104 protein-coding genes, 1 tRNA gene and 3 pseudogenes (2 of these 108 only partly in view) are annotated in these 114,519 nt (G+C 69.5%); 55 read left to right on the top strand and 53 right to left on the bottom strand.

Features of this window, described 5'->3' with window-relative positions:
- From AB0A90_RS09005 to AB0A90_RS08995, 3 genes are all read right to left on the bottom strand, one after another.
- A protein-coding gene (locus AB0A90_RS09005) for an iron ABC transporter permease (protein WP_357244126.1) crosses the window boundary here: on the bottom strand, positions 1-794 show its 5' portion. 235 nt of this gene lie to the left of the window's left edge; only the first 794 of its 1,029 coding nucleotides appear in the window; the start codon lies at positions 792-794; its stop codon lies beyond the left edge, outside the window.
- A 55-nt stretch (positions 795-849) separates the two neighbouring features.
- Positions 850-1,779, bottom strand: coding sequence for an ABC transporter substrate-binding protein (locus tag AB0A90_RS09000; protein ID WP_357244007.1), 930 nt, complete (start codon positions 1,777-1,779; stop codon positions 850-852).
- A 353-nt stretch (positions 1,780-2,132) separates the two neighbouring features.
- Complete coding sequence (locus AB0A90_RS08995) at positions 2,133-4,013, bottom strand: M14 family metallopeptidase (RefSeq protein ID WP_357244003.1); 1,881 nt, start codon at positions 4,011-4,013, stop codon at positions 2,133-2,135.
- Positions 4,014-4,225: 212 nt separating this feature from the next.
- Here AB0A90_RS08995 and AB0A90_RS08990 point away from each other — a divergent pair, with 212 nt between their 5' ends.
- Complete coding sequence (locus AB0A90_RS08990; RefSeq protein WP_357244000.1) at positions 4,226-5,563, top strand: C39 family peptidase; 1,338 nt, start codon at positions 4,226-4,228, stop codon at positions 5,561-5,563.
- 104 nt (positions 5,564-5,667) lie between these two features.
- Here AB0A90_RS08990 and AB0A90_RS08985 read toward each other — a convergent pair whose 3' ends face one another.
- From AB0A90_RS08985 to mqnE, 3 genes are all read right to left on the bottom strand, one after another.
- Complete coding sequence (locus tag AB0A90_RS08985; RefSeq protein ID WP_357244123.1) at positions 5,668-5,961, bottom strand: DUF4229 domain-containing protein; 294 nt, start codon at positions 5,959-5,961, stop codon at positions 5,668-5,670.
- Positions 5,962-6,034: 73 nt separating this feature from the next.
- Positions 6,035-6,472 (bottom strand): hypothetical protein, encoded by a 438-nt coding sequence (locus AB0A90_RS08980; RefSeq protein ID WP_357243998.1) that lies wholly within the window; start codon positions 6,470-6,472, stop codon positions 6,035-6,037.
- A gap of 23 nt (positions 6,473-6,495) precedes the next feature.
- Positions 6,496-7,665 (bottom strand): aminofutalosine synthase MqnE, encoded by a 1,170-nt coding sequence (gene mqnE, locus AB0A90_RS08975; RefSeq protein WP_091395685.1) that lies wholly within the window; start codon positions 7,663-7,665, stop codon positions 6,496-6,498.
- Between the two features lie 238 nt (positions 7,666-7,903).
- On the opposite strand from mqnE, the gene AB0A90_RS08970 reads away from it, so the two are divergent.
- The 4 genes from AB0A90_RS08970 (at position 7,904) to AB0A90_RS08955 (ending at position 14,248) form a co-directional block, all read left to right on the top strand.
- Positions 7,904-9,514, top strand: a complete 1,611-nt coding sequence (locus AB0A90_RS08970; protein WP_357243995.1) for a C40 family peptidase — start codon at positions 7,904-7,906, stop codon at positions 9,512-9,514.
- Between the two features lie 114 nt (positions 9,515-9,628).
- Positions 9,629-11,350, top strand: coding sequence for a hypothetical protein (locus AB0A90_RS08965; protein WP_357243992.1), 1,722 nt, complete (start codon positions 9,629-9,631; stop codon positions 11,348-11,350).
- 331 nt (positions 11,351-11,681) lie between these two features.
- Positions 11,682-13,520, top strand: coding sequence for a DEAD/DEAH box helicase (locus AB0A90_RS08960; RefSeq protein ID WP_357244120.1), 1,839 nt, complete (start codon positions 11,682-11,684; stop codon positions 13,518-13,520).
- Positions 13,521-13,627: 107 nt separating this feature from the next.
- On the top strand, positions 13,628-14,248 hold the full coding sequence (locus tag AB0A90_RS08955) for a putative glycolipid-binding domain-containing protein (protein WP_357244117.1): 621 nt from the start codon (positions 13,628-13,630) through the stop codon (positions 14,246-14,248).
- A 15-nt stretch (positions 14,249-14,263) separates the two neighbouring features.
- On the opposite strand, the gene AB0A90_RS08950 is transcribed toward AB0A90_RS08955, so the two are convergent.
- The 3 genes from AB0A90_RS08950 to AB0A90_RS08940 are packed head-to-tail and all read right to left on the bottom strand — an operon-like array spanning position 14,264 to position 16,727.
- Positions 14,264-15,355 (bottom strand): PLP-dependent cysteine synthase family protein, encoded by a 1,092-nt coding sequence (locus tag AB0A90_RS08950; protein WP_357243989.1) that lies wholly within the window; start codon positions 15,353-15,355, stop codon positions 14,264-14,266.
- A gap of 32 nt (positions 15,356-15,387) precedes the next feature.
- Positions 15,388-16,218: an SDR family NAD(P)-dependent oxidoreductase gene (locus AB0A90_RS08945; protein ID WP_357243986.1), complete on the bottom strand. Its 831-nt coding sequence runs from the start codon at positions 16,216-16,218 to the stop codon at positions 15,388-15,390.
- A 50-nt stretch (positions 16,219-16,268) separates the two neighbouring features.
- Positions 16,269-16,727 (bottom strand): Lrp/AsnC family transcriptional regulator, encoded by a 459-nt coding sequence (locus AB0A90_RS08940; RefSeq protein WP_357243983.1) that lies wholly within the window; start codon positions 16,725-16,727, stop codon positions 16,269-16,271.
- Between the two features lie 269 nt (positions 16,728-16,996).
- On the opposite strand from AB0A90_RS08940, the gene AB0A90_RS08935 reads away from it, so the two are divergent.
- On the top strand, positions 16,997-17,263 hold the full coding sequence (locus tag AB0A90_RS08935; protein ID WP_007454516.1) for a BldC family transcriptional regulator: 267 nt from the start codon (positions 16,997-16,999) through the stop codon (positions 17,261-17,263).
- Between the two features lie 103 nt (positions 17,264-17,366).
- Here AB0A90_RS08935 and AB0A90_RS08930 read toward each other — a convergent pair whose 3' ends face one another.
- Positions 17,367-17,996: a UbiX family flavin prenyltransferase gene (locus AB0A90_RS08930; protein WP_357243980.1), complete on the bottom strand. Its 630-nt coding sequence runs from the start codon at positions 17,994-17,996 to the stop codon at positions 17,367-17,369.
- A gap of 151 nt (positions 17,997-18,147) precedes the next feature.
- Between AB0A90_RS08930 and AB0A90_RS08925 the strand changes: the two genes are divergently transcribed.
- Positions 18,148-19,134, top strand: a complete 987-nt coding sequence (locus AB0A90_RS08925; protein WP_357243978.1) for a terpene synthase — start codon at positions 18,148-18,150, stop codon at positions 19,132-19,134.
- Here the strand turns inward: AB0A90_RS08925 and mqnP are convergent.
- Both mqnP and AB0A90_RS08915 read right to left on the bottom strand, forming a co-directional pair.
- Positions 19,123-20,034 carry a menaquinone biosynthesis prenyltransferase MqnP gene (mqnP, locus tag AB0A90_RS08920; RefSeq protein WP_357243975.1) on the bottom strand — a complete coding sequence of 304 codons (912 nt, stop codon included), beginning with the start codon at positions 20,032-20,034 and terminating at the stop codon, positions 19,123-19,125. The two genes, AB0A90_RS08925 and mqnP, sit on opposite strands and share 12 nt — an antisense overlap.
- Positions 20,034-21,494, bottom strand: a complete 1,461-nt coding sequence (locus AB0A90_RS08915) for a menaquinone biosynthesis decarboxylase (protein WP_357243971.1) — start codon at positions 21,492-21,494, stop codon at positions 20,034-20,036. The genes mqnP and AB0A90_RS08915 overlap by 1 nt, the downstream gene beginning before the upstream one ends.
- Before the next feature lie 190 nt (positions 21,495-21,684).
- Between AB0A90_RS08915 and AB0A90_RS08910 the strand changes: the two genes are divergently transcribed.
- Positions 21,685-22,560 (top strand): alpha/beta hydrolase, encoded by an 876-nt coding sequence (locus tag AB0A90_RS08910; protein ID WP_357243968.1) that lies wholly within the window; start codon positions 21,685-21,687, stop codon positions 22,558-22,560.
- A gap of 4 nt (positions 22,561-22,564) precedes the next feature.
- Here AB0A90_RS08910 and AB0A90_RS08905 read toward each other — a convergent pair whose 3' ends face one another.
- A complete protein-coding gene (locus tag AB0A90_RS08905; RefSeq protein WP_357243965.1) occupies positions 22,565-23,119 on the bottom strand; it encodes a carboxymuconolactone decarboxylase family protein in 555 nt (184 codons plus the stop codon).
- An 85-nt stretch (positions 23,120-23,204) separates the two neighbouring features.
- On the opposite strand from AB0A90_RS08905, the gene AB0A90_RS08900 reads away from it, so the two are divergent.
- Complete coding sequence (locus AB0A90_RS08900) at positions 23,205-23,681, top strand: MarR family winged helix-turn-helix transcriptional regulator (RefSeq protein ID WP_357243962.1); 477 nt, start codon at positions 23,205-23,207, stop codon at positions 23,679-23,681.
- A gap of 37 nt (positions 23,682-23,718) precedes the next feature.
- Here the strand turns inward: AB0A90_RS08900 and AB0A90_RS08895 are convergent.
- Positions 23,719-23,790 (bottom strand): annotated as a pseudogene (locus AB0A90_RS08895) (DUF397 domain-containing protein); the annotation flags it as partial.
- A 6-nt stretch (positions 23,791-23,796) separates the two neighbouring features.
- Positions 23,797-23,904, bottom strand: a pseudogene (locus AB0A90_RS08890) (DUF397 domain-containing protein); the annotation flags it as partial.
- A gap of 225 nt (positions 23,905-24,129) precedes the next feature.
- On the opposite strand from AB0A90_RS08890, the gene AB0A90_RS08885 reads away from it, so the two are divergent.
- Complete coding sequence (locus AB0A90_RS08885) at positions 24,130-24,330, top strand: hypothetical protein (RefSeq protein WP_357243959.1); 201 nt, start codon at positions 24,130-24,132, stop codon at positions 24,328-24,330.
- 53 nt (positions 24,331-24,383) lie between these two features.
- On the opposite strand, the gene ccsB is transcribed toward AB0A90_RS08885, so the two are convergent.
- From ccsB to hemL, 6 genes are read right to left on the bottom strand one after another with little or no spacing between them, the layout of a single operon-like run.
- Positions 24,384-25,367: a c-type cytochrome biogenesis protein CcsB gene (gene ccsB, locus AB0A90_RS08880; protein ID WP_357243956.1), complete on the bottom strand. Its 984-nt coding sequence runs from the start codon at positions 25,365-25,367 to the stop codon at positions 24,384-24,386.
- Entirely contained in the window at positions 25,367-27,010 is a 1,644-nt protein-coding gene (locus AB0A90_RS08875) for a cytochrome c biogenesis protein ResB (RefSeq protein WP_357243953.1), read from the bottom strand. The genes ccsB and AB0A90_RS08875 overlap by 1 nt, the downstream gene beginning before the upstream one ends.
- Positions 27,010-27,828: a cytochrome c biogenesis protein CcdA gene (locus AB0A90_RS08870; protein WP_357243950.1), complete on the bottom strand. Its 819-nt coding sequence runs from the start codon at positions 27,826-27,828 to the stop codon at positions 27,010-27,012. Before AB0A90_RS08870 ends, AB0A90_RS08875 begins: the two co-directional genes overlap by 1 nt.
- On the bottom strand, positions 27,828-28,397 hold the full coding sequence (locus AB0A90_RS08865) for a TlpA disulfide reductase family protein (protein WP_357243947.1): 570 nt from the start codon (positions 28,395-28,397) through the stop codon (positions 27,828-27,830). Before AB0A90_RS08865 ends, AB0A90_RS08870 begins: the two co-directional genes overlap by 1 nt.
- The gene (locus AB0A90_RS08860) at positions 28,397-29,044 is read right to left on the bottom strand and encodes a histidine phosphatase family protein (protein WP_357243943.1); all 648 of its coding nucleotides are present in this window, start codon (positions 29,042-29,044) and stop codon (positions 28,397-28,399) included. The genes AB0A90_RS08865 and AB0A90_RS08860 overlap by 1 nt, the downstream gene beginning before the upstream one ends.
- Positions 29,045-29,050: 6 nt before the next feature.
- Positions 29,051-30,388, bottom strand: a complete 1,338-nt coding sequence (gene hemL / locus AB0A90_RS08855) for a glutamate-1-semialdehyde 2,1-aminomutase (RefSeq protein WP_357243940.1) — start codon at positions 30,386-30,388, stop codon at positions 29,051-29,053.
- A 188-nt stretch (positions 30,389-30,576) separates the two neighbouring features.
- Between hemL and AB0A90_RS08850 the strand changes: the two genes are divergently transcribed.
- Positions 30,577-30,912 (top strand): STAS domain-containing protein, encoded by a 336-nt coding sequence (locus tag AB0A90_RS08850; RefSeq protein ID WP_007454492.1) that lies wholly within the window; start codon positions 30,577-30,579, stop codon positions 30,910-30,912.
- 115 nt (positions 30,913-31,027) lie between these two features.
- Here AB0A90_RS08850 and AB0A90_RS08845 read toward each other — a convergent pair whose 3' ends face one another.
- Positions 31,028-32,641, bottom strand: coding sequence for an ABC transporter permease (locus AB0A90_RS08845; RefSeq protein WP_357243937.1), 1,614 nt, complete (start codon positions 32,639-32,641; stop codon positions 31,028-31,030).
- The gene (locus tag AB0A90_RS08840; protein WP_357243934.1) at positions 32,638-33,534 is read right to left on the bottom strand and encodes an ABC transporter ATP-binding protein; all 897 of its coding nucleotides are present in this window, start codon (positions 33,532-33,534) and stop codon (positions 32,638-32,640) included. Before AB0A90_RS08840 ends, AB0A90_RS08845 begins: the two co-directional genes overlap by 4 nt.
- A 93-nt stretch (positions 33,535-33,627) precedes the next feature.
- Between AB0A90_RS08840 and AB0A90_RS08835 the strand changes: the two genes are divergently transcribed.
- On the top strand, positions 33,628-34,125 hold the full coding sequence (locus tag AB0A90_RS08835) for a MarR family transcriptional regulator (protein WP_357243931.1): 498 nt from the start codon (positions 33,628-33,630) through the stop codon (positions 34,123-34,125).
- A 3-nt stretch (positions 34,126-34,128) separates the two neighbouring features.
- Here the strand turns inward: AB0A90_RS08835 and AB0A90_RS08830 are convergent, their stop codons facing one another.
- Entirely contained in the window at positions 34,129-34,683 is a 555-nt protein-coding gene (locus AB0A90_RS08830) for a response regulator (protein ID WP_357243928.1), read from the bottom strand.
- On the bottom strand, positions 34,680-39,047 hold the full coding sequence (locus tag AB0A90_RS08825) for a HAMP domain-containing protein (protein ID WP_357244114.1): 4,368 nt from the start codon (positions 39,045-39,047) through the stop codon (positions 34,680-34,682). The genes AB0A90_RS08830 and AB0A90_RS08825 overlap by 4 nt, the downstream gene beginning before the upstream one ends.
- A gap of 295 nt (positions 39,048-39,342) precedes the next feature.
- Between AB0A90_RS08825 and AB0A90_RS08820 the strand changes: the two genes are divergently transcribed.
- Positions 39,343-41,397 (top strand): SpoIIE family protein phosphatase, encoded by a 2,055-nt coding sequence (locus AB0A90_RS08820; protein WP_357243925.1) that lies wholly within the window; start codon positions 39,343-39,345, stop codon positions 41,395-41,397.
- Positions 41,398-41,447: 50 nt separating this feature from the next.
- A complete protein-coding gene (locus tag AB0A90_RS08815; protein WP_357243922.1) occupies positions 41,448-41,852 on the top strand; it encodes a hypothetical protein in 405 nt (134 codons plus the stop codon).
- 16 nt (positions 41,853-41,868) lie between these two features.
- Here the strand turns inward: AB0A90_RS08815 and AB0A90_RS08810 are convergent, their stop codons facing one another.
- Positions 41,869-43,227 (bottom strand): FAD-binding oxidoreductase, encoded by a 1,359-nt coding sequence (locus tag AB0A90_RS08810; protein ID WP_357243919.1) that lies wholly within the window; start codon positions 43,225-43,227, stop codon positions 41,869-41,871.
- Between the two features lie 96 nt (positions 43,228-43,323).
- On the opposite strand from AB0A90_RS08810, the gene AB0A90_RS08805 reads away from it, so the two are divergent.
- Both AB0A90_RS08805 and AB0A90_RS08800 read left to right on the top strand, forming a co-directional pair.
- A complete protein-coding gene (locus tag AB0A90_RS08805) occupies positions 43,324-45,420 on the top strand; it encodes a S9 family peptidase (protein ID WP_357243916.1) in 2,097 nt (698 codons plus the stop codon).
- 188 nt (positions 45,421-45,608) lie between these two features.
- Positions 45,609-45,794: a hypothetical protein gene (locus AB0A90_RS08800; RefSeq protein WP_357243913.1), complete on the top strand. Its 186-nt coding sequence runs from the start codon at positions 45,609-45,611 to the stop codon at positions 45,792-45,794.
- Between the two features lie 136 nt (positions 45,795-45,930).
- On the opposite strand, the gene AB0A90_RS08795 is transcribed toward AB0A90_RS08800, so the two are convergent.
- Entirely contained in the window at positions 45,931-46,527 is a 597-nt protein-coding gene (locus tag AB0A90_RS08795) for a TIGR03086 family metal-binding protein (RefSeq protein ID WP_357243910.1), read from the bottom strand.
- Positions 46,528-46,558: 31 nt separating this feature from the next.
- On the opposite strand from AB0A90_RS08795, the gene AB0A90_RS08790 reads away from it, so the two are divergent.
- Complete coding sequence (locus AB0A90_RS08790; protein WP_357243907.1) at positions 46,559-47,356, top strand: AraC family transcriptional regulator; 798 nt, start codon at positions 46,559-46,561, stop codon at positions 47,354-47,356.
- An 89-nt stretch (positions 47,357-47,445) separates the two neighbouring features.
- Here AB0A90_RS08790 and AB0A90_RS08785 read toward each other — a convergent pair whose 3' ends face one another.
- The 6 genes from AB0A90_RS08785 to AB0A90_RS08760 are packed head-to-tail and all read right to left on the bottom strand — an operon-like array spanning position 47,446 to position 53,043.
- Positions 47,446-48,984: a SpoIIE family protein phosphatase gene (locus AB0A90_RS08785; protein WP_357243904.1), complete on the bottom strand. Its 1,539-nt coding sequence runs from the start codon at positions 48,982-48,984 to the stop codon at positions 47,446-47,448.
- 4 nt (positions 48,985-48,988) lie between these two features.
- On the bottom strand, positions 48,989-50,347 hold the full coding sequence (locus tag AB0A90_RS08780; RefSeq protein ID WP_357243901.1) for a sensor histidine kinase: 1,359 nt from the start codon (positions 50,345-50,347) through the stop codon (positions 48,989-48,991).
- Positions 50,344-51,357: a SpoIIE family protein phosphatase gene (locus AB0A90_RS08775; protein WP_357243898.1), complete on the bottom strand. Its 1,014-nt coding sequence runs from the start codon at positions 51,355-51,357 to the stop codon at positions 50,344-50,346. Before AB0A90_RS08775 ends, AB0A90_RS08780 begins: the two co-directional genes overlap by 4 nt.
- Entirely contained in the window at positions 51,354-51,773 is a 420-nt protein-coding gene (locus AB0A90_RS08770) for an ATP-binding protein (RefSeq protein WP_357243895.1), read from the bottom strand. Before AB0A90_RS08770 ends, AB0A90_RS08775 begins: the two co-directional genes overlap by 4 nt.
- Positions 51,770-52,180: an STAS domain-containing protein gene (locus tag AB0A90_RS08765; RefSeq protein WP_357243892.1), complete on the bottom strand. Its 411-nt coding sequence runs from the start codon at positions 52,178-52,180 to the stop codon at positions 51,770-51,772. The genes AB0A90_RS08770 and AB0A90_RS08765 overlap by 4 nt, the downstream gene beginning before the upstream one ends.
- Positions 52,180-53,043: an STAS domain-containing protein gene (locus tag AB0A90_RS08760; RefSeq protein ID WP_357243889.1), complete on the bottom strand. Its 864-nt coding sequence runs from the start codon at positions 53,041-53,043 to the stop codon at positions 52,180-52,182. The genes AB0A90_RS08765 and AB0A90_RS08760 overlap by 1 nt, the downstream gene beginning before the upstream one ends.
- A 163-nt stretch (positions 53,044-53,206) precedes the next feature.
- Here AB0A90_RS08760 and AB0A90_RS08755 point away from each other — a divergent pair, with 163 nt between their 5' ends.
- Positions 53,207-53,563: an STAS domain-containing protein gene (locus AB0A90_RS08755; RefSeq protein ID WP_007454464.1), complete on the top strand. Its 357-nt coding sequence runs from the start codon at positions 53,207-53,209 to the stop codon at positions 53,561-53,563.
- A gap of 13 nt (positions 53,564-53,576) precedes the next feature.
- Here the strand turns inward: AB0A90_RS08755 and AB0A90_RS08750 are convergent, their stop codons facing one another.
- Positions 53,577-54,842 carry an MFS transporter gene (locus AB0A90_RS08750; RefSeq protein WP_357243886.1) on the bottom strand — a complete coding sequence of 422 codons (1,266 nt, stop codon included), beginning with the start codon at positions 54,840-54,842 and terminating at the stop codon, positions 53,577-53,579.
- A gap of 86 nt (positions 54,843-54,928) precedes the next feature.
- Here AB0A90_RS08750 and AB0A90_RS08745 point away from each other — a divergent pair, with 86 nt between their 5' ends.
- From AB0A90_RS08745 to AB0A90_RS08730, 4 genes are all read left to right on the top strand, one after another.
- Positions 54,929-55,609, top strand: coding sequence for an FCD domain-containing protein (locus tag AB0A90_RS08745; protein WP_357244111.1), 681 nt, complete (start codon positions 54,929-54,931; stop codon positions 55,607-55,609).
- A gap of 39 nt (positions 55,610-55,648) precedes the next feature.
- Positions 55,649-56,107 carry a large conductance mechanosensitive channel protein MscL gene (gene mscL / locus AB0A90_RS08740; RefSeq protein WP_357243883.1) on the top strand — a complete coding sequence of 153 codons (459 nt, stop codon included), beginning with the start codon at positions 55,649-55,651 and terminating at the stop codon, positions 56,105-56,107.
- A gap of 82 nt (positions 56,108-56,189) precedes the next feature.
- Positions 56,190-56,441 (top strand): hypothetical protein, encoded by a 252-nt coding sequence (locus tag AB0A90_RS08735; protein WP_238678688.1) that lies wholly within the window; start codon positions 56,190-56,192, stop codon positions 56,439-56,441.
- 200 nt (positions 56,442-56,641) lie between these two features.
- The gene (locus AB0A90_RS08730) at positions 56,642-57,013 is read left to right on the top strand and encodes a hypothetical protein (protein ID WP_357243880.1); all 372 of its coding nucleotides are present in this window, start codon (positions 56,642-56,644) and stop codon (positions 57,011-57,013) included.
- 67 nt (positions 57,014-57,080) lie between these two features.
- Here the strand turns inward: AB0A90_RS08730 and AB0A90_RS08725 are convergent, their stop codons facing one another.
- Positions 57,081-58,346: a benzoate/H(+) symporter BenE family transporter gene (locus tag AB0A90_RS08725; RefSeq protein ID WP_357243877.1), complete on the bottom strand. Its 1,266-nt coding sequence runs from the start codon at positions 58,344-58,346 to the stop codon at positions 57,081-57,083.
- A gap of 56 nt (positions 58,347-58,402) precedes the next feature.
- On the opposite strand from AB0A90_RS08725, the gene AB0A90_RS08720 reads away from it, so the two are divergent.
- The 8 genes from AB0A90_RS08720 to AB0A90_RS08685 all read left to right on the top strand — a co-directional run bounded on the left by AB0A90_RS08720 (position 58,403) and on the right by AB0A90_RS08685 (position 65,116).
- Positions 58,403-58,969 carry an XRE family transcriptional regulator gene (locus tag AB0A90_RS08720; RefSeq protein WP_357243874.1) on the top strand — a complete coding sequence of 189 codons (567 nt, stop codon included), beginning with the start codon at positions 58,403-58,405 and terminating at the stop codon, positions 58,967-58,969.
- 114 nt (positions 58,970-59,083) lie between these two features.
- Complete coding sequence (locus AB0A90_RS08715; protein ID WP_357243871.1) at positions 59,084-59,803, top strand: protein phosphatase 2C domain-containing protein; 720 nt, start codon at positions 59,084-59,086, stop codon at positions 59,801-59,803.
- Between the two features lie 103 nt (positions 59,804-59,906).
- Entirely contained in the window at positions 59,907-60,245 is a 339-nt protein-coding gene (locus tag AB0A90_RS08710; RefSeq protein ID WP_179781709.1) for a PadR family transcriptional regulator, read from the top strand.
- Positions 60,242-61,087, top strand: coding sequence for an ATP-binding cassette domain-containing protein (locus AB0A90_RS08705; protein ID WP_357243867.1), 846 nt, complete (start codon positions 60,242-60,244; stop codon positions 61,085-61,087). The genes AB0A90_RS08710 and AB0A90_RS08705 overlap by 4 nt, the downstream gene beginning before the upstream one ends.
- The gene (locus AB0A90_RS08700; RefSeq protein ID WP_357243864.1) at positions 61,084-61,776 is read left to right on the top strand and encodes a hypothetical protein; all 693 of its coding nucleotides are present in this window, start codon (positions 61,084-61,086) and stop codon (positions 61,774-61,776) included. The genes AB0A90_RS08705 and AB0A90_RS08700 overlap by 4 nt, the downstream gene beginning before the upstream one ends.
- Positions 61,777-61,835: 59 nt before the next feature.
- On the top strand, positions 61,836-63,026 hold the full coding sequence (locus AB0A90_RS08695; RefSeq protein WP_357243861.1) for a GNAT family N-acetyltransferase: 1,191 nt from the start codon (positions 61,836-61,838) through the stop codon (positions 63,024-63,026).
- Positions 63,027-63,080: 54 nt separating this feature from the next.
- Complete coding sequence (locus AB0A90_RS08690; RefSeq protein ID WP_357243858.1) at positions 63,081-63,830, top strand: ZIP family zinc transporter; 750 nt, start codon at positions 63,081-63,083, stop codon at positions 63,828-63,830.
- An 86-nt stretch (positions 63,831-63,916) separates the two neighbouring features.
- Positions 63,917-65,116: a hypothetical protein gene (locus AB0A90_RS08685; RefSeq protein ID WP_357244108.1), complete on the top strand. Its 1,200-nt coding sequence runs from the start codon at positions 63,917-63,919 to the stop codon at positions 65,114-65,116.
- A gap of 10 nt (positions 65,117-65,126) precedes the next feature.
- Here AB0A90_RS08685 and AB0A90_RS08680 read toward each other — a convergent pair whose 3' ends face one another.
- On the bottom strand, positions 65,127-66,209 hold the full coding sequence (locus tag AB0A90_RS08680; protein ID WP_357243855.1) for an NAD-dependent epimerase/dehydratase family protein: 1,083 nt from the start codon (positions 66,207-66,209) through the stop codon (positions 65,127-65,129).
- Between the two features lie 404 nt (positions 66,210-66,613).
- Between AB0A90_RS08680 and AB0A90_RS08675 the strand changes: the two genes are divergently transcribed.
- Both AB0A90_RS08675 and AB0A90_RS08670 read left to right on the top strand, forming a co-directional pair.
- Positions 66,614-67,114 carry a cupin domain-containing protein gene (locus AB0A90_RS08675; RefSeq protein WP_357243852.1) on the top strand — a complete coding sequence of 167 codons (501 nt, stop codon included), beginning with the start codon at positions 66,614-66,616 and terminating at the stop codon, positions 67,112-67,114.
- 519 nt (positions 67,115-67,633) lie between these two features.
- On the top strand, positions 67,634-68,098 hold the full coding sequence (locus AB0A90_RS08670; protein ID WP_357243848.1) for a DIP1984 family protein: 465 nt from the start codon (positions 67,634-67,636) through the stop codon (positions 68,096-68,098).
- Between the two features lie 343 nt (positions 68,099-68,441).
- On the opposite strand, the gene AB0A90_RS08665 is transcribed toward AB0A90_RS08670, so the two are convergent.
- From AB0A90_RS08665 to AB0A90_RS08605, 13 genes and pseudogenes are all read right to left on the bottom strand, one after another.
- On the bottom strand, positions 68,442-69,557 hold the full coding sequence (locus AB0A90_RS08665) for a hypothetical protein (protein ID WP_357243845.1): 1,116 nt from the start codon (positions 69,555-69,557) through the stop codon (positions 68,442-68,444).
- Between the two features lie 142 nt (positions 69,558-69,699).
- A pseudogene (locus AB0A90_RS08660) lies at positions 69,700-69,916 on the bottom strand (tryptophan--tRNA ligase); the annotation flags it as partial.
- A complete protein-coding gene (locus AB0A90_RS08655; protein ID WP_357244105.1) occupies positions 69,913-70,620 on the bottom strand; it encodes a UvrD-helicase domain-containing protein in 708 nt (235 codons plus the stop codon). The gene AB0A90_RS08655 and the pseudogene AB0A90_RS08660, both read right to left, overlap by 4 nt.
- A 334-nt stretch (positions 70,621-70,954) precedes the next feature.
- Complete coding sequence (locus AB0A90_RS08650) at positions 70,955-72,547, bottom strand: AAA family ATPase (RefSeq protein ID WP_357243842.1); 1,593 nt, start codon at positions 72,545-72,547, stop codon at positions 70,955-70,957.
- Positions 72,548-73,097: 550 nt separating this feature from the next.
- Positions 73,098-73,634 carry an NUDIX domain-containing protein gene (locus tag AB0A90_RS08645; protein ID WP_357243839.1) on the bottom strand — a complete coding sequence of 179 codons (537 nt, stop codon included), beginning with the start codon at positions 73,632-73,634 and terminating at the stop codon, positions 73,098-73,100.
- 105 nt (positions 73,635-73,739) lie between these two features.
- A complete protein-coding gene (locus AB0A90_RS08640) occupies positions 73,740-74,189 on the bottom strand; it encodes a SitI3 family protein (protein ID WP_357243836.1) in 450 nt (149 codons plus the stop codon).
- A gap of 15 nt (positions 74,190-74,204) precedes the next feature.
- The gene (locus tag AB0A90_RS08635) at positions 74,205-74,603 is read right to left on the bottom strand and encodes a hypothetical protein (RefSeq protein ID WP_357243833.1); all 399 of its coding nucleotides are present in this window, start codon (positions 74,601-74,603) and stop codon (positions 74,205-74,207) included.
- A 194-nt stretch (positions 74,604-74,797) separates the two neighbouring features.
- The gene (locus tag AB0A90_RS08630; protein WP_357243829.1) at positions 74,798-75,325 is read right to left on the bottom strand and encodes a DUF6244 family protein; all 528 of its coding nucleotides are present in this window, start codon (positions 75,323-75,325) and stop codon (positions 74,798-74,800) included.
- A gap of 197 nt (positions 75,326-75,522) precedes the next feature.
- Positions 75,523-76,161: a hypothetical protein gene (locus AB0A90_RS08625; protein ID WP_357243826.1), complete on the bottom strand. Its 639-nt coding sequence runs from the start codon at positions 76,159-76,161 to the stop codon at positions 75,523-75,525.
- Complete coding sequence (locus AB0A90_RS08620) at positions 76,158-77,348, bottom strand: NUDIX domain-containing protein (RefSeq protein ID WP_357243823.1); 1,191 nt, start codon at positions 77,346-77,348, stop codon at positions 76,158-76,160. The genes AB0A90_RS08625 and AB0A90_RS08620 overlap by 4 nt, the downstream gene beginning before the upstream one ends.
- Entirely contained in the window at positions 77,345-77,911 is a 567-nt protein-coding gene (locus AB0A90_RS08615) for a hypothetical protein (RefSeq protein ID WP_357243820.1), read from the bottom strand. The genes AB0A90_RS08620 and AB0A90_RS08615 overlap by 4 nt, the downstream gene beginning before the upstream one ends.
- On the bottom strand, positions 77,911-78,834 hold the full coding sequence (locus AB0A90_RS08610; RefSeq protein ID WP_357243817.1) for a hypothetical protein: 924 nt from the start codon (positions 78,832-78,834) through the stop codon (positions 77,911-77,913). The genes AB0A90_RS08615 and AB0A90_RS08610 overlap by 1 nt, the downstream gene beginning before the upstream one ends.
- Complete coding sequence (locus AB0A90_RS08605) at positions 78,831-79,634, bottom strand: methyltransferase domain-containing protein (RefSeq protein ID WP_357243814.1); 804 nt, start codon at positions 79,632-79,634, stop codon at positions 78,831-78,833. Before AB0A90_RS08605 ends, AB0A90_RS08610 begins: the two co-directional genes overlap by 4 nt.
- Positions 79,635-79,886: 252 nt before the next feature.
- On the opposite strand from AB0A90_RS08605, the gene AB0A90_RS08600 reads away from it, so the two are divergent.
- On the top strand, positions 79,887-81,263 hold the full coding sequence (locus tag AB0A90_RS08600; RefSeq protein WP_357243811.1) for a helix-turn-helix transcriptional regulator: 1,377 nt from the start codon (positions 79,887-79,889) through the stop codon (positions 81,261-81,263).
- Here the strand turns inward: AB0A90_RS08600 and AB0A90_RS08595 are convergent.
- Complete coding sequence (locus tag AB0A90_RS08595) at positions 81,239-83,062, bottom strand: prolyl oligopeptidase family serine peptidase (protein ID WP_357243808.1); 1,824 nt, start codon at positions 83,060-83,062, stop codon at positions 81,239-81,241. The genes AB0A90_RS08600 and AB0A90_RS08595 overlap by 25 nt on opposite strands.
- A gap of 312 nt (positions 83,063-83,374) precedes the next feature.
- Here AB0A90_RS08595 and AB0A90_RS08590 point away from each other — a divergent pair, with 312 nt between their 5' ends.
- The 7 genes from AB0A90_RS08590 to AB0A90_RS08560 all read left to right on the top strand — a co-directional run bounded on the left by AB0A90_RS08590 (position 83,375) and on the right by AB0A90_RS08560 (position 89,911).
- Entirely contained in the window at positions 83,375-84,781 is a 1,407-nt protein-coding gene (locus tag AB0A90_RS08590; protein ID WP_357243805.1) for an APC family permease, read from the top strand.
- Positions 84,778-85,791, top strand: a complete 1,014-nt coding sequence (locus AB0A90_RS08585) for an acetamidase/formamidase family protein (RefSeq protein ID WP_357243802.1) — start codon at positions 84,778-84,780, stop codon at positions 85,789-85,791. The genes AB0A90_RS08590 and AB0A90_RS08585 overlap by 4 nt, the downstream gene beginning before the upstream one ends.
- Before the next feature lie 11 nt (positions 85,792-85,802).
- Complete coding sequence (locus AB0A90_RS08580) at positions 85,803-86,480, top strand: GPP34 family phosphoprotein (RefSeq protein ID WP_357243799.1); 678 nt, start codon at positions 85,803-85,805, stop codon at positions 86,478-86,480.
- A 50-nt stretch (positions 86,481-86,530) separates the two neighbouring features.
- Entirely contained in the window at positions 86,531-87,481 is a 951-nt protein-coding gene (locus tag AB0A90_RS08575; protein ID WP_357243796.1) for a hypothetical protein, read from the top strand.
- A gap of 36 nt (positions 87,482-87,517) precedes the next feature.
- Positions 87,518-88,150 carry an N-acetyltransferase gene (locus AB0A90_RS08570; RefSeq protein WP_357243793.1) on the top strand — a complete coding sequence of 211 codons (633 nt, stop codon included), beginning with the start codon at positions 87,518-87,520 and terminating at the stop codon, positions 88,148-88,150.
- A gap of 74 nt (positions 88,151-88,224) precedes the next feature.
- A tRNA-Lys gene (locus AB0A90_RS08565) sits at positions 88,225-88,296 on the top strand.
- Between the two features lie 952 nt (positions 88,297-89,248).
- Complete coding sequence (locus tag AB0A90_RS08560) at positions 89,249-89,911, top strand: hypothetical protein (protein WP_357243790.1); 663 nt, start codon at positions 89,249-89,251, stop codon at positions 89,909-89,911.
- A 151-nt stretch (positions 89,912-90,062) separates the two neighbouring features.
- Here the strand turns inward: AB0A90_RS08560 and AB0A90_RS08555 are convergent, their stop codons facing one another.
- The 3 genes from AB0A90_RS08555 to AB0A90_RS08545 form a co-directional block, all read right to left on the bottom strand.
- Positions 90,063-90,398, bottom strand: a complete 336-nt coding sequence (locus tag AB0A90_RS08555; protein WP_357243787.1) for a hypothetical protein — start codon at positions 90,396-90,398, stop codon at positions 90,063-90,065.
- A 135-nt stretch (positions 90,399-90,533) separates the two neighbouring features.
- Positions 90,534-92,012 (bottom strand): tyrosine-type recombinase/integrase, encoded by a 1,479-nt coding sequence (locus AB0A90_RS08550; RefSeq protein WP_357243784.1) that lies wholly within the window; start codon positions 92,010-92,012, stop codon positions 90,534-90,536.
- Between the two features lie 88 nt (positions 92,013-92,100).
- On the bottom strand, positions 92,101-92,409 hold the full coding sequence (locus AB0A90_RS08545; protein ID WP_357243781.1) for a helix-turn-helix domain-containing protein: 309 nt from the start codon (positions 92,407-92,409) through the stop codon (positions 92,101-92,103).
- 2,037 nt (positions 92,410-94,446) lie between these two features.
- Between AB0A90_RS08545 and AB0A90_RS08540 the strand changes: the two genes are divergently transcribed.
- The 15 genes from AB0A90_RS08540 to dpdH all read left to right on the top strand — a co-directional run.
- Positions 94,447-95,313 carry a hypothetical protein gene (locus tag AB0A90_RS08540; protein WP_357243778.1) on the top strand — a complete coding sequence of 289 codons (867 nt, stop codon included), beginning with the start codon at positions 94,447-94,449 and terminating at the stop codon, positions 95,311-95,313.
- 413 nt (positions 95,314-95,726) lie between these two features.
- The gene (locus tag AB0A90_RS08535) at positions 95,727-96,695 is read left to right on the top strand and encodes a replication-relaxation family protein (protein ID WP_357243775.1); all 969 of its coding nucleotides are present in this window, start codon (positions 95,727-95,729) and stop codon (positions 96,693-96,695) included.
- Between the two features lie 616 nt (positions 96,696-97,311).
- Positions 97,312-98,247: a replication-relaxation family protein gene (locus AB0A90_RS08530; protein WP_357243771.1), complete on the top strand. Its 936-nt coding sequence runs from the start codon at positions 97,312-97,314 to the stop codon at positions 98,245-98,247.
- A 450-nt stretch (positions 98,248-98,697) separates the two neighbouring features.
- Positions 98,698-99,399 (top strand): 7-cyano-7-deazaguanine synthase QueC, encoded by a 702-nt coding sequence (queC, locus tag AB0A90_RS08525; protein ID WP_357243768.1) that lies wholly within the window; start codon positions 98,698-98,700, stop codon positions 99,397-99,399.
- 8 nt (positions 99,400-99,407) lie between these two features.
- Positions 99,408-100,046, top strand: coding sequence for a 7-carboxy-7-deazaguanine synthase (gene queE / locus AB0A90_RS08520; protein ID WP_357243765.1), 639 nt, complete (start codon positions 99,408-99,410; stop codon positions 100,044-100,046).
- Positions 100,046-100,402, top strand: a complete 357-nt coding sequence (queD, locus tag AB0A90_RS08515; RefSeq protein WP_099855491.1) for a 6-carboxytetrahydropterin synthase QueD — start codon at positions 100,046-100,048, stop codon at positions 100,400-100,402. Before queE ends, queD begins: the two co-directional genes overlap by 1 nt.
- Positions 100,399-101,238, top strand: coding sequence for a GTP cyclohydrolase FolE2 (folE2, locus tag AB0A90_RS08510; protein WP_357243760.1), 840 nt, complete (start codon positions 100,399-100,401; stop codon positions 101,236-101,238). Before queD ends, folE2 begins: the two co-directional genes overlap by 4 nt.
- A gap of 145 nt (positions 101,239-101,383) precedes the next feature.
- Positions 101,384-102,190, top strand: a complete 807-nt coding sequence (locus AB0A90_RS08505; protein WP_357243757.1) for a hypothetical protein — start codon at positions 101,384-101,386, stop codon at positions 102,188-102,190.
- Positions 102,172-103,332, top strand: coding sequence for a DGQHR domain-containing protein DpdB (gene dbpB / locus AB0A90_RS08500; RefSeq protein WP_357243754.1), 1,161 nt, complete (start codon positions 102,172-102,174; stop codon positions 103,330-103,332). The genes AB0A90_RS08505 and dbpB (AB0A90_RS08500) overlap by 19 nt, the downstream gene beginning before the upstream one ends.
- The gene (gene dpdA / locus AB0A90_RS08495) at positions 103,329-104,570 is read left to right on the top strand and encodes a tRNA-guanine transglycosylase DpdA (protein ID WP_357243751.1); all 1,242 of its coding nucleotides are present in this window, start codon (positions 103,329-103,331) and stop codon (positions 104,568-104,570) included. Before dbpB (AB0A90_RS08500) ends, dpdA begins: the two co-directional genes overlap by 4 nt.
- Positions 104,567-105,712 (top strand): DGQHR domain-containing protein DpdB, encoded by a 1,146-nt coding sequence (gene dbpB, locus AB0A90_RS08490; protein ID WP_357243748.1) that lies wholly within the window; start codon positions 104,567-104,569, stop codon positions 105,710-105,712. Before dpdA ends, dbpB (AB0A90_RS08490) begins: the two co-directional genes overlap by 4 nt.
- A gap of 372 nt (positions 105,713-106,084) precedes the next feature.
- Positions 106,085-109,336 carry a protein DpdE gene (gene dpdE / locus AB0A90_RS08485; protein ID WP_357243745.1) on the top strand — a complete coding sequence of 1,084 codons (3,252 nt, stop codon included), beginning with the start codon at positions 106,085-106,087 and terminating at the stop codon, positions 109,334-109,336.
- Positions 109,326-111,911 carry a protein DpdF gene (gene dpdF / locus AB0A90_RS08480; protein ID WP_357243743.1) on the top strand — a complete coding sequence of 862 codons (2,586 nt, stop codon included), beginning with the start codon at positions 109,326-109,328 and terminating at the stop codon, positions 111,909-111,911. Before dpdE ends, dpdF begins: the two co-directional genes overlap by 11 nt.
- A 1-nt stretch (position 111,912) precedes the next feature.
- On the top strand, positions 111,913-112,812 hold the full coding sequence (gene dpdG / locus AB0A90_RS08475; protein WP_357243740.1) for a protein DpdG: 900 nt from the start codon (positions 111,913-111,915) through the stop codon (positions 112,810-112,812).
- Positions 112,805-114,519: the 5' portion of a protein DpdH gene (gene dpdH, locus AB0A90_RS08470; RefSeq protein WP_357243737.1), read on the top strand. Its footprint extends 1,318 nt past the window's final position; the window shows 1,715 of its 3,033 coding nt (coding positions 1-1,715); the start codon lies at positions 112,805-112,807; its stop codon lies beyond the right edge, outside the window. Before dpdG ends, dpdH begins: the two co-directional genes overlap by 8 nt.

The raw sequence follows: 114,519 nt of genomic DNA, 5'->3' as shown, positions 1-114,519 counted from the left end.
AGCCCGGTGGCGGAGACCGCCGCCGCGGTGCCCAGGGAGGCGGCGGCGATCAGCAGGTACCGGGTGCGCTGCGGGTGCAGGCCCAGACTCCTCGCCTCGTCGTCGCCGACCGCGAGGACGTCCAGCTCACGGCGGTGCAGCAGCACCACGACCGTGGTCAGCGCGGCGTACGGCAGCACCAGCAGCACGTCGTGCCAACCGGCGGTGGCCAGCCGACCGAGCAGCCAGGAGTAGACCGGCTGGATGCTGTCGGAGTGTCGTTGCAGCAGGTACGTCTGCCCGGCGGAGAGGAACGCGGAGACCGCCACCCCGGCCAGGATCAGCATCGCGGGCGATCCGCGTCGCCCGCCGGCCGCGCCGAGCACGTAGGTCATCGTGACGGCCAGCAGCGAACCGGCGAACGCGGCCAGCGGGATGGTCATCGGCAGCCCGGAGAGCGTGCCCTCCCGACCGGCGCCGCCGAGGGCGATCGCCGCGGTGACCGCGAGGCCGGCGCCCGCGGCCACACCGAGCAGGTACGGGTCGGCCAGCGGGTTGCGGAACACACCCTGGTAGCACCCGCCGGCCATGGCGAGCAGACCGCCCACGAGCAGGCCCAGCACCACCCGGGGCAGTCGCAGTTCGGTGACGATCGCGGTCTCCCGCTCGGTCAGCCCACTGTCGAGGTGCACGCCCGGGATCAGGTTGAGCAGCTCGGCGGCGACGCTGCCCGGGGGCAGGCTCACCGGGCCGAGCGACACCCCGACGACGAGCGCGACGAGCACCGCGAACACCCCGGCGACCAGCCAACGCATCCGCAGCCCGGCAGGCCGGGCCGCGGGCAGCGGCCCGGTCACCGACGGACGACTGTCACGCGGGCACCTTGGCGACCGCGTCGATGATCACCCGGAGCAGGTCCACGACTCGTGGCCCCCAGCGGGAGGCGATGTCGTCGTCCAGCGCGATCACCTGGTTGTTCTTCACCGCGGTGAGGCCCGCCCAGCCGCTGCGAGCCTTGACCGTGTCGGCGCTCTGCTGGCAGCACTTGGCGTCGGCCAGGAAGACGAAGTCCGGGTCGGCCTTGACGATGAACTCCTGCGACAGCTGCGGGTAGCCGGCGCTCTTGCCGTCCGCGTCGGCCGGGTCGGCGATGTTCGTCAGGCCGGCCTGGCTGTAGAGCGAGCCGATGAAGGTCTTGCTCGTCGCGCTGTACAGCTCCGGGCCCAGCTCGTGGAAGTAGGTGAGCTTCTCGGCGCGCTGCGGCAGGTCCTTGACCAGCTTGGCGATGTCGTCCTTCATCCGGGTGGCGACGTCGGCGGCCTGGTCGGCGTGCCCGGTCAGCGTGCCCAGCTCGGTGATCTGCCGGTACGAGTCGTCGAGCGTGGTCGCCGCCGGCGTCAGGTAGACCGGGATCTTCAGCTTGCCGAGCTGCTCGACGATCTTGTTGCGGTCGTCGGAGAGCACCACGAGATCGGGATTCCTACCGGCGATCGCCTCGGCGTTCGGCTGGAAGGCGGAGAGGTCGGTCTTCGGCGCGTCGGCCGGGTAGTTCGACTGGTCGTCGACGGCGGTGACCTGCGGGCCGGCACCGATCGCGAAGAGCATCTCGGTGGCGGTGGGCGACAGCGCAACGATCTTCTCGGGGCGCTTGTCGAGGGTGAGCGCGCCGACCGTGACCGGGTACGTCGCGGCCGCGGTGCCGGCACTGGGCTTGTCGTCGGCCTTCTCGGCGCAGGCGCCGAGGGCGAGCGCGGCGACCGCGAGGGTCGCGGCGAAGAGCCGAGGGGTACGTCTGAACATGGGGGCCTCCTGTCGGTCGAGGAGTGTGGTGCTTCGCCGACAGGGACTTTCGTACGCCCGCCCACGAGGCGCCCTTCCTCGAGAGCGCGTATCGCGACCGATCCGTAGGCGACCTGGCTCATCCCCACCGGCCGGTGGGGCATCACAGTTGCGGGACAGCGCCGGGTTTCGCACCGGCTTCGCTGCGGACTGGTCGCTAAGACGGTAGCGCACCGGCGGGACAGGCCAGATCGATCAAGCTTCGATCGTCGTACGTCGATTGGCGTGACCGCCACAGGGAGGCATATGTCCCGGATCTGGAGGCTCGGGAGGGGTGGTGGGGCCCCGTCGGGGCGGGACGGGACCCCACCCGCTCAGGAGGACGTGATGGTGACGTTGTCCACAGCGGCCTCCACGAGGCTGGCTCCGGAGGCGTCCGCCGCCTCGACGAGGATGCGGACCGACTGCCCGGCGTACGGGGTGAGGTTGAGGTTGGCTACCGCCCAGCTCCCGTTGCGGTTGCTGGCCGCGCCGGCCTGGCTGAGCAGCGCGGTGGTGCCGCCGCTGTGCACCACGCTCACCCGCAGGTAGTCCGCCGACGAGGCGTTCGAGCCGTGCGCCAGGTACCAGGCGAGCGAGAGGGTAAGCGTCCCGGACGACGGCAGGGTCACCGCCGGGGACCGGGCACTTGTCACGCCGCCGTCGACGTCGTAGTCACCGGCCGCCGAGCCGGCCAGCCGGCCGGTCACCAGGTCGTTGGACCCGGCGTACGGGGTGAGCTGCTTGGCGCCGGAGGACGTGGTCGCCTGGGCGGCACCCCGCTCGAACGCGCCGAGGGTGGCGGTGTCGGTACCGGACGGGTTGATGGTCCACCCGGTGGCGGTCTCGAAGGTGTCCGACCAGACCGTGGTGCCGCCACCACCGCCGCAGTACTGCGCCTGCTTGCCGATGGCCCGGTACGGGCAGTCGGCGTACTCGCTGAGCAGCAGCACGGCCTCCCGGTTACGCGTGGTCTGGGCGGGGATCACCTCGTCGGGCGGGTAGAAGCCGCCGCCGCCGGACGAACCGGGGTACATCTCGAAGGTGTACGCCCAGATGTTGTGGGTGGCCCACATCCAGTCGAGGCTGTCCCCGTCGGTGATGTAGAGGTCGCTGGACTGCTCCGGGGTGTAGCTGTTGGTGGCGGCCATCTGCTGGCCGATGGTGGCGAAGGTGTTGTACTGGTCCGCGCTCATCCCGGTCGCGGTGTTCGCGGTGGTGTAGCCGTACGGCCAGAGCACCAACTGCGAGTACGTGTGGAAGTCGATGTTCGCCTTGATCTGCTGCACACCGCCGACCACCCGGCCGTTGACGAAGTTGCGCAGCGCCTGCGTTTCCGGGGCGGAGAACGCCGACGGGCCACGGTAGGTCTCCGACGAGGTGGTGCCGGACGAGCCGCCGCAGCAACCCCAGTTGTAGGACCAGTTGCGGTTCAGGTCGGTGCCGACGTTCGACGAACCACTGTTGGGCTGCCGGTTCTTGCGCCAGGACCGGTACGACCCGGTGGCGATGTCGTACTCGCTGCCGTCCGGGTTGACCGTCGGCACGATCCAGATCTCGCGACCGTTGACGATGTTGGTGATCCGGGAGTCGTTGCCATAGCTGTCGGTGAAGAGGTTCAGCAGGTAGATCGCCATCTCCACGGTCAGGTGCTCGCGGGCGTGCTGCTGGGAGTTGAAGAGGATCTCCGGCTCGCTCTCGTCGGTGCCGACGTTGTCGGAGATCTTCACCGCCATCAGGTCGCGGCCCTCGTACGACGATCCGATGCTGATCTTGCGGGCGATCGCCGGGTGGTCGGCGACGACCTGGTTCACGACGGCGGTCAGTTCCGCGTAGTCGTGGTAGTTGGAGTCGGCGGGCGGGAAGGCCAGCGCGCCGAAGTCGCCGGCGCCGCGCTCGGCGTTGGGCGGCGGGGCGAGCGGTTCGAGCCGGAAGCCGAGCTTGCCGATCGCGGCGGCCTCACCGGCGGTCGCCGAGATGTGCAGGACTCCGTGTTCGGAGTAGTCGATGGCGGCTCCGGTGCGGGCCACCGCGTTGCGGTCGGCGAGGGTCCGGGGCCCTAGCACCCGGTAGCTGGCGGCGGCGGCCGGCTCGGAGGTGCGGTCCGGCGCTGGTCGGGCGGATACCGGACCGGCGGCGACGGTGACGATGCCCAGCCCGGTGACGACAGCGAGCACCAGGACGCGGCGGAGAGGGGTGGGAGTGCGGAGGGCCATGGACTACCTCCTCGATGGGCGGGAGATCCCGCTCGGTGAAGGACACTTCACCATCTGTCACATGGTCATATCAATATTGATCGTTAGCTGGTCCATCCCAGGCGGATCATCGCGGCGGCAATGATTTTCCATGCGCCAACATCTGGCGAAACTTCCTTCCGAGCGGAAAACTGACCAGCGACGATGCCCCTCTCGACACCCGCGGAGCACTCATGGCCAGATCCCGCTTGCGCGCGGGCGCCCTCGCCGGCGTCACCGCGCTCACCCTGCTCGCCACCACCGCGCCCGCGATGGCCGGCCGCCCACCCGCCGCCCGCCACGACGAGCAGATCACATACCAGGACTGGTCCGGGCCCGCCGACTGGCACCGGGGCAGCCGGGACGGCACCCGCGTCGTGCCCGGCGCCCGAGCGGGCCTCACCCTGGCCCGCCCCGCCGGCACCACCGAGTACGCCGACCCACACACCGGCAGCACCCGCACCTGGGAGTACGGCACCTGGACCTCACCGGTGACCCGGATCGGGTTCGACGCCACCGAACTGATCGCCTCGTGGAACGCGGAGACCCCCGCCGGCACCTGGATCCAGGTGGAGATGCAGGGCGGCTACACCAGCGGAGACCACACCCCGTGGTACGTCCTGGGTCGCTGGGCGTCCGGCGACACCGACATCAAGCGGACGAGCGTCGAGCCGCAGGGCGATCCCTGGTCGACGATCTGGACCGACACCTTCAGCATCGACGACGCCGCCGCCGGGGTGCTTCTGCGGTCGTACCAGCTGCGGCTGACCCTCTACCGGGCACCCGGGCAGACCGCCGCGCCGGTGGTCCGGATGCTCGGCGCGATGAGTTCGACGGTGCCGGACCGCTTCACCGTGCCGCCGAGCGCCGGGCACATCGCCTGGGGCGTCGAGCTGCCGGTGCCGCGCTACTCGCAGAACGTGCACGCCGGGCACTACCCCGAGTACGACGGCGGCGGCGAGGCGTGGTGCTCGCCCACCTCCACCGAGATGGTGGTCGAGTACTGGGGTCGCAAGCCGTCGGCGGCCGACACCTCCTGGGTGGACCCGACCTACCCCGACCCGACCGTCAACCACGCCGCCCGGATGACCTTCGACTACGCGTACGACGGCGCGGGCAACTGGCCGTTCAACACCGCGTACGCGGCCAGCTACCCGGGGTTGGAGGGTCGGGTGACCCGACTGCACTCACTGGACGAGCTGGAGCGGTTCATCGCCGCCGGCATCCCCGTCGTGACCAGCCAGTCCTTCCTCGCCAGCGAGCTGGACGGGGCGAACTACGGCACCTCCGGGCACCTCTTCGTGGTGGTCGGCTTCACCGCCGACGGCGACGTGATCGTCAACGACCCCGCGTCGTCCAGCAACGAGGTGGTGCGCAACGTCTACAAGCGCGCGCAGTTCGAGCAGATCTGGCTGCGGACCAAGCGCACGAACGCCAGCGGCGGCGTCTCCGGTGGCTCCGGCGGCATCGCGTACCTGATCAAGCCAGTCTCGAAGCCCTGGCCCAAGGCCGACAACTCCACCAACTGGTAGCCGACCCAACCCACCGCCCCAACCCACCCACCCCGGCCCGCCGAACGCGGTTGATCAAGAGGTTTGCGTCAAGGAATCGGCTTGCGGTGACGCAAACCTCTTGATCAACGCGTGGTGTCGGGGCCTTGGGGGCCTTCGTTGGGGGTGGGGTCTTGGTCTTCGCCGGCCAGGGCGGTGCGGAGGCGTTCCTTCTCCGTGCGGCGGCGCTCGGTGGCGTCGGCCATCTCCCCCGCCAACTCGTCGCGCCAACCGCGCAGCAGGAAGAAGGAGAGCGCGGCGGAGAAGGCCAGCGCCAACATCAGCTTCAGGAACACGTTCATGTCGACCAGCCAGAGGCCCGCCAGCACGGCGACGAACAGCCCGATCCGGCCCAGCGTGTACTTGAGCGCGGCGCTCACCTGCACCACTCCGTTCTCTCCGTCGCCCGCCGGTGCCGGCGGGACAGTCGATCCGCCCGGCGGGCGGTCCCGGTCAGCCGGTCCGGCGGGTCAGCCAGCGGACCCCCGGGAACCAGATCATCGCGTACGCCACGGTGAAGGCCCCCGCCGCCAACGTCCCGGAGAGCAGCGTCGGCAGGTCGGCGGCCAGACCGGCGATCAGCAGCCCGACGAACACCCCGACGGCGGCGGCGACCACCGCTGCCACCACCCGGGCCGCGCCGAACGACCAGGCCCGGAAATCGTCCCAGAACAGCCAGGCGGGCAGGATCACGGCCAGCCAGCCGTTGGTGTGCCCGAAGTCGCCGGCCCCGAGCGAGGCGAACGCCCAGTCGAACAACACCAACGCCAGCGCACCGATCACCAGACCGGCCAGGCAGACCCCGAGCAGATCACCAAGGGTACGAACGCGCCCCTCGGCGTCCCGACGGGGAAACCCGCCCTGCTGCTCGGAACCACTCTGCTCGGTCATCGACTGCGAGGGTACGTGGCGGCTCAGGCCCAGACCTGCTGCGGCTCGGCGCGGCGCTCGGCCAGCGACGGGGCCTTGTCGTACTCGCGCACCACGTTGTAGCGGGTGTCCCGCTCGACCGGCTGGAAACCGGCGTCCCAGATCAGGTGCAGCAGGTCGTCGCGGTGCATCGTGTTCGGGGTGCCGTACGAGTCGGCATCGTGCGTGATCTTGTATTCGACGACCGAGCCGTCCAGGTCGTCCACGCCGAAGTTCAGCGAGAGCTGGGCAACCGACAGCCCGTGCATCACCCAGAAGTTCTTCAGGTGCGGCACGTTGTCGAAGAGCAGCCGGGACACGGCGAACGTCTTCAGCGACTCGGCCGGCGAGGCCATCGTGGTGCGCGCCTGGATCCGGTTACGGATCTTGCCGTCCGCCGAGTCGACGAAGTCGTGCTGGTAGCGCAGCGGGATGAAGACCGCGAAGCCGCCGGTCTCGTCCTGCAACTCGCGCAGCCGCAGCACGTGGTCGACCCGGTGCCGGGGCTCCTCGATGTGGCCGTACAGCATGGTGGCCGGGGTCTTCATGCCCTTGCTGTGCGCCAGGGCGTGGATGCGCGACCAGTCCTCCCAGTGGCAGGCGTGGTCGACGATGTGCTGCCGGACCTCCCAGTCGAAGATCTCCGCGCCACCACCGGTCAGCGACTCCAGGCCGGCGTCCATCAGCTCGTCGAGGATCTCGTCGGCGCTCAGGCCGCTGATCTTCTCGAACCACTGCACCTCGGTCGCCGTGAAGCACTTGAGCTTGACGTTCGGCAGCGCCGCCTTCAGCTCGCGCAGCACCTTCGGGTAGTAGCGCCAGGGCAGCGTGGGGTGCAGGCCGTTGACGATGTGCAGCTCGGTGAGCTGCTCGTCCTCCATCTCCTTGGCCTTGCGGACCGCCTCGTCGATGCGCATCGTGTACGCGTCCTTCTCGCCCGGCTTGCGCTGGAACGAGCAGTACGCACAGGACGCCGAGCAGACGTTCGTCAGGTTGAGGTGCCGGTTGACGTTGAACATCACCCGCTCGCCGTTCAGCTCGGTGCGCTTGTGGTGCGCCAGCCGCCCCAGCCAGGTCAGGTCGTCGCTCTCGTAGAGGGCGACCCCGTCCTCGCGGGTCAGCCGCTCACCGGCGTACACCTTCGCTTCGAGCTCACGCTTGAGTCCGGCGTCCATGGCACGTCCCTTCCACCTGCGGTCGAATCGAGCGTACGTCGAGGGGCCGAGCACCCCGGCGGCACGGTCGGCGACAGCGACCCACTTCACCAGACTCTCAGCCTCCCGTAACCCTGCAACGCATCGACATGAGTGGCGAGGTGCGGTAGTAACAAGGTGGGGCGGAACACACACACTGGTACCGTCCCGGCGGCCGCGCCCACCGAGCGCGGCGACGAGCGGTCGAACGGGGAGCGGAATGGTCTACAGCGGGCGCGGGCGACGGCAGCGACGACGGAGCCCGGTGATCTCGCCGGTCCTGCGTCCGAAGCTCTGGGCCGCCCTGCTCGGCGCGATCGCCGCCGCCGTGATGGCCACCCCCGTCTACGCCGATCCCGCGGTGCCCACGACCGTGCCGGACATCGGCGCCCGCCCGCCGGCGGTCGGCGCGCTCCAGCCGCCCGGCGTCCCGCCCTTCGGCGGTGCCCCGACGCCTCCGGTGGGCAACATCGGCACCGGCCCGCTGGCCGCACAGATCTACGCCGCCGAGACCCAGGTCGGCACGCTCGGCGAGGAGTTGCTGAAGAGTCGGCAGAAACGCACCGACGCCCAGGCCCAGCTCGACGCGGCCGGCAAGGTGCTCGCGACCGCGCAGGACGCCCTGCTCCGGGCTCAGCAGGACGCCGACGCGGCCGCCGCGGACGCCGTCAAGGCAGACGCCGCGCTGCCGCCCGGCGATTTCGCCCAGGACCTCCGTGGGCTGAGCCGCCTGCAGCAGATCACCCGCGGCGAGAAGGTCGACGGCGGCACCACCGGGGTGGCCGGGGCGTTGGCCCGGGCCCGCGCCGACGAGCAGGCCGCCTACCAGAAGCACACCGAAGCCAAGGATCTGCTCACCGCCGCCCAGTCGCAGTTCACCACGGGCGAGACGGCACTCCGCGCGGCCGAGGCGAGCCTGCTCACGCTGCGCAAGAACAACGCCACCCAGCTGATCGAGATCGAGCGCCAGCAGGAAGCCACCGAGCAGCAGTTCGGCGCCGGCTACGTCACCAACCAGAACATCAGCGGGATGGCCGCGCACCCCCGCGCGATGGCCGCGGTCCGCTACGCGCTGGCCCAGCTCGGCGACCCGTACAAGTGGTCCGAGGAGGGCCCGAATCAGTTCGACTGCTCCGGTCTGATGTGGGCGGCGTACCGGTCCCCGGGCGCCGACTACTTCGACCTGCCGCGGGTCTCCCGCGACCAGTACGCCGCCACCCGGAGCCGGACCGTGCCGCAGAGCGCGCTGCTCCCCGGCGACCTGCTCTTCTTCGCGTCCGGCAGCAGCTGGACGACGATCCACCACGTCGCCATGTACATCGGCAACGGCAAGATGGTGCAGGCGCCCACCACCGGCGACGTCGTCAAGATCTCGGTGGTCAGCTGGTCTCGGCTGTATGCCGCGACCCGGGTGATCGGCGCGGTGCCGGCACCGATCGTGACCGTTCCCACCGTGCCGGTCACGCCGCCCACCATCAAGCCCACCCCGAAGCCGACGCCCACGCCGACGACCAATCCGACGCCCACCGGGTCGGCCACGCCGCCGCCGAGCGGACCGACCACCACCCCGACGCCGACGGACAGCGCGACGACGCCACCGCCCACGACGCCGCCACCGCCGACGCCACCGCCGACGACGACGCCACCGCCGCCCACGCCGACCGAGAGCGCCTCGGAGACCCCGCCGGCCACCCCGGACAACACGCCGTCGACGCTGCCCTCGGCGCCCACCAGCGCACCGAGCAGCGGCGAACCGCCGAGCACACCGAAGGCCAGCACGAGCGGGACGGGCAGCGGCAGCTCGACGGGCAGCCCCAGCGCCACTGGTTGATCCGCCACGACCGGCTCCGGCTGTCCGCTCGGGACGATCTGTGGCACCGTGACATCCAGGCACATCCGACCCGACGTCTCGGGTCCGGGTGCGAGCGTGGCACGGAGGGCGGAGATGGCCGAGCAGAGTGATCCGGCGGAGACTGTCGACCCCAGGGTCGAGCAAGCCGACCCATCCGGGCCGGGCACCGTCGACCCGGCGTCCCCCACCGACGCCTCCGCGGCGTCCCCTGCCGCCAGCCCGGCCCGCACCGCCTCCAGCCCGGCGGACCCTCACGCCGGCCCGGCCAGCACGGACGCCGGCCCGGCCAGCACGGACGCCGGCCCGGCCAGCACGGACGCCGGCCCGGCCAGCACGGACGCCGGCCCGGCCAGCACCGCCGCCAGCCCGGTTTCGGACGACATCGCCACCGGTGACGACGCCTCCGGCGACGCTGGCGCTGCTCTCGGCAGCAGCGGGGTCGGCGCGGACGTTCCCGGCCCGGACGCCGGACAGCCGGTAGTCACCGGCCCCAGCGGCGGCCAGTCTGCCCCCGCCGGAGATCAACCGGAGCAGGCCGCCGCACCGGTACGCGCCCGCGCCAGCGTCGCGACCGCCGGGGCTCTCCGCAGTGACCTGCCGGCCAGCGCCCCGGTCAGCGCGACCACCTACCGCGCGACCGGCTCAGCCGGTTCGTCCGGGTCACCCGGCCCCGTCGACGTCTCGTTGCCGGGGCAGCGCAACGACTCGGCCGCGCCGGCCCGGGCCAGCGCCACGGTTCCCGGCAGCAGTCGGGCCACGCCCGATGCCCTGGGCGCTCCGGACGCCCGGAGCAGCACGCCCGGCGTGTACCGGGCCGGACCGGTGCGCCCCGAGCCAGCCGACCCGGGGCAGGCACCCGAGCCCGCCCAGCCGCCGGAGCCGACACCCCCGCCACCCGGTCCTGGGCCGACCCAGCCGTCGCCAGCCGAACCGGAGCCCGCTCCCGCCCCGGGGCCGTACCCGCCCGACCCGAGGCCGACGCCCGGGCCGGCCCCCCGGCCCACGCCGTCCCCCGGTCCGGTCCCGCCCGTTCCGGGTCCACCCATCCCGCCGCCCTCGCCGATGCCGCCCATTCCGGGTCCGCCGGCGCCGCCCATTCCGAGCCCGCCCGTGCCGCCACCCGGTCCGCCGGTGCCGGCGCCACCCGGCCCGCCCGGCCCGATGCCGGCACCACCGTTCCCGCCGCCGCCAGCGATGATCGACACGCCCGGCGTGCGGGCCAGCGCGGCGGTTTCCGCACCGTCGGGTGGGTGGCCGTCCACCGTCGGGACGGCACGCCCGGCCTCCGGCGACGGGTGGACCGGGGCACCCGTCTCCGCGCCGCCCGTGGTGCCCGCGCCCGCCCTGCCGAGTTGGCCGCCGTCCACCACCGGCGTTTCCCGGTCGGCCGGGAGTGACAGCGGACAGCCGCGCGTGGCCTCCGGCGCTTCCCGCTCGACCGGGGATGGCGGCGGAAGCCCGCTCGGGGCCGCGTCGACAGGCAAGCCTTCGGGTGGCTCCACCGCCCGGGGCGCGGCCAGCGGCGGCCGGCACGACGGCGGCTCTGACCTGGCCGGCACCGTCTACGGCAGCGGCGATGGGCCGGGCTTCGCCACGATCGCGATCCCCGCCAACGCGGTGGAGAATTCCGGGTCGCTGACCGGGCACATCCTGGCCCAGGGATGGGCGGACACGCCGGCCGAACGATCCCGGAACACCCGGGTGATGATCGTCCTGGCCGCCGCCCTCGGGCTGCTGGTGGCGATCAGCGTCATGGTCGTACTCCTCGCTGGTGACGCGCTTGACGGTCTGGTGGGCAACGTGCTCAACGGGTGAGCCACCGAGCGGGACGATGGTGAGTCCGCCCACTACCGTCCGGCAACCGGCTGGCGGCTTCGCCGGATCGCCGTACACTTGCTGAGATCACTGACCCGGCGCGCGTGGTGTGCGCCCCTGGGCGATCTTGCGGGCGATCCGGCGGCACAGCCGCGGCAGGCCATCGCGAAGATGCGCCCCGCTCGAAAGGCTTTTGTTGACCACCTCTGCTGACCCCAGCACTGTTACGTCCGTTACCCACTCAGCTCCGACGACCGACACCGCCCGGGAGCAACTCGACGCCTCCCCGAGCGAGGCCGGCACCGCGCCGGCCGAGACCGCCGCCCCGACGGTGGCCCCCGATCCGATCACCTTCGCCTCCCTCGGCCTGCCCGAGCCGCTGGTCCGGGCGCTGAGCCAGCAGGGCATCACCAGCCCGTTCGAGATCCAGCGGGCCACCGTTCCGGACGCGCTGGCCGGCCGTGACGTGCTGGGCCGGGGGCAGACCGGTTCGGGCAAGACGTTGGCCTTCGGTCTGCCGATGATCGCCCGGCTGGCCAAGCGCAACCGGGCCCGGCCGATGCGTCCGCGCGCCCTGGTCCTGGTTCCCACCCGCGAGCTGGCCATGCAGGTCAACGACGCGCTCCTGCCGCTGGGCAAGTCCGTCGGCATCTTCCTCAAGACCGCCGTCGGCGGTGTCCCGTACGACCGTCAGATCGACGCGTTGCGGCGCGGCGTGGAGATCATCGTCGCCACCCCGGGCCGGCTCGGCGACCTGATCGAGCGGGGCATCTGCCAGCTCGACGACGTCGAGGTCACGGTGCTCGACGAGGCCGACCAGATGGCCGACATGGGCTTCCTGCCCGAGGTGACCGACCTGCTGTCGAAGACCCCCGCGAACGGTCAGCGGCTGCTCTTCTCGGCCACTCTCGACGGTGACGTCGACGCGCTGGTCAGGCGGTTCATGACCGATCCGGTGACGCACTCCACGGCGCCCTCCACCGCGTCGGTGTCCACCATGGATCACCACATGCTGTTGATTCCGCCGCACGAGAAGTTCCCGGTGGCGGCCTCGATCGCCGCGCGGGACGGCCGGACGATGGTCTTCGCCCGCACCCAGCTCGGCGTGGACCGTCTGGTCGAGCAACTCGCGGCGGTCGGCGTACGCGCCGGTGGGCTGCACGGCGGCAAGACCCAGCGGATGCGTACCAAGACGTTGGCCGAGTTCCGTGAGGGCCGGATGAACGTGCTGGTCGCCACGGACGTGGCGGCTCGGGGCATCCACGTCGACGGCGTCACCCTGGTGCTGCACGTCGACCCGCCGAAGGACCCCAAGGACTACCTGCACCGCGCGGGGCGTACGGCTCGCGCTGGCGAGTCCGGCGCGGTCGCGACCCTGGTGCTGCCCAAGCAGCGCCGCACCACCCTGGCGATGATGGAGAAGGCCGGCGTCGCGCCGGCCGAGACCCGGGTGCGGGTCGGCGACCAGGCCCTGGCCGAGCTGGTCGGTGCCCGCGAGCCCAGCGGCGTCCCGGTTCGCCTCGAGGCGGAGCCCCGGGGCTACGGCGACCGTTCCGGCGGCTCGCGTCGCTTCGACGACCGCTCCGGCGGCCCGCGCCGGTTCGGTGATCGCCCGCAGGGCGAGCGGCGTTACGGTGACCGGCCGACCGGCGAGCGTCGCTTCGGCGACCGCCCGCAGGGCGACCGCCAGTACGGGGACCGCCCGCAGGGCGAGCGGCGTTACGGTGACCGGCCGACCGGCGAGCGTCGCTTCGGCGACCGCCCGCAGGGCGACCGCCAGTACGGGGACCGTCAGCACAGCGACCGCCCGCAGGGCGAGCGGCAGCACAGCGACCGCCCGCAGGGCGAGCGGCGTTACGCCGATCGGGACACCCGGGGTTACGGCGACCGGCCGCAGGGCGAGCGCCGGTTCGGCGACCGGCCGCAGTTCGGCGACCGGGACGCTCGTCCGACCGGCGAGCGTCGCTTCGGCGACCGTCCGCAGGGTGACCGCCAGTACGGGGACCGCCCGACCGGTGAGCGTCGCTTTGGTGACCGCGACACCCGGGGTGGCTTCCGCCCGGAGAGCCGTGTTCGGGACGACCGTCCCCGCGACGACCGGCCGCGCGACGACCGCCCGCGCGACGACCGGCGCGGTTTCGGCGGGCGACCGCCGGCGCGTACCCACTGATCCACTGATCCACCCGAACGCCGTCGCGGAGCTCGTCCTTCGCGGCGGCGTTCGCGCATGCCCTGCCGATGTCGGCCCGGTCGCGTAACGTCCGGCTCATGCCGACCATGCCTAAGTCGATCTTCTGGTCCCGGACGGACACCGCCGGCAGCGAGCAGGTGCTGCTCGACGATGGTCGCGGGTTGACGGCTCGGGGCACGCTGCTCGCCGTGGACCCGATCCCCTGGACCGCCCGATACCAGCTGACCACCGCGCCGGACTGGACCACCACGCGGGTCGAGGTCGAGGCCGAAGGGCTGGGCTGGCTGCGCAGGGTCAAGCTGGAGCGGTCCGCGGACCGGTGGCGGGTGACCACCGCCGAGCAGGGGGACCTGGACGCGGCACTGGTCGCCGCCGGTCACCCGCGGGCCGGTCTGCCGGGCACGGACGACCCGGACCGGCTGGCCGACGCGCTCGACGTCGACCTGAGCGGTTCGCCGCTGTTCAACACCCTGCCGGTCCACCGGCTCGGGTTGGCCGCCGAGCCGGCCGATCTGGCCCACCGGATCACCGTTGCCTGGGTGCTGCTGCCCGGTCTGGAGGTGGTGGCGGCGGAGCAGATCTACAGCGGGCTCGGGCCGGGTCGGGTGCGCTTCGCCAGCGGCACCTTCACCGCCGACATCGATCTGGACGACAGCGGTTACGTGGTCCGCTACCCCGGGCTGGCCGAGCGGATCGATCCGCGCTGACCGCGCCCGCCGAACTCAGCGGGGCCAGGCGCCGCTGGTCAGGAAATGTTCGATCGCGGCCAGGTGCGGCGTCAGGTCGAGGCCCTGGGCGGTCACCCAGTCGTCGGAGTAGTAGGTGTCGGCGTACCGGTCGCCCGGATCGCAGATCAGGGTGACCACCGAGCCGGTCCGGCCCTCGGCGAGCATCCCGGCGATCAGGCCGAACGCACCCCACAGGTTGGTGCCGGTGGAGCCGCCCACGCGGCGTCCGAGGAGCGCCGATCCGGCGCGCATCGCGGCCAGTGACGCCGCGTCCGGCACCTGGACCATCCGGTCCACCACCGAGGGCAGGAACGACGCCTCCACGGTGGGGCGGCCGATCCCCTCGATCCGGGAGCCCTTTCCGGTCCGTACCGACCAGTCGGCGGCCAGCCAGGCCGGGTAGAACGCCGAGTTCTCCGGGTCGACCACGCAGAGTTTGGTGGCGAGCCGGCGGTACCGGGCATACCGGCCGATGGTCGCGCTGGTGCCCCCGGTGCCGGCGCCCACGACGACCCAGGCGGGAATCGGGTGCCGCTCCAACTCCAACTGCGCGTAGATCGACTCGGCGATGTTGTTGTTGCCCCGCCAGTCGGTCGCCCGCTCGGCGTAGGTGAACTGGTCCATGAAGTGCCCGCCGGAGTCCTCGGCGAGCCAGCGCGCCTCGACCACCACTGTCGCGGGGTCGTCCACCAGGTGACACCGGCCGCCCTGGAACTCGATCTGCGCGATCTTCTCGGGCGAGGTGGAGGAGGGCATCACGGCGATGAACGGCAGACCGAGCATCCGGGCGAAGTACGCCTCGGAGACCGCCGTGGAGCCCGACGACGCTTCGACGATCGTGGTGCTCGGCCCGATCCAGCCGTTGCAGAGCCCGTAGAGAAACAGCGAACGGGCCAGGCGGTGCTTCAGTGAGCCGGTGGGGTGGGACGACTCGTCCTTGAGGTAGAGGTCGATCCCCCAGGCCCGGGGCAGGGGGAACGGCAGCAGGTGGGTGTCGGCCGAGCGGTTCGCGTCCGCCTCGACGGTGGCGATCGCCTCCGTCACCCAGGTCCGGCTGGCCTCGTCGCACCGGTCGAGATGAGTCACGCTCGGAAACGTAGCAAGCAGGTCAGGGGCGGTCAGCGCCGGTCCGGTGGCGTGGACCTGCAGAGTTGCCGGCGTTGGCCGGCCCGGCCGGCGGCCCGGACCAGCGGGGTGAGCGCGACGGCGAGCCGGGGCAGCGCGTCCAGCAGGCGTACCTGTGCTCCCCGCCAGCGCGGCAGGCTGACCACCGGGCGTGGTTGGCGGGCCAGCCGGACCGCCCGGGCGGCCACCCGCTGGGCGGTCAGCATCGACCCGGTGAACGAGGCCACCGCCCCCGGGTCGTCCAGCCGATCGTGCAGCATCGGGGTCCAGATGCCGTCCGGGCAGAGGCAGGAGACGTGGATCCGCCGGTAGCCGGCCATCCGCAGGTCGGAGAGGGTGCCGAGGCTGAAGGCCAGCAGGGCGTGCTTGCTGGCCGCGTACACCGTCTCGCCGGGCGCGGCGACCAACCCGGCCAGCGAGACGACGTTGAGCACGTGGCCGTGGCCCTGTTCGCGCATGACGGCCAGCGCGGCGAGGGTGCCGTTCATGGCGCCGTGGGCGTTGACGTCGAGCATCCGGCGGCGGGTCGCGCCGTCGTGCTCCCACGACGGCCCGGTGCTCAGGATGCCGGCGTTGTTGACCCAGAGGGCGAGGTCACCGCGGCCGGCCGCCGTCGCGGCGATGCCGGCGCAGGCGTCCTCGTCCCGGACGTCCAGGACGGCCGACCACCCGGAGAGCGGTGCCGCGGCGGCGCCCACCGCCCGGGCGTCGAGGTCGGTGAGCAGCACCGACCAGCCGTCGGCGTGCAGCGCGGCGGCGATGGCGCGGCCCAGGCCGCCGGCAGCACCGGTCACCACTGCCACGCGACGTCCCTGCGGGGTCATCGGCGCACGCTACCGCCGGCCGATCCGGCGACACCAGGGGTACGCGACGGTCAGGCCGTGGTCGGGCCGACCGACTGGGGGCGGTTCTCCCATTTCGTGGAGAGCGCGATGGCGGTGCGGGTGGAGGCCACCCCGGGGGTCCGGTTCAACCGCACGATCAACCGCTCCAACTCGGCGATCGTGCCGACCCGCGCCTTCAGCAGGAACGACTCCACCCCGGCCATGAAGTAGCAGGACTCGATCTCGGGCAGCACGCGCAGCGACTCGAGCATGTCGTCGCTGTCCGCGCCGGAGTCCTCGACGATGCCGATCAGCGCGGTGACTCCCAGCCCGATCGCCTCCGGGGCCACGTCCGCGCGGTAGCCGAGGACCACGCCGCTGCTCTCCAGCTTGCCGACCCGCTCGTGCACGGCCGGGGCCGAGAGGCCCACCTGCCGGGCCAACTCGGCGTACGACAGGCGGGCGTTGCCGCGCAGCAGGTCGACGAGGGTCAGGTCGATGGCGTCCACGGAGAGTGACCTTAGCCGGTTACGCGTAACGCGACGCCTTCAGTATCCGTTGGACCAAACAGTGAGTAACTGTTCAAGAACCGACGGTCAAGGCAGGGGTTGCACCAGTACCATTTACTAACTTCCCAGTCAGTGCATTTTTCGCGTTTGGCGGACAGGCCAGGTCCCTGGTGCTGTAATTGCCATACGTCCCTCATGACGGCTCTGGGCTCGCACCAGCCGGGGGCAGTGTGTTCAGCCAGGGGCTTCGTCGACGCGAGGAGGGGGCTGTGGACACTGGAGATCGCCTGCTGACACCGGGTGAGGTCGCCGCGCTGTTTCGGGTGGACCCGAAGACTGTGACGAGATGGGCGGCGGCCGGCCGGATAGGAAGCATCCGGACTCCAGGCGGGCATCGCCGGTTTCGGGAATCCGAGGTGCGAGCCCTGCTTGAGGGGGAGGGCATGCTGGACGAGGTGGACGAGGTCGGAAAGCCCCGCAATGTGGGGCCGGCCGCATCCACGGGGCCGGGTCCGGCCAACGCCGGCATGTACTGAACTGGTGCGGACTACGCCACGCGGACCGGACGTCAGTCCGGTCCGCGTACCGCTTCGGCCGGATCGGGTCGGGCGGCACGACGACACGCGCTGAGCCGACAGCTCAGCTCCGGTCCGCGCCGAGCTGGCCGGACCACCTGCGGAACAGGCTGTGCGGGACGCCGAGCGCGTCCAGCACCTTGCCGGCGACGAAGTCGACCAACTGCTGGGCGCTGGCCGCCGCGCCGGCACCGTAGAAGCCGGGGCTCGCCGGCAGCACCACCGCGCCGGCGTCGTGCAGCGCGATCAGGTGCTCCAGGTGGCTGCGGGTCACCGGTGTCTCCCGGGGGACCACCACCACGGGCCGCCGTTCCTTGAGGTTGACCTCGGCGGCGCGCTGCAACAGGTCCTTGGACAGCCCGATCGCGATGCCCGCGCAGGCCGCCGTGCTGGCCGGGACCACTGCCATGCCTCGTACCCGGTAGGAGCCGCTGCTCGGCCCCGCGGCCAGATCGCCCGCCGGCCAGTACCGCACGTCCGCTCCGGTCAGGTCCCGGTCGAGCCAACCGGCGAGGTCCTCGGCCCAGTGCCCGTCGCGGAACGGTCGGCCGGTCTCGTCGAGCACGGTGAGTCGGGCCGCCCGGGACACGATCAGGTCCACCGCCTCGCCCGCGTCGAGCAATCCGCCGAGAACGGCCGCCGCGTACGGCGTGCCGGAGGCCCCGGAGACCCCGATCACCCATGGTTCCCGCATGCCCCCCAGCCTGCCTGGTCCGGCTGGTCAGCTGGTGCGCACCCCCGGGATCCCGGATCCGACAGGCCAAATGGGTGGGTGGGCGTAACGCCGACCTGACATGCTGCCGCTGGCGATTCCCACCGGACACATCTCGCGCAGGAGGCATCGGGTGACGACCGGCGAGATCCTCTGGGCGCTCCGTGCCGACTGTCCGATCCCACCGCCGCGGCTCTCGCCCCACGCCGACCAGGTGCAGGAGTGGCTGCTCGGTGTGCTGCCCACGCTCGACCTACCGCTGGACGACACCGCGCTGCACCGGCTGTCCAGGGGAGCTTTCGCCAGGTACGCCGGGCGGCTCTACCCGGCCGCGACCGAAGCCGACCTGCGGGTGCTGACCGCCCTGTTCACCTGGTTCTTCCTCGTCGATGACGCCTGCGACGGGCCGGACCGACTCACCCCGGAGCAGATCCGGGCACTCCGCGACGGCACGCTGGCACTGCTGCACGACGGGCCGCGGGCGCGCCACGCCGGGCTGACCGGCCCGCTACGACAACTGCTGGTGCTGGCCTGGCGGGAGCCGCACCAGCGGATGCCGGCCTGGTGGCGGCTGCGCGTCGCCAAAGCGGTGGCCCGGCATCTCGACGGCACCCGGCAGGAGGCGCTCAACAAGGAGACCGGTCACCGACCCGCCGTCAGCGAGTACGTCGAGCTGCGGCGGGCGACGTCGGCGGCAGAGGTGTCGTACCCGCTTGTGGAGTTCGCCGGCGGACGGCCGCTGCCCGACCCGGTCTACCACCACCCGCTGCTGCGCGAGATCGCCCAGGTCGGCAACGACCTGCTCTCCTGGTACAACGACCTGGCCTCCCTGGAGCGGGACCGGGCCACCGCGGGCGGGCACAACCTGGTCCTGGCCCTGGAGGGCGAGCTGGCCGTGTCGTCGGCGGAGGCGGTCGAGCTGGCGGCCGGCCGCTGGCGGGATTCGATGCGGCGCTTCGTCGGGTTGCGGGCCGTGGTGCCGTCGTTCGGCCCGGCGCTGGACGGGGCGGTCAGCGACCATCTCGACGGGATCGCGTACGCCGTCCGGGGCACCATCGACTGGACCGTGGAGAGCGCCCGCTACCCCGCCGCCACCGTCCAGCGCGCCTCAGGGGCGTAGGTCGAGCCGGATCACCAGGTCGAGCAGGGCGAAGACGAACAGCGCGATGCCGACGAACCCGTTGGCGGTGAAGAACGCGCGGTTGACCTTGCTGAGATCGGTCGGGGTCACCACCAGATGTTGGTAGCCGAACGCCACAGCGGTCAGTGCGAGCCCGATCCACCAGAGCCAGCCCAGACCGATCAGCCCGCCGAACCAGACGAACAGCGCGAAGGTCACCACGTGCGCGACAGTCGAGGCGTGCAACGCGAAGCGCCGACCGTAGCGTGCGGGCACGCTGTGCACGCCGATCTCCTGGTCGATCTCGGAATCCTGGCAGGCGTAGATCAGGTCGAAGCCGCCGATCCACAACCCGACCGCCGCACCGAGCAACCAGGCCGGCCCGGAGCCGTCCAGGGTGCCGGTGACCGCCAGCCACGCGCCGACCGGGCCGACCGCCTGGGCGATCCCGAGGATGGCGTGCGGCCAGTTGGTGAACCGCTTGGCGTAGGGGTAGACGACCAACGGCACCACGGCGAGCGGCGCGAGCACCAGGCAGAGCGGGTTGAGCAGGGCGGCGGCGGCGAGGAAGACCACCAACGCGACGGCCGCGCCGGTCCAGGCCGTCCGCACGCTCACCGCGCCGGTCACCAGTTCCCGGCCGGCGGTACGCGGATTCCGCGCGTCGATCCGCCGGTCGAGGATCCGGTTGGCGGCCATCGCGAACGTCCGCGCCCCGACCATCGCCACCGTGATCAGCAGCAGGTCCACCCACCGCACGTGCCCCCCGGAGACCCGCATGGCGGCGAGTGCGGAGAGGAACGCGAACGGCAACGCGAACACCGAGTGCTCGATCGCGACGAGCTTGAGGAAGGACTTGACCCGGCCCGGCTTCTCGGCCGGTGCGTCGAGGACGACCATCAGATCCCGTACTCCTTCCAGCGCTTGTCGACCAGGGCCGTGACCTCGGGGGCCATGCTCATCTCCTCCGGCCAGCCGCGGGTGTAACCCTCGGTGGGCAGCTTGCGGGTCGCGTCGACGCCGGCCTTGCCGCCCCAGAACTGCTGGTACGACGAGTGGTCGAGGTGGTCCACCGGGCCCTCGGTGAGCAGCAGGTCACGTGCGTAGTCGACGTTGCCGAAGGCCCGGAAGGCGACCTCGTTGTAGTCGTGCACATCGCAGTCCTCGTCGACGATCACGATGAGCTTGGTCAGCGACATGAGGTGCGCGCCCCAGATCGCGTTCATGACCTTCTGCGCGTGCTTCGGGTAGCGCTTGCGGATCGACACGATCGCGCAGTTGTGGAACACCCCGGCGGCCGGCAGGTCGTAGTCAACGATGTCCGGGATCATCAGCTTGAGCAGCGGCTGGAAGATCCGCTCGGTGGCCTTGCCGAGGCCGTGGTCCTCCTGCGGCGGCTTCGAGGTGACGATCGAGTGGTAGACGGGCTTGCGCTGCATGGTCATCGCCTCGATGTGCAGCACCGGGAAAGGCTCGACCGGGGTGTAGTAGCCGGTGTGGTCGCCGAACGGCCCCTCGGGCAGCCGCTCACCGGGCTCCAGGTAGCCCTCCAGCACGATCTGCGCGTGCGCCGGCACCTGCAACGGCACGGTGAGGCAGTCGACCATCTCCACCCGTTCGCCGCGCAGGAACCCGGCGAACAGGTATTCGTCGATGTCGCCGGGCAGTGGGGCGCTGGCCGCGTACGAGACGACCGGGTCGCAACCGATCGCGATCGCGACCGGCAGGCGCTGCCCGAGTCGCTCGGCGACAGCGTGGTGGGCGGTCGAGTCCTTGTGGATCTGCCAGTGCATGCCGAGGGTGTTGCGGCCGTGCTGCTGGAGTCGGTACAGCCCCAGATTGCGCTTGCCGGTCTCCGGGTGCTTGGTGTGGGTCAGCCCGTAGTTGTGGAAGATCCCGCCGTCGTCGGGCCAGACCTGCAACCCCGGCAGCCGGTTCAGGTCGACGTCCTCGCCCCGGTAGACGACCTCCTGGCAGGGCGCGGTCTTGACCTTGCGCGGCGGCACCGACTTGAGCTGCATGACCTTGCCGAGGCCCTCCCGGATGCCGGACCAGCCGACCGGCAGCTCCGGCTTGACCAGCGCGCCGATCCGGGCGCCGATCTCGTCGAGCGACTCGACGCCGAGCGCCATCGCCATCCGCTTCTCGGTGCCGAACAGATTGATCGCCACCGGCATCTCGCCCCGGGTCGGGCGTTCGAAGAGCAGCGCCGGGCCGCCGGCCCGTACCGTGCGGGTGACCACCTCGCTGATCTCCAGTGTCGGGTCGACGGGGACGTCGATCCGGCGCAGATCCCCCGCGCGCTCCAGCGCCGCGAGGAAGTCCTTGAGATCGGTGTACGGGAAGCCACGAGCCGCCATGTCGCCCAGTCTCCCGCACCGGGTGCCGCACGGCCCAAGCCGGGTGCTGTGACACACGCGATGAACCGGGAAGCAGCACCCGGGCCAGTGGACGCGGGCCGCGCCTCCCGAGCCCTCCGCGCGGTCCCGCTCCCGCAGGTATGGCGGGCGGCACAGCGGGTAGCCGGGCAGCCGGCGGACGGAGGCGGCGATGGGCGCGGAGCGGGTTCCGGCGGGGTTCACCGAGCAGCGGGCGCGGGTCGGCCAGATCGCCATGAACTACGTCCGGGGCGGCAGCGGCCCGCCACTGGTGTTGCTGCACGGGTACCCGCAGTGCTGGTACATGTGGCGGCACCTGCTGCCCGACCTGGGACGCTCCTTCGACGTGGTCGCCCCCGACCTGCGCGGCTTCGGGGACAGCGACGCCCCGGCCGGCGGCTATGACAAGAAGACCGTCGCCGCCGACCTGCACGGCCTGCTCGACCAGCTCGGCCTGGTCGGTGACCTCCGGCTGGTCGGGCACGACCTGGGGACGATGGTGGCGTACGCGTACGCGGCCGCCCATCCGCAGCGGGTGAGTCGACTGGTGCTCAGCGAGGCGCCGATCCCCGACGAGAGCATCTACACCTTTCCCGCGCTCACCCAGGCCGGACCCGGGGTGTGGAACTTCGGCTTCTTCTCGCTCGGCAACGGGCTTCCGGAGGACCTGGTCAGCGGGCGGGAGTCGCGGTGGGTGGACCGGTTCACCGACGCGCTGATGGTGCGCAGGGGCAGCATCGCCGCGCCGGACATCGAGGAGTTCGCCGGTCACCTGCGCGACCCGGCGCATCTGCGGGCCAGCTTCGCCTACTTCCGGGCCTTCGAGCAGGACGTCGCCGACAACGCGTCGTACCGATCAACGAAGCTGACGATGCCGGTGCTGGCGGTCGGCGCGGCGGCCAGCCTCGGTGGGCAGGTCGCCGAACAGGTTCGCCGGTACGCCGACACCGTCCGCGGCGAGGTGATCGAGGACTGCGGCCACTGGCTGTACGAGGAGCGCCCGGACGAGATGCTCGCCCTGCTGCGCGACTTCCTTCCGGTGGCCTGACCGGTCAGGCCACCGGCGTCCAGGCGTGGGCGGCCAGGGGCGGGTCGAGCGGGGCGCGGGTGAGCCGGTTGGCGAATGTCGACATCGTGTACGCCCCGACGCCGAGCACCACGTCCAGCGCGTGCCGGGGCTGGTAGCCGGCGGCCAGGAAGTCGTCCAGCTCGTCATCCGGCACGGCGCCCCGGTGGTCGAGCACGGCCAGCGTGAAGCGGCGCAGCGCCTCCAGGCGCGGGTCGGGCAGCACCGAGCCGGCACGCAGCGCGGTGATCAGCTCGGGGGTCGCGCCGAGTCGGGTGAGCTTGTCGGTGTGCAGGGCAACGCAGAAATGGCATTCGTGACTGGTGGAGACCGCCAGGATGACCACCTCCCGGTCCAGCGGGGCGAGGTCGGTCTGCTCGAAGCCCGTGCTGGCGGTGAGGAAGCCGGTGAGCAACTGCGGCGAGTCGGCCATCAGCGCCACCGGGGTGGGCAGCCAGCCGAACCGGCCGCGTACTCCCTCGATGGACCGACGGGCGGCGGCGGGTGCGGTCTCAGCGGTGTGGGCGGTGAAGACGGGCATGGGTTACCTGCTTTCCAGAGCCCGGATCGGGGACCCGGTACGATAGTCAACGTGGTTGACGAAATAGTAAACGTGGTTGTCGAACATGGCAACCACTGATCCCGCGCGGCCCGGCTTCGCGCTGCCACTGTTGCTGCTGGCCGGCTTTCGGACGCTCATCGACGACCTGCACGCCGAGCTGGCCCGGGAAGGACATCCGGAGCTGCGACCGCTGCACGGATTCGTGCTCCAGGCCGTCGGCGCGGACGGCACCACCGCCACCGAGTTGGGCCAGCGGCTCGGCATCTCCAAACAGGCCGCCGGCAAGACGGTCGACCGGCTGGTCGCCGTCGGCTACCTGGAACGGGTCGACGACCCCACCGACGCCCGACGCCGGCTGGTCCGGGTGACACCGCGCGGGGCCGACGGGTTACGCCGCTCGGCCGAGATCTTCGATCGGCTGCGCGAGCGGTGGGTCGAGACCCTCGGCCCGGACCGGGTCGACGCCATGGAGGACGACCTGCTCACCGTGGCCTCGGCCAACTGGTTCCGGCTCGACGTGCCCGGCTGGTTCGGCGGCTGATCCGGGCTGTCGGCCGGCTGCGCAGCTCAGTGGACGGTCAGTGGGTGCGGGCCAGCTCGACGAAGGCCCGCCACGCGGCCGGGCTGAAGGTCAGCAGGCCGCCATCGCGGTCCTAGGAATCGCGGACATGCACCTGGCCGGGCAGATTGTCGGCGACCTCGACACACGCACCGGCATCGTCGCAACGCTGCGTCACCCCGTGACGCGCATATCGCGGTAACACGAGCGGTGACCCGACCCGGTCGCCGCCCACCACAAGATCCACTCGGTTTTCAGGAAGTCGCTGCGTCCCAGGGCGCAGGACGCCCCGACTTCTTGAAGTCGAGTGGATCAACGGCCGACCGGGCGCGGGACACCGCCACATCGCCGATCAGGACCGGGTCAAGCCCCGGCGGACACATCTCACCGTGCCTGACCGAACGGCGGGACGCGCGAGCAGACTGGATTCATGTCGGACGCGTACGTCGTCGGCGACCCGGACGGGTTGTCGCCCCTGCTGGTCGAGCTTCGTGACGCCGTCGCCCGGGAGCTGCACGCCCAACTGGCGATGCGCGGTGAGCGGATCGAGCTGGCCGATCTACCGGAGGTGTCCTACCAGATCACCATCCAGGTCGAACGGGCCATGCGGGCCTGGCAACCCACCCGGTAGACGCGGGCCGGTCACGGACGAATCCGTGACCGGCCCGCACCGCGTTGCCAGGGTCAGTCCAGCCCGCCGTACGAGTGCAGGCCGGTGAAGAAGATGTTCACGCCGAACAGGTTCATCAGCATGGTGAGGAAGCCGAGCACCGCCAGCCAGGTGGCCACGTTGCGCTTGACGCTGGGCGTGGCACGGGCGTGCAGGTAACCGGCGTACACGACCCAGGAGATGAAGGCCCAGGTCTCCTTCGGGTCCCAGCCCCACGGCCGACCCCACGCCGCCTCGGCCCAGATGGCGCCGGCGATCACCGCGAAGGTGAAGATCGGGAAAGCGAAGGCGTGCAGCGCGAAGGTCAGCCGCTCCAGGCCCACCGCGCCGGGCAGGCGCTTGGCCAGGGTGTACGGGAAGCTCCGCTTGCCCCGCTCGTACCCGTTGCGCATCAGGTAGCCGACCGCCGGCACCACACCGAGCAGGAAGATGCCGGACGCGAAGACGATTGTCGAGACGTGGATGACGAACCAGTACGAGTTCAGCGCCGGCACCAGCGGCACGATCGGCACGTACAGCACCAGCTCGGCGGTGGCGACCAGCAGCACCATCACCAGGGTCAGGAACAGCCCGAGTTTGCGCAGCGACGGCCGCTTCCAGAGCACCACCAGCCAGGCGGCGACACCGATGAACGTCACCGTGAGCACGAACTCGTACATGTTGCCCCACGGCATCCGGTCCGCGGCGAGGCCGCGCGTGACCAGCGCCGCCAGGTGCAGCACGGCGGCTACCGCGGTGGCGCCCACCGCGACCAGGCCGGCGATTCGTGCCCGACGCGCCGAAGCGTCGGCCGACGGCGGGACCGGTGCGGGCGACTTCGGGTTGACGGTGACGCCGCCACCGACACCGACTCCCGCACCCACCAGCTCACGGACCGGAGCCGCCGCGGCGATTCGGGTACGCGCGTTGCCCAGCGCGTACTCGACGGCGTGCCCGATCATCGCGACCAGGTACGCGAAGATCGCGAAGGTCACCAGATTGTCGGAGAGTGCGGACATCACTCGGCTCCTTCTCGCACGCCGGCCCGGTCAGTGGAGTCAGCGTCAGCACCAGCCCGTTCGGCACCGCTGACGGCGGCGACGAGCTGGGTGAACTCGTCGGCGAACCCTGGGTAGTCGGTACGCGGCAACCCACCGACCTCCATCAAGCTACTACCGCTCGTCGGAGATCCTTCCGCGGGGTCGGCCGGTACCACCCGGAAGAACACGCGGCGACGTCGCCCGAACAGCGAGCCCATCAACCCGACAAGCAGAGCACCGCAGCTGAACAGCAGCGGAGTCGCGCCGGGATCGTGCCGGACGGAGAGGGTGACGTACCGCTTGGTGTCCAGGAACTCGACGGTGGAGCCGTCGTCCAACGTCCAGGTCTCGCCCTTGTGCAGCAGTTTGGTGCCGACCTCCTTGACCTTGCCGGACCGCACCTGCCGCTGGTCGAGTTGGTAGATCGAGCCGGGGATGCCGGCGTCCCGGCCGAGGTTGCCCCGGTAGGCGACCAGGTTCAGCACCGGGTTGCGCTCGTCCGGATACTGCGAGCGCACGAACGGCCCCTGCTCGGGTGCGGTGGGCAGGTAGATGCCGGTGAACGCCATCTGCTGATCCGGTGCGCGCTGCCCGGTGGCCGGGTCGACGTTCGCGTCCGGGAAGGCGGCCAGCCCCTCGCTGGTCAGACCCATGTCACCGGTGGTGAGGAACGGGTCGTCGCTGAGCTGGCTGTTGCCGAACCGGTCGGTGTAGCGGATCACCGGGGCGTACCCGTGGCCGAGCAGGTAGACGCTCGCGTCCTTCAACCGCAGCGGCGCGTTCACCGAGAAGTCCGCGCGGCGGGTCGGCTCGTCCGGGCCGTCGAGGGTGACCGTGGCGTTGAAGAACTGCGGCTGGCCGGACGGCAGGAACCGGGCCTGGAAGTCGTCCAGCCGCAGGCAGAAGCGAGGCAGGTCCGCGCTGTCCACCCGGGGGCCGAGCTTGGCCTCGGCGAACTGCTGGCGGGTGTTGCAGAACGTGTTGTCCGCGCCGGCCACCAGCAGCCGGTTGCCGCTCCAGCCGTACCAGGAGCCGAGCGCGACGCCGATCAACACCGCGATCAGCGACAGGTGGAACAGCAGGTTGCCGGTCTCCTTGAGGTAGCCCTTCTCGGCGGAGACCTCGTCGCCGCGCACCTGCACCCGCCAGCGGCGCTTGCGCAGCACCTCGGCGATCGCCGTGGCGCCACCGGCCGGTGCGGGCAGCACGGTGTGCTGCGGCAGCCGCGCCATCCGCTTCGGCGCGGCCGGCGGCCGGGCCCGCAACGCCCGGACATGGTCGCGCAACCGGGGCGTGATGCACCCGATCAGGGAGGTGAACAGCAGCAGGTAGATCGCGGAGAACCAGATCGAGCCGAAGACCTCGAACGCGCCGATCCGGTCCAGTCGAGGGGCCCAGTCCGGGTGGTCGACGAAGTACTGGTTGACCTTCTCCGGGCTGATCCCGCGCTGCGGCAGCACCGAGCCGGGGATCGCGGCGACGGCGAGCAGGAAGAGCAGGATCAGGGCCGTACGCATGCTGGTGAGCTGTCGCCACGAGTTGCGCAGCAGGGCCAGCAGCCGGTTGGGCCGACGCCGTGGCGCCGGGGCCACGGTCTCCGGCCGGTCGTCGACGACTGTCATCAGATGCTCACCTCGCCCACCCCGACGGTGGTCTGCAACCAGATCACGAAGCTCTGCCATCCGCCGGTGACGAGCGCCAGGCCGATCAGGATGAGCAGGGCGCCGCCGACCCGGGTGACCCAGCGGCTGTTGCGCCGGACGGCGCGGAAGACTCCGAGCAGGCGTTCGAAGCCCAGCCCGAAGACGACGAACGGTATCCCCAACCCGAGGCAGTACGCCACGGCGAGCACCACCGCGCGGTCGGTCTGGCCGCTGGCGGTGGCCATCATCATCACCGCGCCGAGCGTGGGGCCGGTGCAGGGCACCCAACTGAGCGCGAAGACCGCCCCGAAGACCGGTGCGCCGAGCAGCCCGGCCGACGGCAACCGGGAGATCCGGAACTCCCGTTGCAGGGCCGGGATCATCCCGAGGTAGCTCAACCCCGCCACGATGACCAGCACGCCCACGCCGATCTGCAACTCGCGCTTGTAGTCGAAGAACACCCGGCCGATGCTGGCGAAGAGGACCGCGCTGGCCACGAAGACGACTGTGAAGCCGCCGATGAAGAGGAGTGTGCCCGCGAGCACCCGGCCCTTGACCGCGCCGACTCGTGCGACCCGCTCCTTGACCGCGACACCCCCGGTGGCCGGTGCGGGATCGGCCGCCGGTCGGCGGCCCTCCAGGTCGGCGCCGGCCAGACCGGTGACGTACGACAGGTAGCCGGGGACGAGCGGGAGCACACACGGGGACAGGAAGCTGACCAGGCCGGCGAGCGCCGCCGCGCCGATGGCGAGCAGCAGCGGACCGCTGAGGGCCAACTCCCTGAAGGTCTCGCCCATCAGCCCGACGCCGGCTTCTCGGCCGCGATCCGCTCGACAATCGGTTGCAGGCCCTCCTGCTTGACGGCGGCCCGGATCACCACGGCGATCCGACCCTCCCGGTCCAGCACCACTGTCGCCGGAACGGTGTTCGGCGGGATGTCCAGGTTGAGCGCCAGCTTGCTGCTCGGGTCGAAGAGGCTCGTAAAGGTGACCCGACCCTCCTCGAACGCCTTGGCCTTGTCCCGCTCGTCCTGCACGTTGATGCCGAGGAAGCTCACCCCGGAGCCCTTGGTGGCCTGGTAGGTCGCTTCCAGGTCGTCGGCCTCGGCTCGACACGGCGCGCACCAGGAGCCCCAGAAGTTGAGCACCACCACCTGGCCGCGGGCCTGGCTGACGTCGTAACTGCCGCCGTCCAGCAGCTCACCCGCGAGCTTCGGGGGTGCCGAGCGCTGGTCCGGTGCGCACTCGAAGATCCCGTCGGTGGTGGTCGTGCAGGTCTTCTCCTGCCCCTTCGACGACGTGCAGCCGACCAGCGCCACCGCGGCGACGGCGGCGAGCAGACCGGCGGTCCACCTCCGGGCGTTCATCAGGCCCCCTTGGCCGTCCTGGCTGTCGCGGAGAGAGCGATCAGGTGCGCGGCCGGCTCGCTGTAGCCGATGCCCTCCACCTTCGCGCCGTCGAAGTGGAACGAGGTGAGGCTCGCCAGTCCGCACTGCCGCTTGCGCGGGTCGTGCCAGAGCCGCTTGCGCTCGACGTGGCGGCGCAGCGTCCAGATCGGGAGCTGGTGCGACACCAGCACCGCCTCACGCCCCTCGGCGGCGACCCGGGCGGCGTGCACAGCCGCGAACATCCGCTCGGCGATCACCCGGTACGCCTCACCCCAGGACGGGGTCACCGGGTCGCGCAGCACCCACCAGTTGCGCGGGTCGCGGAACGACCCGTCACCCGGGGACACCTTCTTGCCCTCGAACCAGTTGGCGCTCTCGATCAGCCGCTCGTCCACGCCGACGGGCAACCCGAACTGGGCGGCGATCGGCTCGGCGGTCTGCTGGGCGCGCTCCAGCGGGCTGGCCACCACGTGCACGATCTCCCGCTCGGCCAGGCCCTGCGCGGCGGCCTTGGCCATCTGCACACCCAGCTCGGAGAGGCGGAAACCGGGCAGCCGGCCGTAGAGAATCTGGTCGGGGTTGTGCACCTCGCCGTGCCGGAGCACGTGGACCACCGTCTTGCTCAAGGTTTTTTACCCCCCGTGACCAGCCGCTGCCGCCGCGTTCGCCGCCGTGGGCAGCGCTGCGGCGATGTGCTCCAGAGCGGCGTCGTCGATCGCCGCCGACACGAACCACGACTCGAACGCGCTCGGCGGCAGGTAGACGCCGGCGGCGAGCATCGCGTGGAAGAACGCCTTGAACGCCGGCACCTGCTGGGTGCGGGCGCTGTCGTAGTCGACCACGTCGGCGTCGGTGAAGAAGATCGAGAACATGCTGCCCGCGTACGAGAGTCGGTGCGGGACCCCGGCGGTGGCCAGCGCGTCGGACGCCAGCTTGCCCACGACGGCGGCCGTGTCGTCGAGGCGGCGGTAGAGCGCGTCGTCGGCGAGTCGCAGCGTGGCCAGGCCGGCGGCGCAGGCCAGCGGGTTACCGGAGAGGGTGCCGGCCTGGTAGACCGGGCCGGCCGGCGCGAGCCGCGCCATGATGTCCGCCCGCCCGCCGAACGCCGCGGCGGGCAGGCCACCACCCATGACCTTGCCGTACGTCCACAGGTCGGCATCGGAGGCGTCGAGGCCGTGCCACCCGGCGCGGGAGACCCGGAACCCGGTCATCACCTCGTCGACCACCAGCAGGGCGCCGTGCGCGTGCGCGATCCGGGCGAGCTGCTGGTTGAAGCCGTCGCGGGGGGCGACCACGCCCATGTTGCCGGCGGCGGCCTCGGTGATCACCGCGGCGATGTGCGGACCCTCGGCGGCGAAGGCCTCCTCGACGGCCCGGATGTCGTTGTACGGCAGGACGATCGTCTCGCTGGCCGCCGCGCCGGTCACGCCGGGCGAGTCGGGCAGGCCCAGGGTGGCCACGCCGGAACCGGCGGCGGCGAGCAGCGCGTCCACGTGTCCGTGGTAGCAGCCCGCGAACTTGATGATCTTGGAGCGGCCGGTGAAGCCGCGGGCCAGCCGGATCGCCGACATGGTCGCCTCGGTGCCGGAGTTGACCAGGCGGACCTGCTCCATCGGGGTCCGGTCGACCAACTCGGTGGCCAACTCCACCTCACCCGGGGTGGGGGTGCCGAAGCTGGTGCCCCGGGCGGCGGCGGCCTGCACGGCGTCCACCACCTCGGGGTGGGCGTGCCCGAGGATCAGTGGACCCCACGAGCAGACCAGGTCGACGTAGCGGCGGCCGTCGGCGTCGTACAGCCACGGACCCTCGCCACGGACCATGAAACGCGGGGTGCCGCCGACCGCCTGGAAGGCGCGCACAGGGGAGTTCACCCCGCCCGGCACGATGGCGCGGGCGCGGTCGAACAGGGCCTCGGAGGCCGGCGCATCGGCTGGGTAGCGGCCGGATCCGGCGGAAAAGATGTCGGTCACGATGCGGCCATTGTGTCAGCGCCACACCGTCAACCAGCAGCCACCCCGCGCTGGGGTTACCGGGCTCACCCTGGCCGGCGGTGGGCAGCGGCGGCAACGCGAGGTCGAGGCGACGGCTCGTGACCTCGGTGGGCGACGGCTCGCGGCCTCAACAGGCCGGGCCGGGCAGATCGCGCTAGGCTGACCGGGTGGATCGTGCCGAACTGTCCATCACGCTACACCGGACGGGCGACGAAGCAGTGCTGCGCCTGGCCGGTGAGATCGACATGCTCACGGCCGCCCAGCTCTCCACGGTGGTCAACGAGGTGCTGGCGGACCCACCCCCGCGGATCGTGCTCGATCTGGGCGGTGTCACCTTCTGCGACTCGCAGGGCCTGGGCACCCTGGTCGTGCTCAGCCGCAAGGCCAGCCACGCGCAGAGCCTGCTGATGCTGACCCACGTGGGCGATTTCCTGATCCGCGTCCTGGACATCACCGGCCTCCGCAGCGCCCTGATGATCCGCAACGACCAACCCACCGGCTAACCCCGGTCCCCGGTCCCGGCCTCCCATCCGCCCCCCCCGTTGATCATGGGGTTATAGCGCCGACACGCCGGGAGGCGGATGGCAATAACCTCGTGATCGACGAGGTCAAGGGAGGTCAGGGGGTGGGGATGTCTCTTCTGCGGAAGGTCAGCAGGGCTGCCGTCAGCAGGGCCGCCGTTACCGCCGTCAGGACGACCAGCGGGGTTGCCGGCCAGTCCTCGCCGAGGACCTGGGGGGTGTGGGTGAACGGGGAGATGTCCAGCGCCCACTGGTCCAGCCCCACCACCGCACCGAGCTGACCGAGCAGCAGACAGCCGGCGAGCACCGCCCAGGCACCCGCGGACAGGCGGGGCAGCCAACCGACCAGCAGCGCCGCCAGCCCGGACAGCACCCAGGCCGCGGGCACCTGGGCCAGCCCGGCACCGAGCAACCGCGGCAGCTCGCCGCCGACGTCGGAGGTGCTGAGCCCGTAGGCCAGCCCGGTGGCGAGCCCGGCGACGCCCAGCACCACCGCAGGGCCGAGCAGCGCGAAGACCAGGTGCGCCGCCAGCCAGCGGGTCCGGCTCACCGGCGTCGCGAGCAGCGGTTCGGCCCGTCCGGCGGTCTCCTCCGCCCGGACCCGCAGCGCGGCCTGGATGCCGTACCCGGCGGCGGCCAGCGCGGTCAGGCTCAACGTCCCACCGAGGTACGCCTCGGCGAGCGCCGACGTGCCACCCAGCCGGGACAGGATCTCGGCCACCTGCTGGTTGCCCCGCACCGCCTCCCCGGCGGCATCCGCCGCCCCGCCGAGCACCAGGCCGAGCAGCCCGAAGCCGACGGTCCAGCCGAACAGCTGGGTCCGGTGCAGCCGCCAGGCCAACCCGAGCGGGCCAGCCAGGCCGGCACCGGCGGTGGCGGGACCGAGCCGGGAGGGAAACACTCCCGCACCGAGATCACGGCGGACCGAGACGGGGTACGCGACGAGCGCGACCACCACGCTGAACAGCACCGGTAGCAGCAGCACCCACCATCGCTCGTCGGCGTAGGCGCGGCTGCGTGCCGACCAGCCCAGCGGCGAGAGCCAGCTCAGCCACTCGGTGTCCCCACCGGCGCCGCCGGACCCCCCGGCGTCGCCAGCCAGCCGCAGCACGAAGGCCAACCCGAGCGCACCCAGGCCGAGCCCACGCGCCCCACCCGCGCCCTCGGTGAGCTGCGCGGCCAACCCGCCGACCGTCGCGAAGGCCACTCCGGTGAGCGCCACGCCAGCGCCGAAGAGCACCGAACCCGCGCCGGGCAGGCCGGCCGCGACCAGGCCGCCGGCGGCGAGCAGGCCGAGCAGCACATTCGCGGCGTACGTCACCAGCAGCGCGGCGGTCAGCCCGGCGTACCGACCCAGCACTGTCGCACCGAGCAGCTCCCGCCGACCGGCCTCCTCCTCGGTCCGGGTGTGCCGGACCACGGTGAGCACGCTGATCAGCCCGGCGATCAACGCCAGCAGGCCGGCGCGCTGGACGGTGAGCGCGCCGATGCTGTCGCCGTACACCGGGCCGAGCAGCGCGACGATCGAGGGGTTGCTCGCCGTTCCGGCGAGGTACGTGGCCCGCTCGGCGGCGGTCGGGTACAGCTCGGCGTACGCGCTGGCGTAGCTGGCCGGGAGCAGCGCCAACGGCAGGATCCAGACCGGCAGCAACACCCGGTCCCGGCGCAGGATGAGGCGCACGAGATGCCGCGTCCCGGTGAGGGCCGTCATGACCGCACCTGCTCGGCCTGGTAGTGGCGCAGGAACAGCTCCTCGAGTGTCGGCGGCTGGCTGACCAGACTCCGTACGCCAATCTCGGTGAGCCGGCGCAGCGCGGTGTCCAGTGCGGCGTTCTCCACGTCGAAGCGCACCCGGTGCCCGTCCACCCGCAGGTCGTGGACGCCGTCGAGTTGACCCAACGCGTCCGCCGGGCCGGTCAGCTCGGCGTCGATCGAGGTTCGGCGCAGGTGGCGCAGCTCGGTCAGGGTGCCGGTCTCCACGTCCCGGCCGTTGCGGATGATCGTCACCCGGTCGCAGAGCGCCTCCACCTCGGCCAGGATGTGGCTGGAGAGCAGCACGGTGCGACCGTCCGCCTTGGTCCGGCGGACCCAGTGTTGGAACACCTCCTCCATCAGTGGGTCCAGCCCGGAGGTCGGCTCGTCCAGGATGAGCAGTTCGGCGTCCGAGGCGAGGGCTGCCACCAGGCCGACCTTCTGCCGGTTGCCCTTGGAGTAGGCCCGTCCCTTCTTGCGCGGGTCCAGCTCGAAGGAGTCCAGCAGTTCGGCCCGGCGGGCCGGGTCCAGCCCTCCACGCATCCGGCCCAGCAGGTCGATGACCTCGCCGCCGGAGAGGTTGGGCCAGAGCGTCACGTCGCCCGGCACGTACGCCAGCCGGCGGTGCAGGGCCACCGCGTCGCGCCACGGGTCACCGCCGAGCAGGCGGACGGCCCCCGCGTCCGTCCGCAGCAGGCCGAGTAGTGCCCGGATGGTTGTCGACTTGCCCGCGCCGTTCGGGCCAAGGAAGCCGTGCACCTCGCCGGAGCGGACGGTCAGGTCCAGACCGTCGAGTGCCCGGGTCCGGCCGAAGGTCTTGACCAAGCCGGACACCGCAATGGGAGTTTCCATGTATCGGAAGCTACACTCGTTTCACAAAGTTGTGAAGACTGTGAGATCTGGGCAGCATCGACTGTCACATCGGCAATGCGGGAGGGGACCACCATGGCAACCGGCGACGGCCACGACCCGGTCCACCTCTTCGTCGAGCGGATGGCCCTGACCTTCGCCGAGGTCGGTTTCCCGCGAATGGCAGCCCGGGTGCTGTTCACCGTGATGAGCGCGGACGACCCCCTCACCGCCGCGGAGATCGGCGAGCGGCTCGGGGTCAGCGCGGCGGCGGTCAGCGGCGCGGTCCGCTACCTCACCCAGTTCGGCATGCTGATCCGCGAGCCGGTCCCCCGGTCCCGCCGGGACCGCTACCGAATGCCGGACGACCCCTGGTACGAGGCGACCATCACCAAGACCGCGATCTACAAGACGTTCATCGACGCGGCTGCGGGCGGTGTCGTCGCCCTCGGCGGCCCGGAGACGCCGGCCGGTGAGCGCGTGGCCGAGATGCGCGACTTCTTCATCTTCGTCCAGGAGGAAATCGACTCGCTGGGCGAGCGGTGGCGAATCCGTCGGGCCGCCACCGGCCACACCCGCCCCGGCGAGGTCTGAACCTCAGGCGGTGTTGCCCCAGCGGGCCTGCTCAAGCATGCGTACCGCCCGGTCGCGGGCCTCCCCGTCGTCGGAGCGGAGCAGCGTGGTCGCCTCGTCGACCGCGTCGGTGAGCCGCCGCCACTGCGTGTCGCGCTCCCGGACCAGGTCCGACTGGGTGGCCAACTGCCGGGTCTTCACCCACAGCTCGACGAAGACCGACACCTTGGCCCGCAGCACCCACGGGTCGAACGGCTTGGTCAGGTAGTCCACCGCACCCACCTGGTAGCCCCGGAGAGCGAGCTGGGCGTCCCGGTCCGCGGCGGTCAGGAAGATGATCGGCACGTGCCGGGTCCGCTCCCGGCGCTTGATGTGGCTCGCCGTCTCGAACCCGTCCATGTCCGGCATCTGCGCGTCCAGCAGGATCACCGCGAAGTCGTCCACCAGGAGTTGCTTGAGCGCCGCCTCGCCGCTCTCCACCGCCACGGACTGGACCGGCAGCCCCTGGAGGATCGCCTCCAGGGCCGTCAGATTCTGCCGCCGGTCGTCCACGAGCAGCGCCTTGGCGATCTGGGTCACGAAGTCTCCTCGGTCCGACTGCCGTTGATCCACGACGACATCAACTCGATCAGGTCATCCAGGTCGACCGGCTTGGTGATGTAGTCGCTGCCGCCGGCCGCGAGCGCCGACTCCCGGTCACCCGGCATGGCCTTCGCGGTCAGGAACACCACCGGCAGATCAGCGAACCGATGGTTGCGGCGAATCTGGCGGGTGGTCTCGTAGCCGTCCTGGTCCGGCATCATGGCGTCCATCAGCACGATGTCCACCTCCGGATGCTCGGCCAACAGGCGGACACCGTCCGCCCCGTTGTCCGAGTACAGCACGGTCATCCCGTGCAGCTCCAATGCGCTGGTCAAGGCGAAGACGTTGCGGACGTCGTCGTCCACGATCAGCACCGTGGCACCATCCAGCTGACGGGTGACCGGCGCCTCCGGCCGCTCCGGCAACAACTCCAGCGGCGGCATCAGCAGCGACGACGGCAGGCCGGCGCGCTGTGGCGACGGAAGCTGGGGCGCGACCACGGCATCCGGGGCCAACACCTGCGGTACGAACAGGGTGAAGGTCGAGCCCTGACCGGGAGCGGACGACACGGTGATCGTGCCGCCGATCAACCGAGCCAGGTCGCGGCTGATCGACAGGCCCAGGCCGGTGCCGCCGTAGCGGCGACTGGTCGTGCCGTCGGCCTGCTGGAACGCCTCGAAGATGATCGACAACTTGTCGTCGGAGATACCGATCCCGGTGTCGATCACGGTGAACGCGATCACCTGCTGAGCGTTCGTCAACGCCGGTACGTCGAAGACCGCGTTCTCCGCCGCCGGGGCGATCCGCAACGTCACCGCGCCGTTGTCGGTGAACTTCACCGCGTTGGAGAGCAGGTTGCGCAGGATCTGCTGCAACCGCTGCGCATCGGTCACCAGCGCTGGCGGCAGATCCTTGCTCACCCGTACCTGGAAGTCCAGGTTCTTCTCCTCGGCCTGCGGCGCGAACGCCTGCTCGACGTAGCCGCGCAGCTCGGCGAAGCGGATCTCGGTCGGCTCGACGTCCATCCGGCCCGCCTCGATCTTGGACAGGTCGAGGATGTCGTCGATCAGGCGCAGCAGGTCCGAGCCGGAGCCGTGGATGGTCCGGGCGAACTCGATCTGCTTCGGACTGAGGTTCTGCTCCGAGTTCTCCGCCAGCAGGCGAGCCAGCAGCAGCAGCGAGTTCAGCGGCGTACGCAGCTCGTGGCTCATGTTGGCCAGGAACTCGGACTTGTAGGCCGAGGCCCGAGTCAACTGCTGCGCCTTCTCCTCCAGGCCCAGCCGCGCCAGCTCGATCTCCCGGTTCTTCGTCTCGATGTTGCCCTTCTGCTCGGAGAGCAGAGTCGCCTTCTCCTCCAACTCGGCGTTGGTGCGCTGCAACTCCGCCGACTGCTCCTGCATCTCGTGCGCCAGCCGCTGCGACTGGGCCAGCAGCTCCTCCGTACGACGGTTGGCCTGGATGGTGTTGACCGCGATGCCGATGGTCAGCACCAGCCGCTCCAGGAACGCGAGGTGCAGACCGGAGAAGGCCGACACGCTCGCGAACTCGATCACGCCGAGCAGCTCACCCTCGAACAGCACGGGGAGCACCACCAGGTCGGACGGAGGTGTCTCGGCCAGCCCGGACCGCAGGGTGAGCCGGCTGTTCGGAGAGGCGCTGACCCGGATCGTGCGGCGGGACAGCGCGGTCTGCCCGACCAGCCCCTCGCCCGGCCCGAAGGTGACGTCGTTGCCCCGTGCCACGTACCCGTACGACGAGGTCAGCCGCAGCCGCATGCTGCCGTCGGTGTCGTCGGCCAGGAAGAAGGCACCGAGCTGGGCGTCGACGAGCGGGGTCACCTCCATCATGATCATGCGGCAGACCTCGCCGAGATCGCGCTGGCCCTGCAACAGGCCGCCGATCCGCGCCAGGTTGGAGTCCAACCAGCCCTGCTCGGCGTTCTTCTTGGTCGTCTCCCGGAGGGTGACGATCATCTGGTTGATGTTGTCCTTCAGCTCGGCGACCTCGCCCTGCGCCTTGACGGCGATCCGCTGGGTCAGGTCACCCCGGGTCACCGAGGTGGACACCTGGGCGATGGCCCGCAGCTGCGTGGTCAGCGTCGAGGCGAGCTGGTTGACGTTCTCGGTCAGGTCCCGCCAGGTGCCGGACACGCCCTTCACCTGCGCCTGGCCGCCGAGCTTGCCCTCGATGCCGACCTCGCGGGCCACCCGGGTCACCTCGTCGGCGAACGACGAGAGCTGGTCCACCATCGTGTTGACAGTCGACTTCAGCTCCAGGATCTCGCCCTGGGCGTCCACCGTGATCTTCTGGCTCAGGTCACCCTTCGCCACTGCCGTGGTCACCGAGGCGATGTTGCGGACCTGGCTGGTCAGGTTCGACGCCATCGAGTTGACGTTGTCGGTGAGGTCCCGCCACGTACCGCTGACGCCCTTGACCTGGGCCTGGCCGCCCAGCTTGCCTTCCGTGCCCACCTCGCGGGCCACCCGCGTCACCTCGTCGGCGAACGACGAGAGCTGATCCACCATCGTGTTGACAGTCGACTTCAGCTCCAGGATCTCGCCCCGGGCGTCCACCGTGATCTTCTGCGACAGGTCGCCCTTCGCCACCGCCGTGGAGACCTGGGCGATGTTGCGGACCTGGGCGGTCAGGTTCGACGCCATCGAGTTCACGTTGTCGGTCAGGTCCCGCCAGGTGCCGGCGACCCCGCGCACCTGGGCCTGGCCGCCCAGCTTGCCCTCGGTGCCCACCTCACGGGCCACCCGCGTCACCTCGTCGGCGAACGACGACAGCTGATCCACCATCGTGTTGACAGTCGACTTCAGCTCCAGGATCTCGCCCCGCGCGTCCACCGTGATCTTCTGCGACAGGTCGCCCTTCGCCACCGCCGTCGTCACCGAGGCGATGTTGCGGACCTGGCTGGTCAGGTTCGACGCCATCGAGTTCACGTTGTCGGTCAGGTCGCGCCACGTACCGCTGACGCCCTTGACCTGGGCCTGACCACCCAGGTTGCCCTCGGTGCCCACCTCGCGGGCCACCCGCGTCACCTCGTCGGCGAACGACGACAACTGGTCCACCATCGTGTTGACGGTGTTCTTCAGCTCCAGGATCTCGCCCTGGGCGTCGACGGTGATCTTCTGCGACAGGTCGCCCTTCGCCACGGCGGTGGAGACCTGGGAGATGTTCCGGACCTGGCTGGTCAGGTTGCCGGCCAACTGGTTGACGTTCTCGGTGAGGTCGCGCCAGGTGCCGGAGACCCCGCGCACCTGCGCCTGGCCGCCCAGCTTGCCCTCGATGCCCACCTCACGGGCCACCCGCGTCACCTCGTCGGCGAACGACGACAACTGGTCCACCATCGTGTTGACGGTGTCCTTCAGCTCCAGGATCTCGCCCTGCGCCGCGACCGTGATCTTCTGCGACAGGTCACCGCGCGCCACCGCCGTGGAGACCTGGGCGATGTTGCGGACCTGGGCGGTCAGGTTCGACGCCATCGAGTTGACGCTGTCGGTCAGGTCCTTCCAGGTGCCGGCCACGTTCGGCACCTCGGCCTGGCCGCCCAACTTGCCCTCGGTGCCCACCTCGCGGGCCACCCGGGTCACCTGCTCGGCGAAGAGCCGCAGCGTGTCGGTGAGGTAGTTCATCGTGGCGGCCAACTCGGCGACCTCACCGCGCGCGCCCACCGTGATCTTCTGCGACAGGTCGCCCTTGGCCACCGCCGTCGCCACCTGCGAGATCGACCGCACCTGGCCGGTGAGGTTCGACGCCATGGTGTTCACCGAGTCGGTGAGGTCCTTCCAGGTGCCGGCGACGCCCCGAACGTCGGCCTGACCACCCAGCTTGCCCTCGGTGCCCACCTCACGGGCCACCCGGGTCACCTCGTTCGAGAACGAGGACAACTGGTCGACCATCGTGTTCACGGTGCGCCCGATGCGCAGGTACTCACCGCGCAACGGCCGGCCGTCGATCTCCAACGCCATGTGCTGGGACAGGTCGCCGTCCGCGACCGCCACGATGACCCGGGCGATCTCGGTGGTCGGTCGGCCCAGGTCGTCGATCAGCGAGTTGATGGCCCGCTGCCCCTCCGCCCAGGAGCCGTCCAGCCCCTCGTCGTCGAGCCGCTCGGTGAGCCGGCCGTCGCGACCGACGATCCGGCTGATCCGCCGCAGGTCCAGGTACTGCCGCTCCTGGAGCGAGACCACCTCGTTGAAGGCGTCCGCCACCTCACCGGCCGCGCCGGCGCGGCGGGGAAGCCGCACCTTCAGGTCGCCCCGACCGATCCGTCGCAGTGCCTCGGTCAACTCACCGAGGAGCGCCTCGTGGTCGGGCGCGGACGGATCCGCCACCGACTGCTTCGCCGTGGTCATCATTCCTCGCTCCACTCGGGGGCTGCCGGTCCGTACGGACACACCGGCACCCCATATTGTGCCCGCGCGCGCCGTGGTGCCAGGGTGCGCGACCCGCCAGGTGGCCCCGACCGCCGCCCGATCCGCCCGATCGGGACGAGACTGGCCCGTGGCTTCGCAGACCTCGCAGAGCGGCTCAACAAGCCGCACCGGGGCGCGGCATGGGCAATCAGCTCTCCCCTCCGATGGGGGGACGGGCGACGCGCGACTGAAGATCGGCTTGGCACCCGACGGGGGAACGGTGGAGGATACGAGGGTGTCAGCCGAGGCGGGGCCCGCGACGGCCGGGGCCCGGGGCGGGGCGACCCGGCGCGTGCGCCTGCCCGCCGACCGCCGTACGCCGGCCGCCGCCCGCGCCGTGGTCCGCTCCGTGTTGACCGAGTCACACCTGGACGAACTGGTCAACGAGGCCCTGCTGCTCACCACCGAGCTGACCACGAACGCCGTCGAGCACGCCCGCACCGAGTTGGACATCGAGGTCGTCGCCGACCAGGTCGGGCTGACCGTCACCGTCTCCGACTTCGCCCCCGGCTCCGGCGACGAGCTGACCGTCGGCGCCCGCAACGACTTCACGGAGATCGACGAGGTCTCCGAACGGGGCCGAGGTCTGCTCCTGGTCGATCACTTCGCCAGCCGCTGGGGCACCACGTACCTGCCCACCGGCAAGGGTGTCTGGTTCCGGCTGGACCGCCCCGGCGCCGACCCGCAGACCGAGGGCACCACCGGTGGCGACCCCTGGGTGAGCACCGACAAATCCGCGCCGAGCGCCAGCGCGATGAGCGAACTCATGCAAACCGCCCCCGACCTGTACGCGGACGATCCGCTGCCCGACTTCGCCACCAGCCTGCTCAGCCGGGTCGCCGAGATGGTGGGAGCGGCCGGCGGCACGATCCGCCTGGACCGGGGCGACGGGCAGGGGCGCCAGGTGTTGGCCCGCTTCGGCCGGCCACCCCGCCCCGGCAGCGAACTGCTCCGGGTGCCGCTGACGGTGCACCGCCCGTACGCCGGGGAGCTGGAGTTGGACGCCGCGCCGTCGGCGTACGCCCGGCCGTTGGCGGTGCTCACCGCCGAGCGGCTGTCGCTGCACCTGGAGAACGACCGGCTGCGCCGGGCCGACGTTCGACGGCAGGTGTGGTTGACGTTCCTGGCCGAGGCGAGTGAGCTGCTCGCCCAGTCGTTGGACGTGGACCTGACCATGGCCCTGGTTCCGCAGCTGGTGGTTCCCCGGCTCGGCCAGTGGTGCGCGGTGCACACCGCCGACGAGTGGGGCCGGCTCCGGCTCGCGGCGGCCAGCCACGCCGACGAGTCGATGCTGCCGCAACTGCACAAGGTGCTGGCCGAGACCGGGCCGGATTCCATCCAGGCCCGCCTGCGTGAGGCGTCCCGCAGCGCGGCGCAGATTCCCCTCGGCGGGCCGATGGAGGGTTTCGCGGTCCCGCTGATCGCGCGGGGGCAGCGGCTCGGGACCCTGGCGGTGGGCCGGCACCAGCGGCACCGGCACGATCCGGACGAGGTGGCCGTGTTGGAGGACGTGGCCCGGCGGGCCGCGCTGGCCATCGAGAACGCCCGGATCCACGCCGAACGTCGCCGGGTGGCGCAGACGCTCCAGCAGTCGCTGCTGCCGCCGGTGCTGCCGCTCGTGGACGGGATCGGCTTCGCCGCCGAGTACGTGCCCACCGGCGACGACGCCGAGGTGGGAGGCGACTTCTACGACGTGGTACCGCTGCCCGACGGACGGTGGCTGGTGGTGATCGGTGACGTCTCGGGCAAGGGCGTCCAGGCCGCCGCGGTGACCGGGCTGGTCCGGGACGTGATCCGGGTGCTGGTGGGCGACGGCAAGCCGTTACCGGAGGCGTTGGCGCGGCTCAACGAGACGCTCGTCGAGCGGGGTGGCGGACGATACTGCACGTTGGCGCTGGCGGCCGTGGGGCCGGGCCAGGGCGGCCAGTTGGACGTGTCGCTGCATCTGGCCGGGCACGACCAGCCGGTGCTGCTGGCCGCCACGGGTGGCGCGGGGTTCGTCGGCACCAGCGGGACCGCGCTCGGCCTGCTCGACACGATCACCTCGCCGACGGCGAAGATCACGCTCGCGCCGGGTGACTCACTGATCTTCTACACCGATGGCGTCACCGAACGACGGCGCGGCCGGGAACTGTTCGGCACCGACCGACTGCGGGACGCGGCTGCGCCCCTGGCCGGATACTCGGCGGACGTGGTGGCCGCCCGGCTGCGCTCCGCCGCGATCAACTTCTCGGTGGAGCCGCCCCGGGACGACATCGCCATCCTGGTGCTCCGCAACGACGCGACCTGACCGGCACGTGCGGCCCACGATTCCGGGGCACGCTCGGTAGATTGACGGCCATGTCGAGTGTCGCGCAGGACATGTCGTACTCCCGGCCAACGGTCCGCGCCCTGATCGGCGCGCAACTGGTGGCCATCGGCGCGTTCCTCGCCGTGCTGCTGCTCTACCTGGGTCGGATGGCGGCCTCCGGCGTCGGCCCGGCCGAGATGCTGAGCGGCGCGTACGACCCGAAGGACATGCTGTCCTACTGGGTCCACGGCGTGCTGGCGATGCTCTACCTGGTGGGAGCGGTGGTCGGGCCGCCGCTGGCGATCGTCGCGGTGATCAGGGCAGTCCGAGAGCGGGAGAGTCTCCCCCGGGTAACCCGAACGCTGCTGCTGGCCGGCGCGGCGGGCACCCTGCTGGTGCTGGTGGTCCGGCTTACCCCGCCGCTGCTGGACATGCACAGCTGGTGGATGGACTGACCGGCCCGGGCGGGTCTCACAGACCGCCGGGGAGGCGCCCAGGGGCGAGCCGGTGGTCCGGATCGAGGTGCTCCTTGGCGGCGCGCAGTTGGGCCAGACCGGCCAACTCGCCCCAGAGGTCGACGGCCTGGCGGACCGCCGCCGGAGCGGAGACCACCACACAGCGGCCCTGCCGGGCCAGCAGCACCCCCCGGACGGCGGCCAGGATGGACGCCACCCGGTCGGGGGCCAACGCTCCGGGCAGTGCCGCGTGCACCACGCCCAGCCCGGCGGACCCGCGCACCGGCACCGGCGCGCCGGCCGCGTCGCGGAGCGCGTAGACGGCGGCGTGCAGGTCGCCGATCGGCACCTCCAGGCGCAGCGCCGTGTCGCCGGGCGCGAACGGGTAGCGACGCCACCACGTCGGCGCGGAGTGGGCGATCGTCGCCTCCCCGTGCAGCAGGCCGACCAGCCGCTCGGCGCGCTCGGTGACGTCGGCCGGCCCGCCCTCCAGCAGCACCACCAGGCTGCCCGCCCGGGACGGGACATCGGACCGCCCGGACATCGACGGATGGCGCTCCCGAGCCGCCGCGGACGGGTGGCCGGGCGGGTACGGCGTACGTGGTCGGGGGGTGGCTCCCGGCAGGTCCAGCTCGACGGCCGCCGGCTCCAGTCGGGCGGCGAGGATCGTCCGGATCAGCTCGTGCACCTCCAGCGGCGTCCACACCGGCCGCGACACCCAGAGCCGGCTCGCCGGCATCGGCTGCACCCGCAGACTCGCCGAGACCAGCACACCGAGCGCGCCCTGCGAGCCGCAGAGCAGCCGGGCCAGGTCGAGGCCCGGCTCGCCGCCACCGGCGCTGACCAACTCGCCGTCGGCGGAGAGGTAACGGAGACCGAGCAGTTGGTCGCAGGGGCTGCCGTGGCGGTGGCGCAGCGGACCGGCCTCACCGGCGGCGAGCACCCCGCCGAGGGTCGCGCCCGGTGACGGGGCGTCCATCGCCAGCCGCTGCCCGGTGCGCTCCAGCGTGGACTGCACCGCCCGCAGCGGGGTGCCGGCACCCACCTCGGCCACCGGCGCGCCAACCGGCTCGTGACCGATGCCGGCCAGCCGGCCGGTGTCGAGCATGATGTCGACCTGCACGGGCGTGGCACCCCAGTCGATCTTCGTGCCGGCTCCCCGGGGCACCACCGCCAGGTCGTGCGCGGCAGCCAACCGCAGCACCTCGGCGGCGGCGTGCGGGCCGCCCGGCACCGCCACCCAGCGCGCCCGCCGCCCCGCCACCTCGTCGGCCGCACCCCCCAGCCGGGAGAACGGCGGACCGCAGATCGCCGCCAGTCGTCGGGTGATCTCGAGAGCGCCGGACCGGCCGAGGGAACTTGCTGCTGCCGCCATGCCGGCTATCGTACATGTGTTCGAAAGCCGGAGTGATGCCGATCGGGATGCCGCTGGTTCGGCTCACCGCGGGCGCCGACCGGTAACGTGGCCGCCGTGACCACCGAGACTGCCCCGCCCGCGGCGAAGCGGGTGCCCAGCGAGCGCAGGCACCACGGCGACACCGTCGTCGACGAGTACGCCTGGCTCGCCGCCAAGGACGACCCGGAGACGATCGCCTACCTGACCGCCGAGAACGAGTACACCGACGCGCGCACGGCGCACCTGGCCGCGCTCCGCGAGGCACTGTTCGAGGAGACCCGCCGACGCACCAGGGAAACCGACCTGTCCGTGCCGACCCGCAAGGGCGGGCACTGGTACTACACCCGGACCGTCGAGGGACAGCAGTACGGGGTGCAGTGCCGGCGCGCGGTCCGCGACGGCGAGATCGAGCCTCCGGTCAGCACCGACGGTGCCCCGCTCGACGGCGAGGAGGTGCTGCTCGACGGCAACCTGCTCGCCGAGGGGCACGACTTCTTCTCGCTGGGCGCGTTCGACGTCAGCCCGGACGGTCGCTGGTTGGCCTACTCCACCGACTTCTCCGGCGACGAGCGGTTCACCCTGCGCGTGAAGGACCTGTCCAGCGGCGAGGTGCTGCCCGACGAGGTACCGGACACGTTCTACGGCACCGCCTGGTCGGCCGACGCGTCGGTGCTGTTCTACGTGACGGTGGACGACGCCTGGCGGCCCAACCGGGTCTGGCGGCACACCGTCGGATCCGCAGCCGGGGACGACGTGGTGGTCCACCAGGAGGACGACGAGCGGTTCTGGGTGGGTGTGGAGCTGACCCGGTCGGAGAAGTTCATCCTGATCGACATCCACAGCAAGGTGACGAGCGAAGTCCTGGTGATCCCCGCCGGCAACCCGACCGGCGCGCCGGCCGTCATCGCTCCCCGCCGGCAGGGCGTCGAGTACGCGGTGGAGCACCACGGCCACCGTTTCCTGATCCTGCACAACGACGGCGCGGAGGACTTCGCGCTGGCGTTCACCTCGGCGGACGCGCCGGGCGACTGGGTGCCGGTGATCGAACACACCCCCGGCACCCGGCTGGAGGCCGTGGACGCCTTCGCCAACCACCTGGTCGTGTCACTGCGCACCGACGGGCTCACCGGCCTGCGGGTGCTGCCGGTGGGCAGCGACGACTCGTACGACATCGACTTCCCCGAGCCGCTGTACAGCGTCGGTCTCGACGCCAACCCGGAGTACCGCACCGGACAGGTCCGCCTGCGCTACTCCTCGCTTGTCACGCCCGACTCCGTGTACGACTACGACCTGGTCACCAGGCAGATGGTGCTGCGCAAGCAGAAGCCGGTGCTGCCCGGCCCGGACGGACGGCCGTACGACCCGGCCGAGTACGAGCAGCACCGGGACTGGGCACTCGCCGACGACGGCACCCGAGTGCCGATCTCGCTGGTCTGCCGGGTCGGCACCCCCCGGGACGGCTCGGCACCCTGTGAGCTGTACGGCTACGGCTCGTACGAGGCCAGCATGGACCCGTGGTTCTCGGTGGCCCGGCTGTCGCTCTTGGACCGGGGCGTGGTCTTCGCGGTGGCGCACACCCGGGGCGGCGGCGAGATGGGCCGACGCTGGTACGACCAGGGCAAGCTGCTGGCCAAGAAGAACACCTTCACCGACTTCGTCGCCTGCGCCCGGCACCTGGTCAAGTCCGGCTGGACGGCCAGCGACCGGCTGGTCGCCCGCGGAGCCTCGGCCGGCGGCCTGTTGATGGGCGCGGTGGCCAACCTGGCACCTGACGCGTTCACCGGCATCGTCGCGCAGGTGCCGTTCGTGGACGCGCTCACGTCGATCCTCGACCCGTCGCTGCCGTTGACCGTCACCGAATGGGAGGAGTGGGGCAACCCGCTTGAGGACCCCGAGGTGTACGCGTACATGAAGTCCTACACGCCGTACGAGAACGTCACCGCGGTGGACTACCCGGCGATCCTCGCGGTGACCAGCCTCAACGACACCCGGGTGCTCTACTCGGAGCCGGCGAAGTGGATCGCCCGGCTGCGGGCGGTCGCCCCGGACGGCGACTACCTCCTCAAGACCGAGATGGGTGCCGGGCACGGCGGTCCGAGCGGCCGCTACGACTCCTGGCGCGAGGAGGCGTTCATCAACGCCTGGATCCTGGACCGCATCGGTCGCGCCTGACCCGCCGATCACACCGGTGCGGCCCGGTACGCACGATAAGCGCTCGATCGTGGAAGTAGTCCCCTCGGCGGCTCGGGGAGACCACTACTTCCGCGATCGAGCGCGATCAGGAATGGATCACGTGTCTGTGAACGCCGCGCGACCTGGCCTTTCCGCTCGGGGCGGATGTCGCGGCCTAGACTTCCGGGGTGACCGGGACCACGGATGGTGACGGCGGCCCTGCCGAGGACGTCCGCCGGCCGAGCTTCGCCGCGATGGCGCGGGACCGCCGGGTCTGGTTGATCCTCGCGGTGGTCGCCGGCCTCCTGGTCTGCTGCTGCTCGGCTGTGGTCGGCACGCTGATCGCACTCTCCTCTGGACTACTCACCGCCTGACCGCGCCAACCGCGCGGCAACTCAGGCCCCTTCCGCCTTCCGCCCGTTGATCATGGAGTTATCGCCACGACACGCCGCGCGGACGCGCAATAACCTCATGATCGACCGGGGTGGATGGGGCCGGCGGGGGGTGGGGTTACGGGGTGGGGGGCCAGGTGGGGGTGCGGCCGGTTTGGGTCAGGAGGCGGGCCAGGTCGGGGGGCGGGGCCTGGGCGGTGGCTGGGGTCGCGACCGGGGTGGGCGGTGGGTCGGCGAAGACGCCCATCTTGCGGGCCGTCGGGCCCAACTGCTCGACCAGTCCGTGCAGCTCGGCCACCGCCTCCGGGGCCGGCTGGTACGGCTGACCGGTGGCGACGGCGAGGTCCCAACCGTGCACGGTCAGGTCCAGCAGAGCCATACCGCCGATGACGGTCTGCGGCAGGCCCATGCCCGGCGACACACCCTCCAGGGTCGACGGGTCCGACCAGGCTCCGATCAACTTGTCGGTCTCCGTCTTGAACCGGTCCCGCCAGCCGTCGGTCAGGTGGTCGGGCTTGTCGGCCCATTCCACCTGCCGCTTGGTGGCCAGGTCCTGAAAGTTGACCACCACCTCGAACAGGTGGTTGAGGAGATCGCGGACCAGGTAGTCGCGGCACGGGGTGGGCAGATCGAACTGGTCGTCGGCGATGCCGCGCACCACCGCGACGGTTCGCGGCGCGGCAGCCGCCAGCAGGTCGCTAGTCTGAGTGGTCATAGGGCCAGCGTATGAGGGTGGTCTTGAATAAATGCGACACCGACCGCGTGGCGACAGCCGGGGGATCCTCGACCCCGGGCGCATGCTGCGCGAGGTGCGGTTCCGTCGACGCCTGCCGGCGGAGTCGCTCCGCCCCTGGGTGGAGCACTACTGGCTGATCGACTGGGCGTTGAGCGCACCGTTCGAGCAGCGTGTCGTGCCACATCCGGCGGTGAACGTGGTGTTCCGGCGGGACGGTGAGATGCCCGAGTGCGGCGAGGTGGCCGGGGTGGGCCGCGACCTGTTCCGGATCACGCTCACCGGCACCGGCCGGGTGTGCGGGGTGCAGTTCCGCCCGGGTGGGTTCCACCCGTTCTGGCGTCGGCCGGTCAGCGAACTGACCGGCCGCCGGGTGCCGCTGCCCGCTGGTCGGCTGGCGGTACCCCACGACGGGGTGTGCGCCGCCACCGACGACGAGCGCTGCCGCGCGTTGGACGCCCTGCTCACCGCCTGGGACCCGGAGCCGGACCCGATGGCCGAGGAGGCCGTCCGGCTGGCCGAGGCGATCCGCGCCGACCGGACCGTGCTGCGGGTCGGCGACTTCGCCGCGCGGCACGACCTTCCGGTTCGCCGGTTGCAGCGACTCTTCCTGGAGTACGTAGGGGTCGGGCCGAAGTGGGTGATCCGCCGCTACCGACTTCAGGAGGCCGTCGAACAGGCCGCCGGCGGCCCGTTGAGCTGGGCGGATCTCGCCGCCGACCTCGGCTACAGCGATCAGGCTCACCTGGTCCGGGACTTCACCGCCGTGGCCGGGGTGTCCCCCGCCGCGTACGCCCGCTCGGTGCACTGAAGCCGGCACCGCCGGAAAGCCGCCCGCGCGCAGGACAGCCGCCCCCCGCAGGGCAGCCAGCCCGCGCAGGGCAGCCGGACGGCGCAGGCTCAGCGGCGGCGCAGGACGACCACGGCGACGTCGTCCTGGATCTCCGGTGGGGCCAACTCGACAAGCAGCCGGGCGCAGAACCGGTCCAGGTCGTCGTCGACGGTGGCGGCGACCGCGGCCAGCGCGGCCATCCCCTCGTCGATCGTGGCGTCCCGCCGCTCGATCAGCCCGTCGGTGTAGAACACCAGCGTGGCACCGGCCGGCAGCACGAATTCCAGGTCGGCCGGGCGAGGCGCGCGGACGCCGAGCAGCGGCGCGGAGTGCTGCACGAACTCGACCTTGCCCCCCATGTTGAGCACCGGCGGAAGATGCCCGGCGCTGGCCAGCCGGACCCGCCCGGTCGGCGGGTGCAGCAGCAGTACGCAGAGCGTGGCGATCTCGTTGGGCAGCAGTGTCCGCATCAGCTCGTTGACCCGGTGCAGGATCTCGCCCGGCTGGTGGCCCTCCACGGCGTACGCCCGCACCGCGTGTCGCAGCTCGGCCATCACGGTCGCCGCGTGCAGCGAGTGGCCGGCCACGTCGCCGATCGCCAGCAACAGGTGCCCGTCGAGCATCACCAGTTCGTAGAAGTCGCCGCCCACCTCGGTCTGCGCGCTGGCCGGCTCGTAGCGCACCGCGAGGTCCAGGCCAGCGACCGTGGGCAGTCCGCGCGGGAGCAGGCTGCGTTGGAGGGTGACCGCGATCCGGTGCTCCTCGTCGAAGGAGCGCTGCCCCTCCACGGCCGCCGCCACCGCCTGGGCCAACTGCTTGAGCACCGGCGTCCGAGCGGTCTGGGTGGCGGTCGGGACCACCACGTACAGCGGGGCGCGGTCCTCGCGCAGTCGGGCGGCGGCGATCGTCACCGTGTCGTCCGCCGGCCAGTCGACAAGCGCCCAGTTCGCCGGAGGTTCCACCCGAACGGTGGCACCGGTCGGCACTCCGGTGTCGTCGACGACCCACGGCACCACCTCGGCTGAGGCGTCGGGACCGGCGCAGATCCCCGCGAGGCAGTCCCCGTCGAACGTCTCGGCGATCACCGCCGCCGGGCTCTTGAAGATCTGGGCGGCTCCCTCCGCGGCGGCCTCCAGCAGGCGTGCGAAGGTCGGCGCGGCGTGCACCGCAACTGTCGTGTCGGCCAGCCCGAGCAGGCGCTCGGCGAGCAGTTCGGCGCGCTGCCGGGCCTGGTAGTAGCGCAGCACCGCCCGTGTGGTGGCGATCAGCTCTTCCGGCTCGATCGGCTCGGTCAGGTACGCGTCCGCGCCCCGGGTCAGCCCCTGCGCTCGGTCGGCCACGTCGACGGCGTGCGCCGACACGTGGATGACCGGCATCGCCGGGTGCCGCGCCTTGATCTGTTCGCAGACCTCGTAGCCGCTCAGGTCGGGCAGCCGGACGTCGAGGACGACCAGGTCGATCCGGTCCACCTCGACCCGCGCCAACGCCTCGGCGCCGTTCTCGGCTTCGAGCACGGTGAAACCGGCCCGCGTCAGCCAGCTGACCAGCAGGTAACGCTTGGTACGACTGTCGTCGACGACCAGGATGGTTGCCGGCATGCCGTCCATGCTGTCACTCCCCGCCGATGGGCAGGGAGACGGTGAATGTGCTGCCCCGGCCCGGCACGCTGGCCAGCTCCAGCGTCCCGCCGAGCAGTGTCACCAACCGCCGGGCGTACGGCAGGCCGAGGCCGGTGCCGCCGACCCGGGTGGCGCCCGGCACCTGGTAGAACTCCTCGAAGATCCGGTCGTGCAGCTCGGCGGCGATGCCGGGGCCGGTGTCGCTGACCTCGAAGTTCCACCGGTCGCCGTGCTGGCGGGCCCGCAGTCGCACCTCGCCGCGCTCGGTGAACTTCAACCCGTTGTGCAGCAGGTTGCGCAGCACCTGGCCGAGCAGCACCTCGTCGGTGCGCAGCATGGCCGGCGCGGCCGGCTCCTCCACCACCAACTCCACCCCCGGGCGGGTGGCCAGGGCGCGCAGTGTGCCGCGCAGTTGACCGAAGACCGGACGCAGGTCGACGTCCGCCCAGTCCGGTTCGATCCGGCCGGACTCCGCCTTGGCGAGGTCCAACAGCTCGTTGACCAGGTTGAGCAGGTCCGCCGCCGACGAGCGGATCAGGTCGACCTGGCGGCCCTGCTCGTCGGTGAGCGGGTCGGAGGCGGAGTCGGTGAGTAGCCGCCCCAATCCGATGATCGCGGTGACCGGGGCGCGCAGCTCGTGGCTGACGTTCGCCAGGAACCGGCTCTTCGACTCGCTCGCCGCACGCAGTTGCGCCGACTTCTCGTCCAGCTCGGCGTAGAGGGCGACGACGCCCCGGTTGGTCTCCTCCAACTCCTCGGTGAGCTGGTTGTAGAGCGCCAGCACACCCCGGTTGGTCTCGGCCAGCTCCTCGTTCAGCACGGCCAACTCGTCGCGCTGACTGCGCACCTCGTCGAGCGCGGCGATGAGCTGCCCGTTCTGCACGGTCAACTCGTCCAGCGCGCTGGCCGGCGCGGTACGGCCGAGCTCCGTGCGGAACTCGGCGAGCCGCTCCGGTGTGGGCGTCGGCGCGTTGGCCGGAACTCGTCGGGACATCCGTACGACCGTAACCCCCTCGACTGTCGACACGCTCAGTGTGTCGACCAGGCGGGACACCGCGCCGGACTGGGGCTGGTAGTCACCGTTCGGGAGCGCGGTCACCGGGGCCAGGTCGGCGCGCAGGTGGAACCGGCCGTCCGCGCCCTCGTCGACGTGGAAGGCGACGTCCGCACCGCCGGTCGTGCGCAGCAGATCCCGGGCCACCTCGCTGAGCGCGGTGGCGATCCGCACCTGGTCCTGACGTTCGAGGCCGACCACCGCGGCCACCTCACGGCCCCGCTGACGGATCACGAAGATGTCCTGCTCGACCCGCAGCGCCATCTGCAGCAAGGGCAGCGCCGGCTCGCCGGTCATGCCCAGGACCTCGCGACCAGTACGCAGGCGTCATCACGTCGTACACCAGCGTCGCGCAGGAGGGTCGCGGCCATCACCAGCGGGGACCGCTCCGCCAGACCTGGGTAGTCGGCCAACCGCCAGCGGTCGACCACTCCGTCGCTGTGCATCACCAGTCGGGCGCCCGGAGCGAACGGGTAGTCGTACTCCCGGATTGTCGGCCGCTGGTGGCCGGCGATGCCGGGCAGTGACACCAGCCCGCGGCGCTGACCGTCACCCTCGACGACCACGCCGGCGATGTTACCCAGCCCCGCGTAGCGCAGCATGCCGGCCGCCGGCTCCAGCTCGGCGACCGCGAGCGCGGCGCCCCGGGTGTGCGACATGCTGCGGTGCAGGTGACCCACCACCGCCGCCGGTGGCCCGGCCGGGGCGTTCCGGAACGCGGCGAGCGCCGCTTCGGTGGCGGCGGCGGCCAGCGGGCCGTGCCCCAGGCCGTCGCTGACCAGCACCTGATGCCGTCCGTCAACGATCCGGACGGCGTATCCGTCGCCGCTGACCGTCTCGCCGGTCAGCGGTCGGGTGAGGGCGCCGGTCCAGGACGGCAGCGCCGGCTCCGCCGGCCAGACCTGCACGGCGAGGACGGTGCCCCGGCCCGGCAACGAGTAGCCGTCGAACCAGCTGGCCTGCCGGACGATGGCGCCCAGACCGATGCCGAGCGTGCCGGTGGTGGAGTGTCCGTCCTGCGAGGAGACGGTCAGGTCGGCCATGCCGGGGCCGGAGTCGATGGCGATCAACTCCACGCCGGCCTCTCCGGCCCCGCGTACCGGTCGGAGCAGCAGGACGCCGTCGTCGGCGTGTTTGACCAGGTTGCTGGTCAGCTCGGCGGCGACGATGGCCAGGTCGGCGATGCGTACCGCACTCATCTCCACCTGCGCGCCGAGGCGTTCGGCGGCGCGCCGCACGGCGCTCGCCGCGCTGCTGGCCTCCACCCGGAACCAGATGCCGCTGTCGGTGACCAGATCGGCGTTCACCGGGACCACTTGGTGACCGTGATCCGCGTGCCAGTCTCCGGGGACGTCTCGATCTCGAATTCGTCGACGAGTCGGCGGGACCCGCTGAGCCCGAGGCCCATGCCGCCGCCGGTGGTGTAGCCGTCGGTGAGGGCCATGTCCAGGTCCGGGATACCCGGCCCGGAATCGGCGAAGACGATCCGCACGCCCCTGCGCCGGCCGTTCTCCACCGTTGTCACCTCGACCGAGCCGCCGCCGCCGTACACCAGGGTGTTGCGGGCCAGCTCGCTCGCCGCGGTGACCACCTTGGTCTGGTCGACCAGGGACAGCTTGACGGCCACCGCCACGGCGCGGACCAACTGCCGGACGCGCACCACGTCCTCGTCGCTGCGGACCGCCTGTGCCTGCGGCTGGCCCAGGTCGATGCCCGCGGTCACGTCGTGGCCGTCTCGGCGTCCGAATCGTCGTCGAGCTGGTGGTCGAGCTCGTCGGCGTGAGCCGCCGCGATCAACTCCATGCCGCGCTCGACGTTCAGCGCGGTACGGATGCCGTTCAGCGACAGCCCCAGTTCGACAAGGGTGATGGCGACGGCGGGACGCATCCCGACCACCACCGTTTCCGCGTCGAGCACCTTGGAGATCGACGCGATGGTGGAGAGCATCCGCCCGACGAAGGAGTCGACGATGTCCAGCGCGGTGATGTCGATGATGACGCCGTGGCAGCCGGTGTCGACGATCCGCTCGGCGAGATCCTCCTGAAGCTGGACCGCCGTCTGGTCCGACATGTCCAGCTGGATGGAGACGAGCAGGATGTCGCCGATCTTGAGAATCGGCACCCGCTCCATCAGACGCCCCGGCGTGGCTGCTGACGGCGGGCGGTCTCCACCCCGTTGAGGCGCAGCACGTGACGCAGCGCGTCGGCGAGGCTCGCCTTGGTGGCGATGTCGCCGAACTCGATGCCGAGCGCCACGATGGTCTGCGCGATCTGCGGACGGATGCCGGAGATGATGCAGTCGGCGCCCATCAGCCGGGCGGCCACCACGGTCTTCAGGATGTGCTGGGCGACCTGGGTGTCCACCGCCGGGACGCCGGTGATGTCGATGATCGCGTACGGGGAGCCGGTGTCGACGAGCGTCTGCAACAGCCGCTCCATCACGACCTGGGCCCGGGCCGAGTCGAGGGTGCCGACCAGCGGGACGGCCACCACGCCCTCCCACAGCTTGACCACCGGCGTGGAGAGTTCGAGCAGTTGCTCGGCCTGATCGGCGATCAGGCTCTCCCGGGTGCGGACGAAGCTCTCGAAGGTGAACAGGCCCATCTCGTCGACAAGCCTCGAGAAGGCGACGTAGTCGTGCAGCGCGTTGGCGCCGCCGGCCTCCTGCACCAGCTCGGCCAGCACGTCCTTGAGCGCGAAGATGCTGACCGTGGTCTCGGTGGCGGAGAAGCCCTGCCGGGCCCGGCCACGGGACAACTCGGAGAGCGCGGCGCGCAACTCGGCGGCACTGTCGGCGGACAGGTCGAGGTCGCCCTGCTCGCCGGCGGCGACGAGGACGCGATGCAGGTCCTGGACCTGCCGACACAACTCGGCCTGGCTCAGCCGTCCCCGCAACGAACTGGTGACGATCTCGGTCCACCGAGACGTGACCCGTTCGGCCTGCCCGCTGAGCAGCGCGGCGAGCCGACCACTTTCTTCGGTGCTCAACGCCATTTGGAACCCCCTTGACCTGGACCGGGCGGACTCTATCACCGGGGTCTGATCAACTACTTGCCCCTCAGCAACGGAATGACGTTGAACATCGGGTGCCGGCTCCCGTTCTGCGTACGACCCCGGTCGTGGGATACCGTTCCCCCGATAACAGGAGGTCTGGCAAATGTCCTTGACGGTGCACACGGAACAGCGCGGCGACGTGGTCGTCGTGTCGGTCGCGGGCGAGCTGGACATGGCCACCGCACCGCAGTTGCAGGACCAGATCACCGACCTGCTCGACAAGGGTCGCAACCGGCTGGTGTTCGACCTGGCGGACGTCTCGTTCTGCGACTCGACGGGTCTGTCGGTCTTCGTCCGCGCCAAGAACAGCTGCGACGAGGCCGGCGGCGTGGTGCGTCTGGCCGCCCCGCAGCGGGGTGTGCTGCGCATCCTCGAGGTGAGCGGGCTGGTCGAGGTGCTGCACACCTACCCGACGGTGGACGAGGCAGTCGCCGGCGAACCGACGCCGGCCTCCTCCTGAGCTCTGCCGTTCGTCACTCGTCCTCGACGTAGCGGGGACGAGCGATCGCCATACCCGCCGCCGTCTGCACGGCGAGCGCGCCCAGCAGGAACCCGAGCGGCGCGGTCCAGCCGCCGGTGACCTCGTAGAGGATGCCGACCATCAGCGGGCCGAGGGCCGCGATCACGTACCCGGTGCTCTGCGCGAACGCGGAGAGCGCGACCGTCCCCTCGGCGGTGCGGGCGCGTAGACCGATGGCGGTCAGGATCATCGGGAACGCGCCCTGGCCGATCGCCAGGAGGGCGACCCAGAGCAGCGCGGCACCGCGCGGGGCGAACGCCAACCCCAGGTAGGCGAGCGCCGACGCGGTGGTCAGCCCGAGCACCAACGGACGCAGGCTGCCGAGTCGACCGGCCAGGGTGGGCATCAGCAGCGCGATCGGCACACCGAGCGCGGTCACCCCGGCGAGCAGCAGTCCGGCCGACTCCGGCTGGTAGCCGGCGTCGCGGAACAACTGGGCCAGCCAGCCCATGATCGCGTACCCGCTGAGCGACTGTGCCCCGAAGTAGACGGCCATCGCCCAGCCGAGCCGGGTCCGGGCCGGCGCGGCGACGGCCGCCGTCGGGGTCGAGCGCCGCGCGCCCGCCCGGGTCCGCAGCGCCAGTGGCACCCACGGAAGTACGGCCACCGCGGCCATCGCGGCCCAGACGCCCAGCCCCGCGCGCCACGAGCCGAAGGCGTGCGCGATCGGCACCGCGGAGGCCGCGGCCACCGTCGTGCCGAGGGTCAACGCCATCGTGTACGCCCCGGTGACCAGCCCGGTCCGGTGCGGGAAGTGTTGCTTGACCAGCATCGGCAGCAGGATGTTGGCGACCGCGATGCCGGCCAGCGCCAGAGCGCTGGTGAGCACGAAGATCCAGGCCGAGTCGGTGGTGGCCCGGAGCACCTGACCGGCGGCGAGGGCGAACATGGCGACCACCAGCACCCGGGCCGGTGCCACCCGGCGGACCAGCCACGGGGTGAGCGCGCCGAGCCCGGCGAACGCGATGGTCGGCAGGGTGGTGACCAGACCAGCCATGGTGCCGGAGAGCCCCAGCCCGTCGCGGACCTCGTCGAGCAGGGCGCCGAGGCTGGTCACCACGGCGCGCAGGTTGAGCGCGACCAGCAGCATCCCGACCAGTACGAGCGCGCCACCGGTCGCCGGGTGCGTCCGTCGGCCCGCGCCGGGGTCACCCGTCGAGGGTGGGTCGACGAGGACGGCAGCGGGAGGCGCCGGAGCTGCGGTGGGTGGCGGGGTCATGACCGCTAACCTACAATCATGGGATGAATTATGGGCCGGTGCTGTAACCAGTGCCACCGTCTGGCGATTCCCCCTCCGCACCGCAGGTGCCGCCCCGCGACCAGCCCGCCGTGCCGCCTCGCGGCCACCGGGTCCGGCAGACCATCGAGCAGCTCCGCGCCCGGATCCTCGGCGGCGAGTGGCCCGTCGGCGGGCGCATCCCCACCGAGCCGCAGCTCGTCGCCGCGCTGGGCGTGGGGCGCAACACCGTTCGGGAGGCCGTCCGAGCCCTGGTGCACGCCGGGGTGCTGGAGTGCCGGCAGGGCTCCGGCACCTACGTGGTGTCCACCGACGAGCTGGCGCCGGTGGTCGCCCGCCACCTCAGTGACGACCGGATGACCGAGGTCATCGAGGTGCGGCGCGCCTTCGAGGTAGAGGCCGCCCGGCTCGCCGCGCTGCGACGTACCCCGGAGGACCTGGCGGCGCTCGACGGCGTGCTCGCCGAACGCGAGGCCGCCTGGCGCGGCGGCCGGGTCGACGCGTTCGTCGAGGCCGACGCGGCCCTGCACGTCGCGGTGGTCGCCGCCGCGCACAACGCCATGCTCGCCGAGCTGTACGCCTCGGTCGGCACCGCCCTGCGCAGCACGGTCGCCCAGGCGATGGGGGGCGCGCTCACGTCCGAGCGCTACGTCGACCACACCCGGTTGGTCGAGGCGATCCGGGCCGGCGATCCGGGCCGGGCGGCGATCGAAGCCGGCGCTTTTCTGGAACCCGCCGAACGGGCATAGGTTGTGCCCGACAGAAAAGCGGACACCTCGGGAGTACGAATGCTCAAGGGCTTCAAAGACTTCATCATGCGCGGCAACGTCGTCGACCTGGCGGTCGGCATCGTCATCGGCGCCGCGTTCACCGGCGTCGTCACCCAACTCACCAAGTCGTTCCTCGAACCACTGATCAAGGCAATCGGTGGGGGCAGCGGCCTCACCGCCGGCAAGTGGACGCTCAACGGACAGGTCTTCGACTGGGCGGCCTTCATCAACGCCCTGATCACGTTCGTGCTGACGGCTGCGGTGCTCTACTTCTTCGTGGTGTTCCCCATGAACAAGCTGGCCGAGCGTCGGCAGCGGGGCGAGGAGCCGCCGCCGGCGGCACCGAGCGAGGAGGTCAAGCTGCTCACCGAGATCCGGGACGCGCTGGTCTCCGCCGGCCACACCACCCCCGGTCAGCAGCGCGGGGCGCTGGACGACGTGCTGGGCCGCCGCCCGGAGCCGCCGACGCAGCGCTGACACCGAACGGATGCACATCGGCCCCTGCGGGATTCCCGCAGGGGCCGCACCTTCTCGTACGTGTGTTCGATAGAGTCCCGCCATGGAGCAGCGTAAGCACTGGTGGAACGGGAAATGGGGGCGGCTGGCCCGACGGGACGTCTTCCTCCGGGTGGACGCCGACCGGTGGCACGTCGAGCAGCGGGCCGGCGGGGCCGAGGGCATCTCCCGGTTCTACGAGTACGGCAGTGCGGACGAGGCAGAGGACACCGTCCGGGCGCTTCTCGACGGTCCGGACACCTGGCGGGAGCTGTCCCCCCGCCCGCCCGGCGGCTGGACCCTCCCGAACGGCTGAGCACCTCCGACCTGTCGCCTCTCGCCATCGGCGCCGGACCTGTCGTCTGCGAGCCGCTGCTCTGGGACAAGGGTGCCGGCCCACGCCGAGGTTGCGGCTGCGCGTCGGGTCGGCGGCGGGCGGGCCGACCGGCGCGCGCGGGGCGGGCAGCGGGCGGGTGACGGCGTTTAGCGGCGTACCGCCCCGGGAACCGCAATGGGATGGACCAGCAGGACGAGCAGCAGGCGACCATCGCGCGGATCACCACCGGGATGCCGGTGATCGACTCAGCCGGCACCGAGGTCGGGACCGTGGACCTCGTCCAGCGGGGTGACCCGAACGCGGTGACCGTCCAGACACCGAATGCCGACCCGGGCAGCAGCCTGGACGAGCTGATCGAGGCGACCGCGGTCGAGGAGCCGGATGTTCCCGCCGATCTGGCGGCGCGGCTGCTGCACAGCGGTTACCTGAAGGTCTCGACCGAGCTGACCCGCACGGGCGCGGTCTACGTACCGGCCGACCGGATCGGGTCGGTGGCCGACGGCCGGGTCCTCCTCGCCGTGGGCGTGGCCGACCTGCCGCCCGAGGAGTGACCCCACCGCTCTGATCGACTCGGGTTCACGGAAATCGGTGCGTCCGGAGCCTCCGGACCGCCCGACTTCAGGACACCCGAGTGGATCTTCCCGGCACGGCGGGGGCCGGCTGGTCCGACGCGCTGAGGGCCGGCTGGTCCGGCGCGGCGGGGGCCGGCTGGTCCGGCGCGGGCGGCGCGGGTGGGCGGCGGTGGAAGAGCAGCAGCATCAGGCAGCCCGCGATCAGACCCCAGAACGCCCCGCCCACGCCGATCAGGGTGACCCCGGAGGCGGTCACCACGAAGGTGACCACGGCGGCCTCCCGGGTCGCCGGGTCGGTCACCGCCGCGGCGAGCGCGGTGGCGAGGGCACCCAGTAGGGCCAGCCCGGCGACCGCCTCGATGAGGATCGGCGGGGCGACCGCGACCAGCGCGGTCGCCACGCCAGCGCCCAGACCGAGCAGGGCCAGGCCGGCACCGGCGGTGACCGAGGCGACCCATCGTCGCTCCGGGTCCGGATGGGCGTCCGGGCCGGCGGCCAGCGCGGCGGTGATCGCCGCGAGGTTCACCGCGTGCCCGCCGGCCGGTGCGGCGAGCAGGCTGGCCAGGCCGGTGGCCCGCAGCGCGGCGCCGAACGGCGGCCGGTAGCCGTAGCCGACCAGCACCGCCATGCCGGGCACGTTCTGCGCGGCCATGGTGACCAGGAACAGCGGTAGGGCGAGGCCGACAAGCGCGGACGCGTCCCAGGCCGGCACGGTCACGGTGATCGACGGGGCCAGCGAGGCACCGGTCAGGCCGGTCGGCGGCGCGGTGAGCGCGATCGCGACCACCGCCACCAGCAACGCGCCGGGCACCGCCCAGCGGCGGGCGAACCGGTGCAGCAGCAGCCAGCCGACCACCACCGGACCCGCCACCACCGGCAGTTCCACGAGTGCGCGGACCGGGGCGGTGCACAACGGGAGCAGCACCCCGGCGAGCATCGCGCCGGCCACCGGCTTGGGGATGGCGGCCACCGCACGGCCGAGTGGCGGAAACAGCCCGGCCGCCACGACCAGCACACCGGAGACGAGGAAGGCGCCCACCGCGACCGGCCAACCGCCCGGCGGTGCTCCGGTGGCCACCAGCAGCGCCGCGCCCGGTGTGGACCAGGCCACGCTCATCGGTATCCGGTGCCGCCAGCCCAGCCAGGCGGCGGAGAGCCCGCACGCCACGCAGAGGGCGAGCAGGCCGGAGGCGGCCTGCGCGTCCGACGCGCCGGCCGCGCGGAGCCCGGCCAGCACGACGGTGAACGAGCTGGCGAAGCCGACCAGGGCGGTCACCACGCCGGCCAACACCGGTTGGACGCGTCCGGCCATGCCACCCTCCCGGGGTGTTCCGTTTACGGAACGACAGTGTGTAGCACGATAGCCGGGTGCCGCAGCCACCACCAGCCCGCCGTCCGGGCCTCGACGTGGATCCCGCCGTCGTCGGCCGCCGGGTCCGTGCCCTGCGCGAGGAGCGGGGAATCTCACTGTCCACACTGGCCCGGCTCGCCGGCGTCGGAAAGGCCACCCTCTCCGGCCTGGAGCGCGGCACCCGCAACCCGACCCTGGAGACGCTCTGGGCGGTCACCGCGCAACTCGGCGTACCGTTCACCGCCCTGCTGGCCGAGCCGACCGCCGGGGCCGGCCCCACCGCGCAGGGCACCGCGGTCACCGCCACCCTGCTGGAGGTGTTCGCGGACACCGACGCGACCTACGAGCTGTACCGGATGCGGGTCGCGCCCGGCCCGGCGCAACTCTCCCCCGCCCACCAGCCGGGGGTCACCGAGCACATCACCGTCTTCGCCGGGGTGCTGCGCGCCGGCCCGGCCGACGCGCCGCTGACCGCGCCGGCCGGCGGTCACCTCCGCTGGGTGTCCGACGTGCCACACAGCTACGCGGCGGTGGGTGACGAGGAGGTCGCCGCCAGCCTCCTGCTGCGCTACCCGCGGCACTGAGGCCCGGCCGACCGGTCACGCTCCGTCGGGTCCGTCGACGAAAATCGCAATCATTTCTCGACGCACGCAGGAGCCGTAGAGACGAAGGCGGGGTGTTCTTGGCAAGCTTGACCCATGACGCTGATCCTCCGCTCGGTCATCCTCAACGACATCGGCCTGGTCCGCACCAACAACGAGGACTCCGCCCTCGCCGGTGACCGCCTGATCGCCGTCGCCGACGGCATGGGCGGGCTGCCCGCGGGCGAGGTGGCGAGCGAGATCGTGATCCGGATCCTGGACGAGCTGGCCCCGCCCACAGATCCCGACGGTGCCGCCGACGCCCTGCGTGCCGTGGTCAGCACCGCCAACCAGCGCATCCACGCCGCCATCACCGTCGACCCGAGCCGCGACGGGATGGGCACCACGCTCACCGCGGCGCTGCTGGCCGGCGAGACGCTGGTCCTGGCCCAGGTCGGCGACTCCCGCTGCTACCTCTTGCGCGACGGCGAACTGACCCAGCTCACCCGGGACGACACGTTCGTCCAGGCCCTGGTCGACCAGGGCACCCTCGCCCCGGAGCAGGCCCGCCACCACCCACAGCGGTCCCTGGTGACCCGGGCCGTGCAGGGTGCCGACACCCCACCCGCGATCGGGGTGCTCACCGTGACCCCCGGCGACCGGCTGCTGCTGTGCAGCGATGGGCTCTCCGACTACGTCGAGGACGACGCCATCGCGGCGGCGCTGGGCATGTACGCCGACCGCCAGCAGTGTGGTGAGCAGTTGGTCAAGCTCGCCCACCACGCTGGCGCACCGGACAACGTGACGGTCGTGGTCTCCGACGTCGTCGCCCGCTGACCGGCACGGCTCCCCCGGCGGCTCGCCCGAACCAAGCGGTTCGGGTTCCGCCGGCCGCAGTAGGTGGTTGTGCCATCTAGGTTGCGCCGCTACTGTCCGACGCGTGGATTCCGACCGGCGCGGGCAGTGGCTGCGGGGGGTGCTCGACATCTGCGTGCTGGCCCTGCTGTCCGACCGCGAGTCCTACGGCTACCAGCTCGCCCAGGCGCTCGACGCCGCGGGCGTCGGGCCCATCCAGGGCGGCACGCTCTATCCCGTGCTGCTGCGCCTACAGAAGACCGGCCTGGTGACCGCCCAGTGGCGGGAGGGCAGCGCCGGGCCGGCCCGTAAGTACTACCGGCTCACCGACGACGGGTACGCGGCACTCCGCGCGGGCGGCAGCGCCTGGCTCACCTTCGTCCAGCCGGTGAACGACATCGTCACGAAGGGGGTCACCCGGTGAACGCCGACGATTGGCTGCGCACGCTCACCGCCGAGCTGCACCAGCGCCGGGTCGCGGCGGACGCCGCCCGGCACGTGGTCGCCGAGGCGGCCACGCACCTGCGCGAGGGTGGTGGCGACCCCTGGGTCGTCTTCGGTCCACCCCAGCAGTACGCGGGCGCGGTCGTGGAGAGCATCGGCACCGCGCCCGGACCGCGTCCCGGGCCGGTCCGGCTGCACGCGGAGGGCATCACCAAGCGGTACGGGCGGCGAACGGTGCTGCGCGACGCCACACTCACCGTCCGGGCCGGACAGATCGCCGCCGTCGTCGGCGCGAACGGCTGCGGCAAGAGCACCTTCCTGCGGATCTGCGCCGGGCTGATGTCACCCGACGCCGGTGCGGTGACCGTCTCCGGGCGGCTCGGCTACTGCCCACAGTCCGGCGGCACCGCCGACTTTCTGCTCGCCGACGAGCACTTCGTGCTGGTCGGCGCAGGTCAGGGCGTGGCCCGAGGGCCGGCCCGCCGGGCCGGTCGGGCGGCGGCTCGGCAGCTCGGTTGGGAGGCGGGCGGGGACGTGCAGGCCCGCCACCTGTCCGGCGGCACCCGGCAGAAGCTCAACCTGACCATGTCCACCCTCAGCGCCCCGGACGTGCTGCTGCTCGACGAGCCGTACCAGGGCTTCGACCAGGGCACCTACGTCAACTTCTGGGACCAGCTCAGCCGACTGCGCGACGCCGGCGCGGCGATCGTCGTGGTGACCCACCTGCTCAACCACCTCGACCGGGTGGACATCGTGCTCGACCTGACCCCGGCACAGGTGACCGGGTGGCAGGCGCCCACTGTCCAGGGAGGCCACCGGTGAACCGGCTCGTCGTCGTCGCCGAGATGACCCTGCGGGAGTTGCTGCGGCGTCGGGGCGTACTCCTGCTGTTGTTGTTGATGCCGTTGACCTTCTACCTGATCCGGCGGGACGCCTACCTCGGGCAGTCGGTCCGGTCGCTGCTTCTCGGCGTCGGTTGGGCGGTGAGCACCGCCGCGCTGTTCGCCACCACCGCGGCTCGGGAGCTGGAGCCGAGACTGCGACTGGCCGGTTACCGTCCACACCACCTCTACCTCGGCCGGGTGCTCGGCCTGTGGACGGTGGGGCTGATCATCTCCGTACCGTTCTTCCTGCTCCCCATGATCGACGGCGCGGACCTGCGGTACGGCGGCCTGGCCGCCGCGCTGCTCTGCTCCGTCGCGGTGGCGGCGCCGTTCGGGATGCTGATCGGCGCGCTGCTGCCCCGCGAGATGGAGGGGACGCTGCTGCTGCTCACCGTGGTCACGGTGCAGATGTTGATCGACCCGGCCGGCTCCGGGGCGAAGTTGACGCCGTTCTGGTCGACCCGGGAGATCGCCACCTGGGCGGTGGACCACACCGACCAGGGTTATCTCTCCCGTGGTGTGCTGCACGGGCTCGTCGTCACCGCCCTGCTGGTCGTCGGTGTGGCCGCCGTGGTCAGCGTCCGCCTGCGTCGCCGCCGACACCTGCGGCACCTCCCGGTCGGATGACCGGCGTGGATACCGCCAATCCGGTTGCTCCGACCAGCACGGCAGGTTGAGATGGGCGGATGACCATCCGCCGAGTGACCGCCGACGAGCGTCTCACCACCAGCTTCCCGCTGGCCGCGTACGCCTTCGAGTCGTCGCCGCTTGGTGCCGCCCGGACCGAGGAGTTCCGCGACTACCTGGCCTACAACCAGGGCAACCGGACTCTGATCACCGAGGAGGACGGCGTCACGCTGGCCGCCGCCTCGTCCATCCCGATGCGACAGAACCTGCGCGGGGCGGTGTTGCCGATGGCGGGCGTCGCCGGGGTCGCCACCCACCCGTTGGCCCGCCGGCAGGGGCACGTACGGGCGCTCCTGCACCAACTCCTCGACGAGGTACGCGACGAGGGGCACTCCCTCAGCGCGCTCTATCCGTTCCGGCCCAGCTTCTACGCCCGGTTCGGCTACGTCGGGTTACCCAAGGCGCGCAGGGCCACCTTCGCCCCAGACCACCTGGGCTCGCTGCTGCGCGCGGACCTGCCCGGTGAGGTGAGTTGGGAACGCATCGGCGTCGGCTATCCGGCGTGGCGCGCGTTCACCGAGCGCTGCCTGCGGGAGCGGCACGGTTTCGCGCTCTTCCCGGACTACCGGGCGGACGGGATGCGCGACCGGGACGAGTACTGGCTGCTCACCGCCCGCGTCGACGGTGAGGTCACCGGCGCGGTGACCTACCGGATCGACGAGCACGGCGGCACACTGCACGCCAACGAGCTGCTGGTCAGCGATCCGCTCGCGCGCATGTTGCTGTTGCAGTTCTTCGCCCGGCACGTCGACCAGGTCGAGCGGGTCACCGTCCAGGTTCCGCCGGACGAGCTGCCCGAGCTGTGGTTGACCGACCTGGACATGCACGTGGAGGCACGCATAGCGGTGCCGGGCTCGTCCGCCCCGATGGCCCGGCTGTTGTCGCTTGACGCGTTGAGCGGGCTGCCGGCCGGCCCCGGTCGGGTGCGGGTCGAGCTGACCGGGGACCGCTGGCTGGCCGGCACCCATCTGCTGGACGGCACCGGCGGCGCCCTGGAGCTGACCGCCGACACCGCCGGCCGCGCGCCGTCCGCCACCCTCACGGCGGCCGGGCTCTCCGCCCTGGCGTACGGGGTGCTGGATCCTGCCGAGCTGCCGTTGCGGGACCTGGGTGTGGTGCCGGTGGACGCCGCCGCGGAGCTGCGCAGCATCTTCCCGCGCCGGGTGCCGTACGTCTTCGCCGACTTCTGAGCCTTCCTCACAACCGGGTTTGTCGCCCCGGCGAGCGTGGGTACCGTCCCGCGAATGCCGGAGTGGTTACAGGCGGGTGGGTGGGGGCTGCTGGCCGGATCGGCGCTGCTGGTCGGGGCGGCGGTCGGTTGGTTCGCCCGGGTACCGCAGCGCGTCATCGCGTCGATCATGGCGTTCGGGGCGGGGGTGCTGCTCTCCGCCGTGTCGTTCGAGCTGATCGCCGAGGCACACGCGCAGGGCGGGCTGCTGCCCACCGCGCTCGGCGCGGGCGGCGGTGCGCTTGTCTACACCCTGGCCAACCTGGCCCTCGCCCGGCACGGCGCGCGGCACCGGAAGCGCTCCGGCGACCAGCAGCCCTCCGAGGGCGAGCAGCCCGGCTCGGGGTCGGCGATCGCGGTGGGCGCGCTGCTGGACGGCGTACCGGAATCCGTGGTGATCGGCGCGAGTCTGCTCGGCGGTGGCACGGTCAGCATGGTCACGGTGGCGGCGGTCTTCCTCAGCAACGTTCCGGAGGGGCTGTCCAGCGCGGCCGGCATGCGCCAGGCCGGCCGGTCCCGGCGGTACGTCTTCCTGCTCTGGGTCGGGATCGCCCTGATCAGCGGGGTGGCCGCACTGCTCGGCAACACGTTGCTGGGCGGTGCGCCGCCGGAGGTGCTGGCCGGAATCACGGCGCTGGCGGCCGGGGCGATCCTCGCCATGATCACCGACACCATGGTCCCGGAGGCGTTCGAGAACGCCCACCTGCTTGTCGGTCTCATCACGGTCGCCGGTTTCCTGACCGCGTTCGCTCTCTCCCACGCCTGACCGCCGGCCCCGCCTTAACCAGGCATTAATCCCGCACGGTGGATTCGTCGCGACGCCGGTGCGACTCCTAGCATCACCTGGTGCGCATGATGTCGCTTGCCGCTCTGCTCGTCCTCGGTGTCGCCACCGCGACCCTGCCCGCCTGCGCGCCCACCGAGCCGGCCCCCGCCTTCGAACCCGGCGCGTCCGCCTCGCCGGTGGCCACGCCAACCACGGCCCCGACCGAGGCACCGCAGACCCGCGACGGTCTCGGCGGCCCGGGGGCCAGCGCGAGCCCGAAACCCGCCGCGAAGGTGCTCGCGGCCGGCAACCCGAACGGCAGGGCCACCGTGCCGGCCGAGGCACGGGCGGTGGACACCTCGAAGCCGACCCGGACCATCGGCACCGGCACCCCGGCGAGCTGCACCTCGGCAGCGGTCGTGAAGGCCGTCGCTGCCGGCGGTGTCATCACGTTCAACTGCGGACCCGCCCCGGTGACGATCAAGATGACCGCCACCGCGAAGGTCCGCAATGCCAACGGGCCGAAGATCGTGCTGGACGGCGGCGGCAAGGTCACCCTGAGCGGCCAGGGGCAGCGCCGCATCCTCTATATGAACACCTGCGACGAGGCCCAGGGCTTCACCACCTCGCACTGCCAGAACCAGGACCACCCGCAGCTCACCGTGCAGAACCTCACCTTCGCCGACGGCAACTCCACAGGCGAGAAGGCCGAGGGCGGCGGCGGTGGGGCGATCTTCGTTCGCGGCGGGCGGTTCAAGCTGGTCAACTCGCGCTTTGTCCGCAACCGCTGCGACCGCACCGGCCCCGACCTGGGCGGCGCGGCCATCCGGGTGCTCAGCCAGTTCGAGAACAAGCCGGTGTACGTCGTGAGCAGCACCTTCGGCGGCGCGTCCGGCCAGGGTGGTTCCTGCTCGAACGGGGGCGCGTTGAGCAGCATCGGCGTCTCCTGGGTGGTGCTGAACAGCGTGCTCAGCCACAACGAGGCGATCGGCAGCGGCGCCAACCCGGCCAAGTCCGGCACCCCCGGCGGCGGCAGCGGCGGCGCGATCTACTGCGACGGCAACGAGTTCACCGTACGGATCGCCGGCACGATCATCGAGAACAACAAGGCCAACGAGGGCGGCGGCGCGGTCTTCTTCGTCAGCAACAACCGCACGGGCACGATGAAGATCGAAGGCTCGACCCTGCGCCGCAATCCCAGCGGACAGTTCGAGACCCGAGGCTTCCCCGGCATCTTCTTCCTGGGCGCCCAGAACCCCACGGTGACCAACTCCAAGCTCTCCTGACCGAAAGGGGTCAGTAGGGGTTCCCCTCGCCGGGCGGGCGGGCGTGCAGGAGAGCGGCGGGGCGGCCGGGCAGGTCCCGTGCGCCGGACATCGGTGGGCTCGGCGTGTGGTCGCCGTCGGCCATCCCGGCGAAGAGTTCCTTGAGCGCCGTCAGCGCACTGATCTTGGGCTGCCAGCCCAGCTCGGTCTCCGCGCGCTCGCTGGACATCAGCGGGGCGTTCAGACCCAGCTCCACCCAGCCCGCGTCCACCGGTTGCAGCCGCGCCCGCCAGGTCAGCGCCGCCGCCACCCGCAGCACCGGCGCGGCGACCGGCACCGTCCAACCGTGGAAGTGCCGAGCCACCAGCTCCGGGGTGAGCACCGGGTCCGCCGCGACGTTGAAAGCGCCGCGCACATCACTCATGACCGCCCGGGCGTACGCGTCGGCCACGTCGTCGGCGTGCACCGCCTGCATCCGCAACCGGCGGTTCGTCGGGACCAGCGGGATCCGGCCGAAACGCAACAGCCGCACCGGCGCCAGCGGGCCGAGAAAGTAGCGGGTGATCTCCGCACCGGCGGCCCGCTGGAAGATCAGCCCGGGTCGCATCCGCACCACCCGCAACGTCGGGTGATCACGCTCGATCCGGTTCAGCACCGCCTCCACCTCGGCCTTGTGCTCGCTGTACGACGAGCCGGGCACCCCGGTGGCCGGCCACCGCTCACTGATCGGGTGGTCCTTCGGGCCAGGGGCGTAGGTGCCCACCGACGAGGCGTACACCAACGCCGGCACACCGGCCCGGATCACCGCGTCGAACACCGCCTGGCTGCCCTCGACGTTGGTTCGCCGCAGCACCCGCTGATCGTGGCTGGGCTGGATCTGCCAGGCCAGGTGCACCACCGCGTCCGCACCCGCGAACACCTCGGCGAGCTGCCCCGCCGCGCCCGGCGCACCAATGTCGCAGGAGTGCCATTGGACCTGGTCGTACGGCTCACCGGCATCCGGGCCGGGCAACCGCCGGACCACCCCGGCCAGTTCCACGTCCCGCTCCTGGCGCAGACGCCGCAGCACCGCCGTGCCGACATTGCCGCTCGCACCCACCACCACGATCCGCATGCTCGACCCCGTACCCGCCCAGCGGCCGCTCAATCGCCCACGCCGCCCTCGCGGACGGCCGCGCGGGCGACGAGCTCCCGATCCGCGCCTCGCCGGCGGCCCCGCGGCTTGATCCACGGCCCCACGCGGTTTGATCCACGGCCCCACGCGGCTTGATCCACTCGGCTTCCGGAAAGTCGCGGTGTCACCGCGGGCAGGACAGCCCGGTTTCCGGCATCCCGAGTCGATCAAGGGCGAGCGCTACCCTGCCGACGCGTCGCTCGCCGCACTGGACCGGAAAGCACGCGAGGTGGCGCTGCTCTCCACGAGGATCAGACGAGCGGCTGCCGACCTGCCTCCGGAGGACGCGCCGTCGCCACGCCGATCGAACCAACCGTCCGCACACACCCCAGGAGACGACGACGATGATTCCCGACGACGATCCCACCCGCTCGCTGACCGTGGCGAACCCCGACGATCCCGACACGACCTACATCTCCCTGGTGGGCAACACCTACGGCATGTTGATCACGGGCGAGCAGACCAACGGCGCGTACTGCCTGATCGACATGCGCATCCCCGACGGCGGCGGCCCGCCGCCGCATCGGCACGACTTCGAGGAGATGTTCACGATCCTCGAGGGCGAGATCGAGTTCACCTTCCGCGGCGAGAAGCACGTCGTGCGGGCCGGCTCCACGATCAACATCCCGGCCAACGCGCCGCACAACTTCCGCAACACCTCCGGCGCGCCGGCCCACATGCTCTGTATGTGCACCCCGGCCGGGCAGGACGAGTACTTCACCCGCATCGGCGACGTCGTCGCGGGCAAGGACGCACCGCCGCCGCAGCTCTCACCGGACGAACTCGCCGAACGCCGCCGCCGCTCCGTCGAGCTGGCCTCGGCCTACCGCAGCGAGTTCCTGTGACCAGCCAACCGCCGGCGCTCTGACGATATCGAGCCGGGAAGCAGCCGTCGTACTGACTGCGGAAGGGGTCCGAGCCGCCTGTGCGCGGCTGGGACCCCTCGCTGGACGGCCTGCGCCTTCCCCGTGGTAGGCCGCCTGGGACTCGAACCCAGAACCTAAGGATTAAAAGTGGCCAGGGAACGACAAAACGCTATGAAGTCTTTTTGCCGTCGTGACCTTGGCTTGCCGTCCGAGTAACGGCAGTGCTGTCCCGTTGTGTCCGCGCTGGTCCAGGGCCTGGTTGCGGTGCACGACGCGGCGGTGTGGGGCCCGCCTCGTGGTGATGTCCGGGGTTGCGTGATGGGTCCGTCCTGGGTTGGGGACGTCCGAGCACCCGGGGAGCGGCCCATCGGCGGTACGACACGGTTCCGCCCGTCTCCTTGAACCGATCGCCTGCTCCTGTGGCGAGCCCAAGGGGGCCGACAGGACTGGGAAGAAATTGGGGCGCGGCGTTGATCTTCGCTGGCCATACTGGTGCCCATGAAGCTTGCTGAGGCCCTGGCGCTGCGCGCGGAAGCGGCGCGACGCGCCGAACAACTCCGTGCCCGCATCACGGCCAATGCCCGCTACCAGGAGGGCGAGGCACCCGCGGAAGACGCCTCGGCTCTCCTGACCGAGGTGGGCGAGGCCCTCGGTGAGTTGGAGTCGCTGATCCGGCGAATCAATCGCACCAACGCCGCAACCACCGTCGATGGCGCCACGCTTACTGACGCCCTGGCGCGTCGCGACGTGCTCCGTCTGCGGCACAGCGTGGTCAACTCGGCGGCGGACGCCGCCGCGGGTGAAGGTCAGCGCGGGTATCGACAGTTGCGGTCGGAGTTGAAGATGATCCCGGCGCTGCCGGTGGCCGAACTTCGCGGGCAGGCGGACGACCTCGCCCGGCAGCTTCGCGAGGTGGACACGCTGATCCAGCGGACGAACTGGGAGGTCGAGCTGCTGGACTGAGGTGTTGCGGAGCAGGTAGCCGACGTGGAGGCGTGCACGAACCCGCGAGCCGGCGGGCAATCCGGCTCCCTCCTGGCGCGCCGAGGGCAGGCGCTGGGGTTCGATTCCCCGGCACACATCGCATGCCCAGCACAGCACACAGGTGACGGCGCACAGGGCACGGCACACTACCGGGTGCAGATCCACGACGGTGAGGGTGGGACAGGGGACTTCCGCAACCTCTTGCAGCAGGCTCAAAGGTGGCACCTGACGGCTGTCGATCGCGTCGCCGCCACCCCTGCCGTCCGAGGAGCGCGTTCAGGCGCTGCTCGTCTACAGCAGCAGCCGTGCGCTCCCGACGGCGTCAGGCTCGACGACAACGGTCATGAAGCTCGGCAATGACTTCTTTCTCAGGCGCGGTGATGTCGCCATCGACCGTGGCCACCCGGCTGGCGACGTCAAGGAGCTCGGTCAGGTCTCCGGGCTCGGCGTCCAGACGCCTCCACACCTCGTTGGGGTCAATTTCGACAACGTCAGCTAGTTGATCATCGACTACCCCGTGCAGTTCGCGGACGGTGCGCGCCAGGTGCTTCATCAGCAGCGCTTCATCGTGGCCGATCTTGTTGTCCGCTGTGATGACGAGCCACGCGACCCACAGCAACAGCCTCGGGTGCTGACTCCGGCTGCTCAGCCTCTCGGCGAGCTCAGTCACCCGCGCCTCGTTACGGAAGACGGTTCGCGCGTGCCGGCCCGCGAACAGCGTCGTGTAGCGGTTCAGCACGACGGTGAGGGGAATGCCGACCAGGGGGATGCCGACCTTGATGACGTTGCGCTGCAGGAGGTGCTTCCCGACGACGGGAAGCCCTTTCGCCGCGGTCAGGACGCTCTTGGAGTAGAACCGCTTGACCAACGGGCGCACCACGAGCGGGACCGACTTGGTCAGGCTCTCCCGCGCGAGCTCCCCGCCTTTGATCGTGAAGGCCACACGGATGAGCTTCCACATGTCGTCTGGGTCGTCCAGGTCGAGCGGGACCCGATAAAGCACGGAGATGTCGTAGGCCAGGCGCAGCTGAAGCTGGGTGATGTAGGTGAGGTCGACCATGAGGGTCACCGCGGCGGCCGGCAGAGTCAGCGGTGAGGCTCCGCCGGCGCTGCCGATAGTGGCGGCGACGGCCGCTGAGTATGCCCCGGCCGAGAGTCCGCCTTCAAGCGCGGCATACCGTGATGCCATCGTGATCCGCTGTTCGACGATGCTATCCGCCGGCACGCCCTTGTACTTCTCCTGGAAGTACAGCCAGTCGACCTTGTTAGTGTAGGAAGTTAGGGCCTGCGCGACCAATTTCGTGAACCAGTTGCCTGACTTGACGTCGTCCGGGTTCAAGCCCTTAATGAACTCCCGCAGCTCGGTCCGCTCCCGCTCGACAGCCTCCCGGGCAGCACCGTCGTCGGAGTCGCCGGCGTCGTTCGGAGCTTCGGTCATAGCTATTTCTCCCAGGATGTTCAGCGTTGATCTTCTCGATGGTCGACAGATGGGTTTCAATCGGCGATGACCCTGCTCGGCTGCGACTGTCGAGTCGCGTCATTGTGCCGGCGAGTGGCACGACTGGGTAGTCGGTCGTGGTCTACGTCGTGGTGGCTGCGGGCTTTCGCACCATTCAGCCCGGCGGCGGAGCTGTGTGTAGACGCCCGTGAGGCCCATATCCTTGCGTGCTTCGTACACGGACTGCTGGATCTCGCGCCGGGTGCGTTCCGTGTCCTTGATGATCAGTTGGTCGACAGGCCGGTATCGGCTTCGTAGCGGTCGCGTCGTTCGAGTATGGGATCGAGGATCGCGGCTAGATCCAGTAGTCGGCTTCGTCTGCCTTGACCACGAAGGCGACGCTGTGCCTGGCTCGCGTGACGGCAACGTAGAGCCGGTCGGGTGCTTTGAGGGCTGAGTGGTCGGCCGTCCGTAGATAGCTGAGCATCGGCTTGGTGGGGAAGATCAACACGCGGTCGTAGGTGCTGCCCTTGGAGACACCGATATTGAGGGCTGCTAGTCCGAGCGTTGGCGTCTTGACCGAATCACGCAGCACTCGGGGAGAATATTTCGCCATGTAGGCGGGCACGCCCTCTCCGGTGATCTTGAAGATGCCGTCGTGTCCCGTCTCAGCAAGGTTCCGGGACGTCGTGGTTGGCATCTGGGGGTAAAGCCGGTCGGACCAGTCGCAGATGAGCTGGTGGCAACGCCAGCTTTCGGTACGCATCTCCACCGAGCAGGCCGCTCGTCGGCGCTGGAACCAGTCCAGGATCCCGGCTCCGCGGTACTTCTTGTTACGTGGTCCGTTGTTCGTGGCGAGGGTGTGCTGACGGGGATCGCCCACGACGGTGACGCCCATGCTCGACCCGAAGAGCTTGTCGACGAAGTCGAGGTCGTAACCTACGAGGTCTTGGAACTCGTCGATGTAAATGTGGTCGTACATCGCTTCCAGTCGGTGCATCACGGCACCGTCGGAGGCGCTGTCGGCGCAGCAGACAAAGTCGGAGACTCCGTCGCGGTACATGTCGCCGTTGCGGTCGAAGTAGTACGCGAGAGGTTTGTCGCGCCGGCTGAACTGTGGCCGCCGACCGCTGAAGTTAAGCGACCGGATGTGGTCAATCCTGCCGGTGACGCAGGCCTGGAACGGTTTCGCGCCCTGACGAATGAGGAACTGAAACCAGGTGATGGTGGTGATATGGGCGGGAATCACTCCCGTGACCTCGACCAGGCGCCGGCGGATCTGGGCGAGGTTCTCCTGGGTGTAGGTGGTGATGAGCACGCGCTGCGATGGATCGGCGAGCGCGGCGTCGATGATCAGCTGGGTCTTACGTGACCCGGCGGCAGCGATCACCGCGCGGTTACCGGCGGACGGCATCACGGATGTACTCCGGCATGGTGATGGTCTGCTCGGACTCGAAGACCGCGAGCGCCCAGCCAGTCTTGTTGGCTGCCATGTGGGTGAGCAACTCTTCGTCGGTCGTGAAGTTCTTGCCGAGGATCTCGTTCAGGCGCGTGAGACCGTTGGCGGCCAGTATCTGGGGTTCCAAGGTCTTGGCGTCGCCGGTGCCGACGTGAATGGAGATGAAGTCGTATCCGGCGAACTCCGCGTAGCGCTGATGCATCTTGGCGGCGTCGCCGTCGTTGTCGTTGACAACGGCGACGGGCTTGGCCAGTGGCACGGCGAGGTCCAGGAAACGGGCGGCCGACAGGCCACGGACGTTGATGATGTCGACGCCGTCGGCGATGGGTTCGCGTCCATGTTCATCGAGGTACGCGCGCGTCAGGATTAGTTCGTCCGAGGGCCCTTCCACCAGGATTGCGCGTTTGGCCAAGACCAGGCGCAGGGTGTCGTAGCCGGAAAGCTTCTTGAAGTAGTCGACGGTGTCCCTGCGCAGATCGGTGATGCGCTGCCCGCCCGCGTTCGTCAGCAGGATCAGCTCGTCGAGGCCGAGCTTGTTGAGGATGAAGGCGCTGTGAGTGGTCGCTAGGACCTGCTTGCCGGCGCACTTCTCGTTGATCTTGTGAACCAGCTGATTCAGTGATGAGAACGAGAGGTGGTTCTCCGGTTCTTCGATGAGCACGACGTGCGTGTCGGCGATTTTTTCGGTCAATGCCAGGAGGATCTTGAGTGAACTCTGTTCGCCCTTGCCGACGTAGGGGAAAGGCAGTTCGTCGAGATGCGGTACGAGGCTGCGCTCCCAGCCTGCCCGTTGGGAGATGTCGATGGACAGTGTCAGCTCACGATCGCTGATCTCACCGCGTTCCCCGGCAAGCCTAGTGTTGATCTCCTTGACCGCTGCGATGTCGCCGAAGGCCTCCCGCAGACTGCGATAGGCCAGCGACAGCTCGACCCGCTGACGGGGCCCCAGGGAGTCAGCGATGATCGACTGCAGGTAGGCGTCCGCCCCGTTCGGAAGTCGGATCGCGGTCGCGTCAATCAGCGTTGCCGTCGCCGGAACCCCGCGCGCCGTGATGGCGTCACCAGCGAAGTTGGTCCAGTGGACCTGGTAGTACTCCGTTGGCACCCAGGCGATGCGGCCCGGCTCGGCAATGTACGTGGCGTACTCATCGATGAAATCGAGATTGAAGGCTATCCGGATCTTGACGCCGGGCGTGAACTCCCGCAGCGAGTTGTTCGCGCCTCTGAGCGGGGCCAGGTTGTCGGCGTCGTCGAAATAGAGCTCGATCAGAATTTCCGGTGGCTCCGCCGGGCCGCGTGCGCGCAGCGCTGCTACGTACTCACGGGTCGCTTGCAGATTCATCAGGAACGGCGACAGTTCCGCGGCCGCCGGATTGCCACGCAGCCTGCCGGTCAACGCAAGGTTGATGGCCTCTAGCAGGTTCGACTTGCCTGCGTCGTTGTCGCCGACGATCACGTTCACGCCGGGGTTGAGGTCCAGCGCGAAGTTTCGGAACACTTTGTAGTTCTTGATCGTGATCTTCTTCAGCATGCGTGGCCATAGAAGTCGCGTGGCTGTTCCGCCTGGTACGGATTGGTCAAGGCCGTCTCCTCACGTCACGGGACGTGTCGATGATGGTTGGCGGCGTACCTATATCCAATCCGCTGTCGCGTAGTTGACCATGGTTGTGGCCGGTCAGAGGATGCGGACCGACCGGAACGTGGCGACGAAGGCGGCGGTGTCGCGGTGCGTACCAGGACGGACGTGTAACGGTCGTCGTCTGGCAGGAGCCCGCTTCACTCCGTGAGGGTGACTTGCCACGCCGTGGCCAGTCGTGCTACCTCGGGGTGTCGATCTCCGGGTGCCGTGCGGGTGGCGTGGGTGGCTGGCTGGCTGGCTGGCTGGCTGGCTGGCTGGCTGGTGCCAGCGTGTTCGCTGCTGAGATGTAGCGAGGCTCGTATGCCGTGGAACTTGGAGGCTTCGGCAACGATCTCGTTGATCTTGGTTGCTATTCGTGAGGTCGCCGGGAGATTCCAGGCGACAAAGTTCACGTCGATCCAGCCGTCGATGAAGTCGCCACGGGCGGCCGATCCGCATAGGCCTACGCCCGCTTCCGGATGCCGGCGATGGCAGCCTGAGCCTCCGTTGCCACCTCAGTGACGAGTTGGCTGAGGCTACGACTGAATGGAAGTGGCCCTGCCGAATGCCAAGCGATGATGGCGAGGGCGCGGTCCAGGACCCGCCGGAACTCAACGTGAGTGGCCGCCTGTCGGGCGGCGAGGGCGTCAAGCCAACGAGCTTGGACGAAGCCCTCGTCTCTGGCAGGCGTTGCGGCGGTGGTCGCGGTTGTGAAGAGGAACCAGTCGACGGCCTTCGCCGCAGGCGAGCCGTCGTTGTCGGTGAAGACGTACTTCTCCTGTCCGAGGTACGCGCCGTACTGAGTACCGGTCAGGCCGGCCTCCTCGGCCACTTCCCGCACGGCTGCCTGCAACGGCGCCTCGCTCGGCTCGAGGCGACCCTTCGGGGCTACGGTCTGTCGTTCGCCGTTACCCCGGACCTGATCGAGAAGCAGGATCGAAGGAGCGCCCAGCTCGTTGGTCGTGACGCCGGCGCCGGCGGAGGAGTATCGACGAATCACGGCTGGGCTCCTTCGAGGGCTGCCTGGATGGATTCAAGCGCGTCGCGGGGCCGAGCTAAACGATCCTGCGCCCTGAGGCGGTCATCCCAACTCGCGGGCTTCTACTCAGGCGGGACGATGGTCGAGGCCATAGGTGTTCCACCACGACGGCCGGTGCCTTCGAAGGGCTCCTGCGACTCGGGTCAGTAGCAGCCAGTTACCGTTCAGTGTCAGTGCCGCGTCCTCCGGCCTGCTGGCGAGCAGCCGGTCGACGGCCGCGACCATGTCGGGGACCGCCCTGCCGGACGTGTCGTCCTTGAGCATGTGGAAGACGATGTTGACGTACGTGTCGGGTTCCCATTCCCATTGGGAGCCGTCGTCGTCCTCGGCGTCGTAGTAACCGTTTCTGCCCGCATAGATGCTGACGGTGTAGCCGGACTCGTCACCGAGGTCAGCGCCGAGTAGTCGGGGGTATCCGGGCAGAGTCGACTCCTCGACGTTCCCAGGAGCCACGATTTCGGCCACATGTTCCAACGGGATGTCGCCCGCCAGCGTCAGTCGGTACTCGATACCCACGTGCTGCCTGCCTTCTCAGTCTCGTCGGACGATCTGAATGATCTCACCGCTGCGGGTCAGCGCTGTGAGTTCTTTCAGGTGCTGGATGGGCCAGTCGTCGAACTGCTTCTGCAGGGTGCCGAGGTCGCCACGCCAGTCCTGCAGGTTGAGCATGATCCGTTGGGTCTGCTGGCTCGCCACCTTTCCCGACACTTCCGTCCAGACGCCGCGCACCGCTTTGGCGGGGGTCGGTGAGTAGCAGTCGAAGACATGGCCTTCGATCAGGTAGTCCGGGTCCTTGTCCGGCTTCCCGGCGTCGCCCGTGTTCCGCCGCGCCTCGGCGAGCTCCTGCCTGGTCGGGTTCTGGTGCAAGCGGTAACCCTTGCCAGCGACCGTGTCGGCACACGCGTTCTCCAACTCCAACGCACGCTGCACCCTCTGATCCGCCCGGGGCGGGATCCTGGTTCGGGGCCCGGTAGGTGATCCGCCGAGGACGCCGGTCGGGTGCCGGCTCCACGGCGCGGGGTTCCGGTCGCCGGAGGCGTCGCCACCGGAGGCGGGAGGCGGCGGGTTCGGATTGCTGGTGGCAAGAGGGGGCGGGCTGGCCGGTCTGGGACTGCCAGCCCCGATCAGTTTCCCGAGGACCCGATATGCCGTGCTTCAGTGATCGCGGCTTCGATGAGTTGCCGAGTGGTGCTGGTGCGCTGGACTACCAGTACCAGGACCTGCTTGATGCTTTCCAGCGCCTGCAGCAGCGGTCCGGGCTGCCCGCCCTGCAGGATCATGGTGACAAGCCGCTGTGCCTCACCAACCTGAGCGATCGTCGCTGCCGTCGCGTCTCGGGTGCTGTCTACCGCCGCGTGGACGGGTGTCAGTCCGGAGATCGTCTCCTGCGGAGTCGCTTCGTGCGGAACGGCCGCGGTTGCCTTCGTCGCCTCACTGATCGAACCGCCGAGGCTGCCCAGGCCACCTTGGATATCGGTGATCGCACTCCGCACTCGCGTTACGCCCACCGCCACTGCGGCGAAGCCAGCGCCCGCGGCCCGCAGGGCCACCTCCTGTGCCTGACTGTCGGCCGCGGCTGCCAGTCCCTGCGCGCGCTCGACGCCTGTCGCCAGGGCCCGGAGCTCAGCGGTGATCTTCTCGATGTGCGACACGTGGTCGACTCCCCAATCGAAGACTGTAATGGCGTCCGGCAGCCGAAACTACCGGGGTATCCGGGAGGCCCACCAGACATCAGCAGTCGAAGACCTGAGGTCCCGAGCATGACGTGGATCGGCGGTGGAACCACCACCTACTTGTGTACTCGCGGAAGCGAGCCCCAACGTGACGCCGGAAACGGGTGGGCGTCCAATCAGTTGGGCACGGCTGGGTGTAGGCCATGGTGGAGCGCCGCGAGGACGGCTCGGCAGCTATCCTCGACTGAGGCGAAAGAGCTCACTCGCTGCGTTGGCAGCCCTGGCCAATCAGGCCCGACCCGCATCTCCTCCGCGAACGTCCGTAGGTACCTCAGGTACCGCGGAGTTACGGGCTGAACTTTTTCGAGGCGTGGCAGGGCGGCCCCGAGCGCATCTTCGGCACCAAGTTCAACCGCCGTGCACGGCTGAGTTTCCTGAAGCGCGCGGACGGCGTTGGCGAGAAGTTCCCGCAGGTCGCCGAGTTTCGCGTGATGTCCTCCGGCCTGTGCGAGAGCAGAGGCGTAGACGGTCTTTGGCCCTCGATCAACGAGATGCACGCTGGTTTGCTTTTCGCTGCCCCGCCGCAGGCCGTCGATCCGACCGATCATCGCTCTCACCAGCGCTATGGCCACCTCTGTCCCGCTGCTGCTGGTGACCCAGGGGCCGAACTGTTCGGGAGCGGTGATCGGCGTGAGGTGCTGCCAAAGCGGCTCAGCGACGTGTGTGTCGATGTCTGCGGAGTTGAGTGCCTCGTGAAGGTGGCGGACAAGGGTTGTCTTGCCGCTGCCGTCGATGCCGTCGACGAAGAGGATCATCGCTGTGAGAGCTCTTCGGCGAGTCGCTGTGATTCCATGAGCACGCTGGGAACGCGCGCGGCGAGCTGTTCTGCCTGGTCGATGTTGCCCGCGCCAGCGCGTCGGTAGGCGTTGTAGTCGTGCAGCAACGCGCGGAGCTGATCACCGGGCCAGTCATGCAGGGCGTCTGCGACGTCGGGAGGTCGCAGGGGCGCATCCGGGCGCCGGTGTGTCACAAGCAGCCGGGCGGCGCTTGAGAGTACGGACAGCACCCGGCGCGCCGCGTCCTCGCGCTCCGGAACACTGTCGCGGCTCCTGCTGAGACGTAGGAGAGCAAATTTGTGCAGCACACCGATGTCACCGGCGAGGTCGGTTTCTTCCGGTAGTGCGTGAGTAGGCGCGGTGCCCGCGATCACGGCGGTGTCGATTCCGACACGACGCAGTACGGCGCGCATTTTCATGTCGTACAGGTCGCCAAGGCGACGTGCGTCGCGCCCCTTGTCGTCGGCAAGGTGCAGTGATGCCCGCAGGCCGAGGCGGTGGGCGGCTCGGGTGACGGTTCCCTCGAGCTCGGTTGTCGCGCTCGATGCACCGGACAGGTTCCAGGCGATGAAGTCGACGTCGCTCCACCCGCCGACAAAGTCGCCACGTGCGGCAGATCCGCACAACCCGACTCCGGCTTCCGGATGCTCGGCAACGGCCGCTTGTGCCCCCGCTGCCACCTCCGCGATCAGGCGACTGAGATCCTTGCTGAAAGGTAGAGGCCGTGCGGAACGCCAGGCGATGATGGCGAGGGCGCGGTCCAGTATCTGCTGGAATTGCGGATGACTGGCAGCCTGGCGGGCGGAGTCGGCGTCGAGCCAGCGGGCTTCCACGAAGCCTTCGTCTCGGTTCGGGATTGTTGCCGTGGATGACGCCCTGAAGAGGAACCAGTCGACCGTTTTTGCGGCGGTTGTGCCGTCGTTGTCGACGAAGGTGTAGCCCTCCTGTCCGAGGTACGCGCTGTAGTGCGTGTCGGTCAAGCCAGCTTCCTCGGTCACCTCCCGCGTGGCTGCCTGTAGCGGGGCCTCGCCCGGCTCCAGGCGACCCTTCGGGGCCACGGTCTGTCGTTCGCCGGTCTTCCGAATCTGGTCGAGGAGCAGGACGGACGGGGCGTTCAGGTCATCGGTCGTGACGACGGCGCCGGCCGAGGAGTAGCGACGGATCATGAGGGGGTGCCTCCCGGGGGTGTCTGGATGGCCTCGAGCGCGCCACGTAAGCGAGCCCTGAAGCTGGTGATGTCGGCGCTGTTGTCGATCCAATGATCGGCAACAGCGCGCCAGGTCGGTAACTGTTCGTGAACTCGCTTGCGGTCGTCCTTGCGACGGACGATCTGTTGCGCCTGCTTGGTGCTCATTCCTCGAGCCGCTGCCAAGCGTCTGATGCGCAGGGCCTGCGGCGCGGTGATAAAGATGATGTCGCACGGCGCTGGCCATGCCCGCTTCAGTTCGGCCGTGAGAGCGGCGTCGATGAAGCTCTCGACTACCAACGGGGCCTCACTGGCAATCGACAGTTCGATGAGCTTCGCGATGAACTCCTCGTACGCGAAGTCTTCCCGCGTTTCCGTGCCTTCGTGGTAGGCCTCCCGGCCCGTGGTGAGTTGCACCAGGATTGTTCGGATCTTGATGCGTCGAGCGCCGAGAGCGCCCAGGTATTCGCCCGCGCTCGATTTTCCGGCCTCGCTGGTGCCCGCGAGGAGGAGCATCGGTGGTGGCGTGGGCAGCATCGGCATCAGGTGCCTCCCACTATCCGGCGGCTGACCGCCATGACGCTCGCGGGCAGGTCGTGTGGCCTGCCGATGCCGGCACGGACGATCGAAACGGCGCTCAGCGCATCGATCATCCTCTCGTCCCGGCCGGCTCCGCAGAGATTGCGGCCGATGCTGACGTCGTCGGGTGAGTCGAAAATCGAGACGTGGTCAAGCCTCGGGTTGCGGAGCTTGGCCTCGTGGTCGGTCACCGCGGCGTGTAGCAGGTCGCGGCCCGCTGGGGCGGGCGCCTCCCGCAGTTCGCCCGCCGGCAGTCCGTGGTCCGGGATGACGATGAGGCTCAACGGCACCGGCCGGTGCTCGGCTAACGCCCCGGCGGGCAGATCCACCGGGTAGAGAAGCCGCTCTGCGGCCCCAGGGACCAGCAGTGCCGCCATGTCGGCTCGGAGGTGCCAGGGCATGGTCGGCATCGGCACGATGCACGGCTGGCCGTGGCGGACGACGGTGAATGCGAACTCGTCGACAAGTAGGCTTCCGCCGCGCGCGGCGAGGCCCAGCGCGAGGGAGGTCTTACCCTGCCCGCGACCGCCGTCCAGCACCGCCACGGCCGACTTTCCTTCGTCGGTGGTAATCGCGCTGCCGTGAAGGAGCGCCAGGTCGCCATTGCCCAAAACGGCCATGGAACGAGCGGCGGCCTGGAGTATCCCGATCTCGAGAGTGGCCTGGCCACCGGGCAGATTTGCGGCGAGTTCGAGCAGGACTTCGTTTTTGCATGTGTCGACGATCAACCGGGTCCGGTCGCCACCGCACACGTGCATGGACTGGGTTGCCTGCCCGGTCGGGCGTTCCGCGCGGGTGATCCGGGTGACGAAGTGCCGCAGCGATGGCGGTGCCGACTTCGCGACGCGCAGCTCCAGTGAACGGTTGCCGATGGTCAGGAGACTCATGGCTGCTCCGGGGACTTGCTGAGGACCAGCCACATGGAGTAGCGACGGTGTCTGCTGCGAATCGGGGGCGAAGGTGTCGACAAGACACCAGCTTCGGAGGTCACGCTCGCGTGCTGACGAATGCCGCAGGCCGAGGCCAGGAGGTACAGCTCGGTTGCGGTGGTGAGGTGGGCGTAGCCGGGCGCGGCACCGCTGGCCTTGTTGGCCAGATAGATGATGTCGCGCGCGGGCAGTGGCCTAGAGCCAGCACGGCGTTGGCCCTGCCAACGGACGGCGCGTGCGGCCATGTCCAGGACGTTGGCGATGCGGACAAGCCCGAAGCGGCCGGCATAGTGCCAGTTGAACGTCTCCACCAGGACGCGGCCTCCCGGGGCGCACACTCGCCACAGCTCGTGCAGGGTTTCCAGCCGTTCGGCTTCGGTTGCGAGAGCGTTGAAGGAGAAACGCAGGCACCAAACCTGGTCGAAGCTGGCCGTAGGTAGCGGCAGGGCGCTCATGCTGCCGTGCACGAATGTGCCGTGCGGGCACGCGAGTCGGGCTGCGGTCAGAGCTGCTTCGTTGATGTCGACGCCGACGACGTTGCCGCCGAGCGCGGTGATCGCCCGGGTCACACGACCTGCTCCGCACCCGACATCGAGGATCCGCGCCTCGGTGCCGAGCCCGTGGTAGAGCGCCTCCTCGCATGTACGCAGCGGCGCTGTGTCGTAGAACGAGGTTTCACCCGCGTAGTGCGCCTGATTCAAGGAGCTGATCATCGCCCCGTAGTCGATCTCGGTGATATCGCCATGGGTAGTCGTCATCGCAGGCCCCAACCTCCATCGACGTGCGGCGTGGTGCCGGTATCTCCACACTCACCTTTCGAATCCTCTGGGTGAACGCCGGGCATGCGGACGAAGTGGTTGTCCGCATCCGCGTGCCCAACGTGTGGGGCTGTCAATCGGCGGCGATTCAGGCGATCCTGGTTGCATCCCGCCAGACGGTGAGCGACCCTATGTGCGATGTCCACGCCGCTCGATTTCGCTTGGTTCGGAGTGGTCTGAGGAGGCGGTGTCATGGGTCAGGCCCCGCGGGCGCTACAGCCGTCCTTGTCCGAGCGGCATTTCTTCGGTGCCGAACTCCGACGGCGGCGGGAGCGGGCCGATCTCTCCCAGGCTCGCTTGGGCTCCATGATCCGATTTAGCGCTGATCTGATTCGTCGAGTCGAGACCGCGGACCGATTCCCCTCTCGGGAATTCGTCGAGGCATGTGACAAGGCGCTGGCGGCCGACGGAGCCCTGATTCGACTGCTACCGCTGCTTGAGAAGACGCGGAACGAGGAGGGCCCGCCGCCGGCCGGCCCTGCGGGCGGCACCAAGTTGCTGCCCACCTACTCGGCGCAGCCGTCGGTGATATCTGAGATGGTCGTCCGGGTCCCATTCCAACCGGGGGTCCTTGATCGTGCCGCCCTGGACTGGCTGAATGCCCCATCCGGCCCTCCTCTGCCCATGCACACGCGACCCGGCTCGTCTGATCAGGTCTGCGATGAGGACCTCTTTTCCGCCGAGACCGCCCTGGAGATGTTCCGACAGTTGGACCACACGCACGGCGCTGGACGGATCCACGCCCAGGTGCAGCGATACGTCGAGGACGAGCTGAACCGGTTACTGGCGAACAGTCCCGCCTCGAAAGCGATCGGTCGGCGTCTGTACACGCTGGCGGCTGGCTTCTTCGAGCTGTGCGGCTACCAGGCGGTCGATACCGGTGCCCATGGTCTCGCACAGCGCCGCTACCTACGTGCACTGCGGCTGACGCAGGCCGCCGAGGACCGCCTCTACGGCAGCTACCTGCTGGCTGTGAACATCGGCCACCTCGCGCTGCATTGCGGTCACCCCGAGCCGGCCCTGCGAATGGCGCTCACGGCGGTGCGAGGCGGTGAAGGTCTGGCGACGCCAGCCGTGAAGGCAGGGCTGCATGCCGTGGTGGCACGCTCGCACGCCCGGCTCGGTCGTGAGGGTGAGTGCCTCAGCCACCTAGACATCGCGGAAAGACATCTGGCCCGCAGCCGGCCCGAGGACGAGCCGACGTGGATTCGGTACTTCACCTCGGCGTATCTGGCGGACGAGATGGCCCATTGCTTCCATGACCTGGGCAGACCGCAGCAGACTCAACAGCACCTGGGTGACGCTCTTGCCGCGTTGAGTCCCACTCACGTCCGTCGTCTTGCCATCGACACCGCGCTACTGGCCTCGTCGTTGGCCGCCGCCGGCCGCATTGACGAAGCCTGCGTTGCCGCCCGGGAGGCGGTAGATCATGCGGCGAAGACCGCCTCGCACCGTTGCCTGCAGCGCGTCGTCGAGGTCCAGGCGGACCTCGAGCCCTACCGATGCGAGCTGGAGGTTCGTGAGCTCGGCGAATACGTTCGCCATCAGCTGCCGCTCGCGGCAGTGTGACCGTCTCGACTGGTCAGGGGAGCTGCTATCGCTGCGCGGTAGTGGGCCAATTCCGCCTCCAGTGCCGCACCCGCCCGCTTGGATGTTGCCACGTAGTGTCCGATGCCGGGGAGGAGCAGCAGCTCGTGAGAGACACCGCGAGCCTCCAGTTGATCGGCAAGTTCCCGTACGTCCTCGGCCACGGCCACTTCATCGGCAGTGCCGTGAATGAACAGCACAGGTCGCTGAACGGCGGCGGCATCGACTCGCCCGGCACCGCCGCGAAGCCGCATGGCATGCGCACGTTGGAATCGGGGCACAGTCTTCGTCCAACGGTCAGGATCCACGATCGCTGAAACGGCGGTGGCAGCAGCGAACGGACCATCCTGCGCCACCGCGTGCAGCGCCGTGTATCCGCCAGCGCTGGCACCCCGGATGAAGACCTGTCCTGGGACGGCTTGCCCTGCCGCCAGGAGTTGGTTCGCCACTGCTGCGCAGTCATCGACGTCGACTAAGCCCCACAGGCCATACAGAGATTCCCGGAAGACACGGCCGTACCCCGTGCTGCCGAGGTAGTCCACGTCTACGACAGCGAATCCGCGACTGGTGAAGAACTGCGCCTGCCAGTCCAGGCGCAGCAGGCAGGATGCTGTTGGCCCAGGGTGCGCCCGAACGATCACGGGAGCCCGCCAGGACGCCGGTGAGCCCGTCGGTGGATACACCAGTGCCAAGACCTCACGACCATCTGTGACGCGGACACGCAGCTCAGTCGGCGTCGACACCTGAACCCGGGCAAGCCCAGCGTGCTCCGATCGGGCAAGCACCTCCACCTTTGGATCGTCACCCGCTAGGTGAACGAGCGCGATCTGGGGCGCCGCCGTTGGTGACGAACCGATCAACGCCACCGTCGTACCCAGCGCGGCGAGGTAGGGCTTGATCGACGTGTACGGCAGATTCACCTGGCGGACGGTGCCGAGAGTGTCGATGACAACGAGTCGGTGTCGCGGCCCGTCCTGCACTGCCACGACGATTCGACCGTCGTCGAGGAAGTCGTATGACGCGTAACCCAGCTCCCACGGCTCTGCGGCGCACTCGCCGGCGATGGATGCCACCGCCTCGACCCTGTCTCCATCCCAGCGGAACAGATTCCACCAGCCGCTGCGGTCTGACATGAAGTACAACGCGCCATCGGGTCCCCACCGAGGCTCGATCGCTGACTCCTCGGCACCGCCGGCGACCCTGACCGGTGCCTTAATGTGACCGTGCGATGAATAGGGCGCCACCCATACCTCGCAGGCATCCCAAGGCATGTCGCGCTCGCTCCAAGCAGACCAGGCCAGGGAACTCGGACCTGGCCGAGGTGCGCTCAGGAAACCTCTGCCCGCGACGAGGGTCCTCAGCTGTCGTGCGCCCGTGAGTGGAAACGCGATCAGCTCGTCGCCGTGGTCCGACTCTCGCACCGCCAGCAACTCGCCGTCGCCGAGCGTCAGATCTCCCAAGGATGCCCGGCTGACCAGGTCGAGTTCCTCGCCTTGACGGCCCTCGTACAGGCCACCTTCGCCGACACACCACAACGACTCCCCGGCGATGGCGAAAGACCCGCCACCGTACGCGTGAACGTTGTTGGTGACGTCGAACCCCGCAGGGCTGGCATCGAACTTGCCCTCGCCGGCCCGCCAGCGCGTCAATGTCGTGACCCCGCCAGCGTCCGGACGGGTTTCCAACCAATAGAGCGTGCCGTCAGAGACACGAAGCTGGTCGTAGCTGACAGACGCGCTGACAGCGTCGGCCAACGAGACGGCGGCGACCGAATCCGCCACTTGCACGGCCCTCCTCGAACAACTCTGGCATGCCCCCGCCCGCCGCCGGACCGGCCGGGGCGAGTGTCCCTCGGACACCGGCGACTCTACGCCGGACTTGTCTGTCCTGGCCGCCGGACTTCTTGTGCCGAACTGGCCGCTGGCCGGTCGTCGCGTCATAGCTCCCTACATGCGGACAACTTCTCTGTCCGCATTTCCGGTATCGACCCGGCTATTCGTTCCGAGCGACCCTTTCGACTGGGAGAGGCCCGCAGGTCGGACCGGTAATGGCTGCCCTGCCCAGACAAACGCGAGCTGATCGAAAGGGCTGCGATGCAATTTAAAGACGAATTGAAGCGTTACGGCTACCGGCAAGAATTGAGCCGCCAACTACGGTTCCGGGATCTAATTGCCTACGGGTTGGTGTACATGGTGCCGATCGCGCCGATCGCGATCTTCGGCAGCGTCTACGCCGGCTCCGGCGGGATGGTGGCCCTGGCTTACGCGGTCGGTGTGGTGGCCTTGGTGTTCACGGCGTTCTCGTACGCGCAGATGGTGAAGGCGTTCCCGATGTCGGGCAGCGTCTACAACTACGCAGGGCGCGGCATCAGCCCACCGGTCGGGTTCCTCGCCGGCTGGGTGATCCTTCTCGACTACGTCCTCGTGCCGGGGCTGTTGTATCTGGTGGCGTCGGTGGCGATGCAGGCCACGGTCCCGTCGGTGCCGGTGTGGCTGTGGCTGCTCGGGTTCGTCGCAGTGAACACGATCGTCAATTCGGTGGGGATCCGCATGACGGCGGCCGTCACCCGGGTGATGCTCGTCGGCGAGCTGATCGTCTTGGCGGTCTTCTTGGCCGTCGCCGGCTGGGCACTCGCCTCGGGCAGGGGCCGGTTCAGCTGGGACGCCTTCTACAACTCCGACACGTTCACCTGGTCGGTGGTGGCGGGGGCGGTGTCGATCGCGGTGCTTTCCTTCCTCGGCTTCGACGGGATCTCCATGCTGGCCGAGGAGACCAAGGGTGGTTCCCGGCAGATCGGCCGCGCGATGGCTGCCGTCTTGATCCTGGCCGGGGTGCTGTTCGTCGCGCAGACGTGGCTGGCGGCGATGCTCGTCCCTGACCCGGGCGGGCTTCTCGCCGAGGGTGATCCGAACGGGACCGCGTTCTATGACGCCGCTGCCGTGGCTGGTGGAGGTTGGCTGGCGACGGTGTGCGCGGTGGCGACGGCGATTGCGTGGGGGTTGCCGAACTCGATGGTCGCGCAGGTCGCGACGTCTCGGCTGTTGTATGCGATGGCTCGGGACCGGCAGTTGCCGGCGTTTTTGGCGAAGGTGTCGATCCGGCGCAGCGTGCCGATCAACGCGACGTTGCTCACCGGGGCGGTGTCCCTGGCGCTGGGCCTGTACATGGCGACCCGTGCGGATGGGATCACCCTGCTGTCGTCGCTGATCAACTTTGGGGCGATGGTCGCGTTCCTCGTCCTGCACGTCTCGGTCGTGGTGCATCACCTCATCCGGGAGCGCAGCGGGAACTGGTGGGCGCACCTGGTCATGCCCGGCATTGGCTTCGCCATCTTGGTGTGGGTGGTGGTCAACGCCAACATCGCCGCCCAGCGCCTCGGCCTGGCGTGGCTCGCCCTCGGGATGGTCGTTCTGGCTGGTCTGTACCTGTCCGGCCGTCGACCTGCCCTGTCGGGGTTGGCGCCCGCGCAGCCGCAGGCGCGTCACGTGGAGCGGGTGTGACCGGCATGGACACGTTCACCTACCGGCCCGCCCGCGACGAGCTGGCGTACACCTTCGGCGGTCGGATGCCGGTGGCGCACGTGCGCGGCGGTGACGTGTTCAGTGTCGTGACGGAGGACTGCTTCGGTGGTCTCGTTCGGGGTCCGGCGGACCTGCCGTCGCAGGTGTGCCGCATGCCGTACCTCAACCCGGTGTCCGGGCCGTTCTTCGTCGAGGACGCCGAACCCGGCGACACCCTCGCCATCCACCTCGCCGCAATATCCCCGGCGCGGGACTGGGGTGTCTCATCGACGTTCCCGCACTTCGGGGCACTGACGTCCACCTCCCACACCGCCACCCTGCAGCCTCCGCTGGAGGAGCGGGTGTGGGTGTACGGCATCGACCGACAGGCCGGGACCGTAAGGTTCGAGGCCACCCGCAGCGACCATAGCGTGGACCTGCCGCTGGACCCGATGATCGGAACGATCGGTGTCGCCCCCGGCGGGTTCGAAGCCCGCTCCACACTCGTGCCCGACACCCACGGCGGGAACCTCGACACCCCACACCTGCGCGCCGGCACCACCCTCTACCTCGGTGTGAACGTTCACGGGGCGATGCTGGCCCTCGGCGACGGACACGCCCGCCAGGGCGAGGGCGAGGCCTGCGGCGTCGGCGTGGAGATCGCCACGACCACCACCCTCGCCATCGACGTCATCAAAGGCGTCAGCACTCGGTGGCCGCGGTTGGAGACCGACCGGGACATCCTGACGATCGGGTGCGCCCGTCCGTTGGAGGACGCGTACCGCATCGCCCAGCACGACCTTGTCGGCTGGGCCAGCGCCCTGACCGGCCTGGAAACCCTGGACTCCTACCAGCTCGTGTCGCAGGCGGGACGGGCGCCGATCGGCAACGTGTGCGACCCCAACTACACCGTCCTCGCCGCCATCGACAAAACCCTGCTCCCCGCCCCCGGACCCGCGTATGGCGGGGCACACGAGCGGCTGCGGCGGCTCACCGCCGAACTGCGGTAGGAGCCCCGACGATGACCGCGTCGATCCCACGCCTGCCGCTGCGCGATGAGCTGTTTCTCCTCGGCCACGACGACGACACCGGACACCTCCACGTGCACCGGCAGGCCCTCGCGCTCGGGCTCGCGGGCGCGGTCCTGATCGACCTGTACCTGGCCGGGCGGGTGATCCTCGACCCGAACGACGACACCCGCCCGGTCAGCCACCTGCGGATATACCCGCACATCGACCGGCCAGTCGGAGACCTGATCGCCGACGCCGCGACCGCCACCATCCGCCACACCCACCCGCTAATGCGGGGGTGGCTGCGCGGGTTCTCCGCCGACCTCTACGACCGCACCCGCGCTGGCCTCGTCGCGGGCGGAATCCTGCGCCACCACACCCGACGGCGCCTCGGCGGCCTTATACGCGCCGACACCTACCTACCCACCGACAGCAAATGGGCCGTCATCGCCCGCTCTCGCCTGCGCTACCTCGCCTCCGGCCGCGAACAACCCGACAACCACACCGCCGCCCTCGCCGGCCTCGTCGCCGGCCTCGGCCTCACGCACCACCTCTACCTCGACGACGACACCACCGTCCTGGCCGCTCGCCTGAAGGCCATCGCCGCCCAGCATTACCAGCCGGTGCGCCACATCACCGCCGCCGTAGACGCCGCCGTGGGTGACCTCGCCACCGCCGCCTACCGCTAGCCCTTAGCCACCCCACCTCGAGAAAGCTGACCGTGAACAACCTGCCCCACGTGCGACCCGCGACCGAGACGCCCCACCCGGTGGGCCGCCGAGCCGTAAAGGTCACTGCCGCCGCCTGCGCGCTCGGCCTCCTCGCCACCGCCACCGCTATCCCGAACTGGACGGGTGCCGCCGGGCCAGCCCAATCCCCACCCTCGCCCTCCACCACTGCCGCGTCCCAGTCGGCCGTGTCGCCGTGTCCGTCACCCGCCGCCCTGACCGCGGCACAGCTCAAGGCACGCGCACAGCAGAAACTCGACCCATCGCCGACGCATCTGACGGAGTCGACCCCGGCGCGGCAGGCTCTGGAAGCGGTCACGGCGGGGCCGTCCGGCTGCGATTCCATCCCGGGCCGGTTCGCCTACGTCCACCTACTCCAATGGGCCACGGACACCACCATCGCAGGCAACAGCACCACCACGCGGATCGTGCTGTTCGAAGAACAACGCTGGCGCGCCGACGACGCCTCCGGACGCGTCATCCGCAGCCGCTACCCCGGCGGCAACCAGCCCACCGACGACAGCACCTACCACCCCGGCGAGCTGGACGGACCCATCGGGCCAATCGCCGCCGACCCAAAAGCGCTCACCGCGCACATCGACGCCACCCAGCCCCGATTCCTCGGACCCACCGCCGTCATCCGCGGCCTCGCCAGCCTGCTCGGCTGGCGTACCCCCAACCAAGCCGCCCGCACCGCGATCCTCACCGTCCTGCGCGGCACCCCCGGCATCGCGTACCACGGATCGGTGACCGACCGGGCAGGCCGAACCGGCGTTGGCATCAGCGCCACCTCCGACGACATCCGCTTCCTGCTGATCCTCAACCCCAACACCGGCGAACTACTCGCCTACGAAAGAGCCGCGCTCACACCGCCACCGGGCAGCGACCGGACCGGCCCCCTGGTCGACGACTACCACCTGTTCCTCGTCCACACCCGTGCCACCAGCAGCGCCAACTCCTGACCTGCACAACCGACAAGCTCGAAGGGAAATCTCGCCATGGACACTGCAACGCGCATCCGCGCCGCCCGCTGGGCGGACAAAGACCACGTCGCCGCGCTCATCGCCGACGCACTGCATCCCAGCCCTCTCGCCACATGGCTGATCCCCGACCCAGGCCCACGCCGCCGGATCCTCACCGACGTCCTCGGCATCTGGATCGAACACGCCATGTTCTACGGCGACATTCACCTCACCGACGACGCCACAGCCGCCACCGTCGGCTTCCACCGATACCGCAGCATCCCGCCACCGGCGAACTATCAGATGCGGCTGGCCGACGCGGCAGGCCCGCACACCGACCGCTTCGACATCCTCGATCGGCTGGTCGCCAAGGCTCGGCCCACCGAGCCCCACTATGAGCTCGCGTTCCTGGCGGTACGGCCCAGTGACCAGGGCACCGGTCACGGATCGGCGATGCTCGCCCATCACCGCAGCCGCCTCGACCACGTGAACCTGCCGTCCCGGACCAGCACCACCTCTGCACGCGGCCTCTACGGCCGGCACGGCTACACCGCCCGCCCGCCGATCGTCTTGCCGGGCGGTCCAACTCTGCACCCGATGCGCCGCAACTCCGAGTCAGCCGGCGAGCAGCTGGCGGTCATCACCGCTCGGGAGTCGTGGTCGGCGTAGATCAGCATCGCTCGTCTGCAACGGGGGGCGGACATCAACCTGGGCGCAGGTGGTCGGGTAACCTGAGGCGCAGAGGGCTGTTAGCTCAATGGTAGAGCTGAGGACTTTTAATCCTTAGGTTCTGGGTTCGAGTCCCAGGCGGCCCACTTACCGCGCACATGACGTGGCCCCGCCACCTCGACGAGGGCCACGTCGACTTGCGGGCGCTGGCTTGGTCGCGTTGCCGGCTGTATCCGCCGGACATTCGTGACGGGCAGCCGATGGGCGATGAGGAACGGGAACGACTGTTGGACGGCTTCGCGCCAGCCGATGACACGCTCGCCAGGTCGCTGGCCGACATGTTCCTGGGTTACGGCGACGGCTACTTGACCAGCGGCCCGCCCTGGTGGAGCCAGGGGCAGGTCGGCTTGTTCCTGGCCGACTGGCTGCCGCGCAAGGCGCGAACAACGCGCCGCGCTGCCGGAGGTGCTGCGGCGCTGGATCCGGTACAGCCTGGAACATCGTGCGGTCGACCCGGAATGGATCAGTCCGGTGGTCGAGGTCGTCAACACCTTCCTTCCCGCGTTCGAGGAGGCGTTCGAGGACACGGCGGTGTGGGGGTCCGGCCAGGCAGATCGCTGCGGAGTTGGCGGCCCGTGGTATCGATCTCTTCGACGTGGAAGGCGTCGAGGACGCGATGCGAGGGCTGACGCTGAATGCCTCGCTCGAAATCTGACCGACTGATCACCTGAGCGGGGTATCCGGTGACGACGTGGCTCTGACAGCTCGTAGGTCCGGCGGCATGTCACCCATCGACTACGAACGCTTCATGGCCGAAGCCAGGAGGGCCGAAGCCGCAAAACAGGACCCTCCAGGTTCCGGGGATTGAGATACCCGTGACGGACAAGGAGGAGGAGTCGCCGCGGGCGCTGCGTGGTGAAGCCGGTTGCTGCGGTGGGAGTTGTTGCGGCGGTGCCATGCCATGGGCAGAGCCAGCCGGGGAGGGGGCGGACCGGCGGGAACCTAGTCGCCGCCGCCGAGAATCGCTGGGCCGCCGGTGGTGATCGGCACCAGGGTCTTCTCAGGTAGTGCTGCGCGGGTGACCTACGCTCGGGAAGCGTGCTGTTGACATTGGATATTGCCGGCTTCGCAATCGAGGCTGACTGGGTCGAGGCGTGTGCCACGGTGGCTGCGGCGTTTGGCACCATCGGCGCCTTTTTCTGGCAGGCACGCGCGCTGGCAGAGGAACGAGAGACTCGCCGTGACGAGATCGAGCGCCTTGAGGCCGACCAGCATGACACGCAGGCAGCTCAAGCAGCCGCAGTCGTGCTTCACAGCCCAGCTATAGGGGGCGCCGACGGGCTGGGAATCCTGAAGTTCAACGTAACTGTTGAGAACTTCGGCAGCGCGCCGATCATCAACGCCAAGATACACCTACAGCTCTTGGGGTGGCCTACTGAAAAAGTGAGCGAATGGCACCTTCTGACCGTTCTGCCAGGTGGTAATTCTGAACGCGTGAGTTGGGATCTCCGGAAGTTCAACCTCGAGTGGCCCGAGGACCTTGACCCGGACGAGGCCGCCAAAGAGCTCTTCCTGCCAGTGGCCTACTTCATCGATGTCCATGGCGTGACCTGGGAACGCCCGTTCTTCGGTCATGTGAAGCGATTTACGGTCGTGGGACACGGGCGGGTGCGCCGTGAACGTTCGCGGTTCCATCTCTTCAGACGGCCAGGCCAATGGCGCCGCGGACCAAGGGCCGCCAAGGCACCCCGGAGGTCTTGATCGCGTACCGGCTGGCGTCACGTCGCCGAGGTTAACCGGCTTGTCTGCACCCGGAGTGCGGCTTTTTCGTCCCCGACCTATCTGCCCGAACAGGCCTGGGGCCTGTTTGCGCGTGGGGCGCGGCGGCGTCGGCTGCTGGTCAAGGGTGAGGTCAGCGTGGTGCGGCGGCGTACTCGGCTGTCAGGTACGAGCGGTAGGCGATCATTGCGGGGATAGTCACGTTCAGCTTCCCCGCCGTGGTGGTCAGCACCTCCTCGTATCCCAACAGCGCACCCGAGCGTGGGTCGACGATCATGGTGTATTGGGTAGGCAGGCCGTGAGCGTCGGTGGTGATGGAGAAGGCTTCCCCGGTACGTCCGGCGCGGTCGGCCCCGGTGACGGTCCCGGTGACCGTGATGCCCGGGAGGTCGGCAAGGAGTGTGAGCACCGCTGCGCGCTGAGCCGGGTTCAGCAGCCGCACCCCAGCAAGTTGAGCGGCGTCCTCCAAGTGTCTTCACCGGGCCACCTGGAATGCTGGCGCTGGCCGCTCGGCCACGGCCGGTGGCGATGCAGCCCCGCCGCCGAGTTCGGCGGCAGGGCCGCATTCCGGGACTACCGCCCCCGCCTGGCGGGTGTTGACTGTCTACGCGGCGCGCTTGCGTCGCCGGGGGAGCAGTTCAGCGGCGGCTTCGGCTTTGGCGCGTTCGACGTCGAGTTCGGCGATGACCGAGGTGTAGACGTCGGTCATGGCGGCCGAGGAGTGGCCGAGGAGTTCCTGGATGTCTTTGAGGTCGGCGCCGGCGGCTTTGAGGTAGGTGGCCGCGCAGTGTCGTAGGTCGTGTAGCCGGATCGGGGGTAGGTCGGCGTCGCGGACGAGTGCTTCGAAGCGGTCGGTGACGGCGTTGGGGTGCCAGGGCTTTCCGTCGGGTTGGACGAAGAACAGTCCGGTGTCGGGCCAGGTGTGGTCGGCGGCGAGTTTCCACTGGGCGCGGCGGGCGTGGTGGGCGCGCAGGACGACGCGGGTGATGCTGGCCATGGCCATGATCCGGTTGCCGGACTCGGACTTGACCTTCTTGACCACGGGTGTGTAGCCGTGGGTGGCCATCTGTTGGGTGACGCTGATCATCGAGCTGTCGAGGTCGACGGCGGCGTCGGGAAGTCCGACGGCCTCGCCGCGGCGCAGCCCGCGGTGCAGGATGAGCGCGAACAGCGGGTAGAGGGCGATGTCGTGCTCTTCGGCGTGGTCGAGGAACGCGCCGGCCTGCTGCGGGGTCCACACCATCACTGGGCTGGGCCGCTCGCCGGTGTCGCGCCACCGTTGTACGGCTTTGGCGGTCCATACCCGGGCTTTGGGGCGCGCCCCGGATGGCAGCTCGATGTGGGCGGCGGGGTTGAAGTCGATGAGCCGGTTGTTGCCACGGCGGATGGCGTCGTTGAGTGCCTTGCGCAGGGTGGCGCGGATGCGGTGCATGCTGGCCGGTTTGGTGGTGCGCAGGCCGCGGACGCTGGCGCGGATGGCGGGGTCGTCGCTCTGGCGGGCGATCTCGATGGCGGTGCTCCGGTCGCCGATGGCGGCGAACATAGCTTCGACGTGCTCCACCCGCAGTTTCACCAGGGCGATGGCGCCCAGGTGCGGGACCAGGTGGACGCGGATGTGCGACTCGTAGGCCAGCAGGGTGCTGGGTTGGACGCTGCTGAGGCTGCGTCGTGACGCCAGCCACGACTGCAGGTACTCGCCGACGGTGGTCGTGACGGTGGCGGGCAGTCCGGCGCGAACCCGGCGGGCGATGGTGTCACGGTCCGGCAGTGGCGCCCCGGCCGCGACGGCGAGGAGCATGTCGGCGATCTCGGCGGCGACGGCCGGCTCGTCGCTGGCGAGGGCGAGCAGGGCTTTGGCGTGGTCGCGGTCGCCGGTGGCGGCGTCGCGGCTGTCGAAGGTGCTGCGGCGTAGCTGCCGGCGCGCCTGGCCGGGGTGGGTGGGCAGTTCCAGTTGGTAGGCCCATCGGCCGTGGGTGGGATTCCATACTCCGTTCGCCCGGCGCAGCTGCGGGCAGTGGTTGCCGAGTTTGCGCCGGTTGCCGTCGCGGCACGAGCAGCGTTTGAAGACGGATCCTTCCGCCATGATCAGTTGTCTCCCTCGGGTGGGGTGTTCGGCACCCGGTGGCTGCGGATTGCGTACGGGGTGATCCACGCGTGCCTTCCGAAGACGATCAAGTCGTCCCCCGGCGGCGGGGTGGCTGATGGCTGTCGTCGCCGGTCGGCAGGTGCAGGGCGTGGAGGATGGCGGCGACCGGCACCCGGTAACGGCTGCCGAAGCGCAGCACGGCGACCGGGAACTCGCCGCGCTTGGCCAGGTCGTAGGCGACGGAACGGGATAGCCCGAAGATCCGGGCCGCGGTGCTCAGGTCGGTGACCATGCCCAGGGCGCGGATCCGCTCGGTAGTCCATGTGCCAGGTGGGAGGTCCTCAACGGTGCGGACGGGCTGTGGTTGCTCGAGGTGAGGTTCAGGGGTGCTCATCGCGATGGTCCTTCGCAGTGGGAGAAGGCGACGGTGTCGCCGGGATGGTTTCGGGACGGTGGGGGTGAGGCGGCAGGCGACGTGGCGTCGACCCGATAGCGACGATCGGGCCTGCGGCGTTGGTGGCGTCAGGTAGCGCCCGGACGCCGGTGGCCGGTCAGGGAACGACCGAGCCGAAACGAGGCGGGCAGGGGTCGTGGTGGTGCGACGTGGAGCTCGCTCGAGTCGAAGCCGACTCTGCGCCGGCCGGATCGGGCTCTGACACCCTCAAACCCGTGTTTGTGTGCTCTGGCGAACGCCTGCCGAACTCACAACCGCTCACAGCGACTCACATAGTCACGCGGTCGATGTCCGTTCTCAGGCAATCTGCTCCGTTCTCAATATTTCTGCTCCGAGCGCCCCCGGTCTGCTGACCCGCTCGCCGCGTTCTTACCGTTCTGGGGAGAGCGTGAACCGGCTCTACCAGGGACAATGCTGAGGAAGAGGTTCGCGATGAGGTCCCACTCGCGGACGCGGTCAGACTGAGCGACCCGCCGCAGAACGTGGCTGCGGGGCAGATCGACTGAGAATCATGCCGAGTTGGCCTTCTCAATCAAGCTGCTCCGCCCAGCTCAGCGCACCCCACCCGGAGCAACTTCGCTCAGAACGGACGGCCAGCGCCGATCCGACGCGGATGCGCCACCGCCTCGGCGCCAACCACCCGGACAGTGGCAGAAGTTGATGACACGGTGGGTGGTGTGACGGTTCACGAATGCCGTGGCAGCGTGTCCGCCGACGGCTCGGCCGCGGTGTCAACGTGTCACACGCAGCAGCGGCGACGACCGGTCGGGCACTCATGTGGGTCGATGACATGGTGTCCGCAGGCATGCCCTTACCCGACAGGTGCGGACACGGCCTGCGGGCGGTTGACACGCCCGTCCATGCGGCGCAGGGATGTCATGCCGGTTTGACCACCGCCAACACGGGAGGGGCAATCGCCCAACGTAGTCAGTGTCACTCAGGTCGAGAATGCGCACGTGACTGAGCTGTCCCGGCCCTGCTCAGCGACCGCGCCGGACACTTTGTCAACGACAAGCATTGATGACATGCGTGATGCCGCGGACGCTCGGCCGGACGCGGAGGACACCTTCTGCCCCACCTCGGGGCCACGGCCGCGCGCCCGAAACCGGTCGACATCTCTTGACATCATTTGACCGCCGCCGATCGCATGCCCGGACATGGTGACACAGCACTCCTGCTGACGTTCCTGTCCTCTCGGGCGCGGTCGCCGCTGCCTGTATGGACAAGATGTCCATCGATCGTCCTCGTTGACAGCGGTTCGCTCGTTCCCGCGCAAGGCGGCCGGTACGGAGGGTTCCTCATCACTGGGTGCTTCCACCGGCGACCGACACGGGGGAGGCGCAAGGCACGATGCCCCGGCCCGGGGGACGCGGGCAGGTGGTCAGGATGCGCGCCACCACCACCGGCGTCGTCGCCGGCGTTTTGGGCGTGCCGGCGGCGGATGCCACGCCGCTGTGAGTCGCTGTGAGTCTTTGTGAGCGGCTGTGAGTCGCTGTGAGTGAGAGGGTGTAAGGCCCGAAGGCCTCTTGTCGGGCACTCCTCGCGCGGCCCTCTGCTCTCACAGCCCTGCTCAGAACCCTCTTACGAGGGGACGCCGGCGCGAACGCCAGCTCAGCGCCAGACCGGACGGGTTGCGTCAGCGGCTGTGAGCGCCTGTGAGTCGCTGTGAGTGACTGTGAGCGGTGGGCGCGGCCCGACGATCGCGGTCTCGTCGCGGAGCCGTTTGGGTGCCGCGCTTGACGTGTGTCGGGTGGCTCACAGCCCTGCTCAGCGGTACCGCGGCCCATCCGAATCGTCCGCCTGGTGCCGGCCTCGGGTCCGGAGTTCGGGCGAGGCACCGCAGCGGCCCGCTGGGCGCGAAAGCCGGCTTGACCTGCGCTGTGAGTGCCTGTGAGTCGGTCGTGGCGTAATCGGCATTCCAGCGTCGCCAGAACACGGCGGCGACGCCCGATGGTCTCTGACCGAGGAGTACTGATCATGAGTGTGTCCGACACGATCTGGCCCGCCGCGCCCCTGGACGCCGTCGACGTCGCGTTCGCGGCGCTGACCAGCGACCCGGCGCCCCTGTCCCTCGACCTCGACATGTTCGGTCCGGATGACGGCCTGCCAAGGGGTGTCGTGGCGCTGCCGGCGCTGCGGGACTGGCTGCTGGCGAACCCGCGCGCCTACACGGCCCGCGACGCGGTGTGGCGGGAGTTGATCCGTCGTGCCCGTCTGGACGGACCGCAGTGGGTCATCGCTGCGGTCGGCATGGCGATGCCGGCGCTGCGCCGCTACGCCAGGCGCTTGTCTGACGGCTACGGCGGTGACCCCGACGACATCGACGCGGAGATCCTCGCGGGTTTCCTGGCGGCGCTCCGCGACCACGTGGACGTGGCCCGCCGGGCGCCGTACGCGTCGTTGTGCCGGGCCGGGTGGCGCGCCGGGCACGCGCTGCGCCAGCAGGCCAGCGAGTTCACTGCGGTCGAGGACGTGGAGCGCGTCACGGGACCGCGGACCCCGCAGGTGCCCTACGGGCATCCGGACGTGCTGGTCCGCCGCGCGGTGCGCCTGGGGATCCTCGACGCCGACGACGAGCAGCCCTACATCGACGTGCGGCTGGGCCGGCGGGCCATGGATCCGATCGCGGCCCGGATGGGCATCAGCACCGACGCCCTGCGCATGCGGTTGGGTCGCATCGACACCCGCCTCGCCGAAGCCCTCGCCAGCGGCATGCTGACCGGCGCGGCGTCCCCACAGGCCGCCGAGGCGTTGGCGGCGCGAGCCGAACGCCGTGCCAGTCTGCGCGCCGCCAGCCGCCGTCGCCTCTCCACCACTGCCGCCACGTCGACGGCAGTCGCGTAGGTCGGCTCCCTCTTCTCGCGGCGCCGTCACTTCACCCGGTGAGGCCTCCTGGGACGGATCATCTCAACTGGGGAAAACCCCTCGTTGTGAGTGGCTGTGAGTGGCTGTGAGTGGGGCAGGCGTTCGCCAGAGCACACAAGCGGCGGTTCCTTAATGACGGCGCCACAAGCCGCGCTCGGATTCTCGCCGTACCGCATGACCGGCCGGTGATCCGGCCGCGCGGACCGGCCGGTTCCGTGCCCGGGCTGCCGTCCGGGCACGGAACCGCCGAGCCGTTGCCCTGTCACCCACCGCGACGCACGACCGCGGTGGCGTGATCCGCCCGAGGTGCGCCGCACCGACGCGGTCGCACGGGCATTCATCCACCCCTGCCACCCCTACCCGGGGACGGCCCCATCTTGGAGGTACCGGTCGTGTCGACCACCTACCATCCCCAGTTCACTGTCCCGTCCACCCGACCGATCCCGGTGGAGCTGCTCCTGGCTGAGAGCGGCCGCATGCGCCTGCCCGACTGGTGGGCCGTCGAGATGCTCGCCGAGCACCGCGTCCTGACCGCCGCGCAGCTCACCGCACTCGGTTTCGCCACCACCACGGCGTCTGCCACCCGACGTCTGGCGATCCTCGCCCGCCGCGGCTGGATCGACCGCCTCTGGAACACCGGCGCCGCGGCCACCGCCGACACCTCGTGGTGCCTCGGCCCGATCGGCGCCCAACTCACCCCACTCGGCGAAGACGACGATGTCACACCGGCGCAGGTGTACCGGGTCCGCGACCGGCTCCGCGAACACGCGGAGCTGCCCGGCCTGCTGCAGGCCAACGACTTCTTCGTCGACCTCGCCACCCATGCGCTCACCGAACCCGGGAGTGACCTACGCACCTGGTGGTCACCGCGCACCTGCCGACAAGTCACCGCGGCGCGACATGCCGCCTGGCACGGCGAGTACATCCACGACCGCGACCGCCACGCGTTCTGGTACCAGCCCGACCCCGGCGAGATCCGTCCCGCCGACCTCGCCGACCGCATCCACGGCTACCGGCCACTGGCCGAACGGACCGGCCTGGCGACCCTGCTGTTCCACGCCGCCGACCCCCGGCGAGAGCAGGACCTGCGCCGCTACCTCGAGCGCCGCAACACGCGGCACCTCACCGTCGTCACCAGCAACCCCGAGCACGGCCACCCGGCCGACCCGGTCTGGCAGCCGATCGGCGAGACACACCGCCTCGCCCTGACCGACCTTCCCCACACCCCCGATCAGTGGCCGCCCGACACCGTGACCTTCAAGGAGGTACGGCCCCGAGCCCCACACCCCATCTACGACCCCGAACGCCCCTACGAAGAATCCGTCGCCGACGGCGAGTACCACTACCCGCCGCGCCCCTGACCAACCGACCACTGCTCCTCGACCGGCCCACCCGGGCCGGTCGAGGAGCAGGCCAGGGCGACCCACGGAAGCGACCACCCGGTCACTGTCAGGAGGACTACCGGAGGTTGCCGTTCGCTTCGAACCCGAACGGCAACGCCGACGGCTCTCGCACCGCAGGTCACAGCCGCTGTGACCAACTTCGATCGACAGGCGACTGTCACCGGAAGTTCGTCACACGCGCGAGACCAGACAGGTTGGCATGTCCAATCAGGCTTCCGGACAGCGACTGCGGACCTCCGGTTGCTCCCGCCCGCTGCGGCCACGGGGCGCACCAACCTCACACCCACTCGCACCTCTGACCTTGGAGCACCAACGATGATCACCCCGCACCGCGAACCTCACCAGCGTCACCGGCCCGACTCACACCCACCCTCACCACACCGTCTGGCCGAACCCGTTCCGCCCGGCGCTTCAGCGGTCAGTGCCGATCTCCGTTCTACCGTCCGTCTTGATCCTGACCCCCAACCTGACCCCTCACGGCCGCTCACAGCCCAGGTCAACCCCGCTGTCAGGAGTCCGGGACCGCTCCAGACAGACCCTCCAGTCTCGGGTCTCTCCCCCAGGGCTGGTGCCCATGGGTAAACACCTACCGACCGCGGACCCACTGCTGCGTCTGCAGGCCAGCATCACCGCCCGCGACGACCGGCTGCTGGGCTGGCTCTACGACCACGGCGTGCTCACCACCGACCAGATCGCCGCCGCCCTGTTCCCATCCCTGGACTTCACCCAACGCCGGCTACGCCGCCTCACCGCCCTGCGGGCAGTCGACCGGTTCCGGCCCAACAAAGCCGACGGAGGCTCGCACCCCTACCACTACGTCCTGGACCAACTCGGCTACGACCACGTCCACGCCCAACGCGGACTCCCACGAGGCCGCCGGGACCAGTCCCGCCGCCGCAAACACTCCCTGACCAACCGACCGGACCTGCCGCACCTGCTCGGCGGCAACCAGGTCTTCATCGACCTCGCCGCCCACGCCCGCACCCACCCCGACAGCGACCTCGTCCGCTGGCAGCCCGCGTCGGCCTACCACGAACCCGGCACCCTCTACCGCAAAGGCGCCAACCCGCACCTCATCCTTGCCGGAGCGACGGGCCTCCCCCGCCCGGACGGCGCCGGGATATGGACAGAGCACGAACGGTCCGTGCCGTTCTTCCTCGAGTACGACACCAGCGGTGAGAACCTGCAGGTCCTCATCGACAAAATCATCAAATACGAGCGGCTCTACCTCCTGAGCACTTGGGCGTGGCCGGTGCTGTTGCACCTCCCCTCCGCCCGCCGCGAGGCGAACCTGCACCACCGGATCGCCGGCGCCGGCCCGGAGGCGGCCATCGCCACCACCACCGCCGAACTACGCACCGCACTCGCCGCCAGCCCCGCCCACCAGATCTGGCAACTACCCGGCTGTACCGGCCGTCACCGCCTCATCGACCTGCCCTACACCGACACCCACCACGACGACCAATACCCCACCCACGACCAGCCCACCCCGGACGAGCGGGCCGCCTAATGAGGGGGAGCGGAACACACGGCGCGTGCGGCGGCCTGCTGGCCGCCGCACGCCGACGGACCGTGGACGGCCTGCGCCACCGCCTGGACCGTTGGGCATGGCCTGCGCGCCGTAGTCACGGTCGAGGCGGGCGAGAGCTCCGGACGGGGCACCCCAATGTCGCGGAGTGGACTACGAATCCACGCAGCGTAACCGCGTAAACTTCAGCTCTGCGTTCGGCGGCAGGCTGGTAGTTTCTGCATCTAAAACTCTGGACCTCGGCTTCTGGCTTCTCAAGTCCGAGCGCGCTGGGTTGTCGACCATCTCGAACGCCCAAGCTCAGCCGGGGATTTGTGGGCGGCGGCACTTGATGTTGACGATCCGTTCGGTACCGTAGCAAGCGGTAAACTACATAGCTGTGGTTCGCCATGGGTCTGCAGTTTCACACGAGCGAGAGATCAGGTCACAAACATGGCGCAGCGCAAGGCGGTAGTCCTCCTGAGCGGCGGCTTGGACTCGGCGACGGTGCTGGCGATCGCCCGGAACGAAGGGTACGAGACCTTCGCGCTGAGCTTCAGGTACGGACAACGCCACACGGTCGAGTTGCAGGCGGCAGAGCGCGTCGCCGCCGCACTGGGAGCGACCAAGCATGTGGTAGCCGACATTGACCTGCGGGTCTTCGGTGGATCGGCGCTCACCGACGCGTCGATCGCAGTGCCACATCACGACAGCGTTGACGACCTCACAGCCGATGACATTCCCGTCACCTATGTCCCAGCACGCAACACGATCTTCTTGTCGTTCGCCCTGGCATGGGCCGAGACGCTTGACGCGTCGGACGTTTTCATTGGGGTCAGCGCACTCGACTACAGCGGCTACCCGGACTGCCGCCCGGAGTACATCAAGGCCTACGAGGAGATGGCGAACCTGGCTACTAGGGCTGGGGTCGAGGGCCGCCAGAGACTGAAGATCCACACTCCTCTGATTCAGTTGACCAAGGCAGACACCATCCGGCGAGGCCTCGAACTAAGTGTGGACTACGCCCTCACCCACAGTTGCTACGACCCGGTCGGCGACCGCGCCTGCGGCACGTGCGACTCGTGCCTCCTCCGCAACCGCGGCTTTGCCGAGCTGGGAATGACCGATCCGGCCCTGACGACGTCACAGAGCTGAACAGGGCTATGTACAAGATCAAGGAGATCTTTTACACCCTGCAGGGTGAAGGCAGCCACGCTGGCCGACCCGCCGTCTTCTGCCGGTTCGCGTCCTGCAACCTGTGGACCGGACGCGAGACCGACCGGCACCGCGCGATCTGCCAGTTCTGTGACACCGATTTCGTCGGCACCGACGGGCCTGGCGGGGGCCGTTTCGCCAGCGCCGCAGACCTCGCGACAGCGGTAGCGAAGACATGGCAGGGCCTGCCGCACTCCCGTAGCAAGCCCTACGTGGTATGCACCGGCGGGGAGCCGCTACTGCAGCTCGACGATGACGCCGTGGCGGCGCTGCACGCCGAGGGCTTCGAGGTCGCGGTGGAAACCAACGGCACCAAACCGGCGCCCACTGGCCTCGACTGGATCTGTGTCAGCCCCAAGGCCGGCGCCGATCTGGTGTTGACCGCCGGCGACGAACTGAAACTCGTCTACCCCCAGCCCGCCGCGATGCCTGAGCTCTTCGAGGACCTCGCGTTCACGTTCATGCGGTTGCAGCCGATGGACGGCCCAGAGCAGGAGGCCAACACCCGCGCGGCGGTGGCCTACTGCCTGGCTCACCCGCAGTGGCAACTGAGCCTGCAGACCCACAAATATTTAGGAATAGCCTGATGGAGATTTATCGCGAGTTCACCTTCGAGGCCGCCCACCGGCTTCCTCGCGTGCCCGACGGGCACAAGTGCGCCCGCCTCCACGGCCACTCCTACAAAGTGCAGGTACACGTCCGCGGGGACGTCGATCCGGCGACGGGTTGGGTGATGGACTTCGCCGAGATCAAGAAGGCGTTCCGCCCACTGCACGACCAACTCGACCACTACTACCTCAACGATGTCCCCGGGTTGGACAACCCCACCAGCGAAAACCTTGCCCGCTGGATCTGGGAACGACTCATCGATCAACTGCCGCTGTCAGAGATCCTCGTCCGGGAAACCTGCACGTCAGGCTGCGTCTACCGAGGCGACGCATGACGATCAGTGAGATCAAGGGCGAAAGCTTGCAAGACGTTCAGGCCCTGCCGGACACTCGGGGCATCGCCCTCGACGAGGTCGGTGTCGAGGGCCTTCGCTACCCCCTGCTCATCTCCGACGCGCGTGGCAACAAACGCGAGACCGTCGCGACAGTCGCTATGTCGGTGAGCCTCGCCGACCACGTCAAAGGCGCCCACCTGAGCCGCTTCGTCGATGTGCTGCACACCTGGCGCGACCGACTCAGTAGCCAAGCCGTCACCTTGATGGCCGACGACCTGCGCCAACGCATGGGCTGTGCCACCGCCCGCGTCGCTCTCACCTTCCCGTACTTCCTGGAACGCCTCGCCCCAGTCACTGGCATCGCCTCGTTCATGGACTACACCTGCACCCTGACCGCCGCCGCCAGCGACCGTGGGGACGAGGTGGTGCTCGCCGTGAAGGTGCCGGTCACCAGCGTGTGCCCGTGCAGCAAAGCGATCAGCGACCGCGGCGCCCACAACCAACGCGGCTGGGTCACCATCGACGCCCGCCCACACACCCCCGCCACCGGCCTGTGGTTCGACCACCTTATTGACATCGCCGAGGCAGCTGGATCATCGCCGGTGTACGCGCTACTCAAACGTCCGGACGAACGCCACGTGACCATGGCCGGCTACGACAACCCCGTCTTCGTTGAGGACATGATCCGCACCGTTGCCGGGGCACTGAACCACGACGTCCGCATCGCCGAGTACCGGATCCGCGTGGTCAACGACGAAAGCATCCACAACCACGCCGCCTACGCGCAGATCCCCTGGACGCTGACCGCAACGAGTCGGGACTCCACCGATGGCTAGCAGCGGTCACTCCGGCCCGGCCAACGTGCACGTTGTGGTCACCTGCAGCAACCGGAAACGACACACAGTGCCAGATCGGTTACGTGTGGGTAACCTCCATGAAAGCAGTCCAGGTCAGCGGTTCGCCACCTGGACAGACCGACTGTTGACCAGTTCTGCCAACAGCTTCCCTGCCGTTGATCTGTACGCCGGTGAGCATTGGCAGATTGCCCGGACCCTGCCCGACCAGATCGCACCGCGGGCCGCGACGTTATGGGTCTGCTCAGCAGGCTACGGGCTCATCGCCGCATCGGCGGCGATCCGACCGTATGCGGCAACGTTCGCCTCGGGCGGGGTCGATTCGGTCGGTGAGGATAAATCCGCCGCCCGCGACTGGTGGACAAGGCTGACCGAGTGGCCTGGCCCTGACGCAGACCAACCGCGGTCATTCGCGGACCTAGCCCGTCGTGATCCACATGCCACGATCATCGCGGTGCTCTCTGACGCCTACCAGCGAGCCTGCGCCACGGACGTCACCGTTGCGGCCAGTCTGTTGCACGACACGCAGCAACTATCCGTTGTCGGGCCATCCACTAATGACCTTGAAGACCTCGTCGTACCGGTGACCGCCAGGCTGCAACCTCACCTCGGCGGCAGCCTGCTATCGCTCAACGCCCGCGTCGCAGCGTTCCTGCTGCGCTCGTCGGTCGATGACGATCACGACCTACGGCGCGAACGACTGCGCGAGCGTGTGGAACAGACAACGCAGGCAACGCCGGTTCCCGCAACTCGCACCGCTGGACAGCGTCTTACCGACGAAGAGGTGCGCGCCTTCATCCGTGGGCATGCGGGCGAACGGGCAGCCACCGCGACGGGCTTGCTGCGACGCCTTCGCCTGTCAGGACGGTCATGTGAGCAGGCCCGCTTCGGGCAACTCTTCGCCGAGGTAATGGCATGGGGGGCGCGCCCCTGATGCCTGCCTCACCGCCTCCCAACAGCATGGTCCGTCGGGCCTTGTGCATCGCGCAGAGCACCGAATATCCCCTCTATGTCTTCACCCTCCGGGCCGAGGAGATTTTGCAGGTCGCGGACATCTCCCGGGTCAGTCGTGACCATGCCGGCAAGCTCATCGGCTACCAACGCCCTGAGGTGCGCAAACATATCCAGGAGATCGTCGAGTACCTCAACAGCGATGCTGCGGTCTTCCCCAACCCGATCATCATGGCGTTGTCGTCGAGAGTGCACTTCAAGAAGATCCGCGGCGACCGGCTCCCGGGAGATGAGCTCGGCATTACCGGCACGCTCACCATCCCCATGGCGGAAAACGGTCGGCCGAAACCCGCGTGGATTGTCGACGGGCAGCAACGCGCGGTGGCGCTGTCCCGCACACGGCGCAAAGACTTCCCCGTCCCAATCACCGCGTTCGTCGCCGACGCCGTGAAGGTCCAACGCGATCAGTTCCTGCGCATCAACAACACCCGGCCGTTGCCACGCGGCTTGGTGACGGAGTTGCTCCCCGCGGTCGACAGCCCACTGCCGACACGGCTGGCCATTCGCCGGGCTCCGTCGGAGCTATGCGACGTGCTCAACACCGACGAACGCTCACCGCTGCGTGGGATGATCAAACGGGCGTCGACGGACAAGTCACAGACCGCTCTCGCGGTGATCACCGACACAGGGTTCGTCGAACTAATCAAAGACAGTTTGACATCGGCCGGGTGCCTGTTCCCGTATCGGGACGTGGGCCGCAACGAGACCGACTTCGACGGCGTCCTGCACGCCCTCTACACCTACTGGGGTGCCGTGCGGGACACCTTCCCCGACGCCTGGGGGAAACCGGCCACCAAGAGCCGGTTGATGCACGGCGCAGGGATACGCGCCATGGGTCACCTCATGGGCCGGGTGCTCGGCATCGTCGATCCCCGCGCAGCGGACGCGCCTCGCCTGATCCGCGAGCACCTTGCGTTGATCGCCCCGTACTGTCGCTGGACTTCGGGCACCTGGGACGAGCTCAACATGCGGTGGAACGAGGTCGAGAACACCCCCCGCGACATCCAGGCATTGTCCAACTACCTCATCCGGGTGCACCGCAACGCCCAGGCGGAGCAGCGATGAAATTCTTCTTTCCTGACAGCCAGGACCAGGTCGATCCGAGCTTCGACTTCATCACTGAAGAACGGGACCCGTTCCGCGTCCGGCAACGCGACGACCTGTACGCGCACGAGGTCCTGACCCAAGCGCCGTTCGACGGACTGCTGGTGTCCAAGGCCATCGTGGATGGGCTGGCCAGCGGCACCACGGGCAAGTACACCGGAGCACAACGCCACCGCCTCTATCGTGAAGGCGCCGCGAAGTTCTTCCGGCTCGACAACGGCCATACCCCGTTGGAGATCATGGGCGACTGCGGTGCCTTCTCCTACGTCGGCGAAGAGTGGCCGCCGTACACCGTTGATGAAGTCATCGATTTCTACGACGGATGCGGCTTCAACTACGGCATCGCCGTCGACCACGTGATCTTTCAGTACGAGCCCGCTACGTCACGCGACGATCCCAAGGCACAGGAATGGGTCCGCCGCCAGAAGATCACCCTCGATTTGGCCCAGGAGTTCTGGGATCGGTGCGACGCCCGCAACGTCAGCTTCGCCCCTGTCGGCGTTGCCCAGGGCTGGAGCCCGCAGTCCTACGCGGACGCGATCGCGGAACTGCAGCGCATCGGCTACTCCCGCATCGCGCTCGGCGGCATGGTGCCGCTGAAGACCAATGAAATCCTCGCCTGCCTACGAGCGATCGACCAGGTCCGAGAGCACTCCACCCAACTGCACCTTCTCGGTGTGAGCCGCGTCGGCGACGTGCCGACGTTCGCCAGCCACGGCGTCACCAGCTTCGACAGCACCTCACCGTTCCGCCAGGCATTCAAGGACGACCGGGACAACTACTACACCCCCACCCGTACCCATGTCGCCCTGCGCGTTCCGCAGGTGGACGGCAACGCGAAGCTCAAGGCCCGGATCCGCTCTGGCGAGATCGGCCAAGGCGAGGCGATGGCGCTCGAGCGGACTGCCCTCACCCTTTTGCGCGAGTACGACGCTGACAAGACTGACCTCGAGCCGGTCTTGGAGGCACTCGTCGCCTACAGCGCGCTGTGGGACGGCGGCAAGTCCGACCGCAGCGAGCAGTACCGTGCGACGTTGGCGGCTCGGCCGTGGCGCGACTGTCGTTGCGATCTCTGTGTCGCCGTTGGGATTGAGATCGTGGTGTTTCGGGGCTCCGAGCGCAACAAACGGCGCGGCTTCCACAACCTGTACGTGTTCGAACAGCGTCTCCGCGCACAACGAGGAAGGACCACCGCGTGACCAAGACCCGGACCGAGGCGTCCGCTGACTCCGCTGTCACCCAGGAGTTACGCCTGCCCGCCTTGGAGATCCAGCAAGGCCTCGGGCGCCTTCTGTACACCTTCGCCATGGACGGTAAGCTCGTACCCAAGATCGCTACGGTCTCCCGCATCCGCCGCGACGAGGACTCCCTGCTGCACGGCTACCAACGGCCAGAGGTCCTCGCCCATGTCGCGGCGATCCGCCGATACATCGAAACCGACGCCAGCCCTCTGCTCCCCAACGCCATCGTCATCGCGTTCGACGAACGGGTGCGCTTCGAGCCAGGCCAGACGGAATCCGACAGCCCCGGCTACGTGCGCAGCGGAACTTTGATCATCCCGATCACCGAAGGCCCTGATCACGACAGGCCCGGCTTCATTGTGGATGGCCAGCAGCGCAGCGCCGCCATCCGCGACGCCAGGGTCGATGCTTTTCCAGTGAGCATCAGCGCCTTCATCACGAACGAGACCGCAGATCAGCGCTCACAGTTCATCCTCGTCAACTCCACCAAGGCCCTGCCGAAGGGGCTCATCCACGAACTCCTGCCTGGAGCCTCGGGCGCGCTGCCAACTCCGCTGCGGGTACGTCAACTGCCGGCAACCCTGCTCGAGGGGCTCAACTTCGACGCCCGGTCTCCACTCAACCGGATGATCCAGACCCCGACCAACCCGTCCGGCGTCATCAAGGACAACTCGGTCTTGAGGATGCTGGAGACCAGTTTGAGCGACGGCGCCCTCTACCGGTTCCGCAACGACGAGGCGCTGCCGACCACCGGCTATATGTTGACCGTCCTGTTCAATTTCTGGACCGCTGTCAGCCAGGTCTTCCCCGAAGCGTGGGGCAAGCCGCCCCGCAAGTCGCGCCTCATGCACGGCGTCGGAATCATCAGTATGGGCTACCTCATGGACGCCATTAGCCATGCGCGTGAGGAGGGCGACGGGATCGTCGAGGTTGAGGAGTTCGCCGCCCACCTCAAGTCGATCGCCGATGACTGCCGCTGGACTGACGGTGAGTGGGACTTCGGCAACGGCATCGTTCGCAGGTGGAACGACATCCAGAACACGCCTCGCGACATCAAGCGCGTCGCGGATTTCCTGCAGGTCAGGTACCGGAATAGGTAGTCAGCATCGAGTGCGTGGGGCTACTGGGTGTCGCGCTGGGCTGAGGCGAATTCGGGTCGGCCCTACGTCGCAGCCGCAGCCGCCAGGCGTCGCCGGCAGCCGGACGGTGGTGGGGCAGCGGCGTCGTGGCCTCCTGAGGGACAGGCGCCGCCGCGCCGGGTCCTAACCGCGCCTGCGTGGGAAGCGATGGGCGCCCTAGATGAGAACGTGAATCCAGCTCAGGAGTTGGGTTGGTCTTTTGGGCTTTTCGGCTGATCAAGGTGGGCACTGCTGCTGCTGCCACATCTCAGAGGTAGTCGATACCCTGCGTTGGTGCGTTTAGGTGCCGATCCGTCCGCAGGGCGGCGCGCAGGGACGGGGACCAGTCCGATCATGCTGCTGCCGACCGGTCAATTCGTTGAGCACCCACAGGTTCCAGGTATCGGACGTGTGGGAGAACGTCGCGGCGGCGACGTGCGAATTGATGCCTTCGAGTCCATTGCGAGGCCGGTCGCGCAGAGCTATTGGGTCCCGGCCGACGAGTGCCGTCTGGCGCAGCTGCTACCCCAGACGAGGGTCTACTGGCAGGACCCTGATACGGGACGGTGGCGGGCGGGCCGGATCATCGGCGGTGGCCCTGGTGTCTACTTCGTGCGCCTACCCAACAAGGACCTCGACTTTCAGGTTCCACAGCAGCATCTGCGGGTGCGCTGGGACAGGCCGATCGCCTCTCCGGTCGAGGTCCTCGCAGCGGGCGCCAACGAGTCGCCGTACTTTCGGGATGCCCGGCTTCCGATGCTCACAAGCCTCGTGGCCCAACGGGCCGCCTGCGCCGACCTTCCCGCGCTGCTGTCGGCGGCGATCGAAATTTATCCGCATCAGGTGCAAGCTGCGCTGACCGTGCTCAGCGACCCTGTGCAGCGATACCTCTTGGCCGACGAGGTCGGCCTCGGGAAGACCATTGAGGCTGGACTGGTCATCCGGCAGCGCCTCCTCGATCAGCCGACCGCTCGGATCGTCGTCCTCGCGCCGGACATGCTGCGGCAGCAATGGAGCCGTGAACTGCAGGGAAAGTTTTTCACCGAGGACTTCCCGGCAGCAACGATAAAGATCACCCGCCATGAAACCCCAGACAAGTGGGAGGAATACCACGGCTTCGACCTGGTTGTGGTGGACGAGGCGCATCGCCTGACCGATGCGGCCGACCCAACGGAAGCCCGATATCGGGAACTGACTCAGTTGGCGCACTCCACGCCCCGGTTGCTGCTCCTGTCGGCTACACCGCCGATGTCGCGGCCGCAGGCGCACCTCGGCATGCTGCATTTGCTCGATCCCACGCTCTACCGCTGGGAGGACCTGCCGCAGTTCACCCAGCGATTCCAGGCACGGCGCGTGCTGGCCAACGCCGTCTTCGCGCTCGACGCGGACTTCGAGCCTCTGCTTCCGAGCGCCATCGCGGAGATCTCGGACCTCCTCCCCGGCGACATAACGTTCCGCGATCTTGCCGGTCGCGTTTCGGACCTGCTGACTGCCGATGGCGACCTGATCGACGAAGGCGAGCGCGAGATCCTCCGGTCACACGTCGATGCCTTGCGGGCTCACATCAGTGAGACGTACCGCATGCATCGCAGAATCATCCGCCATCGCCGGCACAACGTCCTTACGTCGGCATGCGACGACTCCTTGGACGCACTGCCCTTCGAGGTCACTGGCCGACAGCGACCTACCGTACTGAGCGTCGCCGCCAATGACGAACTGGTCAGCGAGTCGCTGGTGACGTGGCAGCAACACGTCTCGCACTGGCTGCTCGACCACAACGCCGACGACCGCACCGGAGCGTACGGCCTCGTCCTGGCGGTGCTGTCGTCGCGCAGTGACGGTCTCTCCGGGGATCTGCAGGACGCTCTCCGGTGGCGCATCCACCGTGACGACGCGGCTGCTCGGCGCGCTGGCCTGAGTGAGTACGAGCGTGAGGTGCTTGCTGCGGCAACTGTGTTGGCTGACGACGAGGACCTTCTGCGCAAACTCGACGACAACGATGCTGCAGAGCCCGACATGCGTGACTACCTTCAGGTGCTCGGACAGCACAAACGCGCTGTGATGTTCTGCGGCGCGGGCAGCCTGGCAGGCTTGATCGCCGACGTCCTGACACCGAATGCGCGAGTCCGGATCACCGAGCACACCCATCGTCGAGGTGCTGCGGCGAGCGCAATGGACGTGGATCGCTGGCGGGCCGAGGGCGGCCTCCTCATTGCAGACGACAGCGCCGAGGACGGCGTCAATCTGCAAGAGGCCGATGCCGTCATCCATCTACGGCTGCCGTGGTCACCCAACCAGTGTGAGCAACGGCTGGGACGAGTAGACCGGTTCGCCGGCGCGTTCGGTGCCGGACACCGGGCAGCCATGCAGTACGTCGCCCCTGGCGGTCACACCGACAACTCCTTCGCCGCCGTTTGGACGACGCTGCTCACGAGTGCGGTACGCATCTTCGACGACTCTGTGTCGGCGCTGCAGTACGCCCTCAATAGTTTGACCACGACAATCTGGGAGACCGGCCTGCGGGATGGACCTGCGGCGATGCTGGAGATGGCCGATATGGTCGCCGACGTCCTCAGAAAAGAGCGTCGGGAGATCGACGGGATGGACACTGTCGAGGCCGTGCACGAGGGCTCGCTCGGCCTCACCGTCGCTGAGGCGATGACCACTACCGAGATTCGCTGGGGCGCCCACGAAAAGGCGATGCGGCTCTACGCCGGCGCCGAAGCCGGTGGGCTGCGGTTTGCTGTCCATCCCGAGGGATCGATTCGGCACGTCATGCGCTTCGAACGCGCCCATGCAAACCCGTTGGTGTCCCCGCGGCTCCTCGCTATCTCCGGACGGTCCGTCCCACCGGCAGCCATGCAAGGCACCTTCAACAGGAACACCGCTCTGCGTACACCGAACACCCGGCTCTTCCGGCTGGGTAACCCTTTTGTCGACCTGCTCGCGAACGTTGTGGCGATCGACGATCGCGGCCAAGCGTGCGTGTTCTGGCGCCCGGGCGTCCGCGGTCGAGAGCTCCGCTCCTACTTCGGCTTTGACTTCCTGGTCGAGCCCGACATCGAGCCGGCTCTAGAACTCGTCAGAGACGCGGCGGACGCTGTACACGCCCTCCGACGTCAGGCCAGCGTCATCCTCCCGCCCATCATGCGGCGGATCTGGCTTCCGTCGCAGGCAGACCAGGCCGTGCAGGATCCCGATCTCCTGCGGTGGCTGGAAGCCCCGTACGCGCAGGATCGTGGCGACCTCAACCTCAATGACGAGCGAATATCTGCTCTATGGCAATACTTCGGCGACATCGAAGGGCTGGCGACGGCCGCCCGCAGCGCCGAAGCAACCGCACGCGACGAGTTGACCCGTTCCGCGCAGCTCGTACGGCGCGCGGAGCAGGCGCAGCATGAAGCAGGCCGGGCGTGGGCAGTCCGTCGCGCCCAAGCCGAGGCGCGCCGGAACGCCGGCCGGTTGTTGTCCGATACTGATAGTTACCTCACCGATGTCCGCGTGGCGGCTGCTCTCATCGACGCGCTGAAGGAGCCAAAGGTCCGGCTAATGGCCGTGACCTGCGTGACCGGCGGCGAACTGGGGGTGCCACAAGATGGCAACTGATGGCTGGTCATCCGCCCAGGAGCTTTGGGCTAGCTGGCCCAAGGTTCCAGCCACGTTCCCTGCCTCGGGCAGCTGTGCGCGACTGCGTGATGCGCTCGTTGGCCTAACCGCCGGTGGTGCAGGATGGCGTGATGTGGTCGGGCTGACCCGTCAGATCCTGCTCGAGAACGAGGCACGCCAGGGTGGCGACTGGCCCCTCATTGTGCCCAACAGCCCAGCCCTCCCGAGCCGCCAACAGTGGGAGGACGTGGGCTGCGAGGCGTTGTCAGTGGCTGCGGGCTTCTCGGTGACGGCACGGATCTGGCATCCTCGCACCGACGCCCCTCTGTCGGAGGGCGCCGCCAAGCAGGAGGTTCTCGAGGTCTACGGCGGGGACGCCACCCCTAGGTCAGCTCATCCGGCGGATCCGTTTTGGAGCCGGGCACTCGGCACCGGCTTTCAGCATTACACCTCACTGGGACAGCGGCAGGCAGCTCGCGCGATCGTGACGGCACCGGCCGGCAGCACGACCATCGTGTGTCTGCCGACCGGCCAGGGGAAGACCGAGGTGGCGTGGGCTGCCGTCCTGCCCGCGACACGGCAGCGCGGTGTCGCAGTCGTCGTGGTCCCCACGGTCGTACTGGCCATGGACATGGAACGTCGTCTGCGTGCGCTGCTCACATCGCTCGGGGAGCAGCAAAGTCCCAGCGGCTATTACGCATACACCGGCGGAACTTCGGAAGACGTCAAAAAGGCCATCCGCAAGGATATCCGTGATGGTCGCCAACGCGTCGTCATCGCGGCTCCCGAGGCCATCCTGACCGGGCTCAGCCAGGCACTGGACGACGCGACACGGCAGGGCTACCTCACTCACCTGATCATCGACGAGGCGCACCTGGTCGAACAATGGGGCAATGAATTCCGTCCAGAGTTTCAGGCGATGAGCGGGCAGCGTCGCTCCTGGCTCGCCATCGCACCGCCTGGCCGGGAATTGATCACACTAGCCATGAGCGCCACGCTGACCGAACACCAGATCCAGACGCTGGTGGAGCTGTTCAGTTCGCCCGGTCGCGTCGAATTGGTCTGGGCGTCGCAAACACGCCGCGAACCGTCCTACTTCGTCGAACGCTTCAGAACCGAAGCCGACCGATGCGCCGCCGTTTTGCAAGCGGTCAGCACCCTGCCCCGCCCGCTCATCCTGTACACGTCCCTAAAGAAAGATGCGCGGGACTGGACTCGCCGACTCAAGACTGCCGGGCTCCTTCGCGTCGCGGAGGTCACGGGCGACATGTCCGATGCCGAGCGCAGAGCCGCCGTGATGGGATGGCGCGGAGAGAGCGACGAAGGCAAAGCGGCGCCCACCGAACACGACATCGTCGTCGGGACGTCAGCCTTTGGCCTCGGGCTAGACATGTCCAATGTGCGCACCGTTGTGCACGCCTGCCTGCCCGAAACCTTGGACCGGTACTACCAAGAAGTAGGACGCAGTGGGCGCGACGGCCGCCCCGCAGCCGTCTACCTGACTATCGCACCCGGCGACGACGAGACGGCGAAGCGGCTCAACGCCTCCATCGTCATCAGCCCCGAGAAAGGCTGGGACCGGTGGCGCACCATGTCTCGAGCCGCTTCTGATCTCGGGGACGGCCGCCACGAGACAAGTCTTGATGTGGTTCCGCCGCACGTCCTCGCCGAGTCACGGCACAACCGCCAGTGGAACGTCCGCACCTTGAACCTGATGTCACGCGCCGGCCTCATCACACTTGAAGAATCACAAGCCCCTGAACGGCTACCGGACGAGCCCGATGGCCTGTGGCAGGCCAGGCTGGACCAGTACTTCAGCGGCCTCGATGCCCGGGTGGTCTTTCGGCTGCAGGATGGTCAGACAAATGACCGATCACATTGGGGGCGAGCATTCGGCACACAACGGGCACTTGTCGCGCAGCAGCAAACCGCTGCGCTCGATCGCCTGCAGGCATTGATAAAGGGTGACCGATGCGTCGGCGACGTCCTCGGCGACTACTACCGCATACCATGGCGAGGCGGGCTGTTGGGCACCGCCGTGAGCTGTCGAGGATGCCCTCACTGCCGGCGATGGCCCGACATGCGAGGCGACGATCCTCTTTACCGCGACGGCGGCGAACCCCATCCCGCAATTCCTCACTGGGAGGGAGGCCGTGATCCCCTCGCACTGATCCGCGGTGACCATCCGTGGTTGAGCATTTGGTGGCGGACGCCAATTGCACGTGATGATCTTCTGCCTGAACTGCTGTCGCAGCTCGCACGGCGCGGTCTGGGGGTGCTTGCTGGCCCCGGAATTACCGCACGTCTCGCGAACCGCATACAGCGCGAAGCGTGGCCCCACCCGGTCATCGTGGACCACGACGGCAACCTCACCGAATCCTTCTCCGGGCCGCTAGTCTGGGTCGCCGACGACCTGCCCGCCCTGCCGACCGCCGTACGTCTGCGCCTGCAGGACGACGTTCCGACCTACCTCGTGCACTCCCAGGACCTGCCCGATCCCGAACGGCCGACCATTAGTCTGCGGCAGATGTGCGACGCTTCACTCTCGCTCGAGACCGCCCTTGGAGCGCTGTGACATGACGCTGTTGAACGAGCCTGCGTCCTTTCCTACTGCCATGTGGGTGGTTGCCAGGTACCTAGCGTCCGCGCCTGGCCGGCGCCAAACCCACGACGCTGTACGGGCCGCGCTGAGGCCAGGCAGCCTGCTGCCACCTGACAAGGCTGACGCCGACAAGACCTTCGACAACGCGGTCAGAACGCTTCAGGACCTGAATCTGATCGCCCTAGAAGACGATCGCCTCACTTTGCGCGACGACGGCCGACTGAAGTCCCCAGATGACTACCCCGGGTACGCCGATCTGCTGCGCACACGTGTCCTTGAGTCTCACCGCAATGAAGGAATCGCCCACGAAGGCGACCAGGGGCCCAAGGACCTGGTCAGAGCGTTGGCATGTTTCCTCACTCTCGACGCGTTCACGCCAGTCGACGAGGACGCCATGGCTGACCTGCTGCGCAGGACTCTGCCAGAACACATCAGCGACCCCAACTTCAACGACGTCCGCCGGAACCGATTCGGTTACTGGGCCAAAGCCCTCGGTTTCGCGACCGGCCCGCTCCTGCAAACGCCCACCAAGCTGACGCTCCAACCCGATTGCGCGGTCGCTGTCCAGCGTGCGGCTCGGATGCTTTGGCCAGCGGGCGCGCGGCTCGCAGCGCGAGACGCGATCGCGGCTCTCCTTGAGGTTCTGCCTGTCCTACCTGGCGGCCGCTACAGCCTCGCGCTCGACCTCAAGGAAACCTCGATAGACGTGTCCTCCGCCTTATCATTCGCACTCTTCTGCGGCGAGGAGCGAGGCTGGCTCAAGTTCGACCGCCGCTCCGACGCCGACGATGAGGTGTTGCTCGTCGATCCCGACCGGGCTAACGGGACGCACCGGATCACCCACCTTGACATCCTGGAGCCACTCGATGGCTGAGTTCCGCCAGTTCCTCTGTTGGTCACCGATCGAGGCCGCGACGACCATCAGCACGGAAGCCGTCAGCCCGTCACCGTCCGTCTTCTTCGCCACCCATGCGCCACTGCGCATCAGGCGCCGACACCCCGAGGCCAAAACCGACGACCCCGGCACGGCAGTCACCGAGGAGGACGTACGGCGAGACTTCCTGGGGCGGGACACCCCGAACGGGGTCCTGTTGATGCCCGTGACCGGCGAGTCCGGAACCGGAAAATCGCATCTGGTCCGCTGGGTGCACGAGTTAACGCCGTCGACCGACAAGCGGGTGGTGATCTACCTGCCGAAGACCAGCACGAGCCTGCGGGCCGTCGTCCGGACGCTGCTCGATCAACCCGGAGTCGACAGCCCTGAATTGGCGCAACTACGCGCCGACGTCGACCGCATGAGCTCGGAACTGGACGTCGAAAGTCTGGAACGCCGCCTCATCAACGAGCTGTCCGAGGCCGTTGCGGTCGCTGACGCCAGACCAGGCCAAGGACGCGTCCTCGCCGGGCCAGGCAATCTCGCTCTTCTCCTGCTTGACCCCCATGTCCGCGACCATCTGCTGCAGAAGGGCAAGCTGATCCCGCGGCTTGCCGCCAGCCTCCTCTCCGACCGACGGGATGGCGAAGACGATCGACCGACCGCCTTCTCGATCACCGACCTGCCACTAGACATCGCCGATGTCAACAAGGCATCCGACAAAGCAAGACGCCTGCTGAGTCTCATCACGAACAGGCCGGAACTGCAAACCGCCGCGATCGACATCCTCACCGAGCAGTTACCGGTCGCCATCACCGCCGCCTGGAACATAGGCGGTGGCCGCCTACAGCAAGCGATGTTGGAGATTCGCCGCCAGTACGCAGCCCAGGGCAAAGAAATCGTCCTACTGATCGAGGACTTCGTCGTCCTCCAGGGTGTTCAGCGTGACCTGCTCGACGCCCTGATCGAGGCGGGGGTGCGCAGTGGCAAGGTCGAACTGGCTCCTGTCCGAACGCTAATGGCCGTGACTACCGGCTATTTCGCGCGGCTGGCCGAGACGGTGCTCACCCGCGCGAAGGCGGCTACGCCGTACCTCTACGACCTGGATGCTGGGTTCGACACCGGCGAGCAGGGCCGATCTGACATCACGGCTTTCGCCGGCCGGTACCTCAACGCCGCGCGCGTCGGCCGAGATGCCTTAGACAATGCCAATATCGCGAACGGGGCAGACGTGCCCAACCGATGCGTCACGTGCGAGTTCCAAGAGACATGCCATTCCACCTTCGGTGCGTCGGTCGACGGGCATGGGCTCTACCCGTTTAACTGGCCAACCTTGCGACGGGCCATCCGAGCACGACCGGCACACAATAATCCCAACTCGTTCAACCCGCGGGCGGTGATCGGCGAGGTCATCCGGCCCGTCCTGGTCGATCACGCTCATGCCCTCCGTGATGGATCCTTCCCGGATCAACGCTTCAGCGAGGACTACCGCACTCCTGCTGGTGAGGATTACATGCTCGGCGCAGTGCAACGGGAGATCGAGGAACGCGACCACGCCGACGCTAGCCGCCGAAAAGCCTTCCTTGAGTTCTGGGGCGACGCCCCAGACCAAATAACCAACCTTGATCCGGCGATGCACGCCGCATTCGGCATTGGCCTTCTCGATCTCAACGATCTCGCCAGCGGACCCGGCCAGACAACGACACG

Source organism: Micromonospora sp. NPDC049204 (assembly GCF_040647935.1).
Taxonomy (GTDB): Bacteria; Actinomycetota; Actinomycetes; order Mycobacteriales; family Micromonosporaceae; genus Micromonospora.
This window is presented reverse-complemented; position numbering and strand designations above follow the sequence as displayed.

Excerpts from the sequence above, each read along its gene's own strand:
- dbpB (WP_357243754.1), top strand. The coding sequence starts at position 102,172 with ATGGGGGGCGCGCCCCTGATGCCTGCCTCACCGCCTCCCAACAGCATG.
- AB0A90_RS08530 (WP_357243771.1), top strand. The coding sequence starts at position 97,312 with ATGGGTAAACACCTACCGACCGCGGACCCACTGCTGCGTCTGCAGGCC.
- AB0A90_RS08915 (WP_357243971.1), bottom strand. The coding sequence starts at position 21,494 with ATGGCGGCTCGTGGCTTCCCGTACACCGATCTCAAGGACTTCCTCGCG.
- AB0A90_RS08715 (WP_357243871.1), top strand. The coding sequence starts at position 59,084 with ATGACGCTGATCCTCCGCTCGGTCATCCTCAACGACATCGGCCTGGTC.
- AB0A90_RS08690 (WP_357243858.1), top strand. The coding sequence starts at position 63,081 with ATGCCGGAGTGGTTACAGGCGGGTGGGTGGGGGCTGCTGGCCGGATCG.
- AB0A90_RS08955 (WP_357244117.1), top strand. The coding sequence starts at position 13,628 with ATGCCTAAGTCGATCTTCTGGTCCCGGACGGACACCGCCGGCAGCGAG.
- dpdA (WP_357243751.1), top strand. The coding sequence starts at position 103,329 with ATGAAATTCTTCTTTCCTGACAGCCAGGACCAGGTCGATCCGAGCTTC.
- AB0A90_RS08610 (WP_357243817.1), bottom strand. The coding sequence starts at position 78,834 with ATGAGTCTCCTGACCATCGGCAACCGTTCACTGGAGCTGCGCGTCGCG.
- AB0A90_RS08875 (WP_357243953.1), bottom strand. The coding sequence starts at position 27,010 with ATGACAGTCGTCGACGACCGGCCGGAGACCGTGGCCCCGGCGCCACGG.
- dpdG (WP_357243740.1), top strand. The coding sequence starts at position 111,913 with ATGACGCTGTTGAACGAGCCTGCGTCCTTTCCTACTGCCATGTGGGTG.
- AB0A90_RS08550 (WP_357243784.1), bottom strand. The coding sequence starts at position 92,012 with ATGGCGGAAGGATCCGTCTTCAAACGCTGCTCGTGCCGCGACGGCAAC.
- AB0A90_RS08680 (WP_357243855.1), bottom strand. The coding sequence starts at position 66,209 with ATGCGGATCGTGGTGGTGGGTGCGAGCGGCAATGTCGGCACGGCGGTG.
- mscL (WP_357243883.1), top strand. The coding sequence starts at position 55,649 with ATGCTCAAGGGCTTCAAAGACTTCATCATGCGCGGCAACGTCGTCGAC.
- dpdE (WP_357243745.1), top strand. The coding sequence starts at position 106,085 with ATGCTGCTGCCGACCGGTCAATTCGTTGAGCACCCACAGGTTCCAGGT.
- AB0A90_RS08695 (WP_357243861.1), top strand. The coding sequence starts at position 61,836 with ATGACCATCCGCCGAGTGACCGCCGACGAGCGTCTCACCACCAGCTTC.
- AB0A90_RS08785 (WP_357243904.1), bottom strand. The coding sequence starts at position 48,984 with ATGGACGGCATGCCGGCAACCATCCTGGTCGTCGACGACAGTCGTACC.
- AB0A90_RS08810 (WP_357243919.1), bottom strand. The coding sequence starts at position 43,227 with ATGGCGGCAGCAGCAAGTTCCCTCGGCCGGTCCGGCGCTCTCGAGATC.
- ccsB (WP_357243956.1), bottom strand. The coding sequence starts at position 25,367 with ATGTCCGCACTCTCCGACAATCTGGTGACCTTCGCGATCTTCGCGTAC.
- AB0A90_RS08795 (WP_357243910.1), bottom strand. The coding sequence starts at position 46,527 with ATGACCACTCAGACTAGCGACCTGCTGGCGGCTGCCGCGCCGCGAACC.
- AB0A90_RS08945 (WP_357243986.1), bottom strand. The coding sequence starts at position 16,218 with ATGACCCCGCAGGGACGTCGCGTGGCAGTGGTGACCGGTGCTGCCGGC.
- AB0A90_RS08670 (WP_357243848.1), top strand. The coding sequence starts at position 67,634 with ATGAAGCTTGCTGAGGCCCTGGCGCTGCGCGCGGAAGCGGCGCGACGC.
- AB0A90_RS08620 (WP_357243823.1), bottom strand. The coding sequence starts at position 77,348 with ATGATCCGTCGCTACTCCTCGGCCGGCGCCGTCGTCACGACCGATGAC.
- AB0A90_RS08590 (WP_357243805.1), top strand. The coding sequence starts at position 83,375 with ATGCAATTTAAAGACGAATTGAAGCGTTACGGCTACCGGCAAGAATTG.
- dpdF (WP_357243743.1), top strand. The coding sequence starts at position 109,326 with ATGGCAACTGATGGCTGGTCATCCGCCCAGGAGCTTTGGGCTAGCTGG.
- AB0A90_RS08755 (WP_007454464.1), top strand. The coding sequence starts at position 53,207 with ATGTCCTTGACGGTGCACACGGAACAGCGCGGCGACGTGGTCGTCGTG.
- AB0A90_RS08540 (WP_357243778.1), top strand. The coding sequence starts at position 94,447 with ATGAGTGTGTCCGACACGATCTGGCCCGCCGCGCCCCTGGACGCCGTC.
- AB0A90_RS08665 (WP_357243845.1), bottom strand. The coding sequence starts at position 69,557 with ATGACCGAAGCTCCGAACGACGCCGGCGACTCCGACGACGGTGCTGCC.
- AB0A90_RS08675 (WP_357243852.1), top strand. The coding sequence starts at position 66,614 with ATGATTCCCGACGACGATCCCACCCGCTCGCTGACCGTGGCGAACCCC.
- AB0A90_RS08885 (WP_357243959.1), top strand. The coding sequence starts at position 24,130 with ATGTCGGACGCGTACGTCGTCGGCGACCCGGACGGGTTGTCGCCCCTG.
- mqnE (WP_091395685.1), bottom strand. The coding sequence starts at position 7,665 with ATGGACGCCGGACTCAAGCGTGAGCTCGAAGCGAAGGTGTACGCCGGT.
- mqnP (WP_357243975.1), bottom strand. The coding sequence starts at position 20,034 with ATGGTCGTCCTCGACGCACCGGCCGAGAAGCCGGGCCGGGTCAAGTCC.
- AB0A90_RS08580 (WP_357243799.1), top strand. The coding sequence starts at position 85,803 with ATGACCGCGTCGATCCCACGCCTGCCGCTGCGCGATGAGCTGTTTCTC.
- AB0A90_RS08870 (WP_357243950.1), bottom strand. The coding sequence starts at position 27,828 with ATGGGCGAGACCTTCAGGGAGTTGGCCCTCAGCGGTCCGCTGCTGCTC.
- queC (WP_357243768.1), top strand. The coding sequence starts at position 98,698 with ATGGCGCAGCGCAAGGCGGTAGTCCTCCTGAGCGGCGGCTTGGACTCG.
- AB0A90_RS08545 (WP_357243781.1), bottom strand. The coding sequence starts at position 92,409 with ATGAGCACCCCTGAACCTCACCTCGAGCAACCACAGCCCGTCCGCACC.
- AB0A90_RS08750 (WP_357243886.1), bottom strand. The coding sequence starts at position 54,842 with ATGACCCCGCCACCCACCGCAGCTCCGGCGCCTCCCGCTGCCGTCCTC.
- AB0A90_RS08765 (WP_357243892.1), bottom strand. The coding sequence starts at position 52,180 with ATGGAGCGGGTGCCGATTCTCAAGATCGGCGACATCCTGCTCGTCTCC.
- AB0A90_RS08570 (WP_357243793.1), top strand. The coding sequence starts at position 87,518 with ATGGACACTGCAACGCGCATCCGCGCCGCCCGCTGGGCGGACAAAGAC.
- queE (WP_357243765.1), top strand. The coding sequence starts at position 99,408 with ATGTACAAGATCAAGGAGATCTTTTACACCCTGCAGGGTGAAGGCAGC.
- AB0A90_RS08655 (WP_357244105.1), bottom strand. The coding sequence starts at position 70,620 with ATGTACCGCGACGGAGTCTCCGACTTTGTCTGCTGCGCCGACAGCGCC.
- AB0A90_RS08780 (WP_357243901.1), bottom strand. The coding sequence starts at position 50,347 with ATGACCGGCGAGCCGGCGCTGCCCTTGCTGCAGATGGCGCTGCGGGTC.
- AB0A90_RS08605 (WP_357243814.1), bottom strand. The coding sequence starts at position 79,634 with ATGACGACTACCCATGGCGATATCACCGAGATCGACTACGGGGCGATG.
- AB0A90_RS08930 (WP_357243980.1), bottom strand. The coding sequence starts at position 17,996 with ATGCGGGAACCATGGGTGATCGGGGTCTCCGGGGCCTCCGGCACGCCG.
- AB0A90_RS08615 (WP_357243820.1), bottom strand. The coding sequence starts at position 77,911 with ATGCCGATGCTGCCCACGCCACCACCGATGCTCCTCCTCGCGGGCACC.
- AB0A90_RS08685 (WP_357244108.1), top strand. The coding sequence starts at position 63,917 with ATGATGTCGCTTGCCGCTCTGCTCGTCCTCGGTGTCGCCACCGCGACC.
- AB0A90_RS09000 (WP_357244007.1), bottom strand. The coding sequence starts at position 1,779 with ATGTTCAGACGTACCCCTCGGCTCTTCGCCGCGACCCTCGCGGTCGCC.
- AB0A90_RS08865 (WP_357243947.1), bottom strand. The coding sequence starts at position 28,397 with ATGAACGCCCGGAGGTGGACCGCCGGTCTGCTCGCCGCCGTCGCCGCG.
- AB0A90_RS08815 (WP_357243922.1), top strand. The coding sequence starts at position 41,448 with ATGTCGAGTGTCGCGCAGGACATGTCGTACTCCCGGCCAACGGTCCGC.
- AB0A90_RS08725 (WP_357243877.1), bottom strand. The coding sequence starts at position 58,346 with ATGGCCGGACGCGTCCAACCGGTGTTGGCCGGCGTGGTGACCGCCCTG.
- AB0A90_RS08965 (WP_357243992.1), top strand. The coding sequence starts at position 9,629 with ATGGCCGAGCAGAGTGATCCGGCGGAGACTGTCGACCCCAGGGTCGAG.
- AB0A90_RS08980 (WP_357243998.1), bottom strand. The coding sequence starts at position 6,472 with ATGACCGAGCAGAGTGGTTCCGAGCAGCAGGGCGGGTTTCCCCGTCGG.
- AB0A90_RS08735 (WP_238678688.1), top strand. The coding sequence starts at position 56,190 with ATGGAGCAGCGTAAGCACTGGTGGAACGGGAAATGGGGGCGGCTGGCC.
- AB0A90_RS08650 (WP_357243842.1), bottom strand. The coding sequence starts at position 72,547 with ATGCTGAAGAAGATCACGATCAAGAACTACAAAGTGTTCCGAAACTTC.
- AB0A90_RS08730 (WP_357243880.1), top strand. The coding sequence starts at position 56,642 with ATGGACCAGCAGGACGAGCAGCAGGCGACCATCGCGCGGATCACCACC.
- AB0A90_RS08910 (WP_357243968.1), top strand. The coding sequence starts at position 21,685 with ATGGGCGCGGAGCGGGTTCCGGCGGGGTTCACCGAGCAGCGGGCGCGG.
- AB0A90_RS08905 (WP_357243965.1), bottom strand. The coding sequence starts at position 23,119 with ATGCCCGTCTTCACCGCCCACACCGCTGAGACCGCACCCGCCGCCGCC.
- AB0A90_RS08600 (WP_357243811.1), top strand. The coding sequence starts at position 79,887 with ATGGGTCAGGCCCCGCGGGCGCTACAGCCGTCCTTGTCCGAGCGGCAT.
- AB0A90_RS08825 (WP_357244114.1), bottom strand. The coding sequence starts at position 39,047 with ATGACCACGGCGAAGCAGTCGGTGGCGGATCCGTCCGCGCCCGACCAC.
- AB0A90_RS08840 (WP_357243934.1), bottom strand. The coding sequence starts at position 33,534 with ATGGAAACTCCCATTGCGGTGTCCGGCTTGGTCAAGACCTTCGGCCGG.
- AB0A90_RS08970 (WP_357243995.1), top strand. The coding sequence starts at position 7,904 with ATGGTCTACAGCGGGCGCGGGCGACGGCAGCGACGACGGAGCCCGGTG.
- queD (WP_099855491.1), top strand. The coding sequence starts at position 100,046 with ATGGAGATTTATCGCGAGTTCACCTTCGAGGCCGCCCACCGGCTTCCT.
- AB0A90_RS08760 (WP_357243889.1), bottom strand. The coding sequence starts at position 53,043 with ATGGCGTTGAGCACCGAAGAAAGTGGTCGGCTCGCCGCGCTGCTCAGC.
- AB0A90_RS08900 (WP_357243962.1), top strand. The coding sequence starts at position 23,205 with ATGGCAACCACTGATCCCGCGCGGCCCGGCTTCGCGCTGCCACTGTTG.
- AB0A90_RS08995 (WP_357244003.1), bottom strand. The coding sequence starts at position 4,013 with ATGGCCCTCCGCACTCCCACCCCTCTCCGCCGCGTCCTGGTGCTCGCT.
- AB0A90_RS08990 (WP_357244000.1), top strand. The coding sequence starts at position 4,226 with ATGGCCAGATCCCGCTTGCGCGCGGGCGCCCTCGCCGGCGTCACCGCG.
- AB0A90_RS08790 (WP_357243907.1), top strand. The coding sequence starts at position 46,559 with ATGCGACACCGACCGCGTGGCGACAGCCGGGGGATCCTCGACCCCGGG.
- folE2 (WP_357243760.1), top strand. The coding sequence starts at position 100,399 with ATGACGATCAGTGAGATCAAGGGCGAAAGCTTGCAAGACGTTCAGGCC.
- AB0A90_RS08845 (WP_357243937.1), bottom strand. The coding sequence starts at position 32,641 with ATGACGGCCCTCACCGGGACGCGGCATCTCGTGCGCCTCATCCTGCGC.
- AB0A90_RS08835 (WP_357243931.1), top strand. The coding sequence starts at position 33,628 with ATGGCAACCGGCGACGGCCACGACCCGGTCCACCTCTTCGTCGAGCGG.
- AB0A90_RS08625 (WP_357243826.1), bottom strand. The coding sequence starts at position 76,161 with ATGATCCTCTTCGTCGACGGCATCGACGGCAGCGGCAAGACAACCCTT.